The following is a 112,280-nucleotide window of genomic DNA, read 5'->3' on the forward strand; positions in this document are numbered from 1 at the left end:
CTGCCGCCGGCGCGATCGGTACGACGACCGGTTACGTCGCAACCGGCAGCACGGCCGGCACCAAGACCAGCACGGCGCTGATCGAGACGCCTCAGTCGCTCTCGGTCGTCACGCAAAAGGAGCTCAGGGATCGCAACGTTCAGACGCTCAAGGACGCCGTCAATTACACGCCCGGCGTGACAACCACGGCGTTCGGCTACGATCCGCGGTTCGACAGTTTCTACATCCGGGGCTTCGATGCCACCTATACCGGGATCTATCGCGACGGCCTGCGCCAGGGCGGCGGCAACTTCGCCATTCCCAAGATCGAGCCTTACGGTCTCGACAGCGTGTCGATCCTGCGCGGCCCGGCCTCGGGCCTCTATGGCCTTGGCTCTCCGGGAGGCATCGTCGATGTCACCACCAAGCGGCCGACGTTAACGCCGTTCGGCGAGGTGCAGCTGCAGGCCGGCAACTATGATCGCTATCAGGGCAGTTTCGATCTCGGTGGTCCGGTGCCTGGCAGCGATCAGCTGTACTACCGGCTGACCGGTCTGCTTCGTGACGCCAAGACCTGGTATCCCGGCAACGACGACGATCGCACCTATATCGCGCCGGCGGTGACCTGGCGGCCGGACGCCGACACGTCGTTCACGATCCTCAGCGAATATCAAAGCAGCCGGACCGCCGCTAGCATCGGCAACTTCCGTACGCCCGAGGGACAATTGACCAACGTCTACTCGAACGATCCGGCCTTCAGCGCGATGGATCAGAAGCAGTACCGCATCGGCTATGCGTTCGAGCACAGTGTCGACGACGTCTGGACGGTGCGACAGAATTTCCGCTTCTATCAGGTCGACACCGATGCGCGATACACGCAGGTCGATTCGATCGATAGCAGCACCAATCTCGCGTCGCGCTCCGCCTGGCGGATCCTGGATAGCTTCAACACGGTGACGCTCGACAACCAGGCCGAGGCCAAGTTCACGCTCGGCGCGATCAGGAACACGGCGCTGTTCGGCGTCGACTACGGGCACTCCACCTACAACGACAAGATCGGCTCCGGGCCGGCTCCGGATCTCAATCTTTTGACGATGAACTACGGCGCTCAGGCCATCGCGACGCCGGCCTTCTCAACCTTCAACAAGCAGTCGACCGACGAGGTCGGCGTCTACGCGCAGGAGCAGGCCAAGCTTGGCGGCTTCGTTCTGACGCTCAACGGCCGCCAGAGCTGGGTGTCGCAGACCACGACGGCCGGTCTCGACGGCGTGCCGTCGACGCAGAAGGTCGCCGCTTTCACCGGCCGCGCGGGCCTCGCTTACGTTTTCGACAGCGGCATCGCGCCCTATGTCAGCTACGCGACGTCATTCGCCCCGCAGGTCGGCGTCGACGTATCCGGGACACCATTCAAGCCGACCACCGGCGAGCAGAAGGAAATCGGCATCAAGTACCAGATGCCGCAAGTTCCGGTGTTGCTGACTGCCGCGGTGTTCGACATCACCCAGGACAATGTGCTGCGCACCGATCCCAACAGCATGGCGTTCCAGGCGGCCACCGGGCAGGTCGAGTCCAAGGGCGTCGAGCTCGAGGCGAAGCTCGCGCTGAAGCAGGGATTCGATCTCACCGCGGCCTACACCCATCTCAACGTCGTGATCATGCAGGGCAATCCCGATACCACGGGCAATGAGCTGTCCGGCATTCCGCGAAATTCCTTCGCCGCCTTCGGCAAATACACCTTCCAGTCCGGCGTCCCCGTCGAAGGGCTCGGGCTCGGCCTCGGTGTCCGTTACATCGGGACCAACTTCGGCAACGACCAGAACACGTTCCAGAATGCGGCGACGACGTTGTTCGATGCCGTGATCGATTACGATCTGGGCAGGCTGGATCGGCGCTTCCTCGGCGCCACCATGCGGCTGAATGCGACCAATCTGTTCGACAAGCACTACCAGACCTGCCAGTCCGGCTACTGCTATGCCGGCGAGCGGCGTCAGGTGATCGGCACCTTGTCGTACCGCTGGTAAGCTAAAGCGGTATGAGTTTTGGTCGAAGCGGCCTAGCCCGGTCTTGGTTCACCTCTCCCCGTCGGGGAGAGGTCGGATTGCGAAGCAATCCGGGTGAGGGCTCTTGCTTTCGCGATAGACCGTAAACCCTCACCCGATTTGCTGCGCAAATCGACCTCTCCCAAGGGAGAGGTGAACCTTCAACGCCGTTCCAGCTCAACCTAATCTCATCATGCTTTAGACCGGCACCCGCACCGCGGCGCGCAGCCCGCCCATCGGGCTCTCGCTGAGCAGGATGTCGCCGCCATGCGAGCGCGCGATGTCGCGGGCGATCGCAAGCCCGAGGCCGCTGCCGCCTTCATCCTGGTTGCGGGCATCGTCGAGCCGCAGGAACGGCTTGAACACTTCCTCGCGCATGTCGGCGGGGATGCCGGGGCCGTCATCGTCGATCGTGATGTTGAGGTAGCGGTGGTCGCGCTGGCCGGTGATCGAGATCGTGTTGGCGTGGCGCGCCGCGTTGGAGACGAGGTTGGCGAGGCAGCGCTTGAACGAAGCCGGCTTCACCGTGACGACCGGCAGGCCGTGGAATGCGACGGTTGCGGTGTGGCCGTGGCGCTCGGCGTCGCTGCGCAGCTCCTCCAGCGCCATCGCCATGTCGGTCGGTTGCGCGACCTCGCCGGAATCGCCGCGCGCGAAGGCGAGGTAGTCTTCCAGCATCATCGACATCTCGTCGACGTCCTTGCGCATCGCGTCGATCTCGGGGCCTTCGCCGATCAGGGCCAGCTCGAGCTTGAAGCGGGTCAGGATGGTGCGCAGATCGTGCGACACGCCGGCCAGCATCGCGGTGCGCTGCTCGATCGAGCGCTCGACGCGCGCCTTCATCTCGATGAAGGCCTGCGCCGCGCGCCGCACCTCGCGCGCGCCGCGCGGCCGGAAGTTCGGCGCCTCGCGGCCCTTGCCGAAGCTCTCGGCAGCGTCGGCGAGCCGCAGGATCGGCTTGATCTGGTTGCGCAGGAACAGTACGGCGACGATCAGGAGGATCGTCGAGGTGCCGAGCATCCAGAAGATGAAGATCTCCGAATTCGAGGCATAGGCCGCGCTGCGCTGGGCGAAGATCCGCATCACGGAATCGTCGAGCTGCACGCGGATCTCGACCAGATTGGACTTGCCGACGGTGTCGATCCAGAACGGACGGCTGATCTGGCGGCCGAGCTGCACCGAGAGCGTCTGGTCGAGCAGCGAGAAGAACGGCTTCGGTCCCGGCGGCGGCATGTCGCCGGCGGGCAGGAAGTCGACCACCAGCTGCAGCTTCTGGGCGATGTGGCGAAGCTGGGCGCGGTCCTTGTCCTGCGGATAATTCTTGTAGACGTCGATCAGCGCGGCGATGTCGGACACCACCGCGGCCGACAGCCGCCGCGTCACCGTGTTCCAGTGCCGCTCCATGAACACGAACGCGACCACGGTCTGCAGGATCACCATCGGCACGATCATGATCAGCAGCGCGCGGGCGTAGAGGCCGGTCGGCATCCAGCTCTTGAACGCATTGCCCATCCAGCCGTTCGCTTTCGAGACGCGCTGCGAGGCGTTCTTGATCAGGGTCAGGCCGGAATCGAGCGTGCTCATGGCTGGATCTTATGGCGAGGCGACCAGGCGATAGCCGATGCCGCGGACCGCCTGCAGGAACAACGGATTGGCGGGATCATGCTCGATCTTGCGGCGCAGGCGGTTGATCTGCACGTCGACCGCGCGTTCGTTGACGGTGCCGCCAGAGGTCAGCTCGGCGCGCGGCACGGTCTCGCCGGGGGCGCTGGCGAGGATGCGCAGCATCTCGCGCTCGCGGTCGGTGAGATGGATGATCTCCTCGCCCTGGCGCAGCTCGCTGCGCTCGATGTGGAAGATATAGGGGCCGAACGCGATCTGCTCGACGGTTATGACCTGCGGCGGCGCGGTGCGCTTGAGGATATTGCCGATGCGAAGCACGAGCTCGCGCGGCTCGAACGGCTTGGCGACGTAATCGTCGGCGCCGATCTGAAGGCCCTCGATGCGGGCCTCCGCCTCATGGCGAGCGGTCAGCATGATGATCGGCACCGTGGAGGACGTGCGGATGAAGCGGGCGAGGTCGAAGCCGTTCTCGCCGGGCATCATCACGTCGAGGATCAGCAGGTCGAAATGCAGCCCGAGCAGCTTGGCGCGGGCGTCGGTGGCGCTCATCGCCGTCGTGACGCGATAGCCCTCGCCGGAGAGAAAGCGCGACAACAGGTCGCGAATGCGGCGGTCGTCGTCGACCAGCAGGAGATGCGGTGCGTCGTCGGCCGGTTCGATCGGCGCGCGCATCATGGTTGCAGCCTGCACCAGGTTCACTCCCTTGCTTTTCTGCCGCCGCCGAAGATGGCTTCGAGCACCTTGTCCGGATCGTCGCGGTCGATCATCGCGCGGAGGAACTGGCGGACCGTCTCGACGCCGGCCGGATCGATGCCGGCGACCGCGCGATTGATGCGGTCGGTCTGCAGCCCTGCGAGCTTGGCGACCAGTGCCTCGCCCTTCGGCGTCGCGTAGAGCAGGCGCTGCCGGCGGTCGTTGTTGCCGGTCTTCTGCACGATGTAGCCCTCGTCCAAGAGCTGCTTGAGCACGCGTCCGAGCGATTGCTTGGTGATACGCAGCACGTCGAGCAGGTCGGCGACCTTCAGGCCGGGATAGCGGGTGACGAAGTGGATGACGCGGTGGTGGGCGCGGCCGAAGCCGAACGCCTCCAGCTCCTGGTCCGCGTCGCCGACAAAGTCGCGGTAGGCGAAGAACAAGAGCTCGATGATGTCCCAGCGCAGGTCGCGTCCACCCGCCGCAGGAGCATGATCATCTCCCTGCGAATCGGGCTTGGCAGCCATGCCTGAGAAATTTATGTCAGTCATATTGACGTATCTTGGGTTCAATGTTACAAAACTGCCTGTCACGACGAAACATTAGGTCGTTTCGTCCCCAACAGCGTTTGAGTCGGCCTGAAAGAGCCTGTGAGGCGGTTTGGGCCGCAAACTGGACTACCGTGCGATTGTCGAGCGGCATTTCGGCAAACATACTGGACTTCAGCATTCCGCAAAAGCATGTCTAAACGGCATGTTGGCGATGGAAACCGGCCCGTGCGGCCGGTGGTGGTGAAGTCCGGGCCAGCCGAGCCTGATGGCTCCGGGGGAAACAGGCCGGCGCCCGATATGGCGCCGGTTCCGACAGCGGAAAGCAAGAAAAATGACTTTGAAATTCGACATCCAGCCGTCGCCGAATGCGACCTCCGACAAGGATCGCGCGGCGAAGCTCGTGGACCCGGGCTTCGGTCGCGTCTTCACCGACCACATGGCGATCGTCCGCTACAGCCAGGGCAAGGGCTGGCACAGTGCCCGCATCGAGGCACGCGCGAATTTCCCGCTCGATCCGGCCGGCGCCGTGCTGCACTACGCCCAGGAGATCTTCGAAGGGCTCAAGGCCTACAAGCGCGACGATGGCGGCGTGAACCTGTTTCGCCCCGACGCCAATGCCCGCCGCTTCCGCGATTCGGCCGACCGCATGGCGATGGCGCCGCTGCCCGAGGATCTGTTCATCGAGGCGGTCGAGCAGCTGGTGCGGATTGATCGTGCCTGGATCCCGGGCGGCGAGGGCAGTCTCTATCTGCGGCCGTTCATGATCGCGAGCGAGGTCTTCCTCGGCGTGAAGCCGTCGGCGGAATACATCTTCTCGGTGATCGCATCGCCGGTCGGCTCCTACTTCAAGGGCGGTCCTGCGCCGGTATCGATCTGGGTGTCGGAGAATTACACGCGCGCCGCGATCGGCGGCACCGGCGCCGTGAAGTGCGGCGGCAATTATGCTGCCAGCCTGCGCGCGCAGGCGGAAGCGATCGAGCGCGGCTGCGACCAGGTCGTGTTCCTCGACGCGGTCGAGCGCCGCTACATCGAAGAACTCGGCGGCATGAACATCTTCTTCGCCTTCGACGACGGCTCGCTGCTGACGCCGCCGCTCGGCACCATCCTGCCCGGCATCACCCGCGACTCGATCATCGCGCTCGCCAAGGATTCCGGCACGCGCGTGCGCGAGGAGCCCTACACGATCCAGCAATGGCGCGCGGATGCCGCCAGCGGCAAGCTGAAGGAGGCGTTCGCCTGCGGCACCGCGGCCGTGATCTCGCCGATCGGCAAGGTCTGCTCGGCGAGCGGCGACTTCCAGATCAGCGGCGGCGTCGCCGGTCCGGTCGCCATGGGCCTGCGCAAGAAGCTGGTCGACATCCAGTACGGCCGCACCAACGATCCGCATAACTGGATCAGGAACGTCCAGTGACGGACGCGACGTCATTCCGGGACGATGCGCAGCATCGAACCCGGAATCTCGCGATTCCCGGTGCGCAATCGCGCGGCTGAGGTATGGTCCTGCGGAATATCCCGGAGTGACAGCGTAGCGGCACCGGTTGCCGCCTTGCGCGCCGGCTGGTAAACGGCCGCTCATGGCCGAGAAACCCAAAAAACCCCAAAAACTGAAGGCGCGCCTGCCGCGTGGACTGGAAGATCGCGGCCCGGCTGCGATCAATGCCACGCGGGCGATGGTCGAAAAGATCCGCGCCGTCTACGAGCTCTACGGCTTCGAGCCGGTGGAGACGCCGGCGATGGAATACACCGACGCGCTCGGCAAGTTCCTGCCCGACCAGGACCGGCCCAACGAGGGCGTGTTCTCGTTCCAGGACGATGACGAGCAGTGGATCTCGCTGCGCTACGATTTGACTGCGCCGCTGGCGCGCTATGTCGCCGAGAATTTCGACGCGCTGCCGAAGCCGTACCGGTCGTATCGGCTCGGCTACGTCTTCCGCAACGAGAAGCCCGGTCCCGGCCGCTTCCGCCAGTTCATGCAGTTCGATGCCGATACGGTCGGCTCGGCGACGCCGGCGGCCGACGCCGAGATCTGCATGATGGCGGCGGATACGATGGAGGCGCTCGGCATTCCGCGCGGCTCCTATGTCGTGAAGGTGAACAACCGCAAGGTGCTTGACGGCGTGCTCGAGGCGATCGGTCTCGGCGGCGACGACAATGCAGGCCGCAGGCTCACGGTGCTGCGCGCGATCGACAAGCTCGACAAGTTTCCCGCCGACGAGGTTCGCAAGCTGCTCGGTCCCGGGCGATGGGATGGCGGTGAAGAGGGCAAGGGCGACTTCACCAAGGGCGCTGAGTTGGGCCCAGCGGATGCCGATATCGTTCTGGCCGTCACGCAACAGCGTGCGGATTGGCGAGAGGCGATTGCGGCGGCAGAGGCCTACCTCGCGAAGAGCGAGGTTGGCCAGGCCGGCGTGAGCGAGCTCGAGGAAATCGCGAAACTGGTCGCGGCGTCCGGCTATGGCTCAGATCGCATCCGCATCGATCCCACCGTCGTTCGTGGGCTCGAATACTACACGGGTCCCGTCTACGAGGTTGAACTGCTGCTCGACACCAAGGACGAGAAGGGCCGACCGGTGCGGTTCGGCTCGGTCGGCGGCGGTGGCCGCTACGACGGCCTCGTCTCGCGCTTCCGCGGGGAGCCGGTGCCGGCGACCGGCTTCTCGATCGGGGTGTCGCGCCTGCAGGCCGCGCTGACGATGCTGGGTCAGCTCGACGCGCGGGCCGAATTCGGTCCCGTCGTCGTCACCGTGTTCGACCGCGACCGCGTCGCCGACTACCAGAAGATGGTCGCAGAGCTGCGCCAGGCCGGCATCCGCGCCGAGCTCTATCTCGGCAATCCGAAGAACATGGGCAACCAGCTCAAATATGCCGATCGCCGCAACTCGCCCTGCGTGATCATCCAGGGCTCGGACGAGAAGGCGCGCGGCGAGGTGCAGATCAAGGATCTGATCGAGGGCGCCAAGGCGGCGGCTGCGATCGCGTCCAACCAGGAATGGCGCGAAACGCGTCCGGCGCAATTCTCCTGCGCCGAGACCGATCTGGTCGCGAAAGTCCGCGAGGTCCTGGCGCGGCATGACGTGGCGTGGGGATAGCCATTCGCTGGCGATGTGATGCCCGCCCTTGTGCCGGGCATCCGCCTCTTGTTTGATGCACGCCGACGTGAATGGCCGGGAACAGCCTGACCATGGCGACAACAAGAGGGAGAGCAACAATGCCTGAGATCACCGTGAGCATGGCCGCCGGCCGCACCGACGAGCAGAAGCTCGGCATGATGCGCGACATCACCCAGGCACTGGTGAAGAATCTCGGTGTCGATGCCGACGCGGTCGTGATCCAGATCAACGAGGCGCCGCTGCATCACAAGATGAAGGGCGGCAAGTCCTTCGTCGAGCGCGCCGCTGCGGCGAAGAAGTAATTCAACGTCGTCGTCCCGGCCTTCGCCGGGACGACAGTATTTTTGAGGCGCCAATGGACGCACGCGACTTCATCAAGATCGGCATGAGCGCCGAGCGCATGCTGGTGGTGCCGCCGGAGCGCACGGTCGGGCATTTCGTCCCGGGCATGCCGATGGTCTATGCGACGCCGATGATGATCCTCGACATGGAGATGGCGTCGGGCGATGCCATCCGTGGCGCGTTGCAGCCCGGCTGGGTGACGGTCGGGACCGAGGTCGACATTCGTCATCTTGCAGCCGCGCTCGTCGGGGCCACGGTGCGGACCACCTCGAAGGTGGTCGTGGTCGAGCGCCGCGTGATCCGCTTCGAAGTCGAGGCGTTTGAAGGCACGCGCAAGCTCGGCGAAGGCCGCCACGCCCGCGGCCTGATCAATGTCGAGCGTTTTAATAAGCGTCTTGCCGGGACGTCGGCGCAGTAAGCGAGGAGCTACTTCGCCAATTCCTTCGAGCGTCGTGTCGCGGCGGCGATGGCGCGGGTCATCAACGGCTGGAGGCCGTCATTCGCCATCAACACGTCCAGCGCGGCGGCCGTGGTGCCGCCGGGTGAGGTGACGTTTTGCCGCAACGTCGCTGACGGCAAGTCGGAGCGATGCAGCAGCTCGCCGGAGCCCGCCACGGTCGCGCGCGCCAGCGTGGTCGCAAGCGTTTCGGGCAGGCCGGCTGCGACGCCGGCGCGGGCCAGCTCCTCGGCGAGCAGGAAGACATAGGCAGGGCCGGAGCCGGAGACCGCGGTCACCGCGTCCATCAGGCTTTCGTCGTCGACCCATTCGAGGAGACCGGTCGCCTGCAGCAGTGCATCGGTCATGGCGCGCTGCGCGGCGGTGACGCGCTTTGCCGGCACCGCGACCGTGATGCCGCGGCCGATCGCCGCCGGCGTGTTCGGCATTGCGCGCACCACCGCGCCGCCGACGACTTCTTCCAGCGCTGCGATGGTCGTACCGGCCATGATCGAGACCACGAGCGTCGAGGGGCCGACGAGCGCCTTCAGCGCGGCGCCGGCCTCGCGGAACGATTGCGGCTTCACCGCGACGACCAGCGTGTCGACCGTGCCGAGCTCCGTCGCTTGCGGATTGAGCCGGACGCCCTTGGCCGCGAGTGCGGAGATGTCAGGCGACAGATGGGGATCGATCACCGCGACCTGCCTGGGCGATAGGCCCTGCGCGAGCCAGCCGGTCAGCATGGCGCCGCCCATCTTGCCCGCGCCGGCAAGCGCGATGGTGCCGGAAGTATTCGTCAATGCGCTGCTTGTGTTCACGGGTCGCTCCACAAACTCTATGTCGTCCCGGCGAAGGCCGGGACCCATAACCACATGTGGTTCTAGTGAGGCGAGGAAAGGGCCACAAGCAGTTTGCGTGAGCCCCGCGGCCGCGGAGTATGGGTCCCGGCTCAAGGCCGGGACGACACTGAATATGCGGATACCCTTACGCCTCGCCCTCGGTATCGAACATCGCCGCCGCCATCGCCTCGGCGGTCGACTTGCCGGCCCACACCACGAACTGGAACGCCGGATAGTAGCGCTCGCAGGCGTGGATCGCATTGACCACCATCGCCTCGCATTGCGCGGTGGAGGCGGTGAGGCCGCCGGGCAGCACCAGCGCCTGGCGATGCATCACCATGCCGGTGTGGGTCCACAGATCGAAATGGCCGACCCACAATTGTTCGTTGATCGCGGCGACCAGCCGCTGCACCTCGGCGCGGCGCGCCTGCGGCATCTTCATGTCGAAGGCGCAGGCGAGATGCAGCGCCTCGATCTCGCCCATCCAGGTGAACGAGAGCTGATAGTCGATCCAGTCTCCCTTGGAGACGATCGTCACCTCGTCTTCGCCGGAACGCTCGAACGCCCAGTTGTTGTCGGTGGCGATATCCTCGACCACCGCAAGCGGGTTGTTCCGGGAATCGATAATGCTTTCGAGGAGGGACATGCCGTCTCGGACCTTGTTCTTATGATCGCTTGATACGCACACGGAAGCCGGCACTTGCGACATACTGCGTCGTGGCCGAGTGCAGCTCCTTGACCGGGCTTCCGGATGCCCCTGGACCTGACGCCGATGAAGTGATGTGATTTGCGGAATCCGCGCAACCGCACGCCGAGTCCGTCCACAGCCAAAGCGCGCATCGTCCACAGCTGATCTCCGCCACACTTGTGATTTTGCGAACAAATCGGAATCTTCTTGGTCGGTAAACGATTTGTTAACCATTTGCCGGCGCTTCGCCGCGCGCGTGAATCAGCCTTTCCGGCGCTCACGTCACTCTGCAAGAGCCGCAACGCGCTCATGGGGACATGCCGTTTCCCCATGCCAAAGGTCTTGCCCGGCTGTCGCGGTTTGGTCATAGTTCGTCTCAGGCGCGTCCATCCTGGGCGTGCCGATGTTCTCAGGGCGGGGTGAAAATCCCCACCGGCGGTAAGGGTGATGAGCCCAAGCCCGCGAGCGCCTTCTTCCGCGAAGCCGGAAGAAGGGTCAGCAGATTCGGTGCAATTCCGAAGCCGACGGTTACAGTCCGGATGAAAGAGAACGGTTGCGGCGGCCCTCGCGTTTTCGCGTGGGTCAATGTCGTTGTCCGTATGCCCTGATTCTGGTCCTGAAAGAGGAAAGCCATGAATCAGATGTTGCAAGACACTGAAGTCCAAAACGCCGAAGTCCAACCCCCCCACGCAGAAGGCGTTTCCGACACGCCGGCACATCCGCCGGCGCTGGAGCATCCGCACTTTGCCAAGCCGCAGCGCGTTGCCTTCGTGCAATCGTCCTGGCATCGCGATGTGGTGGAGGAGTGCCGCATCTCGTTCCTGAAGGAGATCGAGGCGCGTCACATCACCAATGTCGACGTGTTCGAGGTGCCGGGCTCGTTCGAGATCCCGCTGCATGCGCAGCTCTTGGCGAAGACCCGCCGCTACACCGCGATCGTCGCGGCCGGGCTGGTCGTCGATGGCGGCATTTACCGCCACGAGTTCGTCGCCGACACCGTGATTAAGGCACTGATGGATGTGCAGTTGCGCACCGAGGTGCCGGTGTTCTCGGCGGTGCTGACGCCGCAGCAATTCCACGAGACCGAGGTGCATTACGACTTCTTCCGCAAGCACTTCGTGATCAAGGGGATCGAGGTCGCGGAAGCCTGCGCCAACACGCTGCACAGCCTGGAGCGCCTGCGCGGCCAGGTCGCGGCGGGGATACCCGGATAAGGCGCCGGCGACGTCCAAGGCCGGACGCAAAAGCGATTCCGGCATGCGTGCCGGGATCGCTCTCGCAGCCTGCGTGTTCGGTTATGCTGCCGGCATAATCAGAACGCGCGGGAGGCGCCCATGACCGAACAACATTCCACCGACTGGCTCGGCCTGTCGGGCCGCATTGCCGTCGTCACCGGCGGAGGCGGCGGCATCGGCCGCGCCACCGCTGTCAGTTTCGCGCGTGCCGGCGTCAAAGTCGCCGCGCTCGATCGCGACGAGCGTGGGCTGGCGGAGACCAAGACACAGCTCCGCGCGTTCGGCGACGGCCATCTCGTCGCGAACTGCGACACAACCAGCGAGGAGGGCGTCGCGGCTGCCGCCGAGGCCGTCGCGCGCACGCTCGGAGCTTGCGACATCCTCGTCAACACCGCGGCGGTGCTGCGGCCCGGCGGGCTTGATACGCTGCCGCTTGCCGAATGGAACGCAGTGCTGGCGGTCAACCTCACCGGCTACTTCATCTGCGCGCAGGCGTTCGGCCGCCAGATGCGCAAGACCGGGCGCGGCAGCCTGATCCACGTCGCCTCGATTGCCGCCAGCAATGCGCAGGGGCAGAGCGGCGCCTACAGCGTCAGCAAGGCGGCCGTCGTGATGCTCTCGCAGCAGCTCGCCGCCGAATGGGGTCCGCACGGCATCCGCAGCAATGTGGTCAGCCCCGGCCTCGTCGTCACGCCGATGAGCCAGGCATTCTACGATACGCCCGGGGTTACCGAGCGGCGCACCGCCGTGGTGCCGCTACGCCGGATCGGCGCGCCGCAGGACATGGCGGACGCGACCCTGTTCCTGGCCAGCGACCGGTCGTCATACGTCAATGGCGAGGAGATCATCGTCGACGGCGGCTTCGCGCGAACGCTGATGAGCCATGTGCCGCGGCCGGGGTTCTAGGAACGCCGCATCTGCAAATTCAGTGTCGTCCCGGCCTTGAGCCGGGACCCATAACCACGAATGTTTGTTGGTTGGAAAGGATGGGGCCACAGCAGAGCTCCACAACAGAACCCTGTGGTGATGGGTCCCGGCTTTCGCCGGGACGTCAGCAAGGCATTAATCGAACAGGCTCGACACCGACTCTTCCGCCGCGGTGCGGCCGATCGCTTCGGCGATCAGGCCGGCGATCGAAATGGTGCGGATGTTCGGCGCCTTGTTGACGGCCTCGGTCGGCAGGATCGAGTCGGTGATGACCAGCTCCTTGAGCCGCGACGAGGCGATGCGCGCGGCGGCGCCGCCGGACAACACGCCGTGGGTGATGTAGGCCGAGACTTCCTTGGCGCCGTGCCCGATCAGGGCCTCGGCCGCGTTCACCAGCGTGCCGCCGGAGTCGACGATGTCGTCGACCAGGATGCAGTTGTAGCCGGCGACGTCGCCGATCACGTTCATCACCTCGGACTCACCGGGGCGCTCGCGGCGCTTGTCGACGATCGCAAGCGGGGTGTTGATGCGCTTGGCAAGTCCGCGCGCACGCGCCACGCCGCCGACGTCGGGCGACACCACCATCACCTTGGCGAGGTCGAACTTTTCCCTGATGTCGCGCACCATCAGCGGTGCGGCGAACAGATTGTCGGTCGGGATGTCGAAGAAGCCCTGGATCTGGCCGGCATGCAGGTCGAGCGTCATGACGCGGTCGACGCCGGCGCGGGAGATCAGGTTGGCCACGAGCTTGGCCGAGATCGGCGTGCGCGAACCGGATTTCCGGTCCTGGCGGGCATAGCCGAAATAGGGCACCACCGCGGTGATGCGGCGCGCGGAAGCACGGCGCAGCGCGTCGGTGATGATCAGGAGCTCCATCAAATTGTCGTTGGCCGGAAACGACGTCGACTGCAGGATGAACATGTCCGAGCCGCGGATGTTCTCCTGGATCTCGACGAAGATCTCCATGTCGGCGAAACGCCGGACCACGGCCTTGGTCAATTCGATGCCAAGTCCCTTGGCGATATCCTGCGCCAGCGCAGGATTGGAGTTGCCGGCGACGAGCTTGATGGATCCGTTTTTTGCCGACATCGATGCTTCCCCCCGCGCCTTGCTGGATACGACGTTCAGCATCTCAAGTCCTTACAGAACCGGCGGGTTTTCGGTGCGCGAGGGAATATCAGGCAGGCGGCTCCGCTGGCAACCCATTAGGTCGCCTTGGCCGCGGTTTTCCTGGGCAAAAAACGCATTTCGCCGGGAGATACCGGGGGTTAGTTGGCGGAATAGCTGAGGGCAACGGTCTCGGACGCGGCGGGGGCCGGGGCGCTGACCATCGCCGGCCCACGGAGCTCCGGCGCCGCGGCAGGGGCTGGGCTGTCCGCCGGGCCGCCATTGATCATGCCGGAGAGGCCGCTGAGGCCGGCCTGGGCGATCCTGCGCAGCACCAGGTCGTCGGCGGCGGCCCAAGCGTCGCGGCCGGCCTTGCCGGCGGGCTCCTCGCCGGACAGTCGGAGCGCGCGTTGCTGGTTGCTGTCGTAGACGTCCCAGACCCACGCGATCATGGTGCGGCCACGCACCACCTGCGCCGACAGATAGCTGCGCACGCGATAGGCCGCGGTGCCCTCGCGCGACACGATCGAGAGGCTGCGCAACTTGGATTCGCTGTCGAGCACCCCGACCATGCGGTCGAACACCTGGGGCGGTGGGCCGTCGATCGATTCGAAGGCGACAGTGGTGCCGCCGCTCGCCGGCGTGGCCATCGCGTAGGAGTCGGCCACGTTGCCGCCGGCGGCGCAGCCGCCAAGCACGGACGCGACCGCAAGCCACGTGGCTGCGACCGCGATGCGCACGACTGTCCCAGTTTGAAACTGGTGGTTTGACGCGTCCCTCATTGCGTCCTGCGATATCGTTAAAACGGCTTAACGTCTAGGGCAGGACGGCCACAGCCCTTAACCGATCCGCAGGCTGCGCCACGAGGTTTCGGATTTCCTTGCTCAGTCAGAGAGATGGTGCCGCATGGCTGCCGTGATCCAGGCCCATTCGCGGTTCGGGCTCGCGTCGGGCGACTGTCCGCGCATGATGGCGACCAGGTCCCAGTAGCGCGCCGCGCGGGCGTCGTGCAGCGCATACTTGCCGCGAATCCAGTTTCGGAATTCCAGATCGGGCTCTCGCTTCAGTAGCCGCGCCGACGTCTCCAGCCAGTCGCGCGCCAGTGCCTGACCGGCCTCCGAATTCGGTCCGAGCCCGCCAGCGATGATCTCTTTCGCTCTGGCCAGCACGGCCTCGTTGGCCTGCTGCCAGGCGGCGAGATCCAGCACGTGGTGATTCCAGACGTCCTCGGCGTTGGCGCGCATGTTGGCGACGAGCGTGGGATCGTTGAGCATCTGCGACAGCTCGATCCAGGCATCGCATTGCTCGGGTGTCGGATCATCGGGCAGTTCGGGCACGCTGGTCTCGATCATCTGCCGGATCCATTTCCGGTCGATGTTGATGCCGTCGGATACTTTCTCGAAGAAGCGTTCGACGACGTTGCGGCGCTCGGCGCGGGACAGCTGCGTCATGGTCAGGAATCTCCTCAAATCTGCTTCGGTGAGTTGCGGTGAACGCAACGCAGCCCGCAGGGCCGAGGCGACGCGGCGCTGGGCCGCAATCTCCGCTTCCAGCGTCTCGAGGCGGAGCTTCAGCGCCTCGACCAGCGAGAGCTCCTTGGTCAGGACCTCACGGATGGCGTCGAGACCGAGCCCCGCATCGCGCAGGCAGCGGATCAGGTCGAGGCGAACCAGTTCGTCGTCGGTGAAGACGCGATAGCCGCTCGCGGTGCGGCCGGCCGGCGGCAGCAAGCCCTGGTCCGAATAGAAGCGGAGCTTGCGGACAGACATTCCGCTGAGCCGCGCCGCCTCGCCGATGCTGTAGGTGCGTTGTGTCATGCGCCGCTTGTCCGGTCTCCAGCAGGCGGAGAGTCAAGCCGCTTGTCGCACAAAACTGGTGAGGAGAGTTCGGCGTCAGCCTTCCAGCACGATGGCGTGAACGTGCCGGCCGTAATCGGCTTCCTTGCGGTGCACGGAGCGGCGGTAGCTGAAGCAGCGCTCGTCGGAATAGGTGTCGATGCCGAGGTCGTCGATCATCAGCACGCCGGCGTTCTCCAGCCGCATCCGGATGAAGCCGGCGAGATCGAACATCGCGTGGCCGTCGCGCTCGCTGGGCATGAAGAACATGCCGTTCTCGGCATCGGCCTCGATGAAGCGCGTGACGAATTCGCCGCCGACCTCGTAGGATTGCTTGCGGATCAGCGGGCCGATCGCGGCGACGATGCTGCCGCGCTCGGCGCCGAGCTTCTCCATCGCATCGATGGTCGTCTCCAGCACGCCGGTCAGCGCGCCCTTCCAGCCGGCATGCGCCGCGCCGATTACCCGCGCATTGGGGTCGACGAACAGGATCGGGCCGCAGTCGGCTGTTGTGACCGATATCGCGAGCCCCTCGGTACGGGTGACGAGCGCGTCCGCCTTGGGGCGCGGCGCGCCGTTCCACGGGCGATCCACGACGACAACGTCGGGCGAGTGCACCTGATGCACGCTGATCAGATGATCGAACGGCACGCCGAGCTGCTCGGCCATCCGCCGCCGGTTCTCCGCGACCTTGGCCGGATCGTCGCGCGAGCCGAGCCCGCCATTGAGGCCGGCATAGATGCCCTCGGAGACGCCGCCCTCGCGCGAGAAGAAGGCGTGGCGCAGGCCAGGAATGGCCGACAGCAGCGGAGATCCCAGTGTCATTGTTCGGTCTCGTCAGGCTGATCGCTGAGGCCGGCGATCGAGGTGAGGTGCGGGTCGGAGATGGCCATGACCTTGAACATCGAGCCCATCCCGCCGCGTCCGGAATCGGTCAGCCGCTTCAGTGCGCCGGCGATGTCGGCGGAGACCTCGGGCGAGGCCTTCGCCATCAGCCCGGCGGCGCGGGCCTCGACGCCGAGGCGCTTGAGGAAGTCGCCCTGCGTCGCCGGCCCGTGGACGCGCGCGCCGACATCCTCGGCGGCCCGCGCCAGCGCCTGGAAGTCGACATGCGCGGTCACGTCGGCCTGCCCCGGGTTCTTCAGCGGGTCGGCGAAGCTGTGGCGCGCGATCGCCTGAAAGGTGTCGCCGGCGTCGCTGCGCAGATGGCCGTAATCGATGATCAGCGCGGCTCCGTCCTGGTCGCGCACCCGCGTAGCGAGCTTCATGATCTCGCTGTCGGGCCGCCATTCGAACACCGCACCTAACGGGGCGGCGCGCACCAGCGGCGGCAGCAGCACCTCGAAGTGCGGCGTCGGCTCGGGCGCGGGCGCGAAATACAGGTTGCCATTGGCGTCCATCCCGACCGTGCGCTCGTGCCAGCCGGTCTCGCGGCGGACCATCTGATGGATCGGCAGCACGTCGAAATATTCGTTGGCGAGGATCACCGCCGGCCCCTCGGGCACATCGTCGATGCTGTCGTGCCAGGTGATGTTGCGCACGCCGGTCAGCGTCGCGTGCTGCTTCTCGCGCAGCACCGGATTGACCTCGACGAGGTGGATGCTGAGCGACTGGTAGAGCGGCGGCAGCACGCGCAGCGCCCGCAGCGCGTCCGACATCATGGTGCCGCGGCCGGGCCCGAGCTCGATCAGGCGCAGCGTCTCCGGCGAGCCGATCGCGCGCCAGATCGAGGCGCTCCACAGCCCGAGCAGTTCGCCGAACATCTGGCTGACCTCGGGGGCCGTGGTGAAATCGCCCTCGCGGCCGAGCGGATCGCGCGACAGATAGTAGCCGTAGCGCGGATGCATCAGGCACAATTCCATGTAGCGCCAGACCGGCATCGGCCCGGACAGCTTGATCAGCTTCCTGATCTCATCCAGCAGCGGGGAGGGTTCGCTCACGGCCTTCCTTGGATTGCACTTGTCTTACGTTGAACTCGGCGCCGGCCCGTTCGCCTTGCGGCGGAGGGCGGCCGTGATGATGATAGCGCCGACAATAATCATTGGCACCGACAGCAGCATTCCCATGGTTAACCCGCCCCACAGGAATCCGAGTTGCGGGTCGGGCTCCCTGAAGTGCTCGCCGATGATCCGGGCAATGCCGTAGATCGCAATGAAGCTGCCGAGGATCAGGCCGGGCCGCTTCAGCGCGCCCATCCGGATCATGATCGCCAGCGCCGTGAACAGCACGATGCCCTCGAGCCCGGCCTCATAGAGCTGGCTCGGATGGCGCGGCAGCGGCCCGCCATTGGGGAAGATCATGGCCCAGGGCAGGCTCGCCTCTGCGTGCCGGCCCCACAATTCGCTGTTGATGAAATTGGCGATGCGGCCGAGGAACAGGCCGATCGGCGCGACCGCGGTGGTGATGTCGCCGAGCGACAGGATCGAAATGTTGTTGCGGCGGGCGAACAGCATCACCGCGGCGACGCAGCCGAGGAAGCCGCCGTGGAACGACATGCCGCCCTTCCACAATTCGAGGATCTCGGACGGGTGCGCGATGAAGAACGGCAGATTGTAGAACAGTACATAGCCGGTGCGGCCGCCGACGATGATGCCGATGGTGACCCAGAGGATGAAATCGTCGAGCTGCGGCAGCGTGATCGGCACCTCGCCGCCCCACAGCCGTTCCTTCTTGATCAGCGAGCGGGCGTAGACCCAGCCCAGCACGATGCCGACGATATAGGCCAGCGCATACCAGCGGATCACGATCGGCCCGAGCGCGAGCGCGACGGGGTCGAACACCGGAAAGTCGACCAGCAGGAACGGCATCGGGATCAGAGCACTTTCGTGTAGACGGCGTAGGGCACGCCATGAATGGGCGGGGCGTCATGGACCTTGCTGAAGCCCATCTTGAGATACATCGGCAAGGCGACCGTCATGATGGGGCTCGTGTGAAGCGCAATGGTCCGGCAGCGGTCGCGCCGCGCTCTGGCGAAGCATTCCGACGTCAACGCATGCCCGAGTCCCTTGCTCCTGTCGACGGGGTCGACGACCAGCATGCGAATGATCGGCCATGACTGATCGAAGAATGCGGCCTTTTTGACGCCGGGCCCGAAATAGCCGACCGCGCCGGCAAGCCGGGTGCCGAGATCGGCGACGATGATCTCGCCGCCGGAACTCAACTCGGAGGTTCGCGAGAGGCCGGCGCGCATCGCCGGCCAGTCGTCGAAAGCGTCGCGGAATTGGTCGAAGGCAGCAACCGCGAGCCGGTTCACCTCGTCAGCATCAGAGCTTCGATAATCTCGAATTCGCGCGCCGTCGGCCATCCCGGTGCTTGCGGCCTCAGACCAGGTTGCGCCGGTAGAGCGCGAGCAGCCGCTCCCAATGGCGTTCGGCGGCGTCGCGGTCATAGACCGGGCGCTTGGGGAACGCAAAGCCGTGATGCGTGCCGGGATAGATCTCGACTTCGTTGTTGGATCCCTTCATGCCCGCCTTCACCTGCTCGATGATCTCCTGTGGCGCGTAGATATCGGTCTCGGCGCAGGCGAAATAGAGTTCGGCCTTGGTCTTGTTGGCGGCGAGGTGCGGGCTGTCGGGCTGGTCGGTCGCCAAGTGCGTGCCGTAGATCGAGGCGGCGGCCTTGACGCGATCGCCGAAATGCGTTGCCGCGTTCACCGCGTAGCGACCGCTCATGCAATAGCCGACGGTGCCGATGATGTTGGTGTTGGCGGCCTTCTGCGTCTCGGCGTAGGCGAGCAAGCCCCTGGTGTCTTCCATGACCAGTGGAATGTTCAGCGAGTGCATCAGCTCGAACATGCGCTTGCGCTCCGGCGATTCCGGATCGGGATTGATCGGGCCGAGCTCCATCACGCCGGCGCGGTAATACAAGTTCGGCAGCATCACGTAATAGCCCGACGTGGCGAGCCTGCGCGCCATGTCGCGCAGCTCTTCGCGGATCGCAGGGGCGTCCATGTAGAAGATCACGACCGGGAAGGGGCCGCCGCGCTCGGGATGGGTGATGAAGGTGGTGGTCTTGCCGTCCTTGGTCGGGATCTCGACGGTATGCTCGATCATGACGTTTCTGCTCGCGTTGTGATGTGCGATTTCTGTTGTGAGTTCATACGATTGCAAGGAAACCGGAGCATGACAAGGCAAGCTGCGGGAGGCCTGCCATTCGCAGCGCACTTGAACCCGATGGCTGACATCGCCATTGTCTTGAGCGCAATCCAGCGAATGCGGAGAGTTTTGCCAGATGACCCAGACCAGCAACCGGTTTTTCGATGAGATCGGCCGTCTGATGAACGACGCTGCCGGCGCCGCCCAGGGTGTCAAGCGCGAGGTCGACACGGTCATGCGCAACCAGGCCGAACGCATCCTGCGCGACCTTGACGTGGTCAAGCGCGAGGAGTTCGACGCGGTCAAGGACATGGCCCGTCTGGCGCGCGAGGAGAACGAGGCGCTGAAGGTGAGAATCGCCGCGCTGGAAGCCAAGCTTGGCGGTTCGGCCGGTTGACGGTCGCTGCACCCGGGCTACAACGGCGTCGCTTGGGCGGCGCCCAAGAAAAATCCCTTCATTTCCTTGTCATTTCGGCCCTTTGGGGCTAAAAGCCCGCCACGTCCGCGGCCCCCGCACCCCTGGAGGCTTGCTGTGGACTTGAGCATGGGCCGCGCTGCGGCCTTTAACTTTTCAAATACAAGGACTTAACGCTATGGCGACCGTCAAGGAATTGAAGGCGACCGCGCGTCCGAAGAGCGGCAAGGGGGCCGCCCGGGCAGAGCGTCGCGCCGGGAGAGTTCCCGGAGTGATCTACGGAGACAACCAGCCCCCCGTCACCATCTCGGTGGACGATCGTGACCTGCGCCAGCGCATCCTGGCGGGCCGGTTCCTCACCACGCTGTTCGACATCGAACTCGAGGGCAAGAAGCACCGCGTGATTCCGCGCGACTACCACCTCGATCCGGTCAAGGACTTCCCGATCCACGTCGACTTCATGCGGCTCGGCGAAGGCGCCACCATCCGTGTCAGCGTGCCGCTGCACATCGTGAACGGCGAAACCTCGCCTGGCGTCAAGCGCGGCGGCACCGTGAACATCGTCACCCACACGCTCGAGCTTGAGTGCGCGGTCGACAATATTCCGCAATACATTGAAGCCGACGTCGGCAGCCTCGAGATCAGCTATTCGCTGCATCTCTCCGACGTCAAGCTGCCCAAGGGCGTGAAGTCGCTGACCCGCGAGGACGCAACCCTGGTCACCATCGTGCCGCCGTCCGGCTATGCCGAAGAGCAGAAGGCCGCGGCTGCGGCGGCTGCTGGTGGCGCTGCGGCTCCGGCCGCGGGTGCTGCGGCTCCGGCTGCTGCTCCGGCTGCGGGTGCTGCGGCTCCGGCCGCGGGTGCCAAGGCTCCCGCCGGCGGTGGCGACAAGAAGAAGTAACCGATAAGGTCGGCGCGCGATCCTCTGATGGCGCGCCGACGCGGGATGCTGCGCCATGCGCCTTTTTGTCGGTCTCGGTAATCCCGGCGCGAAATACGCCAGCAACCGGCACAATATCGGTTTCCTGGCGGTTGACGAGATTGCACGGCGTCATGGTTTCGCACCATGGCGCCGTCGCTTTCAGGGCGAGACCTCCGAGGGCGTCGTCGATCGTGAGAAGGTCGTGCTGCTGAAGCCGACCACTTTTATGAACGAGTCCGGACGCGCGGTGCAGGAAGCGGCGAACTTCTTCAAGCTCGCGCCCGCCGACATCACCGTGTTCCAGGATGAGCTCGAGCTGCCGCCGGCCAAGGTGCGGGTCAAGATCGGCGGCGGGATCGCCGGCCATAACGGGCTGCGCTCGATCTCCGCGCATATCGGCAACGAGTATCGGCGGGTGCGGCTCGGGATCGGTCATCCCGGCGTCAAGGAGCTCGTGCACAGCCACGTGCTGTCGGACTTCGCCAAGAGCGACCGGGCGTGGGTGGAGGCCTTGTGCCAGGCCGTCGCCGACAATGCTGGCCTGCTGGCAGCGGGGCAGGACGCGTCGTTCGCCAACAAGGTGCATCTGACGATGCAGGCCAAGGGATTTTTCGACAAGGGTGAGAATGGCGGCGACAAGCCGGCCTGATCCCTTGTTCTATGCCCGGCGCAACGCCGGTCGTGATGAAGATGGATAGAGGAAGACATGGGATTCAAATGCGGGATCGTCGGGCTGCCTAACGTCGGCAAGTCGACGCTGTTCAATGCGCTGACCGAGACGGCGGCGGCGCAAGCGGCCAACTATCCGTTCTGCACCATCGAGCCGAATGTCGGCGAGGTGGCGGTGCCCGATCCGCGGCTGGACAAGCTCGCAGCAGTCGCCAAATCCGCGCAGATCATCCCGACCCGGCTGACCTTTGTCGATATCGCAGGCCTGGTGCGCGGCGCCTCGCAGGGCGAAGGTCTCGGCAACCAGTTCCTCGCCAACATCCGCGAGGTCGACGCCATCGCCCATGTGGTGCGCTGCTTCGAGGATTCCGACATCACCCATGTCGAAGGCAAGATCGCGCCGCTCGCCGACATCGAGACCATCGAGACCGAGCTGATGCTGTCGGACCTCGACAGCCTCGAGAAGCGCGTCGACAACCTCACCAAGAAGGCCAAGGGCAACGACAAGGATGCCAAGGAACAGCTCGAGCTCGTCAACCGCGCGCTGGTGCTGCTGCGCGACGGCAAGCCGGCCCGCGGGCTGGAGCGCAAGCCGGAGGAGGAGCGCGCGTTCCGCATGCTCGGCCTCTTGACCTCGAAGCCCGTGCTCTACGTCTGCAACGTCGAGGAAGGCTCGGCGAAGGACGGCAACAATTTCTCCAAGGCGGTGTTCGAGCGTGCGAAGCAGGAGGGCGCGGTCGCGGTCGTGATCTCCGCCAAGATCGAATCCGAGATCGCGACGCTGTCGCGCGAGGAGCGTGTCGACTTCCTGGAGACGCTGGGCCTCGAAGAAGCCGGGCTCGATCGCTTGATCCGCGCCGGCTACCGGCTGCTCGACCTCATCACCTATTTCACCGTCGGCCCGAAGGAAGCGCGTGCCTGGACCATCGACCGCGGCACCAAGGCGCCTGCCGCCGCCGGCGTGATCCATACCGATTTCGAGAAGGGTTTCATCCGCGCCGAGACCATCGCGTATGAGGATTATATCGCCGGCAACGGCGAAGCCGGCGCACGCGATGCCGGCAAGCTGCGGCTCGAAGGCAAGGACTACGTCGTCGCCGATGGCGACGTGATGCATTTCAGATTTAATACCTAAACACGATCTCTCCTCAACGTCGTCCCGGCGAAGGCCGGGACGACGTTGAACCTGAGGCCGCTGCTCTTTCCCACGTCGTCCCGGGCAAGCGAAGCGCGACCCGGGACCCGTAACCACAGGGCGCAGTTCTTGCGCTACGCTGTGGCGCCAGCTCGCTCTATCCTAACGTCCTGTGTATGGGTCCCTGCTTTCGCAGGGACGACACCGAGTACGCGGTAGCTCTGACACCTCACCGATCCGCGCGCCCGATCACGTCCATCAGCTCGGTGATCTTGCGCCGCTGGTCGGCCTTGTCGCCGGACGAGATCGCATGCTCGACGCAATGTGCCACATGATCGCGCAGGACTTCCTCCTCGACGCGGCGCAGCGCCGCGCGCGCCGCCGCGATCTGCGTCACCACGTCGATGCAGTAACGATCTTCCTCGACCATGGTGGCCAGCCCGCGGATCTGACCCTCGATCCGTTTGAGCCGTTTTAAACAGGATGTCTTGACCTCGTCTCTCATCCGTCTCATATACCCCCCTAGGGTATGAAGATCAAGAGGCCGGGATACGGCCGGGAAAGGGTTTCGTGGCACAGGCGCAGCACGACCATTCGCACGGAGATCATCATCATGGCGCGGCCGCGCATTCCTGCTGCGGCGGCAAGCATGATCACGGCACCACGCCCGCCGAGGCGGCCTTCGCGATCGATCCGGTCTGCGGCATGAAGGTCAACCCGGCGACTGCCAAGCACCGCTTCAGCTACAAGGGCGAGGAGTATCTGTTCTGCAGCGGCCGCTGCCGCGAGCGCTTCGAGGCAGATCCCGAGAAGTACCTCAAGCCCCGCGAGGCGGAGCCGCCGGCGCCTGCCGGCACGATCTACACCTGCCCGATGCACCCCGAGGTACGTCAGGTCGGTCCCGGCAGCTGCCCGATCTGCGGCATGGCGCTGGAGCCCGAGCAGGTCTCGCTCGACGACGGACCCGACCCTGAGCTGATCGATATGACGCGGCGGTTCTGGATCGGCCTCGCGCTCACGCTGCCGGTGTTCGTGCTCGAGATGGGCAGCCATCTCGGGTTGATGCACCTGGTACCGATGGGCTGGTCGAACTGGATCTCGTTCGTGCTGGCGACGCCGGTCGTGCTGTGGGCCGGCGCGCCGTTCTTCGTGCGCGGCTGGCAGTCGCTGGTCACCCGCAATCTCAACATGTTCACGCTGATCGCGATCGGCACCGGCGTCGCCTATCTCTACAGCGTCGTCGCTACGCTGGCGCCGCAGCTCTTCCCGCCCGCGTTCCGCGACATGCATGGCGCGGTCGCGGTGTATTTCGAGGCGGCGGCCGTGATCACGGTGCTGGTGCTGCTCGGCCAGGTGCTGGAGCTGCGCGCCCGTGCGCAGACCTCGGGCGCGATCCGCGCGCTGCTCGGCCTTGCGCCGAAGACCGCGCGGCGCGTCACCGATCATGGCGACGAGGACATCGACATCGACGCGATCAAGGTCGGTGACCGCCTGCGCGTGCGCCCCGGCGAGAAAGTGCCGGTGGATGGTGTCGTCATCGAGGGCAGCGCGGTCATCGACGAATCCATGGTGACGGGTGAATCGATGCCGGTCACCAAGTCGGTAGGCGCGAACGTGATCGGCGGCACCGTCAACCGGAGTGGCGGCCTCGTGATGCGGGCCGAGAAGGTCGGCCGCGACACCATGCTGTCGCGGATCGTCGACATGGTGGCGAAGGCGCAGCGCTCGCGCGCGCCGATCCAGCGGCTTGCCGATCGCGTCGCCGGCTGGTTCGTGCCGGCGGTGATCGCCGCTGCCGTGCTCGCCTTCATCGCCTGGACGGTGTTCGGTCCCGAGCCGCGCCTGACCTTCGCGCTGGTCGCAGCCGTCACGGTGCTGATCATCGCCTGTCCCTGCGCGCTCGGATTGGCGACGCCGATGTCGATCATGGTCGGTGTCGGCCGCGGCGCGCATTCCGGCATCCTGATCCGCGACGCGCAGGCGCTGGAGCGGATGGAGGCGATCGATACGCTGGTGCTCGACAAGACCGGCACGCTGACCGAAGGCAAGCCGAAGGTGGTGCGCATCATCGCGGCGGAAGGGTTTGACGAGGGCGATCTGCTGCGCCTCGCCGCCGGTGTCGAGCAGGGCAGCGAGCATCCGCTGGCGCAGGCGATCATCGCGGCAGCCAAGGAGCGCAAGCTCGCATCATCCGCCGTCACCAATTTTACTTCGCCCTCCGGCAAGGGCACGACCGGTACGGTCGAGGGCAAGCAGGTTGCGCTCGGCAACGCGGTGCTGATGGCCGAACTGAAGATCTCGACGGCAACGCTGGACCAGACCGCCGAGGCTGCGCGGCGCGATGGCGCGACCGCGATCTATGTCGCGGTCGATGGTCGTGTCGCCGGCGTGATCGCGATCGCCGATCCGATCAAGCCGTCGGCGGCCAATGCGTTGCGAGCGCTACGCGCCGACGGCTTGCGCATCGTGATGCTGACCGGCGACAATGAGACCACCGCGCGCGCGGTGGCGAAGACGCTTCGTATCGACGAGGTCGAGGCCGGCGTGCTGCCGGAGCGCAAGAGCGAGGTCGTGCAGCGGCTGCGCGGCGAGGGCCGCATCGTCGCGATGGCCGGCGATGGCGTCAACGATGCGCCGGCGCTGGCTGCGGCCGATGTCGGCATCGCGATGGGCGGCGGCACCGACGTCGCCATCGAGAGCGCGGGCATCACGCTGCTCACCGGGGACTTGATGGGCCTCGTCCGCGCGCGGCGCTTGTCGGTCGCGACCATGCGCAACATTCGCCAGAACCTGGCGTTCGCGTTCGCCTACAATGCCGCCGGCGTGCCGATCGCGGCCGGCGTGCTGTATCCGCTGTTCGGCATCCTGCTGTCGCCGATGGTCGGCGCTGCCGCGATGGCGCTGTCCTCGGTCAGTGTGATCGGCAACGCGCTGCGGGTGTCGCGGGTGAAGCTGGATTGAGCTATCACGATCGGTAGCCCGGATGGAGCGTAGCGAAATCCGGGGCCGGTCGCATCACGTGGAGATGGCCCCGGATTGCGCTTCGCTCCATCCGGGCTACGAAGATTGCAAAAGTTACGCCGGCAGCAACAGCTGCGCGCGGCGCTCCATCTCGGCATCGAGCCAGGTTGCGAGATCCTCGCTCACCTCGACCATCGGCAGCCGTACCTCGGGACTGTCGATCAGCCGCTGCCGCCACAGCCAGTGCTTGGCCGGCGCGGGGCTGGGTTCCGCGAACAGCAGCCTCGTCAGGCCGACGACGCTCTGCCAGGCGGTCAGCGCGAGGTCGCGCTTGCCCTGCCGCAGCAGCGTGCGGATCGAGGCGAAGGTGTCGGTCTCCAGATGTGCGGACAGCAGGATCGCGCCGTCGGCGCCGTCGGAGAGCGCATCGAAGGTCTGCGCGTCCTCGCCGGTCAGCACGCGGAAGCCGGCCGGCCGCCGGTTCAGAAAGTCGATCGACTGCGCGCGGTCGGCGCAGCAATCCTTCATGCCGGCGATGTTCGGATGTTCCGCGAGCGCCAGCAGCGTCTCATTGGTGAGGTTCACCGCCGTGCGATAGGGAATGTTGTAGAGCACGATCGGCCACGACGCATGATCGGCAAGCGCGTTGAAGTGCTGCACCAGCCCACGCTGCGAGGGCCTGATGTAATACGGACTCGCGATCAGATAGCCGTTGATCGGCCAGTCGGCGGTATCATCCAGCGCTTCCTTCATCCTGGCGGTCGAGGCGCCTGACAGCCCGAGGCAGACCGGCAGATGGCGGGAGCTGGCACTGAGCTCGTCGAGCACGACGCTGACCAGCCCCTCCAGCTCATCGGTGCTCAGCGCCATGCCTTCACCGGAGGTTGCACCGAGAATGAAGCCGTCGACGGGGCCGCCGGCATAGTGCCGCACCAGGCGGCGCAGCGAGGTGACGTCGAGTTCGCCGTCGCGGAACGGCGTGATCAAAGGAAGCCAGAGGCCCTGCAATTGCTGGTGCAGCTCAGTCATGTTCCATCTCCTCAGGGGACAAGCCGGAGACGGGACCAACAAAAAACCCCGTCCTAGCGGCGGGGTTTCGGGATCGTTGAATGCGAAGGTGATCTTATCGCGCGCGATCTCGTGTCCCCGGAAGGGGAGCTTTTTTCGACGAGAGAGCGGCGCACGAAGTCGTGATCATGCGATAATGATGCTGCGCTGCGAGGTTGTTGTCAATGCACGTGCTGACCGTGACGTGCGGCACGTTGGCGACGAAAAAAAGCCGGGCTCAAGCGAGCCCGGCTTAAGGTATTGGCCACGTGAGGCCGACACAATCACCTTCCAAGAGGGATTACTGAACTTCCGCGCCACTGGAGGAGGGGGACATATGCGCGACGCGACCGCTCAGCGTGTCACCACTATGATCCCCATCGACGCCTTGCAGCAACACTCCAGCTCGCATGTCAGTCATGCGGAGAGTCAGGGGCCTGTTGCCCCAGCGCGGAAGCCCCATAACCCCGCCCATAAGGCAGGCTTAATCAGGACGGCCAGCGCTGCGCCTTGCTCACCACGAAGTCGCGGAACACCTGCACCCGGGCCACTGTCTTCAGCTCTTCCGGATAGACGAAGTAGGTGTCGAGCGCGATCGAGTCGGACTCGCCGAACAGCTGCACGAGATTGTTCTGTTCGACCAGATAATCCGGCAGCGCGGCGATGCCGAGGCCCTGCTGGCAGGCGCGCACCAACCCCAGGATGTTGTTGACCTTGAAGTAGGGCTCGCGCGGACCGGAGCCGTTGCGGCCGGCGTCGATCAGCCAGCTGCGGTTCTGCAGATGCGGCGGCACCTGCGAGTCGCCGAGCATGATGATGCGGTGCGAGTCGAGATCATCCAGCGTGCGCGGCGTGCCGAAGCGCTTGATGTATTCCGGCGAGCAATAGGCATGGAAGCCGATCGAGAACAGCTTGCGCTGGATCAGGTCCGGCTGGGTCGGCTTGCGGGTGCGGATCGCGACGTCGGCCTCGCGCATCGACAGGTCGAGGTCCTCGTCGGTGACGATCAGCGAGATCCGGATGTCCGGATAGAGCGCGGTGAACTCGTCGAGTCGCGGGATCAGCCAGTTGATGCCGAGCGCCGGCGGGGTCGTGATCTTGAGGTCGCCGCTCGGCCGCTCGCGGCTGTCGGTGAGCTTGGCGCGCGCCGCCTGCAGCTGCATGAACACGTCATGCGCGGTGCGGAACAGGAGGTCGCCCTGTTCAGTCAGGATCAGGCCGCGGGCATGGCGGTGGAACAGCGAGACCGAGAGTTCCTGCTCCAGCGCGCTGACCTGGCGGGAGACCGCCGATTGCGACAGGCCAAGCTGCTCGCCGGCATGCGTGAAGCTGCCAGCTTCCGCCGCCGCGTGAAAGACCTTCAGCTTGTCCCAATCCATATCCGTAAATCCGTCGCGAGATCGTGCCATGATTATTCCGCCGCTGCGCGATCGCTCGCGCGGAGAGCCAGGAAGCGTTCGGCTTCGAGCGCGGCCATGCAGCCGAGGCCGGCGGCGGTGACCGCCTGCCGGAAGGTCTCGTCCGCCACGTCGCCCGCGGCGAACAGGCCGGGCACAGAGGTCGCCGTGGAGTTCGGCGCCACCTCGACATAGCCCGACGGTTTCAGCTTGATCTGGCCTTTGACGAGTTCGGTCGCCGGCGCATGGCCGATCGCGATGAAGACGCCGTCGGTCTTGAGGTCGGTCAGCGCGCCGGTCTTGACGTTCTTGAGCCGCACATGGGTGACCTTGTTCGGGTTCTGCGATCCGCAGATCTCGTCGATCGCGGAATCCCACACCACCTTGATCTTGGGATGCTTGAACAGCCGCTCCTGCAGGATGCGCTCGGCGCGGAAGTGATCGCGGCGATGCACGATGGTGACCTGGGAGGCATGATTGGTGAGGTACAGCGCTTCCTCGACCGCGGTGTTGCCGCCGCCGACCACCACGACTTCCTTGCCGCGGTAGAAGAAGCCGTCACAGGTCGCGCAGGCCGAGACGCCGCCGCCCTGGAATTTCTCTTCCGAGGGCAGACCGAGCCAGCGCGCCTGGGCGCCTGTGGCGAGGATGACGGTCTCGGCGAGATAGACGTCGCCGGAATCGCAGGTCAGGCGGAACGGCCGTTGTCCGAGCTCCAGCTTGGTGACGAGATCGGTGACGATCTTGGTGCCGACATGGGCCGCCTGCTTCTCCATCTGCTCCATCAGCCAGGGGCCCTGGATCACGTCGGCGAAGCCCGGATAGTTCTCGACGTCGGTGGTGATGGTGAGCTGCCCGCCCGGCTGGATGCCCTGGATCAGGATCGGTTCGAGCATCGCGCGCGCTGCGTAGATCGCTGCGGTGTAACCGGCGGGGCCGGACCCGATGATGACGACCTTGGCATGGGGAGGCGCGGGCATTTTGAGATCCCTCTCTTTTGGGGATTTTGATCAAGGACTTGTGCGGGAAGCGCCCCGGAAGCAGGTCACGGCGGCGCCAAAAGTGTCAAATCCAAGTCTAGGATATCTGGGTAGCTATGCAAGAATTGCAATCCATGGCAGCGAATTTTCCCCGGAACTGAAGTCACATTCGCGAAATCGTGCGCTGCACGCGCAATAAAATTGCGCAATGCCGGTCGGCTGCGCTATGAGAGTTGCCGGCAGACCAGCCAAGACTTTCAAACTTCTAAGGAACTGCAGTCGCGTGTCGAAGAACCTTGACGAGATCGACCTCAAAATCCTCGCCGAGATCCAGGCCGATGGCCGAATCACCAATGTGGAACTCGCCAAACGGGTCGGGATCTCGCCGCCGCCCTGTCTGCGCAGGGTCCGGGCGCTAGAAGAGGAAGGCTACATCCAGGGATACCGTGGCCTGCTCGATCCGCGCCGCCTCGGCTACGACGTCACGGTGTTCGCCTCGGTGCACCTGTCGAGCCAGGCCGATGCCGATCTCCGCGCCTTCGAGAATTTCGTGCGCGGCGAACCGCTGGTACGGGAATGCTGGATGCTGTCGGGCGAAGTCGATTTCATCCTCAAATGCGTCGCCCCCGACATGGCGACGTTCCAGGATTTCGTCACCCACCTGACCGCCGCGCCGCACGTGCGCAACGTCAGGACGTCGCTGGTGCTGCACAATTCGAAATATGAGGCCGCGGTGCCGCTGGGCGTGAAGGTTGCGGGCTGACGCGCTCGATCACATCCACCGTCATTGCGAGGAGCGAAGCGACGACTTGTCCGCCATAGCCTTGGCGAAGGCGGAAGCAATCCATCACGCCGCATGTGCGGACAGATGGATTGCTTCGCGGAGCCTGTCATCGGGCGCGCATTCGGGCGACCCGTTGGCTCGCAATGACGATGCCGGCTAGTTCTTGGTCCGTTACCTCTTGCCTATCGCGGCGTCGACGCTGATCGGGCCCGGGCCCGAGGTCGCGAGATATAGGCAGGCAAAGCAGAATGCGATTGCAAGGCTGCCGTTGTTGAGCAGCGGATAGAAGCCCTTGGGGAAATGGCCCATGAAGTAGGCGAAGGCCATTTCGCCTGCCAGGACGAAGGCCACGATCCGCGAAAAGAGGCCGATCATCAGCAATCCGCCCAGGATCAGTTCGAGCGTGCCGGCCGCGCCGATCAATGAGAACAGTTCGACTTTCTCGAACATCGTCCCGGGTGGGAATTTGAAAAGCTTGGCGACGCCGAACTGAAACAGCAGCAGCCCCGTGATGAAGCGAAACAGGCTGAGCGCCAGCGGCTGAAGCTTGGATAGTGTCTGGTCCATTGTCATTTACCCCCTGTTTGACACGCTGGAACATTGCACGATGCAGAACCACACGGTGTCCGCCACCGGAGTGTGATGTCAACACCTTGCACCTGGAATCATTCCTCGCGCGATTGCAGTTGCGAGAGAACACACCAGTGACGCGGGGACGCGCTGCGATGCAATCGTCAGCCGAGCCGCAGTCCCCCGACATGATTATATTGCATAAACATGTCGTGGCCTCCCTAGTATGGCGCGCCGCGGCCCTCCACTCACATTGCTGTCAGACCGGGGGTAAAACGCGGGCACAAAAAAAGCCGCGTGCGATGCGCGGCTTTTTTGCACCAGTCACATCGAGGTAACTAGCGCCACTCGACCTTGGTGATCTCGTAGGCCTTGGCGCCGCCGGGCGCCATCACTTCGACGGTGGTGCCCTTCTTCTTGCCGATCAGCGCGCGCGCGAGCGGCGAGGTGATCGAGATGCGGCCCTTCTTGGCATCGGCCTCGACCTCGCCGACGATCTGCCACACCGCCTTCTTCTCGGTGTCCTCGTCGATCAGCGTCACGGTCGCGCCGAACTTGATGGTGTCGCCGGACAGTTTCGAAATGTCGATGATGTCGGCGCGCGCCAGCTTGTCCTCGAGCTCCGCGATGCGGCCCTCGTTGTGCGACTGCTCTTCCTTGGCAGCGTGATACTCGGCGTTCTCCGAGAGATCGCCGTGCGAGCGCGCTTCCGCAATGTGTTCGATGATGCGCGGACGATCCTCCGACTGGCGCCGCTTCAACTCGTCCGTCAGCGCGGCGTATCCGCCCGCGGTCATCGGAACCTTATCCATCATCTTCGTCCTTCATCCTGCGCGCCCGGCGGCTGTGCAGGAATATCCAGTTCAGCTAACGCAGGAATCAGGGCGCAAGCGCGCCCGGAAGCCCAGTGATTTTCGGCCCCGCTAAGGGCCGTGACAACATCCAATCGCGCGGTGAGTTCCAGCCATTCGGCTAATTGACCGCTTCGGGCATTTGGCCCGGGCAGCGGTCAGCTTTCGGAAAAGTAACTCTGAAGCGTGCGGACCTCAAGGTCCCCGTCCCGATAGGCCCGGATCCCCCGTGCGGCCGCCACCGCGCCTGAAAGAGTGGTGTAATATGGCACTTTATGCAAGAGGGCAGCCCGCCGCAGCGAACGGCTGTCGGCCAGCGCCTGCGGACCTTCGGTGGTATTGAAGACCAGCTGGACGTCGCCATTGGTGATGGCGTCGACGATGTGCGGACGGCCTTCGAGCACCTTGTTGACCTTTTCCGTCGGCACGCCGTTGTCGCTGAGATAGCGCTGCGTGCCCGAGGTCGCCATCACCTTGAAGCCGAGTGAGTGCAACAGCCGCACCGCGTCCGCGATGCGCATCTTGTCGTCGCCGCGCACCGAGACGAACACGGTGCCCTGCCGCGGCACACGCGTGCCGCCGCCGAGCTGGCTCTTGGCGAATGCGACCTCGAAGGAGCGGTCGAGGCCCATCACTTCGCCGGTCGAGCGCATCTCCGGTCCGAGCACGGTGTCGACACCGGGGAAGCGCGCGAACGGGAATACCGATTCCTTGACGCCGACATGGCCGAGCTTCTTCTTCTTCAGCTTGAAGTCGGCGAGCTTCTCGCCGGCCATGATCCGCGCCGCGATCTTGGCGACCGGCGTGCCGATCACCTTGGCGACGAACGGCACGGTGCGGGACGCGCGCGGGTTGACCTCGAGCACGTAGATCTCGCCGTCCTTGATGGCGTATTGCACGTTCATCAGGCCGACCACGTCGAGGCCGAGCGCGAGCTCGCGGGTCTGCCGCTCCAGCTCCTCGATGGTGCTGGCGTCGAGCGAGTGCGGCGGCAGCGAGCACGCGGAATCGCCGGAGTGGATGCCGGCTTCCTCGATGTGCTCCATGATGCCGACGACGAAGGTATCCTTGCCGTCGGACAGGCAGTCGACGTCGACCTCGGTGGCGTCAGACAGATAGCGGTCGAACAGCAGCGGGTTCTTGCCGAGCACGGTGTTGATCTGCCCGGTCTTGTCGTTCGGGTAGCGCGCCTTGACATCGGCGGGCACGAGCTCAGGAAGCGTTCCCAACAGGTAGTCGTTGAGCTGGGTCTCCTCGCGGATGATCTGCATCGCACGGCCGCCGAGCACGTAGGACGGACGCACCACCAGCGGCAAATCGAGATCGGCGGCGACCAGGCGGGCCTGCTCGACCGAATAGGCGATGCCGTTCTTCGGCTGCTTGAGGCGCAGCTTGTCGAGCACGCGCTTGAAGCGGTCACGGTCCTCGGCGAGGTCGATCGCGTCGGGCGAGGTGCCGAGGATCGGCACTTCGGCGGCTTCGAGCGCGCGGGCAAGCTTCAGCGGGGTCTGGCCGCCGAACTGCACGATCACGCCGTGCAGCGTGCCGTTGGTGCGCTCGGTCGCGACGATCTCGAGCACGTCCTCTGCGGTGAGCGGCTCGAAGTACAGACGGTTCGCGGTGTCGTAGTCGGTCGACACCGTCTCCGGATTGCAGTTGACCATGATGGTCTCGTAACCTGCGTCCTCGAGCGCGAAGCAGGCATGGCAGCAGCAATAGTCGAACTCGATGCCCTGGCCGATGCGGTTCGGCCCGCCGCCGAGGATGATCACCTTCTTGCGGTCCGACGGTGCGCTCTCGTCGGCAAGCTCGCCGGCGAACGGCCGCTCATAGGTCGAATACATGTAGGCGGTGGGCGAGGCGAACTCGGCCGCGCAGGTGTCGATGCGTTTGAACACCGGGCGCACGCCGAGCGCGTGGCGCTTGGCGGTGACGTCGGCCTCGGTGGTTTCGGTGAGCACGGCGAGGCGGGCATCGGAGAAGCCCATCGCCTTCAACGTCCGCATGCCGAACGCGTTCGGCGGCAGGCCGTTATTGCGGACCTTGTCCTCCATCTCGACGATGGCGCGCATCTCCGCGAGGAACCAGGGATCGATCTTGCAGGAGTTGAAGATCTCCTCGTCGCTCCAGCCGAGCCGCATCGCCTGCGCGACCTGCAGGATGCGGTTCGGCGTCGGCGTGCCGAGCGCGGCGCGGATCGCGTTCTTGTCGTCGCCGCGGCCGAGCCCCTCGATCTCGATTTCGTCGAGCCCGGTCAGGCCGGTCTCGAGCCCGCGCAGCGCCTTCTGCAGGCTCTCCTGGAAGGTGCGGCCGATCGCCATCACTTCGCCGACCGACTTCATCGACGTGGTCAGCGTGGAGGAGGCACCGGGGAATTTCTCGAACGCAAAGCGGGGAATCTTGGTGACGACGTAGTCGATGGTCGGCTCGAACGAGGCGGGTGTGGCGCCGCCGGTGATGTCGTTGGCGATCTCATCCAGCGTGTAGCCGACCGCGAGCTTGGCAGCGACCTTGGCGATCGGGAAGCCGGTGGCTTTCGACGCCAGCGCCGACGAACGCGACACGCGCGGATTCATCTCGATCACGACCATGCGGCCGTCGGCCGGATTGATGCCGAACTGCACGTTGGAGCCGCCGGTCTCGACCCCGATCTCGCGCAGCACCGCCAGCGAGGCGTCACGCATCACCTGGTATTCCTTGTCGGTCAAGGTCAGCGCCGGCGCGATGGTGATGGAATCGCCGGTATGCACGCCCATCGGATCGAGGTTCTCGATCGAGCAGATGATGATGCAATTGTCCTTCTTGTCGCGCACCACCTCCATCTCGTACTCTTTCCAGCCGAGCACGCTCTCTTCGATCAGCACCTCGTTGGTCGGCGACGCATCGAGCCCGCGCTCGATGATGTCGAGGAACTCTTCCTTGTTGTAGGCAATGCCGCCGCCGGTGCCGCCCATGGTGAAGGACGGCCGGATGATCGCAGGCAGGCCGATCTCGGACAGCGCCATCAGCGCCTCGCCGAACGCGTGCTCCTGATAGCGCTTGCGGCGGTCGTTCTCGCCGAGGGTCCACTGCCGCTCGAGCTCTTCGAGCGCCGCGCCGGACAGTTTCTCCCGCTCGGCGAGGTATTTGTCGCGGTAGGTCTTCTTCAGCGCCGAAGCGTTGGCGAGCCGCGATTTCGGCGTCTCGAGCCCGATCTTGGTCATCGCCTCGCGGAACAGCTGGCGGTCCTCGGCCTTGTCGATCGCATCAGCGGTGGCGCCGATCATCTCGACGTCGAACTTGTCGAGCGTGCCCTGGCGGCGCAACGACAGCGCGCAGTTCAGCGCGGTCTGGCCGCCCATGGTCGGCAGCAGCGCGAAGCCGCCCGGAATGACGTGGCGTTCCTTCTCGATGATCTTGCCGACGATCTCGGGCGTGATCGGTTCGATATAGGTCGCGTCCGCCAGTTCCGGATCGGTCATGATGGTGGCCGGATTGGAATTGACGAGGACGACGCGGTAACCCTCCTCCTTGAGAGCCTTCACCGCCTGCGTGCCGGAATAGTCGAACTCGCAGGCCTGGCCGATCACGATGGGGCCGGCGCCGATGATCAGGATGGTGGAGATGTCGGTTCTTTTGGGCATCAGCTCTCGCGGACTGGAATTTGGGCACAAAAAAAGGGCGCGCTTCCCGCGCGTCCCTCGAGCCATGCGCTACATCTTGCAGCGCCGGAAGCGCGATCCCTCGCGCGCGGGTGGTCTTTAGACCAGTTTCCGCACCCGCGAAACCCCCAAAAGCGCCCAATCAACCGCGATTCTCGGGGAAAAATTCGCATTCGGCGTAGGCCGGTTGGGGTGGTCGGGAGGGCAATCGCATGCGGCCACGGCGATGTCCCATCGCAGGGGTGAGGCGCACCGGAACAATTTCGGGATAATAGAATAATGCCGCTGATTTGCCCGACATGTCAAGCTGCAATGTCGAATGCCGGCACGCCGCCGGCTCCTTTGCATGGGGTTGTTTTCGATGTTTTCGCAGCGCGCGGGGGCCATGCTCCGGCGCCGTCCCGTCCGTCTACGCTTTCGCTCAAGCTACGCCGGACACGCTTTGCCCCGCCGGTCCGGCGTGGCTGCGCCACGCGCAGCCCGTCAGGGCGAAGCGTGGAGGCCCGGCCTGGATTTGAACCAGGATAAACAGTGTTGCACCACTGCCGCGTCGAAGCTTCCGCCACCGGGCCGGGGGGATCATTGCTGATTATTTCAGCGGCCGCTACGTTTACTTTTAGTTAACCCTAATATTCTCTACAACCTCTGATCAGTGGTGAGCCACGAATGTCATCCGCCACGGATTGTGCCCGATGTTGCGCGGCGCGCGGGTGGCCGTGAACCCCGCGGCGGCGAACTTTGCGATCATCTCGTCCTCGCGATAGCGCTGCAGCCCGATCCTGGTGCGCAGCTGTCGGTAGTCCGACAGCGCGGTCGAGGCCAGCCCGACCAGCGCATCGCGCAGGAAGCCGTGGGTCGCTGCAAAGCGCAGCAGCGCGATGACGTCCCTGCCCATGCCGACCTCGGGCCGCAGGATATCGCCGAGCACGAAACGCCCCGAGGGTTTCAGCAGGCGATGGATAACGTCGAATGCGGTATCGAGCTCCTGCGGCGTCATGTATTGCGCCACCGAGTTCATCACCACGAGGTCGATCGAGTCCGCCTGCATGTTCTTCAGCTCATCGAGCGATCGGACGCGGATCCTGGTATCGGACGCAAAGCGCGCGACCAGCCGACCGCGCACGCCGGGCGCAGGCTCCGCCAGATAGAGCTGCGCGCAGGCATTGGCGACCTTTACCGCCGACAGCGCCTCACCGCAGGCATAGTCCAGCACCACGGCGTCGGGCGAGGTGATGTATCCGATGATGTCGTTTGCGATGACCTGGAAATGCAGGTCGCGGTGCAGTCGGCTGGCATAAATCGTATGTGTGGAATCGTAATAGTCGATCCATTCATCCATCGCGTTTGGTATCCGGCAAAACGAGGTTCCGCATCTTGGAACAGGGCAGCTGATGATGCGTTAGCGGTAAGGCGCCCGATGTTCAATGCGCCGAAATACGGGTTCCTAACAGGAAGGTGCAAAGTGAGCAAAGCCAAGAATGACACTCACAAGACTGACAAGATTTCGCCCGATCTCGATACGCCGAGCGACCTGCCGCAGGCGGCGGTGGAGAAGATTTCGGCCTCGCTCAACACGCTGCTGGCCGACGCCTTCGCGCTGTATCTGAAGACCAAGAACTTCCACTGGCATGTCAGCGGCCGGAATTTTCGTGATTACCATTTGTTGCTCGACGAGCAGTCGGACGCGATCTTCGCGACCACCGACCAGCTCGCCGAACGGGTGCGCAAGCTCGGCGGCGCGACGCTGCGCTCGATCGGCGACATCGCCAAGCATCAGACCATCAAGGACAATGACGAGGCCTATGTCCCGCCGCGCGAAATGCTGCGCGAGCTGATGGAAGACAACAAGCATATGGCGGCCGCGATGCGCAAGGCACACAAGCTCGCCGATGACCATGAGGACTCCGGCACGGCCGGCCTGCTCGAAACCTTCATCGACGAAACCGAGCGGCGCACCTGGTTTCTGTTCGAGGCCAGCCGTCAGGAAGGCAGCAACGCGGCTTAGCCCTTGTGTCGCTGCATGGGGGTGGGTGGCGGCGCGTCGGCGCCGTGCCCGCCATCCCTGCTCCGTGCGCGTGAAGGTAGGCTCGCGTCGCTTTGCCCACCCTGCGGGTGATCTCCATTGCTGAGAGGTGGATTGCGTCGCTTCGCTCGCAATGACGGAGCATTACCGCTTCCACAGCCGCACGAGCGGCCCATCCTTCCCCATGACTGGATCAGTCGCGGGAATCGCGACCAGCGGGATTGTCTTCAGTGCCCTGGCGCGATTCTCCGGCGTCGGCCGTTGCAGATCCATCGGCGGGCCCGGCGGATAGGCGCCGACCACGGAAAAATCATCGCTCGCCGACAGGCACTGATGCCCGGTGCCGGCCGGCAGGATCGCGACGTCGCCGGCTGCGATCTCGAGCGCTTGCCCATTGGCGCCGCCGAACTGCACGCGCGCACGGCCGCGGGCGACGCCGAGCACCTCGTGCACGGTGGCGTGGTAATGCGCGAAATCGTAGACGCCGTTGCGCCACATCGCGCCCCAGCCATGGCTGCCGAACAGCTGCTCGATCGCAGCCTCGGGATCTCGACCGGCATCGACCGCGCCCCTGTAGACCAAGAACGGCATCGGATTGTTCGGCACCAGCCCGTCGTCTTGAAAGACCATCGCAAGCGGCTCGGCTCCGGCTTTGACTGCGGACATGGCGATCCTCCGGTAAGTGCTCAGCACGCGTGAGCAATCTATTCGCGGAGCAACCCGCTGTCAGCGCCGCAAGTTCCTGGGAAACTCAGTTCGCTTTGGGCAGCTCGAACACCAGGCAGGTCGTGGTGGCGTGTGCGATCAGCTTGCCCTTGCCGTCGGTGATCCGCGCTTCGGCGGTGGCGACCCGGCGGCCGGCATTGAGCACCTTGCCCTCGGTACGGATCGTGCCGGTGTCCTGGCTCATGCCGCGGACGAAGGAGATCTTGAACTCCAGCGTGGTGTAGCCAAAGCCCTGCGGCAGCGTGGTCTGCACCGCGAGCCCCATCGCGGAGTCGAGCAGGATCGCGGCGTAGCCGCCATGCACCGAGCCGATCGGGTTGTAGTGGCGCAGGCCCGGGATGCTGTGGATTACCACATGACCGGTCTCGGCGGTGCAGTCGAACGGTTCGACGTTCTCCATGATCGGCGGCTCCGGCAGGGTGCAGGCAAAGATGCCGCGCACGAAATCGAGCCCGGGCATCGACACCATGACCTCCATCGACGAGACGCCGTAGGTGGGCTTCGGGGTAGCGCTCTCGGTCATGTCGGACAATCCTGCTGCTTGATGATCGTCATCATATGACGAGTAGCTCGGCAGCAACCGCTCATGCAAGGCGTGACAAAAGCTCATGCCCGGACCAGGTGGTCCGGGCATGCTTTATTCGACGAAGGACTGCGCTGGTGGCCGCGGTCTACGCCGCTTGCTTCTTCTTCCGCATCAAATCGGCAAAGCGCTGGAACAGATAGTGCGAGTCGCGCGGGCCGGGCGAGGCCTCGGGGTGATACTGCACCGAGAACACCGGCTTGCCTTCGAGCGCGATACCGCAATTGGAACCGTCGAACAGCGAGATATGGGTCTGGGTCGCACCGGCGGGCAGCGTCGCCTGGTCGACTGCAAAGCCGTGGTTCATCGAGGTGATCTCGACCTTGCCGGTGGTCTCGTCCTTGACCGGATGATTGGCGCCGTGATGGCCCTGATGCATCTTCATGGTCCTGGCGCCGACGGCGAGGCCGAGCATCTGGTGGCCGAGGCAGATGCCGAAGGTCGGCGTCCCCGAGGCGATCACCTTCTGGATCACGGGCACGGCATATTTGCCGGTCGCGGCGGGATCGCCGGGGCCGTTCGACAGGAACACGCCGTCCGGCTTCATCGCCAGGATGTCCTCGGCTGCCGTCGTCGCCGGCACCACGGTCACCTTGGCGCCGACTCCGGCGAGCAGGCGCAGGATGTTGCGCTTGATGCCGTAGTCGATCGCGACCACGTTGAATTCCGGCGCGGTCTGCTGGCCGAAACCCTTGCCCCACGCCCAGGGCGTCTCGTCCCAGGTGAAGCGCTGGCCGGAGGTGACCATCGGCACCAGGTCCATGCCCTCGAGGCCGGGCCATTCGCGGGCCTCCTCTTTCAGTCCGTGAAGGTCGAATTCGCCGGTCTTCGAATGCGCGATCACCGCATTCGGCATGCCCCTGGAGCGGATCAGCGCGGTCAGCGCGCGGGTGTCGATGCCGGAGAGGCCGATGATGCCGCGCGCCTTCAGCCACTGGTCGAGGTGGCGGGTGGCACGGTAATTCGAGGGGTCCGTGATCGCCGAGCGCAGGATCACGCCGCGCGCGCCGGGTGTCGCGGCCATGTTCACCGTCTCGATGTCTTCCTCGTTGGTACCGACATTGCCGATATGCGGGAAGGTGAAGGTGATGATCTGGCCGGCATAGGACGGATCGGTGAGGATCTCCTCATAGCCGGTCATCGCGGTGTTGAAGCAGACCTCGCCGACGGCGTGGCCTTCCGCGCCGAGACCGAAGCCTTCCAGCACGGTACCATCGGCGAGCACAAGGAGCGCGGTCGGTTTGTGGTCCGGCCAGGCGGGAGCGTTTTCGGGGGTTGTCATGAGCCCTTTAAATAGAGGCCGCACGCTGCGGCGTCAAAGCGAAAGGGTGCGGATTCACACGGCAATCCCGGCCGATTTGACAGGCCGGAACGGCCTCTTAATCTAATGTTCCTCGAAGCGGTCGTTTGCTTGCCGAAAATGACCCGGTCCGGAGCTCCCGCATGGACAATACGATGCCGATCCTGCTCGTCCCGGGCCTCATCTGCTCGCCGCGGATCTTTGCCCCGGTGATCCCGGCGCTGTGGCGGTGCGGCCCGGTCACGGTCGCCAACCATGTCAGGGACGACAATATGGGGGCGATCGCCCGCCGTATCCTGGCTGAGGCACCGCCGCGCTTTGCCCTCGCCGGCCATTCGATGGGCGGCTACATCGCCTTCGAGATCATGCGGCAGGCACCCGAGCGGGTCGCGAAACTGGCGCTGATGAGCACCCAGGCGCGCCCCGACACGCCGGAGGCGACCGCTCGCCGCCGCGGCATGATCGAACGCGCCAGGAGCGGGCAGTATCGGGACGTGGTCGACGAACTGTTTCCGGGCTTCGTGCATCCGTCGCGGCAGGGCGACGCAAGCCTGCGCCAGATTGTCTATGACATGAGCGAGGATGTCGGCGCCGAGGCCTTCATCCGCCAGCAAAATGCGGTGCTCAGCCGGCCGGATTCACGGCCCAGCATGGCCTGGATCAAGTGCCCGACCCTGGTGCTGACCTCGGATACCGACAACACGGTGCCGAATTCGCTGTCGGACGAGATGGCCAACGGGATTCCCGGGGCGAAGCTCGTGGTGCTCGCCGATTGCGGTCACCTGCCGCAGCTGGAGCAGCCGCAGGCGTGTGCCGAAGCGCTGGTTCAGTGGTTGCGGAACTAGGTTGTTCTGACGCTGCAAACTGCCTACATGGAGGGATTACCGGTTCAAGGATACAGAGATGCTGCGCGACGATATCAACACTGCGGTCAAGGAAGCGATGAAGGCGAAGGACGAGCGCAAGCTCTCCACCCTGCGCATGGTCAATTCGACCATCAAGAACGCCGATATCGACGCGCGCGGGCAGGGCAAGCCGCCACTCTCCGATGCCGATCTCCTGGGCGTCTTGCAGAAGATGATCAAGCAGCGCCAGGAATCGGTCGAGCTCTACGACAAGGGCGGCCGTGCCGAACTCGCCGCCCAGGAGCGCGCGGAGATCGCTGTGATCTCGGCTTACTTGCCGAAGCAGATGTCGGATGACGACGTGAAGGCCGCGATCGCGGCTGTGATCGCCGAGACCAATGCTGCCGGGATCAAGGACATGGGCAAGGTGATTGGTGCGCTGAAGGCGAAATACGCCGGCCAGATGGATTTCGGCAAGGCCAGCGGCCTCGTCAAGGCGGCGCTCGCGGGATAGCGGCGGAGGCTTCCGATGTTTCGTGTCGCCGCGGACAGTCTGGAAGCCTATCTCGCCTTTGATCCGGCACGGACCGCCGATCTCGAACAACTGCATGCGGTGATGCGAAAGGCGGCGCCTTCGCTCAGGCGGCATTTTCATGCCGGCACGCCGGCCGGTGAGGCCGGCATGCGCATGAACATGATCGGCTATGGCGGGTTTCGCTACGCGATCAAGTCCGGCAAGACGGCCGCCTGGCCCGTGATCGGCGTGGCGCTGCAGAAGAACTACATCAGCGTCTATGTCGCGGTGACCCGCGGCGGTAAGCCGCTGGTGTCCTGCTACGCCGGCAAGCTCGGCGAATTGCGGGCTGGCGGCAACAATTTCAGCTTTGTCGCGTTCGGCGATCTGGATGCGGCGAACGTCGCCGCGCTGTTCGCCGAGGCCGCCGACATCTTCAAGGCGGATAAGGAAAATCCGGTCCGCTACATGCAGGGCGACTGAACTCGATCCGGGCCACGTATCGCCATGCCCGGGCTTGTCCCGGGCATCCACGTCTTTACAATCCCCCCGAGCAAGATCGCCGGGCGAAGCTCGGCCACGACAAGGGACGGAAGCGACGCGCACTATGCTCAAGCAAGCCGCTACCTACGACGAGCTCTGCCGCGATTTCCGCTGGGATATCCCTGCGCGCTTCAACATGGCGACCGCGTGCTGCGACCGTCATGCCGACGGCAGCGGCCGTCTCGCGCTGGTCTATGTCGATGAGGATGGCGGTACCACGCGCACCTCGTTCGACGAGGTCGCGGACGCCTCGCGCCGCTTCGCCAATGTGCTGACCGCCGACGGCCTGGTGCGCGGCGACCGCGTCGCGGTGTTCCTGTCGCAATCGCTGGAATTGCCGGTCGCGCACCTCGCCGCGTTCCGCGCGGCGCTGATCTCGATTCCGCTGTTCGCGCTGTTCGGCGAGGACGCGCTGGAGTTCCGCCTGTCGAACTCGGCGGCGAAAGCCATCATCACCGATGAGGCCGGCTGGGAGAAGATCGCGAAGATCCGCGATCGTCTGCCCGAGCTGAAGAGCGTCTATATCGTTGGCGACGAGACGCCGCCCGGCACCAAACCGTTCTGGGGCGCGATCAAGTCGGCGTCGCCGGATTTCGCCACCGTCGACACCTCGGCCGACGATCCCGCGCTGATCATCTACACTTCGGGCACCACGGGCAATCCGAAGGGCGCGCTGCATGCGCATCGCGTCGTGCTCGGCCATCTGCCCAATGTCGAGATGTGCCACAACTTCCTGCCCCGGCCGGGCGACCTGATGTGGACGCCGGCCGATTGGGCCTGGATCGGCGGGCTGATCAACGGCCTGTTCGCGTTCTGGTACCACGGCATTCCGATGGTCGGCCACCGCGCCCGCAAGTTCGAGCCGCAGGCGGCGATGCAGATGATGGCCGAGCTCGGCATCCGCAACGTGTTCCTGCCGCCGACCGCGCTGAAGCTGATGCGGCAAGCCGATGTGAAGAATTCCGGCGTCAGGCTGCGCAGCATCTTCACCGGCGGCGAGTCGCTCGGCGGTGAGCTGCTCGGCTGGGTGCGCAGTACATTCGGCGTAGACGCCCACGAGGTGTTCGGCCAGACCGAATGCAATCTCGTGATCGGCAGCAACTCCAACCTGTTTCCGATCCGCCCCGGCTCGATGGGCCGCGCCACGCCGGGCTTCGACATCCGCATCGTCAACGACAAGGGCGAGGAATTGCCGCGGGGGCAGCGCGGCATCATCGGCGTGCGCCAGCCGTGTCCTTGCACCATGATCGAGTACTGGCGCAATCCCGAAGCCACCGCGAAGAAATATGCCGGCGAATTCCTGTTGACCGGCGATCTCGGCGTACAGGATGAGGAGGGCTATTTCTGGTACGTCAGCCGTGAGGACGATGTCATCACCACGGCGGGCTATCGTGTCGGCCCCTCCGAGATCGAGCACACGTTGATGAAGCATCCGGCGGTCGCGATGTCGGCGGTGGTCGGCATCCCCGATCCGATCCGCACCGAATCGATCAAGGCCTGGATCGTGCTGCGGCCGGGTTATGCGCCGGGCGATGCCTTGGCGCGCGAGATCCAGGAATTCGTCAAGGTGCAGCTCGCCGCGCATGAATATCCCCGCTTCGTGCAGTTCGCCGACAGCCTGCCGATGACGGCGACGGGCAAGGTGCTGCGGCGCGAGCTGCGGGCGCTGGGCTAGCTCCGCAGAACAATATTGATCGGCGTCAATGCGGTGTTCGCGATCGCCTGCATCGATGCGCGCTCAATCATTCGCGGCAGGGCTGATGTCGGTCTCTGGCAAGTTCGATCCGGTGGTGCGCAGGATCCGCGTGGCGGATATCGCGGAAGCGCTGGGGCAGGGGCTGCGCGACTTTCAGGCCGTCCCGCTCTACGGATTGATGTTCGGCGCCATCTACATGCTCGGCGGCAACGTGATCCTGCTGTGCTTGACCGCGCTGGGCATGGTCTATCTGGCCTACCCACTGGCCGCGGGCTTTGCGCTGATCGGTCCGTTCGTCGCGATCGGGCTGTACGAGATCAGCAGGCGTCGCGAGGTGGATGAGCCGATCACGTTGGGTGCGATCTGGTCGAAGCTGCGATCACGCGGCGAAATCGGCTGGATGGCGTTCGTCACGCTGTTCGTGTTCATCATCTGGATGTACCAGGTGAGGCTGTTGATCGCCCTGATACTCGGGCTCGGCGCCTCCTTTGCCAGCCTTCACGACTTTCTGACCGTGGTGCTGACCACCAATGAGGGGCTGTTGTTCCTCGCCATCGGCAATGCGGAAGGCGCGGCGCTGTCGCTGATCCTGTTCTCGCTGACGGTGATCTCGTTTCCGCTGCTGCTGGATCGCGAGGTCGACTTCGTCACCGCGATGATCACGAGCGTGCGCGCGGTCGTGACGAGCCCGCTGCCGATGATCGGATGGGCGGCGGTCATCGTCGGGCTGCTGATCGTCTCGGTGATTCCGTATTTCATGGGACTTCTGGTGACGATTCCCGTGCTGGGCCACGCGACCTGGCATCTCTATCGCCGCGTCGTGGTCCCGGTCGGCTCCTTTGCCGACCCGATCCTGCGAAGGGAGTGAACCTCACCCCGGCATCGGTATCCCCAATTCCTTCAGCGCGTCCAGCATGCGCTGCGGGGGCTGCATCGGGATCACCATGGCCTTGCCGGTCTCCAGCATGCTCTTCAGGCTGGAGAGGATCGCCGGCCAGCCGGCGCGGCCGCCGGACAGGATGTCGTCGCTGATCGGGCGATCATGCGATTGCAGCAAGGTCAGCTTCACGCCGTCGCCGGCCGGCTCGATCTCCCAGGTGACGAGCGTCGGCCCGAGCTTCTCGACGAGCTGCGGCCAGTTGACGTTGAATGTCACGGTCAGCCGCCGCAGGGGATCGCATGCGATCACCTCGCCGGAGATGTGCACGGCGCCGTCCGGCGTGCGCACGACGTAGGCGCCGCCGACCCGGAGATCGACCTCGACCGCGTTGCCGGAAAAGTATTGCCGGCTGAGCTCGGCGTCGGTCAATGCCTGCCACACCTTCTCGGGCGTGGCGGCAATGTAGATCGCGTAGACGATGGCCGGCTTGAATGTCTCGATGTTCATGTCCGCACGTGTCCTTCGATAGATCTTCATTGTCATTCGAAGCCGTCGATTCCGAGCGCGGCGGGCGGGATCGCGACCGCCTTGCCGGTTTCGAGCAGACTCTTGAGAGCAGACAGGATCGCAGGCCAGCCCCTGGAAATGCCGTCAAGCAGCTTGCTGCCGACGCCGAAGCCCTCATGAGTCACGGTCAGCTTCACGATCTTGCCGAACGGCTCGAGCGTGAACACGACTTTGGTTGCCGGCTCCTTGCGCAGTTCGGGATCGGCCTCGTGCTTGAACGTATAGGAAAGACGCCGCGGCCGGTCGGCCTCGAGGATCTCGCCAGTGTCGGTGGTCTTGCCGCTCATTACCAGCGCGAGCGGCGAGCCGACCTTCCAGTCCGATTGCAGCTCGGTGTCGAACCAGTATTGCCGCGTGAACGTAGTTGAGGTCAGCGCATCCCACAGCTGCTCCGGCGTGGTTTCGATGTAGGTGACGTAGACGAATTCAGGCTTAGGCATGGTAGGGCTCCCTGGCGCCGCTGGTGAGCAGTTCGGCCGGCAGTTCGCGGCCGGTCTCGAGGAAGCTCTTCAGGCTGGCAATGACCATCGGCCAGCCGCCGGAGACGTCGCGCAGCGTCTTCGGGCCGAGGTTGTCGTGGGTCATGGTCAGCTTGACGACCCCGCCGTGCGGTTCGATGTCGAAGGTCACGCGCGAGACCTGCTCGCGCTCGACGCCTTCCTTCACCACGTCCCAGGTGTAGGCGAGCTTGTGCGGCGGATGGATGATCAGCACTTCGCCCTGCACGGCGCAGCGGCCATCCTTGGTCAACTGGTAGGGCGAGCCGACCTTCCAGTCGGAGCTGGCGCGATAGCCGAACCAGAAGCGTTCGGTGAAGTCGCTCGATGTCAGCGCGTGCCACAGCTTCTCGGCCGTGGTCTCGATATAGGTGACGTAGACGCAGTCCGGCTTACTCATCACGCTTCTCCAATTGTCTTTTCAATTCGCTGAGCGCTGCCAGTTTCCCGCGCTCGAACTTCCTGATCCATCGCTCCCCGATCTGATGGATCGGAACCGGGTTGAGGTAGTGCAGCTTCTCGCGGCCGTGCTTGATCGTGGTGACGAGGTTGGCCTCCTCGAGAATCACAAGGTGCTTGGTGACGGCCTGGCGCGTCATGTCGAGCCCGTCGCAGAGCTCACTGAGCGTCTGTCCGTTGTGATCGTGAAGCCGGTCAAGCAGCGTCCGCCGTGAGGCATCCGCGAGGGCTTTGAAGACTTCATCCATGGGCCGGATAATAGGCAACCAAACGGTTGCATGTCAAGAGCGCGTGTTTGGGCACTGCCATCCGGCGGCGCGCAGATCGAAGGACCACGGATGTTTCCATGTCCGCTCTTCACGTGCATAATAATGACAAAGAAGCAGAAGAGCCCCTCATGTCCCTGCAAGCCTATTTCGCCTTCGTTGCCGCCTGCATCGCGCTGGCGCTGCTGCCCGGTCCGATCGTCACGATGGTGATCGCCAACGGGCTGCGCTACGGCACCCGTGCGGCGCTCACCAACGTGCTGGGCGCGCAGGTCGGGCTTGCGATCGTGATCGGCATCGTCGCGGTCGGCCTGACCTCGCTGATGGCCACGATGGGCTACTGGTTCAACTGGGTGCGCTTTGCCGGCGCGGCCTACCTGGTCTGGCTCGGCATCAAGCTGATCCGTTCGCCGGTCGAGGGCGTCGGCACCGACGACAAGCCGCCGCCGCCGCGCGGCGGCTTCTTCCTGCAGGGCTTTCTGGTGCTGCTGTCGAACCCGAAAGTGCTGGTGTTCTTCGGCGCCTTCATTCCGCAGTTCATGGACATGGACAAGCCGCATTTGCCGCAGGTGGCGCTGCTCGGCGTCACCTTCATGGCAACCGCGGTGCTGACCGATGCCGCCTACGCGCTGGCCGCCGGCCGCGCCCGCAGGTTCTTCTCCAAGGAGCGGACGCGGCTGATGTCGCGCATCTCAGGCGGCTTCATGATCGGCGGCGGCATCTGGCTGGCGCTGACCCGGGCACGCTGAGCCCGGGGCCGAAACGGTCGCTCGCGCTACGTCGCGATCCGTTCCATCACGTCGCGCACCAGGCCAGTCAGCAGCTCGAGCTTGTAGCCGGTCATCGGCAGCGGCTTGGCTCCCGATGTTGCGAGCTCGGCGGCTTGTGCGATGGTCGCGGCAGTGGCCGGTTTCCCCTGCAGCGCAGCCTCGCTTGCTTCGAGACGCAGCGGCACCGGGGCGATGCCGCCGGCCGTGATGTGGACCTGCTGGAATGTGCCGCCCGATATCACGGCCCGCGCGCAGATCTCGACCAGCGGCCATTCCGCGTAGGAGCGGCTGATGGCGCGCTTGTAGTGCGCGCGCTCGCCGGCCAGCGGGGCGGGGAGCTCGATCCGCTCGATCCGTTCGCCCGGCGCAAGGAGATTGTCGACCGCGCCGTTGCTGCCATCGCCGAGCACGTCGGTGATCGACAATCCGCTGTGCCGGTCCGTGGTGACCTTCGCATCATAGGCGAGCAGCGCCATCGCCATCGTTGACGGATGCGGCGCGACGCAAGGGCCGAGATCGAACGCGACGTGATAGAGATGGTTGCCGGATCGCGCCGGACAGTCGGTGCCACCTTTCTTGAGGCAGGCGATCTGCGGATTGCGGAAATACCAGCAGCGCGAGCGCTGCGCGAGGTTGCCGCCGAGCGTCGCCATATGCCGGATCTGCGGCGTGGCGAGGCCCTGCGCGGCGGCGGTGATGCCGGGATAGGCCTGGGCGAGCCGCGCATCCGATGCGATCGCTGCGATCGCAGTCAGGGCGCCGATCCGCGCCGAGCCGTCCGCATTCCACGCGACCCCGATCGTGTCGGGGCTGGCGGTGAGATCGATGACCTCCCCGCATGACAGGCCGCTACGACGGCGCTCCGACAGGTCGGTGCCGGCGGCGCGGAATTCGGGTGCGGACATTGCCAGTGCTGTTGCGGCGCTCATGCGGCATCCCTCCCTTTCAGCGCGGCGACGATGCGGTCGGGCCGGATCGGAATCTCGGTGAGGCGGACGCCGATCGCGTCGTGGATCGCATTGGCGACCGCGGCCGAGGTCGGCACCGTTGACGCCTCGCCGATGCCGACGCTGTTGCCGAGCACATGGTCGAAGCCGGCTTCGTCGAAATGGACGTCGATCTCGGGCGTATCGGCGATCCCCGGGATGCGGTAGTCCTCCATCCCCGCGGTCAGCACGTCGCCGGTGTTCGGATCGAGCTCGCGCGCCTCGTACAGCGCGTAGCCGAGGCCCTGGATGACAGCGCCGCAGGCCTGGCTTCGCGCCAGCGCGGGAGACGCGATCTTGCCGACCGCGATGCCGGTGTGAACGTTGAGCACGCGGACGTGGCCGAGCCAGGTGTCGACCTCGACCTCGATCACCTGCACCGAGCTCGGCACGCCGGCGCCGACCGCGATATTGGAAAAGCGGCGCATCATCCAGCCGAACACCATGCCGATCAGGCCGACTTCGCGCAGCGGTGAGCGGATGCCGGGTGCGGTGTTCTTGCCGTCCTCGCCGCGCGTCTCGACCACGGCGATGTCGGGCGAGCGCGCGATCAGCTCGCGCCACGGCGCGTTCGAGCCGGGCGCAGGCTTTCGCGTCGCTTGTTCGAGGATTTGAGCCTTCAGCTTCCCTACCGCTTGCAACGTCGGGGGCATCACCGAGGCGGTGACGCGGCTGCCGCCGGAGCCGGGCCCTTCGGGCAGCGAGGAATCGCCGATCCGCACATCGATATCACCGGGCTCGAGATCGAACTCGCGCGCAATCGTATCGGCAAGCACGCTGCGGGTGCCGGTGCCGATGTCCTGCGTCGCGGTGCTGGCGACGATGCGGCCGCCCTTGACCGCGACCTCGACCTTCACGTTGGGCTGCCACAGATAGAGCCAGTAGCCGGTGGCGACGCCGATGCCGCGGCGGTAGCGGCCGGTCTGTTGTGGTTTGCGATTGCGCCAGATGTCGAGCCCGGAAGCCCAGTCGTACAGCCGCTGGCGGTTGGGATCGGGGTCCCAGCGTTTGCGCAGGGCGATCGGATCGACCTTGAGCCGCAGTGCGGCCTCGTCGATCGATTGCTCGACCGCGAAGGCCATCGGCGGACCGCCGGGGCCACGGAAGGCGGCGCCGGGCGGCAGGTTGCTGATGACGTCGAAATCCGACAGGTCCTTCGCCTCGGCCGGATAGATCAGCCGCGCCAGGCCCGCGATCGTCGAATTGGTCGCGGCGCCGGTATCGGCATGCGCGGTGACGGAGAGCGCTTTCAGGCCACCCTGGTCGGACGGCAGCAGCGCGACCTTCAGTTCCGCGGCAGGCCGATAGCCGGCAACCGAGAGCTCTTCCTGCCGATCGTAGGTGACCCGCACCGGCGCCTTGGCCGCGCGCGCGAGCTCGATCGCGGCGATCGTCTCGACGCCGAGGCTCGCCTTCGATCCGAAGCCGCCGCCAACGTGCTCGGCGATCACGCGGACCTTGTCGTGATCGAGCTTGTAGCGCTTGGCGATCTGCTCCTTCAGGTGAAACACCTGCTGGGTCGAGGCGTGCAGGGTCAGCCGGTCGCCGTCGAAGCGCGCCACCGCGGCATGCGGCTCCAGACACGCATGCTGCTGCGTGGCGGTGCGGAAGGTGGCTTCGACGAGCAGGCTGTTATTGGCCTGCCGCGCCTCGTCGACCCAACTGCGCGCCTTCTTGGCGCGGGTCGAGAAAACCGCGGTCGGCCCGCGGATGTTTTGCTTCCACGGCGCCGGTCCGCCTGCGGCTTCCGAGACATTGCCGGCCCGCTTGCGGCTCGCCTTGTCGAACACCACAGGCGCGCCGTCCTTGCGTCCGGCGTCGAGCCCGACCACCGCCGGCAGCTTTTCATAGGTCAGCTTGATCGCGGCGAGCGCGGCCATTGCCGCCTTGCGGTCCTTTGCAGCAACCGCAGCGATCGGCTCGCCGACATAGCGCACGATCTTGTCGTCGCCGAGCAGCGACACCGCTGTGACGCCCGCGAGCGCGCGCGCCGGCGCGAGATCGAGCGTGGTGATCCGCGCATGCGCCTCGCGCGAGCGCAGGATCAAGCCTTCGAGCTGGCCGTCATGCGTGATGTCGACGGTGTATTTCGCCGCGCCCGTCACCTTGTCGCGCGCCTCGATGCGGGGCGCTGCGACATTGTCGCCGTCAAAGCGGCCGACACAGGCATCCGCGACCGCGCGGAAAATCCCGTCATAGGCGCCGCAGCGGCAGAGATGGCCCGACAGCGCCGCGCCGATCTCCTCGCGCGAGGGCACCGCCGTTCCCCTGGTCGCGCGCCATTGGTCGCAGAACGCGGTCGCCTCCACGATGAAGCCCGGTGTGCAGAAGCCGCATTGCAGGGCGTCATGCGCCATGAACGCCTTCTGCACCGGATGCAGCCCTGCGGCGCCGATGCCCTCCACCGTCGTCACCGCCTTGCCGGCTGCGGCCTGCGCCGGCATCAGGCAGCTTGTGACCGGCGCGCCGTCGACCAGCACCGTGCAGGCGCCGCAGACGCCGGCGCCGCACACCAGCTTGGTGCCGGTGAGCTTGAGCTGGTCGCGCACGATGTCGATCAGGAGCGCGTCGGGATCATCGGGCAGGGATTCGACGCGGCCGTTGACGGTCGTCGTGGTCATGACTGTCCTCCTATTGTCCTGCGTGTCGGCTTGTTGCGGATTGCCGCCTTCCTGGCGGGCGGCTGTCGTGATTTCGACGAGGATTTTGTCTCGGATCTCGGGATGGCGCCGGCGCAAAGCGTGCGCACCATGATCGCCATGTCCTTCAGGAATGCATCGGCCGGCTGCATCGCCGGATACTGCGACTTCGCTGCGTACATCGACATCTCGACCAGCCGGGCGAATTCGGCCGGCGACAGGTCTTGCGGCAGCAAGAGTTGCTGCTTGCGCGCGATCCGCGCGATGGTGGCGGCCACGCGCTCCGCATGGCGTGCGGCATAGGTCTGGTAGAGGTCGCGCGCGTGCACGAGGTGCTCGGAGTACAATTCCTCGATATGCGGCGAGCCGTCCAGCGAGGCGATCATGGTCGATATCCGCGCGGTCAGGCCCGCGGCGAGGATATCGCCGAGATTGCCCCCCGCCGTCTCCGCTTCGGCCACGGCTGCTTCCTCGGCTGCGATCGCGGATTCATGGATGCGCTCGATCACGGCGCGGAACAGCGCTTCCTTGGATTCGAAATGATGATAGAGCGCTTGCCGCGTCAGGCCGGCCGCCTCGGCGACCTGCTCGATCGAGGAGCGGCGAAAGCCGTGCCGGCGGAACACCAGCATGGTGGCATCGAGGATGCGGGTCTTCGGTCCCATTTGACGAATTTGACAAATATAGGAGATTTGTCAAATCGCGATTTGGTGAAGCGATCTAGCGGGCTGCCTCACTGATGTGTGAGGCGCGTCACGGATCGTCTCGCCTGGCCTGCGTAAAGCTTCGACATGCAAGGGCGAGCCCCGATCGCCCGGCGCTTGCGAGGATACGGACATGACACAGGTCTATTTCCATTGCTCGAATACGCGCGGCGTGCTGATGGATCGCCGCGGCGCCTCGGTCGACAACCTCTCCGAGGCCTGCGAGGCGGCGACCCGCATGATGCGCTCGCTGGTCGCAACGGTCAGTCTGGAAGACTGGCGCGACTGGGCCGTGCATGTCAGCGACGAGGCCGGCGAGGAGATCGTGATCCTGCCCTTCGCCTTCGTGCTTGGCAAACCGCACTGAGGACGCGCCTTGTCGTCATCGCATTCATCATTGCTGTCGCTTCGCCGCGGTCTGAACGCGGTCACGAGCGCCTGGCAGAAATTGATCGCGCGAATGTGCGATCCCTATCGGCCCGAACAGCACTACATGCGCGGGCCGGGTCCCAGATGCCGCGCGAAGCATGCCGTCCATGCCGCGCCGGCCGGCTGATGCTGACCCGGTCTCGGCGATTCAGTTTAGAACGATCCTACAGTTGCGCGAAATACCTGGACGCATCGTGGCACTTTCCGGCCGCCCTCGTTGCGCGATCGCAACACGATTGGCGATAAGCCCTACACTGGACGCGTTCTAATCGCCGTGCGGCTGCGCGCGTCCTCCATCGTGTTAGTGACGGCAACAATGGAGACTCTGGAATTAGGTAGCGACCTTGACTGCGACGACCAAATCCCTGCGGCAATGGGGCGCCGTCCACAAATGGACCAGCCTGATCTGCACATTGTTCATGCTGCTGTTATGCATCACCGGCCTGCCGCTGATCTTCCATGACGAGATCGACGATCTCCTGCACAGCCAGGTCAAGGCGGCCGACGTGCCGCAAGGCACGCCGCCGGCCGATCTGGATCATCTGCTCGCCAATGCGCTGGCGCAGGCGCCGGGCAAGGTGCCGCATTTTCTGATCTGGGACCGCGACAATCCCGGCGCGATGTGGGTCAGCGTCGGCCCGACGATCGATGCCGATCCGACCAACAATTTGCTGATCCGGATGGACACACATACCGGCGTCTATCTCGATTCCCCTGACGTGACCGGCCGCTTCACCTACATCATGTTGAAACTGCACACCGACATGTTCGCAGGGCTGCCCGGCAAGCTGTTTCTCGGATTGATGGGGATACTGTTCTGCGTCGCGATCATTTCCGGCATCGTCGTCTACGCGCCGTCGATGCGCAAGCTGCGGTTCGGCGCCTATCGCGCGCAGCGCACCCGCGTGGTGCGCTGGCTCGACGTGCACAATCTCGCCGGCATCCTGCTGGTCGCCTGGACGCTGGTGGTCGGCTTCACCGGCGTCATCAACACCTGGGCCGATCTCGTCCTCAAGATGTGGCAGTTCGGTCAGCTCACCGAAATGACCGCGCACTACAAGGACCGGCCGGTGCCGTCGAAATTGTCCTCGCTGAATGCGGCGGTCGTGGAGGCCAAGCGTGCGGTGCCCGGCATGACGCCGAGCTTCGTCGCCTTTCCGGGAACGCTGTTCAGCAGCAAGAGCCACTACGCGGTGTTCCTGCACGGCGATACGCCGCTGACCTCGCGGTTATTGAAGCCCGCGCTGATCGATGCGGAGACCGGGACGCTGACCGACAGCCGCGACATGCCCTGGTACGTGTCGACGCTCTACATCTCGCAGCCGCTGCATTTCGGCGACTACGGGGGCATGCCGCTCAAGATCGTCTGGGCTCTGCTCGACATCCTGACCATCTTCATCCTCATCACCGGCGTGTATCTGTGGACGCGCCGCCGCAAGGCGGGTGTCAGCCAGGAGCGCGCCATCGCCAACGCCGCCTCGATCGACAATCCCGCACTCACGTCGTGATTTCAGCATGGTCGCACATCGCACATTGACCCAGATCTTCGCCGCGCCGCTCGTGATCGCGATCGTGAGCACAGTGGGCCTGATCAGCGCGCTGGTCGGCGACGGCTGGTGGGATGCCGTCTCGTGGGTGGCGCTCGGCCTGCCCGTGCTGCTCTACCTGCTGTTCATCTGGCAGCGCCGGCCGAACTGATCGGGCGACGCGCTAGATCCGCGCTTCGGCGCGCAGCGTCGTCTCGATCTCGCCGAGGATGCGCGCCAGCCGTTCGGCCCATGCCGTCTCGCCGGCCTGATCGGAGATCAGGTCCTGACGGATCTCGATGCCCGAATTCATCAGGCCGCGCTGCTCGCCATGCACCGGGATCGTGTAATCGGTCTCGTCGCTGACCGCGTAGGGCTCGTTGTCGCCGACCACGAGATCGCCCTCGGCACGCAGATGCTTGAGCAGCAGCGGCGGCAGCGCCTTGTCGTGATGATACAGCGTGCCGATGTGCCAGGGACGTGCGATGCCGGCATAGACCGGCGTGAAGCTGTGCAGCGACACCAGCACGGTCGGCATGCCCTGTCGCGCACGCTCGTCGATGATGTGGTCGATGCGCCGGTGATAGGGATCGAAGATCTGCGCGCGGCGCATCTCGGCGGCCTCGCGCGACAGGCCCTCATTGCCCGGAACGGTGGTGGCTTCGCTGATCAGCGGGACCGAGCTTGCGACATGCGGCGGCCGGTTGCAGTCGATCACGAGCCGCGAGTAGCGCTGCGCGATCAAATGCGCGCCGAGCAGGTCGGAGAGCTGCGTGGCGACGCCGGCGATGCCGATGTCCCAGGCGATGTGCCGGACGAGCTCGCCTTCGGGCAGGCCGAGATCGCCGAGCGAGGAGGGAATCAGCCTGCCGTAGTGGTCGCAGGTGAATAGGAACGGTGAGCGGCCGGCCGCATTATGTTCAAGAACCGGTGAAGCATCGGTGCTTGCGAGCAGGAAAGATGGACCGCCACCGTAATTCAAGGGCTTTTTTCCTCAACTTTGCCTATTCAAGCGGCATGCTGGTTTGGAATCGAGCAGCTTTCTCTATAGATTATGCGGCTCGAAATCACGATGATTGTTTGAAGATGCCGCTCCTGACTATCCATCACAAGACCGTTTATCGCTACGCGCGCCCGGTGGCGTTCGGCGAACACCGCATCATGCTGCGCCCCCGCGACGGCCATGATCTGCGCGTGCTCGACGGCGCACTTGTGATCGATCCGCAGCCAATGTCGCTGCGCTGGATCCACGACGTGTTCGGCAACAGCGTCGCGATCGCGGCCTTTGACGAGCGCGCCGACACGCTGTCCTTTGTCTCGACCGCAACGGTGGAGCACAATCCGGCCGACAGGTTTGCACTGACGCCGGACGACCCTGCGTACTTCTATCCGTTCCTCTACGACGACGAGGAATTCCCCGATCTGCAGCAGTTCATCACGCCGCAATATGGCGACCCGAACGGCGAGCTGTCGGCCTGGGCGCGGCGTTTCCTCGATGTCGAGGCGCCGACGCTGACCTTCAAGATCCTCAGCGACATGACCCACGGCATCCGTGAGGCGTTCAGCTACCGCAAGCGTTACGAGCAGGGCACCCAGCATCCGCTCGATACGCTGCGGACGCAGTCCGGCACTTGCCGCGACTATGCGCTATTCATGATCGAGGCGCTGCGCCGGCTCGGCATCGCCGCGCGCTTCGTCTCCGGCTATCTTGCGATGCCTCCCGGCAGCGCGCATGGCTATGTCGGCGGCGGCTCGACCCACGCGTGGGTGCAGGTCTATCTGCCGAGCGCGGGCTGGATCGAGTTCGATCCGACCAACGGCATCGTCGGCACTCGCGATCTGATCCGCGTCGCAGTGGCGCGCGATCCGCGCCAGGCCATCCCGCTGCATGGCGTCTATCTTGGCGCTGCGGATGCCTATCTCGCGATGGACGTCGACATCAAGGTCGTCTCGGTCGGCGAGAGCGCAGCCGAGCAGGAGACGGCCTGACGATGCAGATCAAGGTCGGTTTCGAGATCACCTACACGGCGGCGTTGCCGACACCGATGGTCATCATGCTGTCGATCCATCCGTCGCGCTATGCCGACATCGTCGGCACCGAAAGCATTTCGACCGAGCCGGATGTCCCGATCGGGCTTTATCGCGATGGCTTCGGCAATGTCTGCGGCCGCCTGGTCGCGCCGGCCGGTGGCGTCACCTTTCGTGGCAGCGCGCTGGTGCGGGATTCGGGATTGCCTGATGTCGTCAATCCGGCGGCGCAGCAGGTGCCGATCGAGCAGCTACCCGATGACATGCTGCTCTATCTGATGCCGAGCCGCTATTGCGAGACCGACAAGCTGACCGACATCGCCTGGTCATTGTTCGGCAACACGCAGCCCGGCTGGGCGCGGGTGCAGGCGATCACCGATTTCGTGCATCACCACGTGACATTCGGCTACCAGCACGCCCATCATATGAAGTCGGCGCATGACGTCTATGAAAGCCGTGCCGGCGTTTGCCGCGACTTCGCGCACCTGGCGCTCACCTTCTGCCGCTGCATGGGCATTCCGGCGCGCTACTGCACCGGCTATCTCGGCGACATCGGCGTGCCGCCGGACCCCGCGCCGATGGATTTTTCCGGCTGGTTCGAGGTCTATCTGTCGGGCCAGTGGTACACCTTCGATGCCCGCCACAATGTGCCGCGGATCGGCCGCATCCTGATGGCGACCGGCCGCGACGCCGCCGACGTCGCGCTCACCACGAGCTTCGGCCGCATGACGCTGACGAAGTTCGTCGTGGTGACGGATGAGGTGGTGGCGGCTTGATTCTTCCCAACCATTCCGTCATTCCGGGGCGCCCGAAGGGCGAGCCCGGAATCCATCTCGCACAGCATCCGTCTGGTGAAATGGATTCTCAGATGCGCAATTGCGCATCATAGCTCGCAGCTTCGCTGCGCCCCCGGAATGACAGGTTAGGCCATGATCTCCGATCTTCTCTTCGTCTACGGCACGCTGATGCGCGGCTTCGACCATCCGATGGCGAAGCTGCTTGCCGGCAATGCCGAATTCCTCGGGCCGGCGCAGTGCCGCGGCCGGCTTTATCTGGTGAAGCATTATCCGGGCCTCGTCGCCTCGGACGATCCCGCCGACATCGTGCACGGTGAATTGTTCCGCCTGCGCGCGCGCGAAGCCATGCTGCGCGAATTCGACATGTACGAGGCCTGCGGCGAAGGCTTTCCGCCGCCGACCGAATATCTCCGCGAGATGCTCAAGGTCACGCTCGCCGACGGCAGCGCACGCGAGGCGTGGACCTATCTCTACAATTGGCCGGTCACCGAGCTGCCGCGGATCGCCTCAGGAAAGTTTCTCGCGCATTAGCGCTTCACACTTCCCGCTCGACGCGGATGTCGACCTCGCGTTCGACAAAGCTCCATTCCTCGGTGGCGCGCAGCATGCCGACCAGCTCGTCGAACAGGCTCGCATGCTCGGGCGCGAATTCGAACCAGGTCAGGAAGTCGAATTGCATACCGAGGTCGCGGGCGTGAAACAGCTGGCGAGCGATCGCCGGCAGGTATTTCAAGGTGCCGGCGATGTGGTGCGACTTGTCCTCGAAGATCGCCCGGCGCTCCTCCTGGGTGAGCTCCCACCATGCCGCAGACTTCCTGATCGGGATCAGTGCCGCGTGCGTTGCCTCGCTGCGGCCGAGTCCGGCCTGCACGGCGGCAAGCTTCTCGCGCTCTTCCTTCTCGGTGTAGCGCAGATGGCTGGCGACGCCGGCGAGCCGCCAGGAAGTCTGTGCCGGCAGCAGCGGCAGCGCGATCGACTCGCTGGTAACAATCGACAGCGCCGCGACCTTCGGCAGCGTCTCGCCCTTCACCCGCGTGATGGACGTAACCTGCCAGCCGCCGCTCTGCCCGCCTCTGAACGTCGTGAACATGGCTTATCCAATCCCGTAACCGGGGAGGGGGCAAGCTCGGTCATGACGATCATCCCCACCGTCATCCCGGGGCAGCCCGCAAGGGCTCAGCCCGGAATCCATAGGCCGGCAATGCGGATGCATCGATTCCGGGCTCGACGCCGAGCATCGCCTGGGAATGACGAGGGTGTGGATAACGGGCGAAGGTCGATAAACTTGATGGGTTGAGGGCTTCGTCACTATATCGATGTCCGATTGACGCCGAACCCGAGCCAGATGCGTTTCACGCCCGAATTCCTCGATGAACTGCGCGCCCGGCTTCCGGTCTCGGAAGTCGTGGGCAAGCGCGTCAAGCTCAAGAAGGCCGGGCGGGAGTGGAAGGGGCTGTCGCCGTTCCAGCAGGAGAAGACGCCCTCGTTCTTCGTCAACGACCAGAAGCAGGCCTGGTTCGACTTCTCGTCCGGGCTGAACGGCAACATCTTCGACTTCCTGATGAAGACCGAGGGCGTGACTTTCCCCGAGGCGGTGGAACGTCTCGCCGCGATGGCGGGAGTCCCGCTGCCGGCCGTAACGCCCGATGCGGCGCGCCACGAGCAGCATCGCCGCACCCTGCACGACGTGATGGAACTGGCGACCAAATTCTTCGCCGACACGCTGGCCTCACGCAATGGCGCCAAGGCGCGTGGCTATCTCGCCGACCGCGCTATCTCGCCGGCGACCCAGCTCCAGTTCCGGATGGGCTATGCGCCGCCGGATCGCTTTGCGCTGAAGGAGCATCTCGGCGCTCAGGGCATTTCGACCGAGGACATGGTGGAGGCAGGTCTCCTGGTGTCCGGCGAGGACAAGCCGGTGCCTTTCGATCGCTTCCGCGACCGCGTCATGTTCCCGATCACGGATGCCCGCGGCCGCGTCATCGCTTTCGGCGGTCGCGCGCTGGAGAAGGACGTTCCGGCAAAATACCTGAACTCGCCGGAAACCACGCTGTTTCACAAGGGCGACAATCTCTACAACCTGTTCACAGCACGGCAGGCCGCGCATGACGGGGCGCAGCTGATCGTCGTCGAGGGCTACGTCGACGTCATCGCGATGGTCACCTCGGGCTTTCCCGGCGCGGTCGCGCCGCTCGGCACGGCGCTGACCGAGAACCAGCTCGCGCTGCTCTGGAAGATGGTCGACGAGCCGATCCTCTGCTTCGACGGCGACCGCGCCGGCAAGAAGGCGGCGTATCGTGCTGCGGACATTGCCCTGCCGCAGCTCAAGCCCGGCAAGAGCCTGCGCATCGCGTTGCTGCCGGAAGGACAGGACCCCGACGATCTCGCCCGCTCCGGCGGCCGCGCTGCGATCGAGGAGGTGATCTCGGCGGCGCGCCCGCTCGCCGACATGATCTGGTCGCGCGAGATCGAAGGCGGCAATTTCGACACCCCCGAGCGCCGCGCGGCGCTGGAGGCGCGGATCGGCGAGCTCGCCAACGGCATCCGCGACGAGGTGGTGCGCCGCTATTACCGGCAGGATTTGCAGGAGCGGCTGCAACGCAATTTCGCCCCGGAGGGCGGACGTGGCGGCTATGGCCGCGGCGGCGGCTTCGGCAGGAGCAATTTCGGAGGCGGGCGCGGCGGCGAATCACCCCGCCAGTTTGTCCCGCGCGGACCGGGCCAGGCCGGCCGGTTCGGCGCCAAGGGCGGCGCCACCCCCGGGATTTCACGGGGCCCCTACCAGGCGGCGAGCCCGCAGCTCGCCAACAGTCCGATCATGCGCGGCCAGCGCAGCGCTATCTCGCGCCGCGAGGCCCTGATCCTGCAATGCCTGATCAACCACCCCTGGCTGCTGCACGATCATCTCGAGGAGGTGGCAGCCCTTGAGCTTGCTCATCCCGAGGCCCACAAGCTCAGGGCCGCCATTATCGCGGCCTTTGCCCACGACCATCATCATTCCCCGGACGTCGAGGAGCAGGCCGAGAAGATGCGATCCGACCTCGAGGCGGGTGGATTATCTCATATTCTTCAAAGGGTTGAGCGGGCGATCACAACCCAGGCGGTGTGGGGCGCGCAGGTTGGCGCCGCGCGCGAGGATGTTTTATCGACCTGGCGTCAACTCGTTGCCTTGCATCAGAAAACCCACGCCTTACTTAGGGAAAGAAAAGACGCGGAAGCCGCCTTGGCTGAAGACTCCAGCGAGGCCAATCTGGCATGGTTGCAGGATATCCAGGCCCGGATGGCAGAAGCCGATGGGACCGAAGCCCTGATCGAAGGGTTCGGCGAATTATCGGGCCGGTTCCAACGTAATGTCTGATAACAAAAATGCTGCGGACGGCGCTGGCCGAACCCGCAAAAAGACTCGCCAAATCCATGGTTTGGCTGCAAAAACAGGGTTAAGCGAAACTTAATAGCCTCGCGGCTATTGCAGATGGAAACCGTCGAGACGGATGACAGGGGTGGCGAGATTTTGCGCCGCCCTTTGTGCGTCGAGAGAGTAAATCTAGATATCATGCCGATGTGTGCGCTTGGCGCCATTTTGCATGACCGCGTTTCGGGAGCTTAGTGAATGGCCACCAAGGCAAAGACGCTGCAGGTTAAGGACAAGGAAAAAGACGACAAGGCAGCGGATGCCCCTGAGAAGGATTCCGCTGACGCGCCGTCGCCGTTGCTCGACCTGTCGGATGCCGCGGTGAAGAAGATGATCAAGCAGGCCAAGAAGCGCGGCTTCGTGACCTTCGATCAGCTCAACGAAGTGCTGCCCTCCGATACGACCTCGCCCGAACAGATCGAAGACATCATGTCGATGCTCTCCGACATGGGCATCAACGTCACCGAGGCGGATGACTCCGAAGGCGAGGACGAGAAGGACGACGGTGACGACGAGACCGACAACGAGCTCGTGGAGGTCACGCAGAAGGCCGTCACCGAGGTCAAGAAGTCGGAGCCCGGCGAGCGTACCGACGATCCCGTGCGCATGTATCTGCGCGAGATGGGCACCGTCGAGCTGCTGTCGCGCGAAGGTGAAATCGCCATCGCAAAGCGCATCGAGGCCGGCCGCGAGGCGATGATCGCGGGCCTCTGCGAGAGCCCGCTGACCTTCCAGGCCATCATCATCTGGCGCGACGAATTGAACGAAGGAAAGATCTTCCTTCGCGACATCATCGATCTCGAAGCCACCTATGCCGGCCCGGAGTCGAAGGGCGGCATCAATCCGAACCTGATCGGCAACAACGGCGCCGAGGGCGCGGCGGCTGAAGGCAATGGCGGTGATGCGCAAGCCGGGGCGCCGGCCCATGTCGCGCCGCCTGCCGCCCCGCCGTCGCCGACCCCGTTCCGCGCCGCGCCCGCCGGTGGCGAAGCCGGCGCCGAGGAGAAGGATCCCGCCGAGGCCGCTGCCGAAGGCGACATGGACGACGACGAGTTCGAGAACCAGATGTCGCTCGCCGCCATCGAGGCCGAGCTGAAGCCGAAAGTGGTCGAGACCTTCGACAAGATCGCGTCCGAGTACAAGAAGCTGCGCCGCCTGCAGGAGCAGGACATCGCCAACCAGCTGCAGAGCGAGTCGCTGTCGCCGTCGCAGGAGCGCAAGTACAAGAAGCTGAAGGACGAGATCATCGTCGAGGTGAAGTCGCTGCGCCTCAACCAGGCCCGCATCGATTCGCTGGTCGAGCAGCTCTACGACATCAACAAGAAGCTGGTCTCCTTCGAGGGCCGCCTGCTGCGCCTCGGCGACAGCCACGGCGTCGCGCGTGAGGACTTCCTGCGCAACTACCAGGGCTCGGAGCTCGATCCGCGCTGGCTCAACCGCGTCTCGAAGCTGTCGGCCAAGGGCTGGAAGAACTTCGTCCATCACGAGAAGGACCGCATCAAGGATCTGCGCCACGAGATCCAGTCGCTGGCGGCGCTCACTGGCCTCGAGATCGGCGAATTCCGCAAGATCGTGCACGGCGTGCAGAAGGGCGAGCGCGAGGCCCGTCAGGCCAAGAAGGAGATGGTGGAAGCCAACCTCCGTCTCGTGATCTCGATCGCCAAGAAATACACCAACCGCGGACTGCAATTCCTCGACCTGATCCAGGAAGGCAATATCGGCCTGATGAAGGCGGTCGATAAGTTCGAATATCGCCGCGGCTACAAGTTCTCGACCTACGCCACCTGGTGGATCCGGCAGGCGATCACCCGCTCGATCGCCGACCAGGCCCGCACCATCCGCATCCCCGTGCACATGATCGAGACGATCAACAAGATCGTCCGCACCTCGCGCCAGATGCTCAACGAGATCGGCCGCGAGCCGACCCCGGAAGAACTTGCCGAGAAGCTCGGCATGCCGCTGGAGAAGGTCCGCAAGGTCCTGAAGATCGCCAAGGAGCCGCTGTCGCTCGAGACTCCGGTCGGTGACGAGGAAGACTCGCATCTCGGCGATTTCATCGAGGACAAGAATGCGATCCTTCCGATCGACGCCGCGATCCAATCCAACCTGCGCGAGACCACCACGCGCGTCCTGGCCTCGCTCACCCCGCGCGAAGAGCGCGTGCTGCGCATGCGCTTCGGCATCGGCATGAACACCGACCACACGCTGGAGGAAGTCGGCCAGCAGTTCTCGGTCACCCGCGAACGCATCCGCCAGATCGAAGCCAAGGCGTTGCGCAAGCTGAAGCACCCGTCACGGTCGCGGAAGCTGCGGTCGTTCCTCGACAACTGATTCAGTCGGTATCCATCGAAACAAGAGCGGCGGGCCTGGGCCCGCCGTTTTTGTTTGTTGAGTGATCGTTATCTCGTCGTCATTCCGGGGCGGCGCGCAGCGCCGAGCCCGGAATCCATTCTACCGCGAAACGTGTGGCCCGATGGATTCCGGGCTCGCGCTGCGCGCGCCCCGGAATGACGGAAGAAGTGGCAATGGGAGATGACCGAGCGGGCGGATGGCTCGCGCCGCGCCGCTACTTCTTCTTCGCCCCGACCCGCTCGATCGACTTGATCTCGAGCGGCGGGCGGCCGCCCTTTTCGGCGATCTCGCGGTCCTGGTCGCGCAGGAAGGCGCGCACCGGCTCGTCGCCGTCGAGGCCGCCAAGCAGCTCCGAGGGCACACGGCGGTTGGAGCGCTGCGAGCCGTCTTCATAGAAGACGTTGAAGAAGGCGAATTCGCCTTTGGGATTGGTCCCGGGTTTTTTTGGCATGCGCGGCTTGTCCCCGATCGTGGCAAGGCTGTCAAAGCAAATCCCGCGCCTTTGCGCGCTGGGCTGCCCTGCGCAATCCGGCGGCGAAACGCCCTTGAGATGCGATCGGACGTAGTCCGGCGACATGTCAAGATGACAACGGCCTGTGGGATGTCCACCGTTCTCTTGCGTCAGGTCGCCGTCTCAGCCCTCGAACAGCACGAAGGCCGCCCACACGCTGGCGTCGCGGGCGCCGGCGACCTTGCCGTCGCGCGCATCGCGCCGGGTCTGGCGCAGCGCATCGGAATAGGTCAGGCCCTCGGCGAGGTGCTCGTAGAAGCGCAAGGCGAAGTTCGCGGTGCCTTCGTCGGCGACCGGCCACAGCGTCAGCAGCGCGCGGCGCGCGCCGGCAATGCCGAGCGCGGTCGGCAGGCCGCGCAGCCCGCTGACGAAGCTCTCGTCGCCGCGGCCGGTCTCGCAGGCCGACAGCACCAGCAGATCGAGCCCGGAGAGGTCCCAGTCCATCAGTTCAAAGGCGTAGAGATAGCCGTCCTTGTCGTCGCGCAGCGGCCAGCGGCTGTCGCCGGCGCCCGACAGCACGATGCCGCTCTGCCACAGCGTGTCGAGGCCAGAGGCGGTGCTGTCGTGATAGAAACCGTGGGTCGCCAGATGCGCGATGCGGGCCTTGCCGATCGCCTCGCGCAGCACGCCTTCGCTGACGCCGCGTCCGCTCAGCATCTCGACCGGCGCGCCGCGCGCGCGGGCGAGCTTTGCGATCGCCTCGATCTCGGTCCGGGTCGCCGGCAGCTGCATCGGCCCCGGAACGCCGTATTCGATGCCGCCGGCGAGCAGCATCGCGCCCTGCTTGTCGAGCGTCTCGCGCGCGTGGATCGCAATCAGCGCATCGGGGCTGGTCAGCATCCGGATCGCGAACTTGTCCTCCAGCAGGCCGCCGTCAGCGTCGGGCAACAGCGAGAACGGCACCGCAAACAGGAAGCCGTCCGGCACCACATAGAGCGTGGTCTTGTCCTTCAGCATTGCCTCCAGCGGCGCGAACAGCCGCGCGTGCAGGTTCTGGAAGCGGCCCTTGGTGTCGAGTGCTCTTTCGTCGAGATCAGGCGCGGTGGCCTGCATCGTCCGCAGCCGCGCGATCTCGGTCCGCACGCTGGTGTCGACCATCTTGCCGGGATCGCCGAGATCGACGACGCGCGGCTCGCTTTGCGCGGTCTCGACGATGGCGTAGAGCAAGGTCGCCGCCAGCGGGTCCTTCGATTGCCGGTCCGCCTTCCATTGCCGCGTGATGAAGTAGTTGACGACGGCTTCCCGCGGGGCGAGCAGCTGCGCGGGACGGATCGGATCTTGCGGCAGCTTCGCGCCGATCGCATCGAGCCGCTTGTTCAGCGCCTTCTCGGCTGCGTCCTGCCGATGCCACACCGATCGCGCCCAGTCGTCGATATTGCCCGACGAGAACAGCTCCTGCTTTTCGCCATTGAGTCGCAGCGCCGCACGCACCAGCGCCGCGGTCTCCTCGTCCTTGCCGGCCACTTCAGTCTCGAACCGGCGCAGCGCGGTGGCGTCGCCGCCGCCGAGCGTCTTCCAGCGCAGCACGGCGGCGGCAAAGGCAGGCTGCGCCACGGCCGCGCCGGCCCCGGTGGCGAAGCGGCCGAACGCGAACAAGAGATGATCGGCGTGGGCGCGGATCGCTTCGGCGACTGCGCGGTCGCCGGCCGTGCCGACCTCGCGTTTCATCCATTCGAACATCTCGCGGTCGAGCGCGGTGAAGTTCTGCACCGCACGGTTCGGATCGGTGGCAATCAAGGCCACCGCGATGCCGAGCTTGATCTCGAACGAGATCGGATGCTGCGCGGTGAAGGCGCGGGTCGAGATCGCCAGCGCGGTTTCGCGCAGCCGCATGCCCGCACCTCGCTCGCCGCGCGCCTCGCGCTTGCCGGCAGCCAGCACCGCGGCCTTGATGCGCAGGAAGTCCGCGAAATTCTCCTCATTGGCGACGATCGCCTCCAGCCGCTCCAGATCGGCTTGCGATGTCGGCGCGTCGCCGGCGGCGAGCATGTCGGTGTAGAACAGCCAGGCGTCGGCCTGTCCGGCAAAGCTCGGGTCCTTCGGCGCCATAGCGACCGCGATGGCGCGATGGCGGCGGAAATAGCGGCGGGCGTCGTCGAAGCGGCCGAGATTGAGGAAATCCTGGCCGGCATTGTTGACCGTCACCAGCGTGTTGAGATGGTTCTCGCCATAGTGCTTGGCACGCTTCTCGATCGCGAACAGATCGAGCTCGAGCGCCTTCGCCGGCGCGCCGATCTCGCGCAGCATGTCCGCATAATTGTTGGCGAGTTTCCAGGTGGTGCGATGGTCGGGGCCCAGTGCCTTCTCGGAGCGCTCGAAATTATGCCGGCCCAGATTGGTCGCTGATGCCGCCGACCCGTTGGCCGACAGCGCCACCGCGAGTTTGTCATTGGCGATCAGTGATTCCTCGGAGCCTTCGCCCCAATAGGCGTTGAAGGCCGCGATTCCCTTCATATAGAGCGGAACCGCTTCCGCGATCCTGGCGTGATCGGACAGCAGGATGGCGTATTCCAGCAGCACGTCGGCATTGCCGGGCGGCGACTGCGCCGCCGCCTTGCTCTGGAACGCGCGCACGAACAGCTTCTCGGCGAGGTCGTCGCGCTTGACCGCGCGCAGCGCGGCGGTCGCGTCGTAATACTGCTCCATCACGAACTGCGCGTCGTCGAGCCTGTCGGCGGCGTCGAGCGCGGCATTGAGTTGCACGGCGCCGGCGTCGATCCTGCCGCCGCGCGTCAGCGCGATGGCATTCTTCATCTGCGCGGTGACCGCCTGCGTGCTGCCGGCACCTTGTGCCGGCGTACGTTTGGCGCGGGCATTCTGCGCGGCTGCACTGTCGATCGGCCCGGTCAGTGTGGCGCCAAGCGCAAGGATGATACCGAGCGACACGGCAACCCTGCGCGCGCATGCGAAGCGTCCGGCGGTCGTCATCGGCAGCACATCCTCATTCCAGAATTCGTCACCGGATGGCGTTCCCCAAATGACGTCGTCGTTGCAGCCAGCATGCCCGGCTTTAGTGGCGCACCTTTGCATGAACAAGACCGGTGAGCGGCGGCGCGCCGGTGGAACCGGTTGACCGGGCCGGTGCCTTCTTGGTCGCAGCCGGCGCCTCCGGCGTTCACACGCGCGCCGAGATGCACCCGTGTCGCGCGTCCGCTTCTTGCATGCCAGCGGCATGATCAAGCCATCGGATGATGTTACCGCTTGCGGACGCACTTTCCCGGCAACCGCCTTTCGCTTCGACGCCGAAACGCGCCGGTGCCGAAAGCATTGATTTTTCTGACCTTCGTCACTTGCATCATCCCCACCGATTCGCGTATGAGGCGCATCCTTAGCTCCATACAACTTTTTTCTTGAGAGCCGATCCCCGATGTCCAACGCCACAAGCGACGCCAACAAGGCGCTCGTGCTCGCGCATTACGACGCCGTGATCAATCGTCTCGATCCCGATGCGATCCGCGCTCAGCTGGCATCCGATTTCTTCGACCATGCGGCGGGCAAGCGGATGAGCGCCGAGGAGGTGATCGCGTATGCGACCGGCATGCACGAGGCCTTCGCCGATCTTTCGGCGGTGGCCGAATGTCTGGTGGCCGAGCGCGACATCGTCGCCGGCCGTTTCGTCTGGCGGGGCCGGCACCGCAGCCCCTGGCGCGGCATTGCCCCGTCCGGTCGCCATGTCGAATTCCGCGGCATGACGTTCTGGCGGATTCACGACCGCAAGATCTGCGAGCGCTGGGCCGAGATCGACTTTGCAGGTCTGGAGCGGCAGCTCAGGGATTGAGGGAAATCTGCACAACTCCGCCGCGCTGCGACCGTGATCGGCCGCCACCGTCCGCGGCGTGCATCACAGGATAACAAGCCAGGCCAAACCGATCGCGAGCGCCGCGGCCAACTGGCCGCCGCTGCGCCGCTTCATCGCCGCCGAACATCGCCTCGGCCTGGTGATGGCGCAGCGCCGCTGGACCGCGGGGCTTTACGAATTCCTTCGCTTCGGCGTCAAGCAGGCCTGGGCCTGCCTGTTCGGCGGCATCGCGGTGGCGCTGATGATCGGCACCTGGCGCTTCTATCCGCCGGACGCTCTGCTCGCGCGCTATGACTTCCTGTTTCTCTGCATGCTCGCCGTCCAGGTCGCGCTGCTGGCCGGAAAGCTCGAGACCTGGGAGGAGGCCCGGGTCGTCCTGATCTACCATGTCGTCGGCACCGCGATGGAAGTCTTCAAGACCTCCGTCGGCTCCTGGATCTATCCGGAGCCCAGCATCTTCCACATCGGCGGCGTGCCGCTGTTCTCCGGCTTCATGTATTCCTGCATCGGCAGCTACATCTGCCGCTGCTGGCGGCTGTTCGATTTCCGTTTTGTCCAGCATCCGCGCCGGCTCGGCCTGATCGCTCTCAGCGTCGCGATCTATGTCAACTTCTTCAGCCATCATTACGTCATCGACCTGCGCTGGGGGCTGTTCGCCTGGGCGATCTGGCTGTTCGGCCGCGCAAGCATCCATTTCAAGGTCTGGACCCGTTATCGCTCGATGCCGCTGCTGCTCGGCCTCGTGCTGGTGTCGCTGTTCATCTGGTTCACGGAAAACATCGGCACCTTCACCAAGACCTGGCTCTATCCCTCGCAGCGGCTCGGCTGGTCGATGGTCGGAATCGAGAAGCTCGGCTCCTGGTTCCTGCTCCTGATCATCAGCTACACGCTGGTGAGTCTGGTCAATCCGCCGCAGAAGTGGAGGGGCAAGAATGCCGGTGCGGGTGTGCGGTCGCGCGATGACGCGACCGTGGACAGAATGTCAGTGCCGACGCTTTGACTGTCGCGTTTGCTCCATGGCATGATCGGCCATTCGAAGCAGGAGGGATTGTTGCATGCTCAGGTGTCGTTTGGCGGTCTTCTTCGGCGCCTTGCTGCTTGCCACCCCCTCCTACGCCGCCCGCTGCGGCGGCAGTTTTCCGGCCTTCGTGCAGTCGTTCTCGCAGGAGGCGGCCGCGGCCGGCATCCAGCAGGATGTGATCTCGCAGGCGCTCGGCGGGGTGCAGCAGGATGGCGGGGTGCTCGCCTTCGACCGGCGGCAGCGCTACACCTTCAACAAGACCTTCGAGCAGTATGTCGCAACCCGCGTCGGCTCGGGGCGCATCAATGGCGGCCGCGCCATGCTGCAGCGGCACGCGGCGCTATTGTCAAAGATCGAGCAGCAATACGGCGTGCCGCGCCAGATCCTGGTTGCGATCTGGGGGCTGGAGACCGATTTCGGCAAGGGCGACATGGGCAAGCTGCCGGTGTTCCGCGTGCTCGCCACGCTGGCGCATGATTGCCGCCGCACCGACCTGTTCCAGGGCGAGCTGCTCGCCGCGCTCAAGATCCTGCAGCGCGGCGATCTGCGTCTGAACGACATGATCGGCGCCTATGCCGGCGAGATCGGCCAGACCCAATTCCTGCCGTCGTCCTACATCAAGTACGGCGTCGATTTCGACGGCGACGGCCATGTCGATCTGCGCCACTCGGTGCCCGACGTGCTGGCCTCGACCGCGAACCTGTTGCACTCGAACGGCTTCAAGATGGGCGCGCCCTATGGCGAAGGCAGCGCCAATTTCGAAGCGATGCGCGAGTGGAACAGGGCGGTGATCTATCGCAAGACGATCGGGTATTTTGCCGATCAACTCGTGGGGCGGTGACCACGTCGCATCCATGTTCGTCATTCCGGGATGCGCCGATAGGCGCAGGCCCGGAATCCATCGGGCCGCGTCACGTGTTGAGGAATGGATTCCGGGCTCTCGCTGCGCGAGCCCCGGAATGACGAACTGAGAGTTCGAGGCCATGGAAACCATCGGCAGCCAAAAGATCTGGTCGTTCTTCGATCGCCGGGGATGCCATGTCGCGAAGAGCTCTGCGGTGCGGGAGGGGCCGGGGCATCGCGTCGGCTCTTATATCGAGCTCGCCACCAAGATCGCCGAGCTGCAGTTCCTCAACCGTGATCATGTGCTGCTGTTTCGCGGCCAGGGCGCGGATCACCGCAATATCAAGAACAACTCGTCGCTAAAGCCGTCGCTGTTCCGCGGCGGCCGCGGCAATCCCGATCGCGAAACACTGGTGACGCGGTTCGAGGTGCTGCGTCGCGCCGAACAGATCCTGGTTGCCGAATACGCCAGGGCAAAACTGCTCGGGCTCGAGCGGCTGAAGCGGCATCGCATCCTGCGTTGGTCGATCCTGCAGCATTACGAGGTCTGCACCACGCCGCTGCTCGACGTCACCCATTCGATCCGGATCGCGGCCTCGTTTGCTTCGCTGGCGGAAACCGCGACCGCGTTCCTCTATGTCCTCGGCGTGCCGAATCTGAGCGGCGCCATCACGGCGAGCGCGGAGGCGGGCCTGCAGATCGTGCGGTTGTCCAGCGTCTGCCCGCCGGCCGCGGTGCGGCCGCATATCCAGGAGGGCTATCTGCTCGGCGAATACCCTGAGATATCCGGCACCGACGAGCGGGAGAACTATTTCCCCTACGAGATGGATTTCGGCCGGCGGTTGGTCGCAAAATTCTCGTTCGCGCCGGCGTCGTTCTGGAAGAACGACAATTTCCCGCAGGTGAGGAAGAGCGCGCTCTATCCGTCGGAGCAGAACGATCCGCTGTTTCAGCTGGCGCTCGGGGTGAAGAAGCAGCTGGGCGGATGATCGCGATTCATCCCGTTGTCATTCTCCGATGCGCAATTGCGCGTCTGCGGGCGCGCGTAGCGCGAACCCGGAATCCATTTTTCCTCGGAATGTACGGCCCGACGGACTCCGGGTTCTCGCTTACGCGAGCCCCGGAATGACGGATGGATGTCGTCCCGGGCTTGACCCGGACCCAAAACCACGACTGCCCGTCGTGCCTGACGCTGTGGCCTCAGCTTGCTCACCAACGCAACCCTGTGGTTATGGGTCCTGGCTTTCGCCGTGACGACGACGAGAGATTGCGTGCAATCACCTCGCCGCATCGCGCGCCATCCGCTTTGCCGCCGTCTTCTCCATCTGCCGCTGCAGCATCTTCCAATACGTTCCAGGCCGGAAACGTTGCAGCAGGTCCATGAACACGGCGTCCTTGCCGATCAGGATGCGCGGCTGGTTTTTCTCGATGCCGGTGATGATGCGTTGCGCGGCCGCGGCCGGTGTGGTCCTGGCCAGCGCATCGAAACGCTCGATCGACTCGGCGCGACGAGCATTGTCGGTGATCCCGGCGCCGGTTCGCGAGTTGCGCGCGATGTTGGTGGCGACGCCGCCGGGATGCACCACGGAGAGTTTCACCGGGCTACCCGCCACCGCCAGTTCGTGGCGCAGGCTCTCCGAGAAGCCGCGCACCGCGAACTTGGCCGCGCAATAGGCGCTCTGGCCGGGCGGAGCGATGATGCCGAAGATCGAGGAGATATTGACGATATGCGCCTCGCGGCGCTGCGACAGCAGCGGCAGGAAGGCGCGGGTGCCGTGCACCACGCCCCAGAAATTGATGTTGAACAGCCATTCCATCTGCCCCTGCTCGATCTCATCGAACTGGCCGAGCAGGGCGACGCCGGCATTGTTGATGACGATGTTGAGCGTCGGATGCGCGGCGCCGGCGGCCGCCGCGAATGCCGTGATCTGGTCCGGCTCGCTGACGTCGAGCCGATGCACCGTGACCTTGCGCGGGCTCGCTTTCGCGATCTCGGCGGCGGTGGCCTGCAGGCCGGCCTCGTCGCGATCGGCGAGCGCGAGATCACAGCCGCGCAGCGCCAGTTCATGCGCGAGCGCGCGGCCGATGCCGCTGGCCGCGCCGGTCACGGCGGCGGCGGATCCTGAGATCGCGGTCATGTCAGGTCAGCTCCATCTCGACGAGGGGGACGTGGTTGCCGTGCCGGAACACGGATTTCCGCGCTTTTCTCAAATTGGAACCGAACCATCCAGGGATTTTAGGCATTTGATCTATGCTCGTTCTCAAAACTGCGATCAATAAGGGAGGCCCAGCCATGGGACAGTCGAGGCCCTGTCGTGCGAAGGCCCTGGTTGTCGAAGACGACCCGATGCAGCGGGAGATGATAGGCCTGCTGCTCGAGGAAAGTGATTTCGACGTGATCTTCTGCGCGAGTGCGGAGGCCGCGGAATTGGTGCTGCGGGGCGATGGCGACACTGTCGTGTTGATGATGACGGATGTCGAGCTGGCCGGCAACATGACCGGCGTGGAGCTCGCTCATGTCGCCAAGAGGTACAGACCCGATCTCGACGTGATCGTCACCTCGGGCAGGCCGTTGCGGCAGCGCCTGCCCGACGGCGCGTTGTTCTGGTCCAAGCCCTGGGCGCCGCTGGACGTGATCCGCCTCGCCGAGACCAAGGCGTCGGCGCTGTCGGGGCGCGGGTCGAGGTCGGTGTGACGGAGGTATCGGCGCGGGCGGCCGGCCGGCGGCCGCTTCCGCCGGCCCTGGCACCGTGATATTGGCGGCTGAGGCTCCGCCCCGTTGAGGATTTGAAATGACCTGGTCTTTCCTGCTGACCACGCTGATCGTGGTGGCTTCGCCCGGCACCGGCGTGCTCTACACCCTGGCGGTGGCGCTGACCCGGGGTTCGCGGGCCAGCGTGGCGGCGGCGTTCGGCTGCACGCTCGGGATCGTGCCGCAGATGATCGCGGCGATGCTGGGACTGGCCGCCATCCTGCACACCAGCGCGATGGCGTTCGCGGCGCTGAAATGGGGCGGCGTGGTCTATCTGCTCTATATGGCATGGCAGGCGCTGCGCGAGCGCGGGGCGCTTGCCGTCGACACCGAAATCAAGCCGCGCTCGAGCGGGCGGGTGATCTTGACCGCGATCCTGATCAACATCCTCAATCCAAAGCTGTCGATCTTCTTCCTGGCCTTCCTGCCGCAATTCATCGCGGTTGACGAGGCGCATCCGCTGACGCGGATGGTCGAGCTCAGCTTCGTGTTCATGGCGATGACCTTTGCGGTGTTCGCGGTCTACGGGCTGTTCGCGGCGTCGGTGCGCGACCGCGTCATCACCCGGCCGAAGGTGATGGCCTGGCTGCGCCGCAGCTTTGCCGCGGGCTTTGCCCTGCTCGGCGCCAAGCTCGCCTTCGCGGAACGCTAACCCCGCTTCGCCCCGCGATACCGGCAATAAAAAAGCAGGCCTGCGCCTGCTGCGTTACCCCGTCTACGGGGGGCTATTGATTTCGACCGATTGATTTCGGCCGGTCGACTTGAGGCCGGTCACGGACCGGATGCCCGGGCAGGGCAAGAGCCGCTACCCGGGCTGGAATTGGTTACTTCTTGGCGGCCTTCTTCTTGGTGGCCTTTTTCGCCTTCGCCTTCTTCGCCTTCTTCGCTTTCTTAGCCATAGTATCCTCTCAAGGTTTCATGGATTGAACGCGACTCCGAGGCATGCTTGGCGGAGGGCCAGCCTCGCAACATCCTCAGTATCAAACTCAGCAGATTCGGAGGCGGCTGCCGCGTGCTGTCACGGTGCCGTCATCGTGTTATCCACAGCTGTTACGTGTTTTCGCCAGTTTTTCGCCAGCGTATGCGTGTCGCGCATCGCGGCGGTCATGCTTAACGATGCGCAAACGGCCGACGCGCGGTTCTTCATCAATTCAAAACCACAGCACGGATTGCCGCGCGGCGGTGAGGGTCCGTTAAGCCGCGCGGCCTCATCCTCGCCGCCAAGACAACGCGGATTGTCGTTGGGAGAAACGCCTTAAGGGGTGGCGGTCATTTCAGGGGAGGCGGGGCCGATACGGGTCTCGAACAGGGGCGATGTTGAGCGTTCCGACGCTTTGGACGGTATTCATTATCAATTTTCTCGCGCTCGGCCTGATCTGGGCCTATGTCGCGCACAGCTATCCGGCTTTCGGCGCCGCGCGGCTCTGGACCGCGTCAGCCTTCGTCGCCTCCGCCGGCGCCGCCTGCGCGATGCTCCGCGTGATGCTGACGGACTCGCTGCTGCCGCTGCTGGCGGCGGGGACGCTCATGGTGTTCGCCGCCGGCCTTGCCGCGATGGGCATCAAGCGCTTCTACGGCAAGCCGGTGGGCTGGCGCAGGACCGCGCTGTCCACCGCATTCGCGTTCGCTGGCCTCGGCGTCTTCATCTTTGCCTATGACAGCCTGCAGATGCGCATCCTGGTCTACACCGTCGCCCAGGTCATGCCGTTTGTGCTGACGCTGAAGCTGTTGCTGTCGCCCGAGAACGGGCGCGTCAGCCCCGGCGCGCGGCTTGCCGGCGTCGTCGCCTCGGTGCTGATCGGCATCTATGCGCTGCGCCTGGTCGGCGCCCTGCTGCAGCCCGGCGAATACTCCTTCGTTCGCTTCAATGCCGGCCAGTCGCTGGTGATCCTGCTAATGGTGTTCCTGTCGATGGCGCTCAATTTCGGCTTCCTGCTGATGTCGATCGACCGGCTACGCAACGAGGTCGCCGACCTCGCGCTGCTCGACGATCTCACCGGCGTCGGCAACCGCCGCCATCTGCTGCAGCGCCTGACCGAGGAATGCGCGCGCTCCGACCGCAACGGCGAGGCGTTCGCGCTGCTGGTGATCGACCTCGACGGCTTCAAGGGCATCAACGACACCCATGGCCACGCCGCGGGCGATGCCTGCCTGCAGCACTTCACGCTGATGGCGCAGACGAGGCTCCGCCCGGGCGACATGCTGGCCCGCACCGGCGGCGACGAGTTCTGCATCGTGCTGCCGTCCTCGACGCTGCGCGAGGGCGCGATGATCGCCCGCCGCGTGCTGGAGGTCTGCCGCGCCGACGCCGAGCAGTGCACCGGCCCTGACATTCCGATCGCGGTTTCGATCGGCGTCGCACAGTGGACCCGCGAAATCGGCATGCATCCCGACCGCCTGATCGCCGCCGCCGACCACGCGCTGTACGACGCCAAGAAGGGCGGCAAGAACGGCTATGCGACCTACGAGCCGAAGCTGCCGCCCGAGATGATCGATGCGCTGGAGGCGAGCCTGCGCCAGCGCGCCTGAGTGTGCTAACGAGGGACGCCACTGGATTCCATCGTCATGATGCATCGCCTGCTCGCCGCGCTGCTTGCCCTCGTGATCTCCTCCGCCGCCTTGGCCGAAACCTCCGATCTCGCCGTCATAGCGCGATCGCAGGGGGCGCCCGAGATTCCTGGGTTGAAGATGGTGTGGCTGTCGCCGTGGGGTGACGTCGCCAAGGCGCACCCCTGGCGCAACATCATCGTGCACCAGACCGAGGGGCCGCAGGGCTCGGCACGCTATGGCGCGCAAGCGCAGCACAAGAATCCGACAAGGCGCGGCGTCATGGTCTGGGTCGAAACCGACGGCACGGTCTATTGGGCGGTCGCCGAGAACCTCGTTCCGACCCACACCGACGGCGCCGATCGCAACGACAACAAATACATCGACAACAGCAAGACGTATCGCCAGGTCAACAAGGACAGCTCGATCGGCGTCGAGTTCGCCGGCAATTATCCTGACGTCACCAAGGGGCCGACCGACGCGCAGATCGCGGCCTGGCGGGTCCTGGTGAAGGTGCTGCGCGCGCGTTACGGCATTCCGCTGGAGCGCGTCTATGCCCACAACTGGATCGACTTCAAGGACGCCCGCTATTGCGAAGGCTGCGCGCTCGCGACCATGGCGCGGGAGTGGGGCGAGTAGGGGCAGGCTCCGTCAAGTCTGCGGCGCCTGCGTTCGTGGATGGAGCGTCTTGCGGATACCGCCGCCACGCACCCGAGCTAGCCCATTGAATGCTTCTCGAGCGCAGTCGCGAGCCTTTCCAGGGCGACGTTTCTGCGGCGCATTTCGACGATATGTTGTTCGCAGATCTCAACTGCCGTCCGGCCGGACGACCCTCTACGTCCACGAATGCTTGTCCGGTAACAAATCCAGACCCATGCCGCTGGAAGGAGAATGATGGCGAGCCATGCCAGCGCGAGCCCCAGACTCAAATCGGCGATGGCGCGACGGAAGTCGCCCTTGGTGAGGTACGCAACGGCGCGACTGTTGTAGGCGTCCGTGTAGTTCGGATCGAGCGCGATCGCCGCACTACAGTCGGCGATGGCGCGATCGAGGTCACCTTTCGTCCTGTAGACCAGGGACCGAGTGTAATAGGCGACCGCATATTTCGGATAGAGCGCGATCACCCGGTCGTAGTCGGCGATGGCGCGATCAAGATCGCCTTTGACCTGGTAAGCGTATCCGCGGTTGAGGTAGGCGTCCGCATAGTTCGGATAGAGCGCGATCGCCTCATTGCAGTCGGCGATGACGCGATCGAAGTCACCTTTCGCCCTGTATGCAAGGGCCCGATTATAGTAGGCGATCGCGTAGTCCGGATCGAGTGCGATCACCCGGTCGTAGTCGGCGGTGGCGCGATCGGGATCGCCCTTGGCCAGGTAGGCGTTGCCTCGGGCGGTGAGGGCGGCTTTGTTGTTCGGATCGAGCCGGATGCCGTCGCTAAAGTCCGCGATGGCATGGTCGTTGTCACCTTTGGCTTGATAGGCGTAGCCGCGCTCGCGGTACCCTACCCGCTTTCCATAGTCCGACAGACCGCCCTCGAAGGCCCGGTCAACGTCCGCTATCGCCCGGTCGTAGTCGCGCCGTTGATTGTAGAGCTGCGACCGGTTGAGCAGTGCGCCAACGGCTTCCGGGTCAATCCGGATCGCCTCGGTGTAGTCCTTGAAGGCGTGGTCGACACGATCGGCGAAGTTTGTCCACGACCAGGCGTAACCGCGCGCATTATACAGGTTGGAAAGATCTCGGCCATTGTACGCTCCGTCTTCGATCGCGCGTGTGCAGGGGGCGATGGTCGCGGCAGCGTTTTCCTTCGATCCATTCAGACAGTCCTGTCGGTCGTCGGCTGCCGCCGGCCGGCTGACGGAGGCGGCTGCCGCGAATGCCAACGCAAACAGCCAGACATGCGCAGAGGTCCTTGAACGCATACGCCCCTTCTCCCGCGATGCCGCAGTGCTCGAGCTAACCCGGAGAATGCTTTTCCAAAGCCGCCGCGATCCGCTCCAACAGGGCGTTGGTGCGCTGGGATTCGACGACCTGCTGCTCGCAGAGGTCAACCCAACTGGCCCCGGATGATCCGCGCCCATGCCTGCGCGAGAGCCATATCCAGACGCCTATCAATGCGATGAATGGCAGCCAGGACACGATCAGACTGACCAGCCAGGAAGGAGAACCACCGCCGGTCTTGCTCATGAGCGTAAAGCAAACGACGAGAGCTCCGACGAGTGCGATCCACGAGGCAGCTAGCAGAAACCAAGAGCGAGGCTTGGTCATTCCGGTCACGTTGGTTCCCACGGTTGATTCAATGAAGCCCATGCTATCATTGGTTGATAGACGTTTCCCATGCCGTGGCGCATGCATGTCGCAACGTGGTTAGTCATTCCTTTGCAAGATGCCCAGCCACCATGAGCCTCACGCGAACATTCGTCGTCAGACGAAGCGGTCGGTGCGCGTCCAAGCTAGATCGAGGTGCGCGCCAAAGCATCACGCCAAAAATCCAGCTCCGTAGGATGGGTGGAGCGAAGCGATGCCCATCAATCTTCTGCCGCGCGGTGGGAAGGTGGGTATCGTTGCGCTCCACCGTTCTGCACACTATTCATTTCGATCCATCGACATCGCCACGGCCGCTGACACCAGCGCAGCCCGTGCTATGGCTTGACAGTTAAGGAGATCGACTGTGGTAACCAGACCAAGCGGACGCGGCGTGTGCTGCATGCAGCCGCGGTAGGCCTTATTGTCGATGTGGCTTGCTCGCCTGCATCGGCAGACAAGACGATCTATTACACTGACAGTTGCGTGGAACGGGAAAGCGGTGACATCGGCGGCTATGTTGTCATCGTCTCGGACGCCAATCCTCTCCCGGTGATCAAACTCAGTTGGTCTGAAGGCGCACTGAAGCAGCCCGTCGCCGCTAAAGTCACTAGCTACGATCGACGGGCAGGCCAATTATCATTTTCGGTTTCGATTGAATGGGATGAAGGTAAGACGCGCGATATTCGGTTGCGACGGCAAAGTGACGATTGACGGGATGACAGGCACGTTTGCGGTGCCGTGGGAGAATGTCCGGAAAGCCGTAGAACTCAAGGTCCGGTCGCGCAAAGCTGCATTTGAACCGACGACGACTTGCCGATCGAGTTGAGGATGGGGGCAACGAAGCCATACCGATCAACCTCGTGCTGCGCGATGGGATGATAGGTATCGCCGACAACCGCCCGACCCAGCCAGCCGACCTCAAGCGTTTCCCTGCAGGAAGGCTCCGACCCTCTCGAGCCGCCTTACGGGATCGAGGGTCGCGAGCAGCGCCTGCTTGTCCGGGATGGAAAGCTCGATATGCGATGCAATCATGTCGGCGAGCCGGCCAGCATCGCGGACCCGTTCGAACGGCGGCTTGATTTGCGGCTCACGCGGATAACCTCGCTTGATTGCGTCTCGAAACGAATGGGCCATGAAATACGCTTTGATTGAAAGGATCAGGTACGGCACATCCGGAGCAGGCTGTTCGTCGAGATCATCGACCTCGGCGACATAGCTGTCCGCCTCTCCGACGAAGTCTTTGATCATGGTGCGCCGATGGATTTGGGTCAGCGCCTTCCATCTGCCATCGGCCAGTTGGTCCAGGGTCAGGACGCTGCCGAGAACACCGACGTCATAGATGTCGCCAAGTCCGGGCTCGTCGATGTCGGCGCTTCTCTGGATCGCGACGACGATCGGCCGCGCACCTTGAAAGGCCCGTGCAAGCGCCTGAATGGCCTTGGTGCTGCGGGTGTAAAGCGGCGCGATCTCGCCGGGGAACGGCACGAAATCCCGGATTGGCATGGCGGGATGGCGTCCCGCCTCCGTGGCGTGTGTTGTGGCTGCGGCCAACGATCCGTCACGGCTCGCCTGGATCTCCGCCGAGAGCGTGTTCCAGTCGGCGACGCCGAGCATTCTTGAAACCAGTTCCAGGCTCTCGCCGTGGCTGATGCTGACCGTTTTGGCAGTCAGCGAGGCGCGCAAGGTGCGGGCCATGGCCTTTGCATCGCGAAAATCGCGCATGACTTCGTCCTTTGACTAGGAGCGAACCAGGCGTGCCAGGCGGTTGCGTTGCTGACCCGGTCGCTCGGGCAAAGGAAAGCCAATCAAGGGCTCGATACGTTCACCGTTCCCGTGAGGGTGCAACCAGCAGGTCGTATCAACCGTCACAAAATCTCACCTGGAGGCGGCTTGGTGTCAATCATCTATCGCGCTGCGCGGTGAGAGGATGGGGTATCGCGGAGTTTATCATCGGGCCGCGCGTTGCGCGGACCCGTTGGCTACCCCCCATTCTTCAGCCAAAACAAAAAAGCCGGCGTTGCCGCCGGCTTTCGTGTCTGTTGGCTCGTTCGCCGCGATTAGTGCGCGGCTTCGAGAGCTGCTTCCTGGCGGGCGATCGTGCCCTTGACGGCCGACTGCACCTTTTCGAAGGCGCGGACCTCGATCTGCCGCACGCGCTCGCGCGACACGCCGAACTCGGCGGCGAGGTCTTCCAGCGTCATCGGCTCATCCGCCAGACGGCGCGCCTCGAAGATGCGGCGTTCGCGCGGGTTGAGCACGCCGATCGCACCATTGAGGGCCTGCCGGCGATGATCGAACTCCTCGCTCTCGGCCATCAAGGCTTCGGCGTTGGGCGAGTTGTCGACCAGCCAGTCCTGCCATTCGCCGGCTTCGCCGTCGTCGCGGATCGGGGCGTTGAGCGACGCGTCACCGCCGAGGCGGCGGTTCATGTCGACCACGTCCTGATCGGTCACGCCGAGGCGCTTGGCAATCAGCTTGACCTGGTCGGGGTGGAGATCACCCTCTTCCAGAGCCGAGATCTTGCTCTTGGCCTTGCGCAGGTTGAAGAACAGCTTCTTCTGGTTCGCGGTGGTGCCCATCTTCACGAGCGACCAGGAACGCAGAATGTACTCTTGTATTGACGCCTTGATCCACCACATGGCGTAAGTGGCGAGACGGAAGCCCTTCTCGGGTTCGAATCGCTTCACCGCCTGCATCAGGCCGACATTGCCTTCCGAGACGACCTCGGAGATCGGCAAGCCGTAGCCGCGATAGCCCATGGCAATCTTTGCCACGAGCCTGAGGTGGCTGGTGACAAGCTTATGCGCCGCGTCGCGATCATCATGCTCGCGCCAACGCTTGGCGAGCATGTACTCCTGCTGGGGCTCCAGCATGGGGAACTTGCGGATCTCGGCGAGGTAACGTGAAAGGCCGGATTCTCCATTGAGAACCGGCAACGTAGCTGTACGGGCCATTCGAGCGCCCTCCAGTGGTTCAGGCCCCCGATAGCGGCGGGCCCGGCAGGTGGCCGCTGGGTTAAAGCCGGCCACGCTGCGATGTTCCGCGCTGGATATTCAGCGCAGGTGCAACATACACTAAACGGTCCGTGATAGGGAAGGATTGCTGACGTCACGTCCCCGTGTGCCAGCTATAACGTGTTGTCATAGCTAGGCTTTTCCGGAGGGGGTGCGTCATACCGCCGCTGCCAGCGCCCTCTGCAGGAGAAGCAAATCCTCCGGCAGGGGCGCCTCCCAGTGCAAAAGTTCCCCGGTGCGGGGGTGTTCCAAAGCCAGCAGATAGGCGTGGAGGGCCTGCCGGTCGAGGGCGGTAAGTGCGTCTTTACCTTCCGGCCCGAGGTGGCCGGCCTTGGTCTTGAAGTGCGGGCCGTAGACGGCATCGCCCATCAGGGGATGGCCGAGATGGGCGAGGTGGACCCGGATCTGATGGGTCCGCCCGGTCTCGAGCCGGCAGGCCAGCAGCGAGGCGACCGGCTTGCCGTCACGGCCGGCAAAGCTCGTCAGCACCTCGAAATGGGTGATCGCCTCGCGGCCGCCCTGGCGCACCGCCATCTTCTCGCGGGCGTGCGGGTGGCGGTCGATCGGCGCGTCGATGGTGCCGTGCGGCCGGTTCGGCACGCCCCAGGCGAACGCCATGTAGCCGCGCTCCATCGGGCCGGTGCGGCCGTGGTCGGCGAATTGCGCGGTCAGCGACTGGTGGGCGTGGTCGTTCTTGGCGACCACCATCAGGCCCGTGGTGTCCTTGTCGAGCCGGTGCACGATGCCCGGCCGATTGACCCCGCCGATCCCGGACAGGCTCGAGCCGCAATGGGAGATCAGGGCGTTGACCAGTGTTCCCGTGGCGTGGCCGGCCGCCGGATGCACGACCAGGCCCCTGGGCTTGTCGATGACGATGATGTCGTCGTCCTCGTACACGATATCGAGCGCGATATCCTCGCCCTTCGGCTCGGCGGGCGCGGCCTCCGGCACGTCGATTATGATCGTATCGCCACTGGCGACATGATAAGCGGGGTCGCGGACGACGGCGTCCTTGACGGTCACGGAACCGGCGAGGATCAGCGCCTTCAGCCGGGACCGCGACAGCTCCGGAGTGCGCTGTGCGAGCACGCGGTCAAGCCGGGCCGAGCCCTCGTCGCCCGCGACGATGACCTCCAGCTTCCGACCGCCATTCGAAGAGACCTGCTGCGAAGTAACTTGCAAAGATATAGAGCCTTGTGATGACCGACACCGCTGTGACCGAACCGACCCCCGACCAGGCCGCGCTGATCGCGCGGGTGCGGCGCATGATGCTGATCGCTGGCCTGACCTCGGCACTGGCCGTGGCGGTCGTGTTGATCGCCATCGGCTACCGCCTTTATCGCAGCGAGGGAAGCCCTGTTTCGGTCTCCGATGTCACTGCTGCGCTGCCGAAGGGCGCCCGCATCGTCGCAACTGCCGTCGCCGGCGACCGGCTGCTGCTGACGCTTGATATAGGCGGTGCAACAGAGATCCGCACATTTGATGCAAAGACGCTGAAACCTGCCGGCAGGCTGAGCTTCGTCAACGAGCCCTGATGCTCGCAATCGCGAAGCCGCGTGCTCGATCAACCAAAAGCTGCATAGCATAGTCTGCATAGTTTTTGCGCCAGCGTTCGCGCATCGAGAAGGCGTGCCGCCATCTTTTCGGCCGAGTTGCACGTTCAGCTTGCGCCATGTCGCAACCCAACCCCAGCGCTTCCATCGAACAGTCCGGTGAATCCGATGCAGTGGGGTCGTGCAACGGTCCGACGCGCCGCGCGGTGTTGACCGCGATCGCGGGCTGCGCGTGTCTCGCCGCGATCGAGCCTGCAGCCGCCGACGATGAAGATCAGCCCGGCGCCAGTGAGCGACCGCAAAAAGCCGATCAGCTGGTGCGCGCCGAAGGCGACAAGGCCGGACAGGTCATCAAGTCGGATGATCTGACCTTGGGCGGGCCGCCGATTCGCGCCTGGCCGCAGGACCCGAAGACCTCGGTCGTCCGCAAGGGCTCGCGGCTCAACGAGGTCGTACTCGTCAAGCTCGATCCGAGCGAACTGGACGACGCCACGCGTGCGCGTGCCCCTGACGGCATCGTCTGCTACTCCGTCATCTGCTCGCATGCCGGATGCCCGATCACCGCCTGGGTGAAGGAAAATCAGGGCGACAAGAACGTTCTGAAATGTCTCTGTCACAACTCCGAATACGATCCGCGACAGGATGCGCAGGTCGTGTTCGGGCCGGCGCCACGTCGCCTCGCGGCATTGCCGCTGACGGTGGCCGACGGCGCGATCACGGTCGCAGCGCCATTCGTCGGAAAGGTGGGTGCTCAGCAGGGAGGATGAGGCCACATCGAGATATCTGCATGACCTAAAAAACAAAACAGAGCAGAGCAGGGAGGTAGCATCTCATGACAAGCAAGCAGTGGTTATTGTCGAGTTGTGTCGCATTCACGTGCCTCGTGTCGACCTACGCCGTCGCAGGGCCGATCGAAAACTACAGTTCGGTGACGTCTGCGCGTCTCGAAAATCCCGAACCCGGCAACTGGATGCTCTATCGCCGGACCTATGACGGACAGGGCTTCAGTCCGCTCAACCAGATCAACACATCCAACGTCAAGGACCTCAAGCCGGTCTGGACCTTCTCGACCGGCGTGATCGAAGGCCATGAGGCGCCGCCGATCGTCAACAACGGCGTGATGTTCGTTGCGACCCCGATGGGGCAGGTGATCGCGCTCAACGCCAAGACCGGCGAAGAGTACTGGCGCTACAAGCGGCAGCTCCCCGACGATCTGTTCCAGCTGCATCCGACCAGCCGCGGCGTCGGCCTGTGGGAGGACAAGCTCTATCTCGCGACCACGGACGACCACGTCGTCGCGCTGGACGCCAAGACCGGCAAGGTGGTCTGGGACACCAAGGTCCAGGACTACAAGAAGGGTCAGTACATGACGCTGATGCCGCTCACCGTCGACGGCAAGGTGATCGTCGGCGGCTCCGGCGGCGAGTTCGGCGTGCGCGGCTATGTCGCCGCGTTCGACGCCAACAGCGGCAAGGAGCTGTGGCGCACCTTCACCATCCCCGGCGAGGGCGAGCCCGGCCACGAGACCTGGAGCGGCGACGACTGGAAGTCGGGCGGCGGATCGGCCTGGATGACCGGCACCTACGACAAGGACACCAAGACGGTCTATTGGGGCGTCGGCAACGCCGCGCCGTGGCCCGGCTCGATGCATCCCGGCGACAACCTCTATACCAGCTCGGTGCTGGCGCTCGATCCCGACACCGGCAAGATCAAGACCCACTTCCAGTATCACCAGAACGATTCCTGGGACTGGGACGAGGTCGATGCGCCGATGCTGATCGACATGCAGCGCGACGGAAAGTCGTTCAAGAGCTTGGTGCATCCCGGCCGCGATGCGATCTTCTGGGTGCTCGAACGCAAGGCGGACAAGATCAACTACGTTGCCGGCTGGCCATTCGTGAAGACCAATGTCTGGAAGGGTGTCGAGGCCGAGACCGGCCGTCCGATCCTCGATCCCGACCACAAGCCGGTGCTCGGCAAGCGAGTCGAGTTCTGCCCGTCGCTGTGGGGCGGCAAGGACTGGCCATCGGCGTCCTATAGCCCGAACACCAAGCTGGTCTACGTTCCCGCCAACGAGAACTTCTGCGGCGGTTTCACCGGCGAGAAGCAACCGCTGGTTCCCGGCCAGCTCTGGCTCGGCACCAAGCCGGAGGACATCGGGCTGATCCCCGCGCCGAATGCCGATCATTTCGGCGAGTTGCAGGCGTGGGATCCGGCCACCGGCAAGAAGGTCTGGCAGCACGACTACAAGACGTCGCAGCTGTTCGGTGCGGTGACGGCGACCGCGGGCGATCTGGTTCTCGCCGGCGGCACCAACGACCGCGCCTTCCGCATCTTCAACGCCAAGACCGGCGAGCTGTTGTGGGAGCAGAAGACCAACTCCGGCATCATGGCGATGCCGATGTCCTATGAGGTCGACGGCACGCAGTACATCGCAGTCCAGTCGGGCTGGGGCGTCGACGCGCAGCGCATCCAGGACGCGCTGGCCGGCAAGGTCAAGGGCTTCGAGAACAACGTCCCGCAAGGCGGCGTGATCTGGGTGTTCGCGCTCGACAAGAAGTAGCGCGGGGTCCACGGATAGGGGGCGATGCGATCGGGAAGCGGCGGTTGGGGAGACCGGCCGCTTCCCGGTCCGCCCGTTCGGCTATTTTCCCTTCTCGTCGACCTTCCGCTTCTCGTCGTCGTTCATCTTCTTGATCGTCGGATCACGACTGGCCTCACCGGTGGTTTGGTCGGTGGTCGATGGTGGGCCGTTGCTCGGAACCGAGGTCTGGTCGGGCAGCACCCTGGCCGGACGCGTTGCCGTTGTGCTCGGCGGCGAAGCTGTTTGTGCGAAAGCCTGCGCTGCAAAAAGAAAGACGCCCGCGAACAAGGCTGCCGCGAGCGTCCCGATTGTTTGAGGTGGGGTTCTCATCGATCTGCTCCAGTGGACCGATGAGAACGACCCGTCTCGCCTAACGTTCCTACCTCACGTCTCCAGCTGCTTGCCGATCGGCAGGGCGCGGATGCGCTTGCCGGTGGCGGCGAAGATCGCGTTGATCAGCGCAGGCGCAAACGGCGGAACGCCGGGTTCGCCGACGCCGCTCGGCGGCGTGTCGGCGCCGGGCGGCACGATGAAGACGTTGGTGATCGCAGGCGACTCGTCGATCCGGATCACCGGGAAGTCGTCGAAATTGCTCTGCTGTACCTTGCCGTCCTTGAAGCTGATCTCGCCGTATTTGGCGAGGCTCAACCCCATGATCGCAGCGCCTTCGATCTGCGAGTGGATCCGCTCCGGATTGACGTAAGTGCCGCAATCGATCGCGGTATCGACCCTGGGCACCGTGAACTTGCCCTTGTCGTCGACCGCCACCTCGACGATGGTCGCGATGTAGCTGACGAACGAGCGATGCACCGCGATGCCGAGGCCGTGGCCTTTCGGCACGGTCCGGCCCCACTCGCCCTTTTCGGCGACCAGTTCGACCACCTTGCGCAGCCGCGCGGTGTCGATCGGATAGCTCTCATAGGGCTCGCCGTAGTTCCAGGGATCCTTCACCGAGGACAGGTTGACGATCCGCGGCGATCCGATCAGTTCCAGCAGCATCTCCTTCTGGTCGCGGCCCGTCGCATGTGCGATTTCCCCGACCATGGATTGCACCGCGAAGGCGCGCGGGATGTTGGACACCGAGCGGAACCAGCCGATCCGCGTGAACGCGGCCGCTTCCGGATTCTCGCATTGCAGGTTGGCGATCTCGAACGGGTTGTCGATCAGGCCCATGCCGAGCTCGAACGGCGCTTCGTGATTGGCGCCGGCGGCAAAGGTCGAGGCGATGGTCGGCGCCACGCTGCGGTGCCGCCACGCGATCACCTTGCCGCTCTTGTCGAGACCGGCCTCGATCCGTTCCACCGACACCGTGTGCAGGAAGTCGTGATGGACGTCGTCCTCACGGGTCCACTGCACCTTGACCGGCGCACCGAGTTCCTTCGAGAGCAACGCCGCCTCCAGCGCGAAGTCGCATTTCGACTTGCGGCCGAAGCCGCCGCCGAGCAGCGTCACGTTGACGGTGACATTGTCCTCGGGGATGCCGAGCGTCTTGGCGACATCCTCGCGGGTGCCGCCGGGGCTCTGCACCGGCGCCCAGATCTCGGCCTTGTCGCCCGTCACATTGGCAACCGCGACCGGCGGCTCCATGCTGACATGGGCGAGATGCGGCAAGTAATACTCGCCGGTGATGACCTTGTCGGCGTTCTTCAGCGCGGCATCGACATCGCCTTCCTTGCGCACCACGAGGCCGGGCTTTCGCGCGGCCTCTTCGAGGGATGCACGATAGGCGACGGAGTCGTACTTGGCATTGGCGCCGTCATCCCAGACGATCTTGAGCTGGTCGCGGCCCTTGATCGCGGCGCCGGTGTTGCGCGCGATCACGGCGACGCCGCCGAGCGGCTGGAACTTGGACGGCCAGGGCCAGCCCTTGACCTCCATCACCTTCTCGACGCCCGGCACCTTCATTGCCGCGCTGTCGTCGAACGACTTCACCTTGCCGCCGGTGACCGGCGGGCGGGCGATGACGGCGTATTTCAGGCCGGGCAGCCGGGTATCGGCGCCGTAATGCGCCTTGCCGGTGGTGATGTCGTGCAGATCGACGATCGAGACCTGGCCCTTGCCGAGATAGCGGAAGTCTTTCGCCTCCTTCAGCTTCAGGCCCTTGATATCCGGCACCGGTTCCTTGGCGGCGTCGGCGGCGAGATCGCCGAAGCCCGCCTTGCGGCCGCTCGCGCTGTGCACCACTTCGTGGTTCTGCGCCTTCACTTCAGTGACCGGCACGCCCCACTTCTTGGCGGCGGCAGCTTCCAGCATTGCGCGCGCGGCGGCGCCGATCTGGCGCATCGGGATCAGATAGTGCCGCGTAGAGCGCGAGCCGTCGGTGTCCTGGTTGCCGAACTTGACCTCGTCGCCATGCGCCTGCTGGACATGGACGCGCGACCAGTCGGCCTCCATCTCCTCGGCTACGATCAGGGGCAGGCTGGTGCGGACGCCGGTGCCCATCTCGGAGCGGTGCGCCAGGATGGTGACGGTGCCGTCGGGGGCGATCGCGACGAACACGCGCGGATCGACCACGACGCCGTGCGGCATCTTGCCGGCTCCGGTCTCATAGGCGAACGCCTGGCGCGTCATCACCGGTGCGGCGAGCACGAAAGAGCCTGCAACGCCGAGCCCCTTGAGGATGCTGCGGCGCGACAGGTTCTCGACCTTCGCATGCTTCTCGAAGCCGCGAAGTCTGTTCGGATTGGTGCGGATGTTCATGTCACACCCCCGTCGACGCGAGATGCACGGCATTCTCGATCCGCTGGTAGCAGCCGCAGCGGCAGATATTGCCCGACATGGCTTCGCGGATCTGGTCGTGATTCGGCTTCGGGTTCTGGGTCAGCAGCGCCGCGGCCTGCATGATCTGGCCGGCCTGGCAATAGCCGCACTGCGGAACATTGACCTGGCGCCAGGCCTTCTGCACCGGATGGTCGCCGGTCGGGTGCAGCCCCTCGATGGTGGTGACCTCGCGGCCGACGACGTCGGAGACCGAGGTGATGCAGGCGCGCACCGCCTCCTTGTCGACGATCACGGTGCAGGCGCCGCACAGCGCCTGGCCGCAGCCGAACTTGGTGCCGGTGAGGCCGGCTTCGTCACGCAGATACCAGAGCAGCGAAAGATCGGGGTCGCCGTCCCAATTCTGGTCCTGGCCGTTGATTTTTAGTTTGATCATGGTCTGTCCTCGCTCTGCCTAAGCTATTGACCGGTTGCGGCGCGAGATGCGGAACGTCTTCCCTCACCTGCGGCCGCGCTGATGTTTGTTTTGCCAAGATGTTTGTGAAGATGTTGGTGAGCCAAATTTGCCGTGCGCCAAGGTTCTGCGCTTTGTTCCAAGCACTCCTCTCGCTTCTCGAGCGCCTTGCCCGGCGCAGCATGGTGAAGGACTTGCGATGTTAGCAGAGCAAGGCGGCGAGTGACTTCACAGGCAGGTGTTTTGCATTTCCATTTGGCGAAAGCAGGGCCGTGCACGATCAAGACATGACAGCCGGAGGTGGCCACGATGCAATCGGCGGCTGCATCGCTATATCCCGTGCGGATGCGACGCTGGGGTCTCGGCGGGGCGCAGGGAGCCCTCCCGGGCCGCTTCCGTGCCGAAACCATGGGCACGGCATGGTAAGCATGGATGACAAAATCCACGCCGCAATGCACAAGCCATCTTGCGGCGGGGGGATTTCAAGGCTATTGCCTGTCCCTCAACGCTCCCTTCGTCTAGCGGTTAGGACGCGGCCCTCTCAAGGCTGAAACAGGGGTTCGATTCCCCTAGGGAGCGCCAGTGATCCGATCCCGTGCAGCAAAACCGCAGATTTCTCGACGACGTGACGCCGCCTCGGGGCTTTGCAGCGTTTATTTCAGCATTGCCGAGACGTTGTCCTTTGTCACGACGTCGAGACCGGTGTGGATGATCTCCGGCACCTTCTGGCCTTTCTTGATTGCAAGCAGCGTATCCATCGATTTGACGCCCATCTCGAACGGACGCTGGCCGATCAGTGCATTGGCGTAACCCTCGCTGAGGAGCTCAAGCTGCATCTTGAGGGTGTCGGCCGCGACGAGCGTGAACTTGCCGGCGTCGATGTCCTTCTTGCTCTTGCTGGCGAACGCCTTGAAGCCCTCCGGCGCGAACATCGGCCAGCCGCCGACCGGGATGATCGCTGCAAGATCGGGGGTTGCGGTGCGCAGATCGGTCATCTGCTGGACGCCTAGCGCCGGATCGTCGTTGCAGAAGGTCGGCGATCCCCCGACCTCGATCCATTTCGAGCCCTTGAGCGCCTCCCGGACGCCGTCGACGCGCTCGGCGAGGTTCTCCGCGCCGGGCCCGCCGGAGATCATCGCGTATTTGCCGCCATCGGGCCGGAGCTTCAGCAATTGCTTGCCGAGCGCTGTGCCGAACTCCTTGTTGTCGGTGCCGATATAGGCGATCCGCTTCGAGCCCGGCGCATCCGAGTCAAAGGTGATGACGGCAATGCCGGCGGCGGTTGCCGCCTCGATCGACTTGGTCATCGCGGCGACATCGGCGACCGAGATGGCGAGGCCGTCGACCTTCTGGGTGATGAAATCCTGGATGATTTGCGCCTGCGTCGCCGGCTCGTGCTCGACCGGACCCTTGTAGATGCATTCGATGTTGCCGAGCTCCTTGGCGCGCTTCTCGCAGCCGTCGCGCGCGAAGTCGAAGAACGGATTGTTCATCGCCTTGGGCACGATCACGAATTTGTAGTTCTGGGCAAAGCCGGGCGTGGCCGTCATGGCGAGCACCGCGGCGGCTAGAAGTGCTTTCCTCATTGTTTCCCTCCACATTGTTCTTTTGTGCCTATCCTTGCAATCAGCGGCTCCGGGAGGTGGATAGGCGGGCATTCACGATCCTCCGGGACGAACTTGTCAGGCCATGCGCGAGCGAAGGCGATCGACCAGCACGGCTGCGATGATGATCACGCCCACCAGTGTCTGCTGCCAATAAGAGTTGACCTGCGCGAGCACGAGGCCGTTGCGGATTACCTCGAGCAGCACGCAGCCGACGATGGCTCCGAGTGGGCCGCCGGCGCCGCCGGCGAGATTGGCGCCGCCGATCACGGCGGCCGCGATGACGTTGAGCTCGTAGGACGTCGCCATGTTGGCCGGCGCGGATCCCAGCCAGCCGCAGATGATGATGCCCTGCAGGCCGGCCGCGAGCGCGCAGATGACATAGACCTCGATCTTGACGCGCACGACCGGGATTCCGGTCAGGGCCGCCGCCTTCTCATTGCCGCCGAGCGCAAAGACGTGGCGGCCAAAACCGGTATGGTGCAGCACCACCGCCATCGCCGCCGCGAGCACCACGAGATAGATGAACGGCGCGGGCAGGCCGAACACGACGCCTGAGGTCAGCGTGTAGAAATAACCGGCTTCCGGGCCGCTCGGAAAGCTGCCGCGGCCGTTGGAGACGACGTAGCCGAGGCCGCGCACGATCGAGAGCATGCCGAGCGTGGTGACGAAGGGCGACAGCCCGAGTACGGCGATGCAGAAGCCATTGACGAGGCCGACCAGCAGCGCGACGCCGAGCCCTGCCAGGACAGAGATGAGCAGGATCAGTCCGGGCACGTTGGCGATCACGGTCTTGCCGTCGTCAGCCAGATGCACGAACCACTCCGCGCCAGGCATGCCCGGCGTCGAGATGGACGTCATGACCATCGAGGTGATCATCGCGGAGAAGCACATCACCGAGCCCACCGAGAGATCGATGCCGCCCGTGATGATGACGAAGGTCACGCCGAGCGTGGCGATGGCGATGAATGAGAAGTTCTTCGCCACATTCTGAAGATTGCTTTGGGTGAGGAAATAGGGGCTGGCGAAGTTCATCACCACGAACAGGGTCACCAGCGCCAGCAGGACGTAGCCGGTCTGCGAGGCGAAGAAGCCGCTTCGCCACCATTTGGCCTTGCCGACATTGGTGAAGGTGAGGGGAGAGTCCAGGGGCGTGGCCATCACGCAGCCTCCTTCGCTCCCGTGATCAGGGAGGTGACTTCTTCGGGGCTGGTGTCGCCGATCGCCTTGTCGGCCCGCTTCTCGCCGCGGCGCATGACGACGACGCGGTCGCAGACCGCGAACACGTCGGGCATGCGGTGCGAGATCAGCATGACCGCGACGCCCTGTTCCTTCAGGCGATGGATCAGACCAAGGACCTGCTCGACCTGGCGGACAGAGATCGCAGCCGTCGGCTCGTCCATCATCACCAGCCTGGCATTCGAGAGCCGCGTCCGCGCGATCGCGACCGCCTGACGCTGGCCACCCGACATCTGCTTGACGAGATCGTCCGGACGGGTCTCCGAGCGCAGTTCGCCGAACAGCTCCAGCGCGCGGGCGGCCATCGCCTTGTGGTCGAGCAAGGCGAACGGACCAAACTTGCGCTTGAGCTCGCGGCCGAGGAAGACATTGGCCGCGGCCGTGAGGTTGTCGGCGAGTGCAAGGTCCTGGTAGACCACTTCGATGCCGACCGCACGGGCATCGATCGGACGGGCGAAGTGAACCAGCCTGCCGTCAAAGCGGATCTCGCCGTGACTTGGCGGGAAATTGCCGGCGATGATCTTGACCAGTGTCGACTTGCCGGCGCCGTTGTCGCCCATCAGGCCGACAACCTCGCCGGGGGAGACGCGCAGGTCGACGCCATGCAACGCGCGAATGGCGCCGAACTCCTTGCCGATGCCCTTCAACTCCAGGACTGCCAGCCCGGCGTCGTGAGGGGTTACCATGGCTGGTCTCGCTCAGGCATGCTGGCAAACCACCTCCGGCTCAGAAGTGCACCAGCGTGCGCAGACCAAGAACCCAGGCGTTCTCGGTCTTGACGCCGGCGGCATTATAGCCGCGTCCGCCAGGATTGATCACGTACTGGGCGTCGAATTTGAGGTTCATCCAGCCGGTCGCCTGCCATCCGTACCAGGCTTCGATCGGGACTTCGTTGCCGCCTGCGTTCGGGGTGAGCGCAGCCGAATTCACGTGGGTGGTGCCCACCGCGAAGCCGACTTCGTCTTCAGGGCGCCAGGAGAACGTTCCGGTGTGCCTGAAGCCCAGGGCGACCTGGTAGTCCTGATACGACGTCCGATGATCGGCGACCGTCGTATTGAGGAACATGTACCAACCCTGTGCCTTTGCACCCTCGACCGTCAACCGTTGCAGGATCGACTCGTAGACGCCATAGCGGCCGCGCTGGTCGCCGAGATTCTGATCGGAAACACCGCCCATGCCCGGTGCGATGGCGATGATGCCCGGCAGGCCGCCGTCGATCGTCGAGGCGCTGTCATACCAGCCGCCGAACCGCCAGGTCCCGTTCAACGGACCGCTCGGCGCCCAGACCACCTCGACCGGCACCAGCACGCCGGAGGCGCGGCTTGAGCCGGGGACGCCCGGCAGGAAGTAGGTCGCGGAATCCGACGTCGTCAGATAGTTCGGATTGGCGTCGTAGACGCCGACCGACAGCTGCCATTCCTTGGTGAAGTTGTAGTGCGCCACGCCGGCCCATTGGCTCACCGGCCAGTTGTAGATGTAGCCGCCCTGGATGTTGCCGGGCTGACCGCCGCAGAAGGTCAGGTTGATGAACTCGCACAGCCCGAAGAAGAAGTCGGAGCCGACCGGCAAACGGCCGCCCTTGAGTTCGAGGCGGTTATCGAAAAGTTTTTGCGAGTAGTAGAGTTCGGTGAGGCGCAGGATATTGCCGCGGCCGAACACTTCGTTGGTCAGCTGCAGGGCCGGGATGCCAGCCTCGTCATTCAGGTTGCGGCCAAAGCGGTCGACCAGCGTGAGGCCAACCGTACCGCCTTGGATGCCGGCAAGCTTCGCCATGTCGAACTTGGCCTGGAAGAACAGCTGTCCGGCGTTGGCTCCGGTGTTCCTGTTGCCGCCGGACAAATTGGTGACGGCTTCGTCGCCCAGCGTCAGGGCCAGCGAGATGCCCCGCTCTTTCAGCTGCGTCCTGCCGAGATCGCCAAACAGGTACGGTCTCGTCCAGAAGTCGTCGGTCTCCGTGTAAGGCACGGGCGGAGCTTTTGTGAGCAGATCGGCCGCATGCGCGCCGCTGCCGCCGAACAGTGATAACAGGGCGATCCCCACGCCGCACGCCCGCGCGGTGTTCACAGACCAAAGTGGCATTTTCTGCACTCCCAGCGTCCCCGGCTTTGTCCATTTTTGTGTCACGTCCCTGCCCAAAGCCCTTCAGCCTGGAACGTGCCCCGTTTAATTCATCGATCGGTCAACTTGAGATAGAAACTCTGCGCATCGAACTCTTCCCCTTGTTCCTCTACTCAAGTCACCGCGACCATATTCCCGGTTGCGGATTCCTTATCGAGCGTCATGCCTGATCGCCTGTCGTCGTTGGCAGCGCGGCACGGCGTGAAGCTGTGCTTTGCAGAATGCTGCTGTCCTTCTTCGGCGCAGTGCGGGCGAGACCGGCCAGCGCGGCCTTGCGTCGCCGCCGGGCCTGCAATTGCTGGTCCGCCAGCACGCCGATCAGGATCACGGTGCCCATCACCGCGAAGTTCAGCGAATTCGGAATGCCGAGGATGTTCACGAGGTTCTGCAGCACCTGAAGCAGTGCCGTCCCGAGCACGATACCGAGGATGGAGCCTTCGCCGCCGCGCAGGCTGCAGCCGCCGAGGACGGCTGCCGCAATCGCATAGAGCTCGTAGAAATTGCCGAAGGAACTCGGCGAGACCGAGTTGGTGTAGAAGACGAACAACACGGTCGAGACGCCGGCAAGGCCGCCGCTGATGATATAGGCGGTCGCGATCACGAGGTTGGTCCTGATGCCGGAGTAGCGCGCCGCCTCCTCGTTCTTGCCCACGGCATAGAGCCAGCGTCCATACACCGAGCGATGCAGCAGCACGCCGAGGATCACCGCCAGGATGATCAGGAAGATGAAGGTGTTCGGAATGCCCGCGACATTGCCGGAAGCGATGTTGCCCAGCGTGCTGGCCTCGTCGCCGTAGCCGAAGCCACGCGTCGAGTCGCTGGTGTAATAGCGTGCGGCACCGCGATAGATCAGGAGCCCGCACAGTGTCACGATAAACGGCTGCATCTTGAGCCGGGTGATCAGGAAACCCTGGATGCCGCCGAGCGCCAGCCCGCCCATCAGGACCAGCAACAGCGCGAACGGCCAGGGCACCTGATAGGTCGTCAGCAGGTCGATGAAGACGACGCCGAGCAGCGCGAACATCGAGCCGAGCGAAAGATCGATGCCGCCGGTGATGATGACGAGCCCTTCACCCAGCGCGAACACACCGAACAGGCCGATCAGATTGGCCATGTTCAGCAGGTTCACGAACGACAGGAAGGCCGGGTTGATCGCGCCGGTGATGGCGGAGATCACCGCCAGCAGCAAGAACAGGCCGAGTTCTTTCTTCATCATGGCGCTGCGGTCTCCACGGTTTCGAACGCTTGGCCGACCGCCAGCTTCAACACGTTGTATTCGCTGAATTGCTCGCGCTCGAGCACGCCGCTGACGCTGCCCTCGTGCATCACCGCGACGCGGTCGGAGACGCCGATCACCTCTTCCATGTCGGAGGAGATCATCACGATCGCGACGCCCTGGTCGGCGAGGCTGCGCATCAGCGCGTAGATCTCGCTCTTGGCGCCGACATCGATGCCGCGGGTCGGCTCGTCGAAGAACATCACGCGCGGCTGCATCGAGAGCCACTTGCCCAGCACCACCTTCTGCTGGTTGCCGCCGGAGAGCGTGACGGCTTCGATGTCGATGCTCGGCGCCTTGATCGTCAGGCGCCTCGCCTGTTCCTTTGCGATCTTGCGCTCGGCCGTGCCGTTGACCAGCCACATCCGCGCGTAGTCCAGCAGGCTCGCGAGCGTCACGTTTTCCCGAATCGGCAGTTCCAGCACCAGTCCGGATTTCTTGCGATCCTCCGGCACCAGATAGATTCCCTGCCTGATCGCATCGCGCGGCGAGGCGACGCCGACCGGCGCGTTGTCGATCCTGATCTCGCCACCCAGCAGCGGGTCGATGCCGAACACCGCGCGGGCAAGCGAGGTGCGGCCGGCGCCGACGAGCCCGGCGAGGCCGAGGATTTCGCCGCGCCGCACCGAAAGGTCGATCTGCCGGTCGGGAAAGGCCGTCGTCACCACGCCGGCGATGTCGCAGCCGCCCGGGTGCGGCAGACACGCCGGCGGCGTATAAAGCGCCTTCAGGTCGCGGCCGATCATCAGCCGGATCATGGCGGCATGGCTCAGCTCGTCGCGCGCCAGCTCGCCCACCGTGCGCCCGTCGCGCAGCACCACGACCCGATCCGCGCAGCTCATGATCTCGCCGAGCCGGTGCGAGATGTAGATCACCGAGATGCCGTGCGCCTTCAGGTCGGCAATCACCTCCAGCAGGCGTTCGGTCTCCGAAATCGTCAGGCTGGAGGTCGGCTCGTCCATGATGATCACGCGCGCGTCGATCGACAGCGCCTTTGCGATCTCCACCATCTGGCGCTCGGCGATCGACAGATTGTCGACCAGGGTGCCCGGCGTGAAATCGGCGCCCAGCCGTTCCAGCAGCGGCGTCACGCGGGCGCGCATCTCCGCATTGTCCACCAGCTTCAGCGGGCCGCCGGCAAGTTTCTCGCGCCCGATGAAGACGTTGGCGGCGACGTCGAGATTCTCGAACAGGTTCAGCTCCTGGTGCACGAAGGCGATTCCGGCGAGCGTCGCCTCGTTCACGGTCATCCGGGCGTGCTCGGTGCCGCCGATGCGGATCACGCCCGCGCTCGGCGCGATCACGCCGGCCAGCACGCGCATCAGCGTCGATTTGCCGGCGCCGTTCTCGCCGATCAGGCCCAGCACCTCACCGCGGCAGACGCGCAGATTGACGTCGTCGAGCGCCCTCACGCCGGGATAGGTCTTGCTGATTCCGCTGAGTTCGAGCAGCGTCTCCGCCATTCGGCATATCCTCCTGCACATCGCCCGGCCTGTCGCGGCCGGGCGATGAAGCCGACCGAAGTCACTTCTTCAGCAGATCCTTCAGATTTGCGGCGAACTCCGCGACGTTGGCCTTGCTGATCACCTTGGTCGGCACGATCAGCTTGCTGTCTTTCGGAATCCAGGACTTGTCGCCGTTCAGCGTCTTGATGATGTTGGTGGCGGAGAGATAGCCGAACTCGTAGGGCTGCTGCACGACCGTGGATTCGATGGTGCCGTCGGAGATGCCGCGCAGCGTCCGCTGATCCTCGTCGAAGCCGACGATCTTCACCTTGCCGGCCTTGCCCGCGGCCTTCACCGCGTCATAGATCAGCGGGGTCTCGTAGCTCCACAGGCCGGACAGCAGCGCGATGTCGGGATATTTGACGAGCACGTTCTCCATGTTCGCCTTGGCCTTGGCGAAGTCGACCTGATCGGTGAACACGTCGACCAGCTCGACCTTGGTGCCGGCGATCGATTCCTTGATGCCCTGCACGCGCTCGCGGGCGTTGTCGGCGTCCATCGTTCCGACGAACAGCGCGATCTTGCCGCCGTTCGGCAGCGCCTTCTTGATCTCCTCGCCGGCCTGCCGCCCGGCTGCGACGTTGTCGGTGCCGATATAGGCGAGACGATTGCTCTGCGGCGCGTCGCTGTCCGTGGTGATCAGCACGGTCTTGGCCGCAACCTTGTTGAGTTCTTCGGTCGCATGCGGGGCATCGTCGACCGAGATCGAGATGCCGGCGACGCCACGCACCAAAAGGTCGTCCAGTTCACGCCGCTGGCCGGCCGCGGTGCCTTCGTTGGTGACGATCAATTCGATATTGTATTCGGGGTGCTCCTTCTGCGCCTTCTCAAGCCCGCGGCCCGCGATGGTCCAGAAGTCGGCAGCGACGTTGGTCACCAGCGCGATGGTCTTTTTTTGCTGTGCCTGTGCTATCCCCGTTGTCATCGCGAGCGCGGCTGCGCCCGCCAACAGCGGTACGATCCATCTCTTCATCGAGTCATTCATATGCACCTCCCTGTCGACACCCCCGGTGAGGGGATTTCACACCCGGCGCTTTTCACGCCTTATTTTATTCACGTAACTAATAAATTAGCGCGACAGAATGTCCAGTCAAGGTGTTCGAGTTCGAACCTTGCAAGCAAAAATAGTATGAAGGTGATGTATTTCGGCCTCTATCAACGCTTTTGGGCCAATATCTGAGGCGTATCCATTGAATAATTTTATCAAGCGAATTAAAAAAGCCGGTATGAATGAGCAGTCCGAACCGCTGAGACGCGCTTCAAGCCTGGCCCGCGGATCGAACCGCGACCGTCTCGTCGAAGTCCTGCGGCGCCAGGGACCATTGCCGCGGGTCGAGCTGGCACGCAGCACCGGGCTGAGCTTTCCGGCCATTTCGGCCATTACGTCGAAGCTGATGGCGGAAGACCTGCTGGTTGAGGCCGAGACAGATGCTGCGACGTCGTGGCCGGACGACTCCGACGAAGACGATACGGACGGGCTCAACGGCCGCCGCCGGGGCCGGCCGGCGGTCTTGTTGACGCTGAACCCCGAATTCGGCCGCATCATTGCGGTCTCACTCCGCATGAATCTGATCGAAACGTTGATCGCCGATTTCAGCGGCTCGGCCCTGGCGCAATCGCGGCTTGAGCTGACGACGCGGGGCCTCGATGCAGGCGCGTTGTGCGATCTCGTGATCGCGCAGATCGAGGCAATGCTCGAAGCGACTGGCACGCCGCGAGACCGGCTGCTCGGAATCGGGATTGCGCTGCAAGGCATCGTCGACGCTGATACAGGCAGGCATCTGTGGAGCCCCGCGCTGTCGATCACCGACCTCGATCTGGCAAAGCCGGTCCGCGAGGAATTCGGCGTCGAAGTCGTGATGGCGAACGATGCGGTCGCGGTGGCGCTCGCGCTGGTCGCGGCCGAGCCGGCCCTGGCGCAGGGGCTCACGGCCACGCTCATGGTCGGTCACGGCATCGGCATGGGCATCGTCGTCGACGGCGAAGCGCGCTGGGGGGCGGGCGCGGGCAGCGAGATCGGCCATGTCAAGCTGACCCCGAATGGTCCGCAATGCCGCTGCGGTCAGCGCGGCTGCATCGAGGCCCATCTCGCGGACTATGCGCTCTACCGCGACGCCCGCACCTTCCTCGACCTGCCGCCGGCGGTGTCGCAGCAACCGTCCGAGGCGCAGATGGCGCTGCTGCGCGCGCGGGCACGCGCCGGCGATCCCCGTCTCGAGCAGCTATTCCGGCAGGCAGGCCACGCGCTCGCCGAAGCGGTCGCCACGACGATATCGGTGTTGCGCCCACATCATTTGATCCTCGCAGGTCCCGGCCTGCAGGCGTTCGACATGATGCGCAGCGCCTATCAAGAGCGGCTCGAGCAGGCGGTGCTGCCGTGGTTGCTCAAGTCGACGGCGATCCATGTGCGTCCCAGTGAGTCGGCGACGATCGTCGACGGCATGGTGCGGCGGACGCTGCGGGTCGTGGACCGAAACCACATGGAATCGACCGAGTGAATCTCGGAAGCTGCGGCTCTCCGCTTGAGCCGCAGCAGAGCAACCGACGCGCTTCAGGCGCCAAATCGAGAGAATGCCAATGCAGGGTGCCGTCTATCCAAGCCTCAAGGACCGGACCGTTCTGGTCACCGGTGGCGGTTCCGGCATTGGCGAGGCCATCGTCCGCCAGTTCATCAACCAGGGCGCGCGAGTCGGTTTCATCGACATCGACCTGACGTCCTCGGAGCAGCTGCTGTCCGACCTCGGGGCGCAGGCCCGCGTGCACTTCGAGCACGCCGATCTGCGCGACATCGGCGCGCTGCGCCGCGCGGTCGCCGGCATTCGCGAGGCGCTCGGGCCGATCACGATCCTGGTCAACAACGCGGCGCGCGATGATCGTCACGCGATCGAGGACGTCACGCCGGAATTCTGGGACGAGCGGATCGCGGTCAACCTCAAGCACCAGTTCTTCAGTGCCCAGGCGGTCGCACCCGACATGAGGCAGGCGGGCGGCGGTGCGATCATCAACATCGGCTCGGTGAGCTGGGTGATCGGTCAGGGCAACATGCCCTGCTACACCACTGCCAAGTCAGCGGTGCAGGGCCTCACCCGCGCGCTGGCGCGCGATCTCGGTCCGCACAATGTGCGGGTCAACTCCATCCTGCCCGGATGGATCATGACCCAGCGCCAGCAGGATCTGTGGCTGACGCCCGAAGGCGTTGCTGAGCTGATGCAGCGCCAATGCCTGAAGCGCAAGCTCGTGCCTGACGACATTGCTCGCGTGGTGCTGTTCTTCGCCGCCGACGACAGCGGCGCCTGCACCAACCAGAGCCATATCGTCGATGGCGGCTGGGTCTAAAGCGCGACGAGATTGGGTTGAATCGTCATGGCGCTTTAGCTCGTTGTTTGAGCATGATCTTTTCGGAAAGCCGCTTCGCACTTTTCCGGACCATGCTCTAGCGATACGGCAAGACAGCAGCTCTCGTCGATCAGTCCGCGCCTGAAGCCGTCAACGCGTCGCGCAGGGCCTGGACGCGCTTGTTCAGCGAGATGAGTTCGTCGACCGTCAGGCCGGACCGCGCCAGCAAGGTGTCGGTCAGGCAGCCGGTGCGTGACTGCATCGCCTTGCCGCTGCCGGTCAGATGGACGCCGACCTGCCGCTCATCCTGCGTGCTGCGCCGACGCTCGACAAAGCCGGCATGCTCGAGCCGCTTCACCAGCGGCGTGATGGTGCTGGGTTCGAGGGCGAGCCGGTCGGCGATCGCGGAAATCATCTGCCCGTCCCTTTCCCAGAGCACGCTGAGAACGAGGTATTGCGGATAAGTGATGCCGAGGCCGTCGAGCAGGGGTTTGTAGGCGCGGTTGATCGCGATGGTGGTGCCGTAAAGCGAAAAGCAGAGCTGGCTATCCAGCGGAATTGGTCCCGGATCAGGCATGGGAAGGGCCCTTTCGATCGTCATTGCTGTACCTTACCACAAAAATCATTATCACGATAAAAAATAGCTAGACAGGCAATTCAAGCTGCGTTATACGATGATTATTGCGATAAATATTATCGCGAAATAAACATCAGGAGACTATCCCATGTCGATCACCACCAAATTGCTCGCCGCCGCAGCGTCGCTGGGCCTCGCCTCGGCCGCGATCCCTGCAGCCCACGCCCAATCCGCCCCCGTCAAGTCGATCGTCCTCGTCCATGGCGGTTTCGTCGACGGTTCGGGCTGGGAAGGCGTCTACAAGATCCTGAAGAAGGACGGCTACAAGGTCAGCATTGTCCAGAACCCGACCACTACGCTGGCGGACGACGTCGCCGTCACCAAGCGCGCCATCGCCGCCGCGGATGGCAATGTCGTTCTGGTCGGCCACTCCTATGGCGGCGTCGTGATCACCGAGGCTGGCACCGACCCGAAGGTCGCAGGGCTGGTCTACATCACGGCGTTCGCGCCCGACCAGGGTGAATCGGTCGGCAAGCTGATCGCCAATCCTCCTCCGGGCGCGCCGGTGCCGCCGATCCTGCCGCCGAAGGACGGCTTCCTCTCGCTCGATCGCGCGAAGTTCGCTGCGTCGTTCGCTGCCGATGTGAAGCCCGACGTCGCGGCTTTCATGGCTGACTCCCAGGTGCCCTGGGGCGTCACGGCGCTGAACGGCGAGGTGACCGTGCCGGCCTGGAAGAGCAAGCCGAGCTGGTACCTGGTGGCGACCAACGACAAGATGATCCCGGTCGATGCGCAGCGCATGATGGCCAAGCGCGCCGGCGCCAAGACCGTCGATCAGGCCGGCAGCCACGCCATCTATGTTTCGAAGCCGCAAGCTGTGGCGGCCATCATCGAGCAGGCCGCCAAGGGCGTCGGTGAGAGCAAGAAGTAACGCGCCGCATTCTCGATCCGAGCTCCTCGAAGGCGCCTCAGCTTTCGGGGAGCTTGCGCGTTTGCGCAGCTCGCGGAACACGCTTTGAGCAAGGCTTGATCGAAAAACGGGGCGCCATTCCAAATGCGCCCTAGAACTGCCTGACCGGATGGTCGATAAATGGCCGCGGCCCGATTGATTTGGACGATAGGCCGGACGACGGCCGCTGGAACGGAACGACATGGCCCGATCGCGCGCCAAGGACTACGACGACAAGCGCCTCTCGATGCTGCACCGCTCGGCCGAGCTGTTTGCCGCCTCGGGATATGTCGGCACGTCGATGAACACGATCGCCGATGCGTGCGGTGTCTCGAAGGCGCTGCTCTATCACTACTACCCGGACAAGGAGGCGATCCTGTTCGATATCCTGTCGTCGCATCTCGAGACGCTGGTGGCGGCGGTTCGCAAGGCGAGCGCGTCGGCCGGCGATCCCATCGAGCGCTTCAGGACGATCGTTGGCACCCTGCTCGAGCTCTACCGGCATGCCGATGCCGAGCATCAGGTCCAGATCGCAAGTCTCAAGCTGCTGCCGAAGGACAAGCAGCAGCCGCTGCTTGCGAGCGAGCGGATCCTGGTCAGGATCATGTCCGATGCGCTCGCCGCCGCGGTGCCGGCGGCGAAGCAGAAGCGCGTGCTCAAGCCGCTGACGATGAGCGTCTTCGGCATGCTGAACTGGCACTATATGTGGTTTCGCGAGGGCGGGCCGATGACCCGCGCCGAATATGCCGAGTTCGTCGCGCAACTGGTGCTGGCCGGTGCCGCGGATGCCGCCGCCGCCCGGCCGCGCAGCAAGGCAAAGCCGGTCGGCCGCAGCCGGCAGGCCGAGTTGCTCTGAAGCGCGTCTCTAAAGCATGATCCGGAAAAGTGCGAAGCGGTTTTCCGAAAAGATCATGCCTAAACAAGAATCTGAAGCGCGATGACGATTCAACATGATCTCATCGCGCTTTAGCCCCGCATCGCATTCATCGTCAGCAGTTCGTAGGTCGCCGCGGTCTCGCCGGTGCCGGTCGTGATCTCGACGTCCCAGCGCACCTCGCCGTACTGCTTGTTGCGCGGTGTCTTCTCCTTGGCGGTCAGCCGCACCTGGATCTGTTCTCCCGGTTGCACCGGCTTCACGAAGCGCAGCGAGTCGAGGCCGTAATTCGCCAGCACCGGACCATAGTCGGGATCGACGAACAGGCCGGCCGCGAATGACAGCAGCAGATAGCCATGCGCGACGCGGCCAGGGAAGAACGGATGCCCCTTGGTCGCCTCCTCGTCCATATGGGCGTAGAAGGTGTCGCCGGTGAAATGCGCGAAGTGCTCGATGTCGTCGAGGGTGATCTGCCGCGACTTCGAGACCAGCGTGCGGCCGATCTCGAGATCGTCGTAGTGATAGCGGAACGGGTGCAGGTCGCCCTCGAGCACCGGGCTGCCCTTGAACCAGCGGCCGGTGACGCCGCTCAGCATGCGAGGAGAGCCTTGCAACGCGGTGCGCTGCATGTAGTGCTGCAGGCTGCGGACGCCGCCCAGTTCCTCGCCACCGCCGGCGCGGCCCGGGCCGCCGTGGACCATCTGCGGCATCGGCGAGCCGTGGCCGGTGTGCTCGGTCGCGCAGTCGCGGTCGATGATCGCGACGCGGCCATGGAAGCTGCCGATGCCGAAGGTGAGCTCGGTCGCCGCGTCGATATCGTGGGTGTAGACCGATGCGACCAGGCTGCCGCCGCCGCGGTTGGTCAGTGCGATGGCCTGGTCCAGATCGTCATAGCCCATCACGGTGCAGACCGGCCCGAACGCCTCGATCTCGTGGACCGCGGTTGCGGCAAGCGGCTTCGCGCAGTGCAGCAGCAGCGGCGGAACGAAAGCGCCGCGCTTGGCGTCGGCGTCGACGAGCGCAAAGTTGTCGGGATCGCCGGCCACCAGCTCGGCCTCGGTGCGGAGCTTCGCGACGTGGGCAAGCACATCGTTGCGCTGGGCGAGGCCAACCAGTGGTCCCATCCTGACGTTGTCGCTTGCGGGATTGCCGACCACGACCTTTGCCAGGCGATCGCGCAAGGCCGAGATCACGGCGTCGAGCTGCGCTGACGGCGCCAGCGCGCGGCGGATCGCGGTGCATTTCTGCCCGGCCTTGACCGTCATCTCCTTTGCCACTTCCTTGATGAAGAGATCGAACTCCGGGCTTCCCGGCGCGGCGCCCGGAGCGAGGATCGCTGCATTCAGGGAGTCGCGCTCGGCGATGAACCGGACAGCTTCGCGCGCGATGACCGGATGCCGCTGCAGCTTCTGCGAGGTGTCGGCGGAGCCCGTGAACGACACCACGTCCTGGCAGGTGAGATGGTCGAACAGGTCGCCGGTCGAGCCAATGATGAATTGCAGCGCGCCTTCCGGCAGTGCACCGGATTCGGTGATCAACCGCACGAGCTCGTAGGCGACATAGGCGGTGACCGTCGCAGGCTTGGTGACGACGGGAACGCCGGCGAGAAGCGCAGGCGCCAGCTTCTCCAGCAAGCCCCAGCACGGGAAATTGAACGCGTTGATGTGCACAGCGACGCCGTGCAGCGGCGTCACGATGTGTTGACCGGCAAACGCGCCGCCCTTGGAGAGCCCTTCGACATTACCGTCGAGCAGGTACCTGGTGTTCGGAAGCTCGCGGCGTCCCTTGCTGGCATATGCGAACAGCGTGCCGATACCGCCGTCGACGTCGATCATGGCGTCGGTGCGGGTGGCGCCTGCATGCAGCGACAGTTTGTAGAGCCGGTCCTTGTGCTGGCTCAGATGGTCGGCTAGCGCCTTCAGCAATCCCGCGCGCTGGTGGAACGACAGCTTGCGGAGATTCTTGCCGCCGACCGAGCGGCCATAGGCGAGGATCTCGCGCATGTCGAGATCGCTCCTGGTCGCGAGCGCCACCACGTCGCCGGTGACGGCGCTGCGAATCTCGGCCGCCGGTTCGCCCGCGCCGGACCACCTGCCACGAACGAAGCTGTCGAGCTGCATGACGTTGTCCGCCGATTGCGCACCGCTGGAGTGAGGCTGTGTCATCGAAGTGGAACCCTCTGACCCTGTGATCTGTGTTACGTCCTGGCTTGCTGGCGGAACGTTCAATCCTATGCCCGTCCGACAAAACGTGGCGAGCGCTTTTCGAGGAACGCGGTCACGCCCTCGGCATAATCCGCCGACCGGCCGGCACGTCCCTGCAGATCGCGTTCGAGATCGAGTTGCGCATCAAGCGTGTTGCGCTCGGATGCATCGAGTGCCTGCTTGATCAACGCAAGGCCATCGGTCGGTTGCGTCGCGAGCGAGGCGGCAAGCGCATGGGCCTCCGTCATCAGGTCGGAATCCTCGACCACCTTCCAGATCATGCCCCATGCTTCCGCCCGTTCCGCGGAGACCGGCTCGGCCAGCATGGCCAATGCCCGGGCCCGCGCTCCACCGACCAGCCGCGGCAGAAACCAGGTGCCGCCGGAGTCAGGAACGAGGCCGAGCTTGGCAAAGGCCTGAATGAACTTGGCTGACCGTGCGGCGATCACGATATCGCAGGCAAGCGCCACGTTCGCGCCGGCGCCAGCAGCCACGCCGTTGACCGCGCACACGGCCGGCATCGGAATGCTGCGCAGCTTGCGCACCAGCGGATTGTAATATTTTTCGATCGGCATCGAGAGGTCAGGCGTCTCGCCCGGCGTGAACACGCCGTCCGAGAGGTCCTGCCCGGCGCAGAATCCGCGTCCCGCTCCGGTCAGGATCAGCGCGCGGCAGGATTTGTCCTGTTCGGCCGCGGTCAGCGCGGCCATCAAGGCGGCATGCAGATCGGCGCTGAATGAATTCAGGCGGTCGGGTCGGTTGAGCGTCAGGACGCGATATCCGGCGCGGATATCGGTCAACACCAGGTCGGTGACCATGATTGCCTCCCGTTGCGGCTTCTGACGACCAAAGGTCGCGTGACCCTGGGGCAGAATTACTATTGACCGTCCGGTCAGTCAATTATAATCGGCGCGAGCGATGGACGGCGTCCTCGGACTATCGGAGCGAGGACGATTTTAGTCCCGATCGCGAATTCGGGCGCGACCGACCCATCAAGGTCAAAGCAATCCCGCGCTCTACACTATACCGTGCATTTGCGATGCTTGTGCGCGATGCTTGACAGTTGTCAGACCGAGGCATCGGTGGAACCCGCGAAAGGTTCACGTTTGCAGCCACGCTGCATGGTCCCCATGCTGGGTGTGCGCCGCCACAAATCAGCCGCATATGAGCAGCGACCTCCGTCGCCATGAGGGCGAGCCTATGACAATGCAATCGGGCGATATCACAGGGTTTCGATTCTCGACGGCGCATTTCGGCGAGCGAGATCGCTTGCCGATCTTTCGCGAGCAGATCGGACGGATGATCGTCAAGCTCGATCCGGAGCCGCTCGACGACGGCGCGTTTCATGCGGAAGCGAATGTGCGCGAATTGTCCGGGCTCGGCATCGGATCCTGGGCGTGCAGCAATCTCAAGATCGCGAGACCGCGCGAACTGCTCGATGGTACCGACGATCTGGTGCTGACCATCATCACGAGCGGCAATGTGCGCGCCTCGCAGCGCGGCCGCGACATCCTGCTCGGCCCGGGGCAGGCAGTGCTGCAGTCGAGCGCGGAGGCAGGCGACATGGTCGTCCCGGTGTCGCCCAGCCGTTTCGTCGGCCTCAGGCTGCCGCGCAAGGCGCTCGCCTCGCTGGTTCGTGATCCGGAAGACATGCTGATCCGCCAAATGCCGGCAAACACGGAGGCCATGCGCCTGCTCGCGCTCTACATCAGGGAGCTCGACGACAGCTATCAGCTGGCGACTCCCGAACTGCGTAACGCCGTCGTCAAGCACCTGGTCGATCTGGGCGCGCTGATCATCGGCGCGAACCGGGATGCAGCGGTCGCCGCCGAAGACGGCGGCCTGGCGGCCGCGCGGCTTGCCGCGGTCAAGGCCGACATTTCCGATAATCTCAGCTATGGCGATCTCACTCTGCCCGCGGTGGCGGCCCGGCTGAAGCTCACGCCGCGCCATATCCAGAGGCTGTTCGAAAGCGCAGGTTCGACCTTTTCGGAATTCGTGCTCGGCCAGCGCTTGGCGCGGGCGCATCATCTGCTGACCGATCCACGCCACAGCGGCACCACCATCGGTACGATTGCGTTCGAAGTCGGGTTCGGCGATCTGTCCTACTTCAACCGCACCTTCCGCCGGCATTACGGCGCGACGCCATCGGATGTTCGCGCGGCGCCGCGAATGCGTTAGACGACGCCGGTCTTTGATTCCAACTCGTCGCGTCGTGCTCCGCCGCGAAAAACGATGAAAGCAAACAGGATAGCTCCCGCGAACACGATGAGCGAACCGACCACGACGACGGGCTGGTAAGCCGGACCGCCGATCCGGATGGCTGCAATTCCGATTGGAAAGATGACGGCTCCGATCACGGAGAGCCAGGCCTGTATCCTGGCAAGTGGACCGGTGGCCGCCGCGGGAAACACATGGTAGTAAAGTCCGGCAAGGAACAATGCGACGAAGCCGAGCAGGTTGAGATGAGCGTGGGCAGGCGCCAGCGTGAAATTCTCCGCTACACCCATGCCGATGCCGAGGCCAAGCCCGACGAGAAAGAGGACGACGCTGACACGCAAGAGATTCAGTGCGAGCATTGCTCCTTCAGTTGGTGAACTCGATGCCATTCCTTGTTCCTTGCCCGAAAATACCCAAGCCGCATGTCCTTTGGCAACTTGCCGGCCGATGCTTAGACGTCCCGGAAACTCGACGCATGGGCTGGAGCGACATGCACTTGGACGGAGGCGACATCGTGGACAATCCAGGCGGGCGTCGTAGAGCCGCCTCGAATCAGCCGCGGATCGCGCGCGCGATGCGGCGGCACTAAGAGAGCCGATGATGCCAAACGCGCCGGATGCCTCGGATTTTCGCTACTCGACCGCGGATTGGGCTGAACGCGAGCGGTTGGCGATTTTTCGGGAGCGGATCGGGCGCATGATGGTGAAGCTCGATCCGGCGCCGCTGATCAACAGCGTTTACTACAGCGATGCCAGAGTGCGTGCGCTGCACGGGCTCGGGATCGGATTCTGGTCGTTCGCCAACCTGCGGGTCGACAGGACGCGCGAATTGCTCGATGGCTGCGACGATCTATTGATGGTGATTGGCGCCAGTGGCAATCGGCTGGTGTCGCATCGTGGCCGGGAGCAGGCGGTCGGCGCAGGTGAGGCAATTCTGATGGCGACCGCCGAGACGGCCACGATGACCTACCCCTCGGCGTCGCGCCTCATCAGTTTGCGACTGCCGCGCAAGGCGCTGACGCCCCTGGTGCCCAATCCCGAGGACGCGCTGATGCGCCCGCTGCGGCCCTCGAGCGAAGCGCTGCGATTATTGACCCGCTATGTCCGGGATATCGACGATCTCTATCGATCGGCGGGCGCGGAGCTGCAACGTCTTATCGTCAGCCATGTGATCGACCTTGCGGCGCTGGTAATCGGCGCGTCGAGGGACGGGGAGGCGGTTGCAGAAAAGCGCGGCCTTGCTGCTGCGCGGCTGGCCGCGGTCAAGGCCGACGTCGGCGCGCGGATCGGGGAATGCAGCCTCAGCCTGGCCGCTGTGGCGAGGCGCCTGAAGATCACGCCACGCCAAATTCAGCGGCTGTTTGCCGGCGAAGGCACGACATTCTCGGAGTTTGTGCTCGACCAGCGGCTGGTGCGCGCACATGGCTTGCTGATCGAGTCGCAGCGCAGCGGCCGCAGCATCAGCACCATCGCGTTCGAGGCAGGGTTCGGCGATCTGTCCTACTTCAACCGCACGTTTCGCCGGCGCTACGGTGCGACGCCGTCGGACATTCGAACCGCGCCGCGCCGCTTCTGATGGAATGCACGCCTCAGGCTAAGGCCGCGGTTTAGGGGTCGCCGCAACCCGGCACTCGCCGGATCTGTTCGATCAATCGCTGATGGCGCTCCGCGGACAGCGTCCGTTCATTCGCGCACATCAGCATGGCGACGCAGGCGGGCTCCGGTGCGGAGGGCCAGGCGATGGTTCCGTCGATCGCGCCGTCGCATTTGCGGTAGGCATTTTTCGCGTCCCAACGGATCGCGCTCTCGGGGACTGGCGTCGAAGCGGCCATCACGATCAGTGCTGCTCCGATCAACAGGAGCGATCGGGATATCCGCCGATATGATCCGCGCATGCCGCTTGTCCATCCTTATGAGGGTCGTCGACGATACGGGAGCGTCCGGGGCGGGCGATCACGGCGCGCGCGTGTATCGATACTGGATTCGGAGAAAGGTCACGACGCAGCGATCCGGTTCGGCTTTGCGCGCACTCATTCGGATAGGATTGCGCTCATGTCGGTTTCGTTCATTCGATCAGCGTCGGTGATGTTCTGCCTTCCAGCGGGAATAGCGTCGATCGCCATCAATCTGGCGGTCTCCACGCAATGGGGCGCGTTCAAGGTCGGCGGCTATTATGAGATCGAGCTGAAAGGTGCTGTCGAGGCGGCGGCACCGGTCGGCGCCGACGTCAAGCCGAACGCATCAGAGCCGCTGGTGCGGCCGTGATCGAGACATCACGAGCTATGTGCTATCGCGCACACAGGATCGCCACCGATCGCGCCCTCGCCGTTGACGATTCAAGGCACCAATGCACGGCAACGTGTTTCACATTGTTGCCCAATGTCGCATATGTCCAATCCCCCGTCGCCTCAGTCCGAGCCTGCCGGCCAGCGCGCGCATACAAGGCAGCCCCCAGTGACCGTCGCACCCGGCAGTATGAGTCGATTGCGATGCATTGAGGCGACTTGAGACCATCGAGGAGAACGTGATGAAGTTTGCACTTCGAGGATATTGTCTTGCGCTTGGCGCGAGCCTGGCTCTGTCCAGCGCGGCCATGGCACAGGATATCAGTGTTGCCGTGGTCGGGCCGATGACCGGCTCGGAGGCGAGCTTCGGCCAGCAGTTCAAGAACGGCGCCGATCTCGCGATCGCCGACATCAACGCGGCAGGCGGCGTGCTCGGCAAGAAGCTGAAGCTGGAGGTCGGCGACGACGCCTGCGATCCGAAGCAGGCCGTGTCGGTTGCCGAGAAGATGGCAGGCGCGAAGATTCCGTTCGTCGTCGGGCACTTCTGCTCGTCGACCTCGATTCCCGCCTCGGACGCTTATGCCGAGGGCAATGTGCTTGAGATCACGCCCGGCTCGACCAACCCGCTGTTCACCGAGCGCGGGTTGTGGAACACGTTCCGCGTCTGCGGCCGCGATGACCAGCAGGGCATGGTGGCGGCCGGCTACATCATCAAGAACTACAAGACCAGGAACGTCGCGATCATCCACGACAAGACCACCTATGGCAAAGGTCTTGCCGACGAAACCAAGAACGCGATCAACGCGGCGGGTGTGAAGGAAAAGCTCTATGAAGCCTACACCAAGGGCGACAAGGACTTTGCCGCGCTGGTCTCCCGCTTCAAGAAGGAATCGATCGATTTCGTCTATGTCGGCGGCTACTACGCCGAGGCTGCGTTGATCCTGCGCCAGATGCGCGAGCAGGGCGTCAATGCGGTGCTGATGGGCGGCGATGCCTTGGTCGACAAGCAGTTCGCCGCGATCGCGGGTCCGCTTGCCGAGGGCTCGCTGTTCACCTTCTCGCCCGATCCGCGCAAGAAGGTGACCGCGGCCGCGACCTTGAAGAAGTTCAAGGACAAGGGCATCGATCCGGACGGCTACACGCTTTACAGCTATGCGGCCTTCCAGATCTGGAGCCAGGCCGTCACCCGCGCCCAGACCACGGACGCCAAGAAGGTCGCAGCCGCCATCAAGGCCGGAAGCTGGGACACCGTGCTCGGCAACATCAGCTACACGCCGAAGGGTGACATCACCTTGATCGACTATGTCGTGTACCGCCGCGACAAGGACGGCAACTACGCCGAGCTGCCGGCCGCCGGTCAATGATCGCCAGCCGCGACATCGGCACTCCTCCCTGATCGATGTCGCGGCTGTGCCGGCTCACAGCGCCAACGGACCAACCCTCTGCCAGCCCCGGAGGTGTTGGCGCTGTGACGCCAGGCAAGAACGATAAGCGTCCCGCTGGCGCCGATTGCCGGCGCAGAGCCTGATCATCGAGATAATCGAAGAGAGCAGCAGATGTCTGACATGAGTCTGACCAACAATGGCGGTCTGGGTGGCGGCGGCTCAGCCGATTGGCGCGACACCGGGCCTGCGCAAGGACCCTCGCAGGGATCGTCGCATTCCTATCCGCTGCTGGTGCGCGATCACGGTCTTGGCACCGCGCTGAAGCTGTTGCTCGAGACCCTGCCTTATGCACTGGCGCGATGGGGCGTGTTGCTGGGCTTTGCCGCAGCGTGCGCCATCTTTGCCATCGTGGCCGTGGGCGGCGCCGTGTGGCTCGGCACCCACGTCGCCAGCGTGTTCGGCTACTGCTGGCTGCTTGGCATCCTGCTGCTCGGCGGATGGATCTGGGGCGCCGTCCTGCGCTACACGCTGCATGTGATCGCATGCGGTCATGTCGCCGTGCTGACCGAACTGATCACGCATGGCCGCATCGGGAACGGCACCGAAGGACAATTTGCCTACGGCCGCCGGATCGTGATGGACCGGTTCGGCGAGGTCGCGATCCTGTTCGGGCTCAATGCGCTGATCCGCGCCGTGCTGCGTGCGTTTCACAATGCGCTCGATACGCTCGGCGACTGGCTGCCGGCGCCCGGCATGAAGGCGATCGTCGGCCTGCTCAATACCATCCTGTCGGCCGCGACGCGCTACCTGGACAAGGTGGTGCTATCCTACGATCTGGCGCGCGGCGGCGACGATCCAAGGCGCAATATCCAGGACGGCCTGGTCTATTATTGCCAGAACGCCAAGCCGATCCTGACGACGTCGGTCTGGATGGTCATCGTCGAGCGGATCCTGAGCATCCTGCTTTGCCTGCTGCTGCTGGTCCCCGCCGGCCTGGTGACGGTCTGGTTGCCGGAGGCGGTCAGGGAATATGGTGCCATGGTGACCGTCTTCATCGCGGCACTGCTGGCCGTGACGGTGCGCGCAGCCTTCATCCAGCCGCTGTTCCTGATCTGCATGATGATCCGCTTTCACGCGTTGATCGAGCACCAGCCCATCAATTCGACCTGGGTCGGCTATCTCGACGGTCTGTCAGACAAGTTCCGGCAGATCGGACGTTGAGACCGGCGCCTGGTCTTGATCGCGCTTCGTAACGGAGATGTTCGTTGACCGATATCACACTCGATAACCACGGCGTCCGTCTTGCTGCATCTGTCGATGGCCCGACGAACGGCGAACCGATCCTGTTCCTGCACGGCCTGTCGGTGAGCCGGGACACATGGCAGGAAATTGGCGGTCGGCTGAAGGATCGATATCGGGTCTGGACCTTGGATTTCCGCGGCCACGGCCACTCGGACCGGGCCGCAAGCTATGCGCTCGCCGACTATGTTTCCGATGCAGAGACGGCGTTGGCCGCCATCGGGCGCCGGGCAGTGATCGTCGGCCACTCGCTCGGCGGCTGCGTTGCCGGCGTGCTGGCGCAGAGCGGCGATAACAATGTGCGCGCTGCCTTGCTTGAGGATCCGCCATGGTATCTCGGGCAGCCGGGGGAGTGGGAGAAATCGGTCTTCCCGAAGCTGTTCTCGATCGTCAGCGCGCGGCAGGCGACGTGGCAGCAAGCCCGTGCGCCGCTGGGCACGTACCTTGCGTTCGTCACAGACGCGCCAACCCCCATGGGCGGGATCGGCCGCGATCATTTCACCCCCCGTCATTTGTTGAGCCATGCCTCTGCGCTGCAGCGCCAGGACGGGCGGTGCTGGGCGGACGGAGACGTTGCGGGTTCGGTTCTTGCGGCGATCCAGACCACGCGAGAGTTCCTGTGTCCCGTCAAGATCGTTCAAGCCGATCCGTCATGCGGCGCGGCCTTGCTGGAGGGCCACGCGGCTCGCCTCGCACAGGATAATCCGCGTGCAGCGCTCGTTCGCTATGAGGGATGCGGCCATTCACCCCACCGCGCCATCGCGTTCGAGCAGCGCTTCACGGCAGACCTGCAGGATTTCCTGTCGAGCCTGCGGTCACAGTGAGACGGACGCCATCCGGCACCTCACGCGAACCGATGACGGAACCATCGATGCAGGAAACCTCCGGCTACGATCCGAGCTATGTGATGGGGCGCTCGACTGCGGAGACCGACAGGCTGAAGCGCCAGTCGCAGCTCTACGATGCGTCCACATGGCAGCTCCTGAGGGAGGCCGGGCTCGCGCCGGGCATGAAGGTGCTCGACGTCGGAAGTGGAGCAGGCAACGTCTCGTTCGTGGCGGCAAGTCTGGTCGGCGAGGGAGGCAAAGTCGTCGGTGTCGACAGCAATCCCGCGATTGTCGCGGAAGCAGCAGGTACCGCGCGCGCTCTCGGCCTCGACCAGGTGTCATTTCGAGCCGGCGACATCAACACGATCGAGCTGGAACGCGACTTCGATGCGATCGTCGGCCGGCTCGTGTTGATCTATGTGCCGGATCCGTCAGCCCTGCTTCGCACGCTGCTTGGACACCTCAAGCCCGGCGGCATCGTGGCATTTCAGGACCTCGACTGGGGCGAGGGGCCGATCGCCAATCCGCCGTCGCCGCTGCTGTCGCAGGCGTGGGGCCACGTGAGCGAAATGTTCCGGCGGGCCGGGCTGAACAACCGGATGGGCTTTGCGCTGCATGGCGCCTTCGTCGCCGCCGGGCTGCCTGCGCCGCGAATGAGCCTGTTTGCTCCGGTCGGCGGCGGCGCGGACTTCGACGGCTATGACTACATGGCAAGCGGCTTGCGCAGCAACCAGCCGCACATCGTCAAGCTCGGCGTCGCCACCGAAGCAGAACTGGCGCTCGACAGCTTTGCCGAGCGCCTGCGCACTGAGGTGGTTGCTGCGCACGGCGTGTTCGCGCTGCCGACCTTCGTCGGTGCCTGGGCGCGCAAGCAGGCGGGCTGAACCCGCCGCCCGCTTCAGAGATTGCCGGCCACAGCGTCGATGAAGGTCGCAGCCGACTCCTTCAGCTGCTTGCGGCTGTAGCCGGCGCGCTCCATCACGGCGAGGCCACGGGTGAAGGTCACGATGACGCGCGCCAGCCGGTTGGCATCGGCCATGCTTGGCTTCGTCTGAGATGTGCTGACGGCCTTGCTGATCAGTTGTTCGAGCCGGGAGAGCACATCCTGCACGCGCTGCCGCACATCCGCACTTGAAATGGCCGCGTCGAGCGCCGTGCGCGTGGTCAGGCAGCCGCGCGGCGGAGAGCCATCCGTCATGTTGATGATGATCATATCGAAGAAGCCTCGTAGCCCCGCCGCGGCGTCGCCGCGTGACAGCGCGGCGCCGGCCGCTTCCAGGAATTGCCCGGCATACTGATCGAAGGCGCGCAGGAAGATCGATTCCTTGTCGCCATAGGCGTTGTAGAGGCTGCCGCGCTGGACTCCCGTGGCGGCGGCGAGGTCCTGCATGGTCGCGTCGTGCAGGCCCTTGCGCCAGAATACGTCGAGCGCGGTCGTGATCACCTCGTCTTCGTCGAACTGACGCACGCCTACCATTGGTTCGCCCCACCGGATCATTCTTGACATCATTGTCAAGATTGACGATCATGTCAAGAATGGTTGCCTGAGGAGATCGCGATGATTACCGCCGTCACGTCGTTCAGATTGTCCAAACCGATCACGCGCGAGGAAGCGCGCGCCATCTTCCTCGATACCGCACCGATCTATCGCGGCGTACAGGGGCTGTTCCGGAAGACCTATGTGCTGTCCGATGACGGCACGACGGCCGGCGGCATCTATTTCTGGAACTCGAGGAGAGAGGCCGAAGCGCTGTACACCGATGCGTGGCGCGCCCGCGCCCGGGAGAAGTATGGCGCCGATCCGACGGTGACTTATTTCGAGAGTCCCGTGGTGGTGGACAACGTTGCGGAGCAGATCAGCTCCGACGGCCGATAGGAAAGCGCCGTCGCGTCGACTGATAACGGCGGAACTTTCGACCATCGCCCGGCGATGCATCGTCCGCGCATCATGCACGGCGCATCGGCTTGTGCTCGGCGGGCCCACAAGGCTACTCTCCCTGCAAGCAAGAAAACTGCAAGGGAGCCGTCACGGTGAACCAACCTCCATCCTCAGATCCGGCACTGCCCCGCCGCAGGCTCGGCCGCACCGGGCTCGATGTTTCCATTCTCGGCTTCGGCACCGCGCCGCTCGGCGATCTCTTCGCTCGGCTCGACGACACGGTGGCGATTGCCGCGATGGAGCGGGCGTTTGCGCTGGGCGTGAACCTGCTCGATTCCTCGCCGCTCTACGGCCATGGCCTTGCCGAGCATCGCTGCGGCACCGCGCTGCGGCGCGTGGCGCGGGCCGACATCGTCGTCTGCACCAAGGTCGGCCGCTGGATGGACCCGTTCCACGGCCGCGGCGACGGCTCCAATTTCGTCGGCGGCCAGCCGCATCGTGCGGTGGTCGATTACTCCTATGACGGCACCATGCGCTCGGTGGAGCAGTCGCTGCTGCGGCTCGGCATCGATCGCATCGACTTGCTCCTGATCCACGACGTCGATGTCTGGACCCATGGCAGTGAGGCGATCGAAGCCAGGTTCCGCGAGGCGATGGAGGGCGCCTATGTCGCGCTCGACAGGCTGCGCACCGAGCGCGTGATCAAGGGCATCGGGATCGGCGTCAACGAGGCCGAGATGTGCATGCGCTTCGCCAGTGCGGGAACGTTCGACACCATGCTGCTCGCCGGCCGCTACTCGCTGCTCGAGCAGCCGGCGCTCACCGAATTCCTGCCGCTGGCGGAGAAGCAGGGCATCGGCGTGATGCTCGGCGGCGTGTTCAATTCCGGCATCCTGGCGACCGGCGCGGTCGCCGGCGCCAAGTATAATTACAAGGACGCGCCGGCGGATGTGATGCAGAAGGTGGCAGCGATCGAGCGCGTTTGCCGCGCCCACGGCGTGGCGCTGCCGACCGCCGCGCTGCATTTCGCGCTGGGCCATCCGGCGGTCGCAAGCGTCGTGCTCGGCGCGCAGGCGCCGCAGGAGGTCGAGCGCAACGCCGCGGCGCTCTCGGCCCCGGTCCCCGCCGTGCTGTGGCACGACCTGAAAGCGGAGGGGCTGCTCGACCAACACGCGCCGGTGCCGGCATGATG

General features: G+C 64.6%; 111 protein-coding genes, 2 tRNA genes and 1 riboswitch (2 of these 114 cut by a window edge). Of the genes, 55 read left to right on the forward strand and 58 right to left on the reverse strand.

What is annotated here, in order from left to right; translation table 11 throughout:
• Positions 1–2,000: the 3' portion of a TonB-dependent siderophore receptor gene (locus tag JQ507_04865; GenBank protein ID QRI73180.1), read on the forward strand. Its footprint begins 301 nt before the window's first position; only the last 2,000 of its 2,301 coding nucleotides appear in the window; the start codon falls outside the window, past its left edge; the stop codon is at positions 1,998–2,000.
• Between the two features lie 216 nt (positions 2,001–2,216).
• On the opposite strand, the gene JQ507_04870 is transcribed toward JQ507_04865, so the two are convergent.
• The 3 genes from JQ507_04870 to JQ507_04880 are packed head-to-tail and all read right to left on the reverse strand — an operon-like array spanning position 2,217 to position 4,861.
• The gene (locus tag JQ507_04870; protein ID QRI70862.1) at positions 2,217–3,602 is read right to left on the reverse strand and encodes a HAMP domain-containing protein; all 1,386 of its coding nucleotides are present in this window, start codon (positions 3,600–3,602) and stop codon (positions 2,217–2,219) included.
• A 9-nt stretch (positions 3,603–3,611) separates the two neighbouring features.
• A complete protein-coding gene (locus tag JQ507_04875) occupies positions 3,612–4,334 on the reverse strand; it encodes a response regulator transcription factor (GenBank protein QRI73182.1) in 723 nt (240 codons plus the stop codon).
• Between the two features lie 2 nt (positions 4,335–4,336).
• Positions 4,337–4,861: a MarR family transcriptional regulator gene (locus tag JQ507_04880; GenBank protein ID QRI73181.1), complete on the reverse strand. Its 525-nt coding sequence runs from the start codon at positions 4,859–4,861 to the stop codon at positions 4,337–4,339.
• A gap of 355 nt (positions 4,862–5,216) precedes the next feature.
• On the opposite strand from JQ507_04880, the gene JQ507_04885 reads away from it, so the two are divergent.
• From JQ507_04885 to JQ507_04900, 4 genes are all read left to right on the forward strand, one after another.
• Positions 5,217–6,296 (forward strand): branched-chain amino acid aminotransferase, encoded by a 1,080-nt coding sequence (locus JQ507_04885; protein ID QRI70863.1) that lies wholly within the window; start codon positions 5,217–5,219, stop codon positions 6,294–6,296.
• A gap of 163 nt (positions 6,297–6,459) precedes the next feature.
• Positions 6,460–7,974: a histidine--tRNA ligase gene (locus JQ507_04890; GenBank protein QRI70864.1), complete on the forward strand. Its 1,515-nt coding sequence runs from the start codon at positions 6,460–6,462 to the stop codon at positions 7,972–7,974.
• 119 nt (positions 7,975–8,093) lie between these two features.
• Positions 8,094–8,297 carry a tautomerase family protein gene (locus JQ507_04895; protein ID QRI70865.1) on the forward strand — a complete coding sequence of 68 codons (204 nt, stop codon included), beginning with the start codon at positions 8,094–8,096 and terminating at the stop codon, positions 8,295–8,297.
• 53 nt (positions 8,298–8,350) lie between these two features.
• Positions 8,351–8,755 (forward strand): thioesterase, encoded by a 405-nt coding sequence (locus JQ507_04900; GenBank protein ID QRI70866.1) that lies wholly within the window; start codon positions 8,351–8,353, stop codon positions 8,753–8,755.
• 8 nt (positions 8,756–8,763) lie between these two features.
• Here the strand turns inward: JQ507_04900 and JQ507_04905 are convergent, their stop codons facing one another.
• Together JQ507_04905 and JQ507_04910 are read right to left on the reverse strand one after the other, a co-directional pair.
• Positions 8,764–9,639, reverse strand: a complete 876-nt coding sequence (locus tag JQ507_04905) for a pyrroline-5-carboxylate reductase (protein QRI73183.1) — start codon at positions 9,637–9,639, stop codon at positions 8,764–8,766.
• A gap of 118 nt (positions 9,640–9,757) precedes the next feature.
• Complete coding sequence (locus JQ507_04910) at positions 9,758–10,258, reverse strand: YbjN domain-containing protein (GenBank protein ID QRI70867.1); 501 nt, start codon at positions 10,256–10,258, stop codon at positions 9,758–9,760.
• Between the two features lie 443 nt (positions 10,259–10,701).
• A riboswitch (FMN riboswitch) is annotated at positions 10,702–10,855 on the forward strand.
• 77 nt (positions 10,856–10,932) lie between these two features.
• On the opposite strand from JQ507_04910, the gene JQ507_04915 reads away from it, so the two are divergent.
• The gene (locus JQ507_04915; GenBank protein QRI70868.1) at positions 10,933–11,514 is read left to right on the forward strand and encodes a 6,7-dimethyl-8-ribityllumazine synthase; all 582 of its coding nucleotides are present in this window, start codon (positions 10,933–10,935) and stop codon (positions 11,512–11,514) included.
• 120 nt (positions 11,515–11,634) lie between these two features.
• The gene (locus JQ507_04920) at positions 11,635–12,441 is read left to right on the forward strand and encodes an SDR family oxidoreductase (GenBank protein ID QRI70869.1); all 807 of its coding nucleotides are present in this window, start codon (positions 11,635–11,637) and stop codon (positions 12,439–12,441) included.
• A gap of 156 nt (positions 12,442–12,597) precedes the next feature.
• Here JQ507_04920 and JQ507_04925 read toward each other — a convergent pair whose 3' ends face one another.
• From JQ507_04925 to JQ507_04960, 8 genes are all read right to left on the reverse strand, one after another.
• The gene (locus tag JQ507_04925) at positions 12,598–13,551 is read right to left on the reverse strand and encodes a ribose-phosphate pyrophosphokinase (GenBank protein ID QRI70870.1); all 954 of its coding nucleotides are present in this window, start codon (positions 13,549–13,551) and stop codon (positions 12,598–12,600) included.
• A 179-nt stretch (positions 13,552–13,730) separates the two neighbouring features.
• Positions 13,731–14,351, reverse strand: coding sequence for a hypothetical protein (locus tag JQ507_04930; GenBank protein QRI70871.1), 621 nt, complete (start codon positions 14,349–14,351; stop codon positions 13,731–13,733).
• Positions 14,352–14,453: 102 nt separating this feature from the next.
• Positions 14,454–15,386 (reverse strand): MerR family transcriptional regulator, encoded by a 933-nt coding sequence (locus tag JQ507_04935; protein ID QRI70872.1) that lies wholly within the window; start codon positions 15,384–15,386, stop codon positions 14,454–14,456.
• A gap of 75 nt (positions 15,387–15,461) precedes the next feature.
• Positions 15,462–16,229, reverse strand: coding sequence for a peptidoglycan editing factor PgeF (gene pgeF, locus JQ507_04940; GenBank protein ID QRI70873.1), 768 nt, complete (start codon positions 16,227–16,229; stop codon positions 15,462–15,464).
• Complete coding sequence (locus JQ507_04945) at positions 16,226–17,284, reverse strand: SAM-dependent methyltransferase (protein QRI73184.1); 1,059 nt, start codon at positions 17,282–17,284, stop codon at positions 16,226–16,228. The genes pgeF and JQ507_04945 overlap by 4 nt, the downstream gene beginning before the upstream one ends.
• An 84-nt stretch (positions 17,285–17,368) precedes the next feature.
• The gene (locus JQ507_04950) at positions 17,369–18,211 is read right to left on the reverse strand and encodes a prolipoprotein diacylglyceryl transferase (GenBank protein QRI70874.1); all 843 of its coding nucleotides are present in this window, start codon (positions 18,209–18,211) and stop codon (positions 17,369–17,371) included.
• 5 nt (positions 18,212–18,216) lie between these two features.
• A complete protein-coding gene (locus JQ507_04955; protein ID QRI70875.1) occupies positions 18,217–18,708 on the reverse strand; it encodes a GNAT family N-acetyltransferase in 492 nt (163 codons plus the stop codon).
• Positions 18,709–18,724: 16 nt separating this feature from the next.
• Complete coding sequence (locus JQ507_04960) at positions 18,725–19,456, reverse strand: dienelactone hydrolase family protein (protein ID QRI70876.1); 732 nt, start codon at positions 19,454–19,456, stop codon at positions 18,725–18,727.
• 178 nt (positions 19,457–19,634) lie between these two features.
• Between JQ507_04960 and JQ507_04965 the strand changes: the two genes are divergently transcribed.
• The 4 genes from JQ507_04965 (at position 19,635) to ychF (ending at position 22,639) form a co-directional block, all read left to right on the forward strand.
• Positions 19,635–19,895 (forward strand): accessory factor UbiK family protein, encoded by a 261-nt coding sequence (locus tag JQ507_04965; GenBank protein QRI70877.1) that lies wholly within the window; start codon positions 19,635–19,637, stop codon positions 19,893–19,895.
• 196 nt (positions 19,896–20,091) lie between these two features.
• A complete protein-coding gene (locus JQ507_04970) occupies positions 20,092–20,814 on the forward strand; it encodes a 50S ribosomal protein L25/general stress protein Ctc (GenBank protein QRI70878.1) in 723 nt (240 codons plus the stop codon).
• Positions 20,815–20,869: 55 nt separating this feature from the next.
• Positions 20,870–21,484, forward strand: a complete 615-nt coding sequence (locus JQ507_04975; GenBank protein QRI70879.1) for an aminoacyl-tRNA hydrolase — start codon at positions 20,870–20,872, stop codon at positions 21,482–21,484.
• Positions 21,485–21,541: 57 nt separating this feature from the next.
• Positions 21,542–22,639 carry a redox-regulated ATPase YchF gene (gene ychF, locus JQ507_04980; GenBank protein QRI70880.1) on the forward strand — a complete coding sequence of 366 codons (1,098 nt, stop codon included), beginning with the start codon at positions 21,542–21,544 and terminating at the stop codon, positions 22,637–22,639.
• Between the two features lie 229 nt (positions 22,640–22,868).
• On the opposite strand, the gene JQ507_04985 is transcribed toward ychF, so the two are convergent.
• Positions 22,869–23,144: a metal-sensitive transcriptional regulator gene (locus JQ507_04985; protein ID QRI73185.1), complete on the reverse strand. Its 276-nt coding sequence runs from the start codon at positions 23,142–23,144 to the stop codon at positions 22,869–22,871.
• A gap of 65 nt (positions 23,145–23,209) precedes the next feature.
• Between JQ507_04985 and JQ507_04990 the strand changes: the two genes are divergently transcribed.
• On the forward strand, positions 23,210–25,600 hold the full coding sequence (locus JQ507_04990) for a heavy metal translocating P-type ATPase (GenBank protein QRI70881.1): 2,391 nt from the start codon (positions 23,210–23,212) through the stop codon (positions 25,598–25,600).
• A gap of 114 nt (positions 25,601–25,714) precedes the next feature.
• On the opposite strand, the gene JQ507_04995 is transcribed toward JQ507_04990, so the two are convergent.
• The 3 genes from JQ507_04995 to trxB all read right to left on the reverse strand — a co-directional run bounded on the left by JQ507_04995 (position 25,715) and on the right by trxB (position 29,024).
• Positions 25,715–26,629, reverse strand: a complete 915-nt coding sequence (locus tag JQ507_04995; protein QRI70882.1) for a 4-hydroxy-tetrahydrodipicolinate synthase — start codon at positions 26,627–26,629, stop codon at positions 25,715–25,717.
• Between the two features lie 506 nt (positions 26,630–27,135).
• Positions 27,136–28,056: a LysR family transcriptional regulator gene (locus tag JQ507_05000; GenBank protein QRI70883.1), complete on the reverse strand. Its 921-nt coding sequence runs from the start codon at positions 28,054–28,056 to the stop codon at positions 27,136–27,138.
• Positions 28,057–28,058: 2 nt separating this feature from the next.
• The gene (trxB, locus tag JQ507_05005; GenBank protein ID QRI70884.1) at positions 28,059–29,024 is read right to left on the reverse strand and encodes a thioredoxin-disulfide reductase; all 966 of its coding nucleotides are present in this window, start codon (positions 29,022–29,024) and stop codon (positions 28,059–28,061) included.
• Between the two features lie 283 nt (positions 29,025–29,307).
• Between trxB and JQ507_05010 the strand changes: the two genes are divergently transcribed.
• Positions 29,308–29,787 carry an Lrp/AsnC family transcriptional regulator gene (locus tag JQ507_05010; GenBank protein ID QRI70885.1) on the forward strand — a complete coding sequence of 160 codons (480 nt, stop codon included), beginning with the start codon at positions 29,308–29,310 and terminating at the stop codon, positions 29,785–29,787.
• Positions 29,788–29,979: 192 nt separating this feature from the next.
• On the opposite strand, the gene JQ507_05015 is transcribed toward JQ507_05010, so the two are convergent.
• From JQ507_05015 to JQ507_05035, 5 genes are all read right to left on the reverse strand, one after another.
• Entirely contained in the window at positions 29,980–30,375 is a 396-nt protein-coding gene (locus JQ507_05015) for a DoxX family protein (protein ID QRI70886.1), read from the reverse strand.
• Positions 30,376–30,716: 341 nt separating this feature from the next.
• Positions 30,717–31,190 carry a transcription elongation factor GreA gene (gene greA / locus JQ507_05020; GenBank protein QRI73186.1) on the reverse strand — a complete coding sequence of 158 codons (474 nt, stop codon included), beginning with the start codon at positions 31,188–31,190 and terminating at the stop codon, positions 30,717–30,719.
• A gap of 197 nt (positions 31,191–31,387) precedes the next feature.
• Positions 31,388–34,852 (reverse strand): carbamoyl-phosphate synthase large subunit, encoded by a 3,465-nt coding sequence (carB, locus tag JQ507_05025; GenBank protein ID QRI70887.1) that lies wholly within the window; start codon positions 34,850–34,852, stop codon positions 31,388–31,390.
• A 514-nt stretch (positions 34,853–35,366) separates the two neighbouring features.
• Positions 35,367–35,442, reverse strand: a tRNA-OTHER gene (locus JQ507_05030).
• 77 nt (positions 35,443–35,519) lie between these two features.
• Entirely contained in the window at positions 35,520–36,209 is a 690-nt protein-coding gene (locus tag JQ507_05035; GenBank protein QRI70888.1) for a methyltransferase domain-containing protein, read from the reverse strand.
• A 123-nt stretch (positions 36,210–36,332) separates the two neighbouring features.
• On the opposite strand from JQ507_05035, the gene JQ507_05040 reads away from it, so the two are divergent.
• A complete protein-coding gene (locus JQ507_05040) occupies positions 36,333–36,875 on the forward strand; it encodes a DNA starvation/stationary phase protection protein (protein QRI70889.1) in 543 nt (180 codons plus the stop codon).
• 162 nt (positions 36,876–37,037) lie between these two features.
• Here JQ507_05040 and JQ507_05045 read toward each other — a convergent pair whose 3' ends face one another.
• The 3 genes from JQ507_05045 to carA all read right to left on the reverse strand — a co-directional run bounded on the left by JQ507_05045 (position 37,038) and on the right by carA (position 39,484).
• A complete protein-coding gene (locus tag JQ507_05045; GenBank protein QRI70890.1) occupies positions 37,038–37,559 on the reverse strand; it encodes a cupin domain-containing protein in 522 nt (173 codons plus the stop codon).
• An 85-nt stretch (positions 37,560–37,644) separates the two neighbouring features.
• Complete coding sequence (locus tag JQ507_05050) at positions 37,645–38,142, reverse strand: PaaI family thioesterase (GenBank protein ID QRI70891.1); 498 nt, start codon at positions 38,140–38,142, stop codon at positions 37,645–37,647.
• Positions 38,143–38,290: 148 nt separating this feature from the next.
• On the reverse strand, positions 38,291–39,484 hold the full coding sequence (gene carA / locus JQ507_05055; protein QRI70892.1) for a glutamine-hydrolyzing carbamoyl-phosphate synthase small subunit: 1,194 nt from the start codon (positions 39,482–39,484) through the stop codon (positions 38,291–38,293).
• A gap of 161 nt (positions 39,485–39,645) precedes the next feature.
• Here carA and JQ507_05060 point away from each other — a divergent pair, with 161 nt between their 5' ends.
• The 5 genes from JQ507_05060 (at position 39,646) to JQ507_05080 (ending at position 43,968) form a co-directional block, all read left to right on the forward strand.
• Complete coding sequence (locus tag JQ507_05060; GenBank protein ID QRI70893.1) at positions 39,646–40,347, forward strand: alpha/beta hydrolase; 702 nt, start codon at positions 39,646–39,648, stop codon at positions 40,345–40,347.
• Positions 40,348–40,405: 58 nt separating this feature from the next.
• Positions 40,406–40,861 carry a GatB/YqeY domain-containing protein gene (locus tag JQ507_05065; protein QRI70894.1) on the forward strand — a complete coding sequence of 152 codons (456 nt, stop codon included), beginning with the start codon at positions 40,406–40,408 and terminating at the stop codon, positions 40,859–40,861.
• A gap of 15 nt (positions 40,862–40,876) precedes the next feature.
• The gene (locus tag JQ507_05070; protein ID QRI70895.1) at positions 40,877–41,344 is read left to right on the forward strand and encodes a hypothetical protein; all 468 of its coding nucleotides are present in this window, start codon (positions 40,877–40,879) and stop codon (positions 41,342–41,344) included.
• Between the two features lie 124 nt (positions 41,345–41,468).
• Entirely contained in the window at positions 41,469–43,079 is a 1,611-nt protein-coding gene (locus JQ507_05075) for an acyl-CoA synthetase (protein QRI70896.1), read from the forward strand.
• 85 nt (positions 43,080–43,164) lie between these two features.
• The gene (locus JQ507_05080) at positions 43,165–43,968 is read left to right on the forward strand and encodes a DUF2189 domain-containing protein (GenBank protein QRI70897.1); all 804 of its coding nucleotides are present in this window, start codon (positions 43,165–43,167) and stop codon (positions 43,966–43,968) included.
• A 3-nt stretch (positions 43,969–43,971) separates the two neighbouring features.
• Here the strand turns inward: JQ507_05080 and JQ507_05085 are convergent, their stop codons facing one another.
• The 4 genes from JQ507_05085 to JQ507_05100 are packed head-to-tail and all read right to left on the reverse strand — an operon-like array spanning position 43,972 to position 45,751.
• Positions 43,972–44,487 carry an SRPBCC family protein gene (locus tag JQ507_05085; GenBank protein QRI70898.1) on the reverse strand — a complete coding sequence of 172 codons (516 nt, stop codon included), beginning with the start codon at positions 44,485–44,487 and terminating at the stop codon, positions 43,972–43,974.
• Positions 44,488–44,519: 32 nt separating this feature from the next.
• Positions 44,520–44,987 (reverse strand): SRPBCC family protein, encoded by a 468-nt coding sequence (locus JQ507_05090; GenBank protein ID QRI70899.1) that lies wholly within the window; start codon positions 44,985–44,987, stop codon positions 44,520–44,522.
• The gene (locus JQ507_05095; protein ID QRI70900.1) at positions 44,980–45,444 is read right to left on the reverse strand and encodes an SRPBCC family protein; all 465 of its coding nucleotides are present in this window, start codon (positions 45,442–45,444) and stop codon (positions 44,980–44,982) included. The genes JQ507_05090 and JQ507_05095 overlap by 8 nt, the downstream gene beginning before the upstream one ends.
• Positions 45,437–45,751 (reverse strand): helix-turn-helix transcriptional regulator, encoded by a 315-nt coding sequence (locus tag JQ507_05100; protein QRI70901.1) that lies wholly within the window; start codon positions 45,749–45,751, stop codon positions 45,437–45,439. The genes JQ507_05095 and JQ507_05100 overlap by 8 nt, the downstream gene beginning before the upstream one ends.
• 149 nt (positions 45,752–45,900) lie before the next feature.
• On the opposite strand from JQ507_05100, the gene JQ507_05105 reads away from it, so the two are divergent.
• Complete coding sequence (locus JQ507_05105; GenBank protein ID QRI70902.1) at positions 45,901–46,518, forward strand: LysE family translocator; 618 nt, start codon at positions 45,901–45,903, stop codon at positions 46,516–46,518.
• Between the two features lie 26 nt (positions 46,519–46,544).
• Here the strand turns inward: JQ507_05105 and JQ507_05110 are convergent, their stop codons facing one another.
• The 3 genes from JQ507_05110 to JQ507_05120 are packed head-to-tail and all read right to left on the reverse strand — an operon-like array spanning position 46,545 to position 50,829.
• Positions 46,545–47,468, reverse strand: a complete 924-nt coding sequence (locus JQ507_05110) for an FAD binding domain-containing protein (protein QRI70903.1) — start codon at positions 47,466–47,468, stop codon at positions 46,545–46,547.
• Complete coding sequence (locus JQ507_05115; protein QRI70904.1) at positions 47,465–50,146, reverse strand: molybdopterin-dependent oxidoreductase; 2,682 nt, start codon at positions 50,144–50,146, stop codon at positions 47,465–47,467. Before JQ507_05115 ends, JQ507_05110 begins: the two co-directional genes overlap by 4 nt.
• Positions 50,143–50,829 (reverse strand): helix-turn-helix transcriptional regulator, encoded by a 687-nt coding sequence (locus tag JQ507_05120; protein ID QRI70905.1) that lies wholly within the window; start codon positions 50,827–50,829, stop codon positions 50,143–50,145. The genes JQ507_05115 and JQ507_05120 overlap by 4 nt, the downstream gene beginning before the upstream one ends.
• 172 nt (positions 50,830–51,001) lie before the next feature.
• On the opposite strand from JQ507_05120, the gene JQ507_05125 reads away from it, so the two are divergent.
• From JQ507_05125 to JQ507_05135, 3 genes are all read left to right on the forward strand, one after another.
• Entirely contained in the window at positions 51,002–51,235 is a 234-nt protein-coding gene (locus tag JQ507_05125) for a hypothetical protein (protein QRI70906.1), read from the forward strand.
• A gap of 406 nt (positions 51,236–51,641) precedes the next feature.
• The gene (locus JQ507_05130) at positions 51,642–52,805 is read left to right on the forward strand and encodes a PepSY domain-containing protein (protein QRI70907.1); all 1,164 of its coding nucleotides are present in this window, start codon (positions 51,642–51,644) and stop codon (positions 52,803–52,805) included.
• 7 nt (positions 52,806–52,812) lie between these two features.
• Positions 52,813–52,995, forward strand: coding sequence for a hypothetical protein (locus tag JQ507_05135; protein QRI70908.1), 183 nt, complete (start codon positions 52,813–52,815; stop codon positions 52,993–52,995).
• Between the two features lie 12 nt (positions 52,996–53,007).
• On the opposite strand, the gene JQ507_05140 is transcribed toward JQ507_05135, so the two are convergent.
• On the reverse strand, positions 53,008–53,805 hold the full coding sequence (locus JQ507_05140; GenBank protein ID QRI70909.1) for an N-formylglutamate amidohydrolase: 798 nt from the start codon (positions 53,803–53,805) through the stop codon (positions 53,008–53,010).
• Positions 53,806–53,909: 104 nt separating this feature from the next.
• On the opposite strand from JQ507_05140, the gene JQ507_05145 reads away from it, so the two are divergent.
• From JQ507_05145 to JQ507_05155, 3 genes are all read left to right on the forward strand, one after another.
• Positions 53,910–54,812, forward strand: a complete 903-nt coding sequence (locus JQ507_05145) for a transglutaminase family protein (protein QRI70910.1) — start codon at positions 53,910–53,912, stop codon at positions 54,810–54,812.
• A 2-nt stretch (positions 54,813–54,814) separates the two neighbouring features.
• Complete coding sequence (locus JQ507_05150; protein QRI70911.1) at positions 54,815–55,627, forward strand: transglutaminase family protein; 813 nt, start codon at positions 54,815–54,817, stop codon at positions 55,625–55,627.
• Between the two features lie 153 nt (positions 55,628–55,780).
• Positions 55,781–56,179 (forward strand): gamma-glutamylcyclotransferase, encoded by a 399-nt coding sequence (locus JQ507_05155; GenBank protein ID QRI70912.1) that lies wholly within the window; start codon positions 55,781–55,783, stop codon positions 56,177–56,179.
• Positions 56,180–56,183: 4 nt separating this feature from the next.
• On the opposite strand, the gene JQ507_05160 is transcribed toward JQ507_05155, so the two are convergent.
• Positions 56,184–56,738 (reverse strand): chlorite dismutase family protein, encoded by a 555-nt coding sequence (locus JQ507_05160; protein ID QRI70913.1) that lies wholly within the window; start codon positions 56,736–56,738, stop codon positions 56,184–56,186.
• 255 nt (positions 56,739–56,993) lie between these two features.
• Between JQ507_05160 and JQ507_05165 the strand changes: the two genes are divergently transcribed.
• Positions 56,994–59,006, forward strand: a complete 2,013-nt coding sequence (locus JQ507_05165; protein ID QRI70914.1) for a DNA primase — start codon at positions 56,994–56,996, stop codon at positions 59,004–59,006.
• Positions 59,007–59,258: 252 nt separating this feature from the next.
• Complete coding sequence (rpoD, locus tag JQ507_05170; GenBank protein QRI70915.1) at positions 59,259–61,391, forward strand: RNA polymerase sigma factor RpoD; 2,133 nt, start codon at positions 59,259–59,261, stop codon at positions 61,389–61,391.
• Between the two features lie 235 nt (positions 61,392–61,626).
• Here rpoD and JQ507_05175 read toward each other — a convergent pair whose 3' ends face one another.
• Positions 61,627–61,863 (reverse strand): hypothetical protein, encoded by a 237-nt coding sequence (locus tag JQ507_05175; protein QRI70916.1) that lies wholly within the window; start codon positions 61,861–61,863, stop codon positions 61,627–61,629.
• Between the two features lie 183 nt (positions 61,864–62,046).
• Positions 62,047–64,851, reverse strand: a complete 2,805-nt coding sequence (locus JQ507_05180; protein ID QRI70917.1) for a CHAT domain-containing protein — start codon at positions 64,849–64,851, stop codon at positions 62,047–62,049.
• 439 nt (positions 64,852–65,290) lie between these two features.
• Here JQ507_05180 and JQ507_05185 point away from each other — a divergent pair, with 439 nt between their 5' ends.
• The 4 genes from JQ507_05185 to JQ507_05200 all read left to right on the forward strand — a co-directional run bounded on the left by JQ507_05185 (position 65,291) and on the right by JQ507_05200 (position 68,575).
• The gene (locus tag JQ507_05185; protein QRI70918.1) at positions 65,291–65,701 is read left to right on the forward strand and encodes an ester cyclase; all 411 of its coding nucleotides are present in this window, start codon (positions 65,291–65,293) and stop codon (positions 65,699–65,701) included.
• Between the two features lie 163 nt (positions 65,702–65,864).
• Positions 65,865–66,722 (forward strand): DUF817 domain-containing protein, encoded by an 858-nt coding sequence (locus JQ507_05190; protein ID QRI73187.1) that lies wholly within the window; start codon positions 65,865–65,867, stop codon positions 66,720–66,722.
• 55 nt (positions 66,723–66,777) lie between these two features.
• A complete protein-coding gene (locus JQ507_05195) occupies positions 66,778–67,584 on the forward strand; it encodes a lytic murein transglycosylase (GenBank protein ID QRI70919.1) in 807 nt (268 codons plus the stop codon).
• Positions 67,585–67,726: 142 nt separating this feature from the next.
• Positions 67,727–68,575, forward strand: a complete 849-nt coding sequence (locus JQ507_05200; protein ID QRI70920.1) for an FRG domain-containing protein — start codon at positions 67,727–67,729, stop codon at positions 68,573–68,575.
• Between the two features lie 288 nt (positions 68,576–68,863).
• Here JQ507_05200 and JQ507_05205 read toward each other — a convergent pair whose 3' ends face one another.
• Positions 68,864–69,724, reverse strand: a complete 861-nt coding sequence (locus JQ507_05205; protein ID QRI70921.1) for an SDR family NAD(P)-dependent oxidoreductase — start codon at positions 69,722–69,724, stop codon at positions 68,864–68,866.
• Positions 69,725–69,879: 155 nt separating this feature from the next.
• On the opposite strand from JQ507_05205, the gene JQ507_05210 reads away from it, so the two are divergent.
• The 4 genes from JQ507_05210 to JQ507_05225 all read left to right on the forward strand — a co-directional run bounded on the left by JQ507_05210 (position 69,880) and on the right by JQ507_05225 (position 73,524).
• Positions 69,880–70,281 (forward strand): response regulator, encoded by a 402-nt coding sequence (locus tag JQ507_05210; GenBank protein ID QRI70922.1) that lies wholly within the window; start codon positions 69,880–69,882, stop codon positions 70,279–70,281.
• 97 nt (positions 70,282–70,378) lie between these two features.
• Positions 70,379–70,990, forward strand: a complete 612-nt coding sequence (locus tag JQ507_05215; GenBank protein QRI70923.1) for a LysE family translocator — start codon at positions 70,379–70,381, stop codon at positions 70,988–70,990.
• 662 nt (positions 70,991–71,652) lie between these two features.
• On the forward strand, positions 71,653–72,867 hold the full coding sequence (locus JQ507_05220) for a diguanylate cyclase (protein QRI70924.1): 1,215 nt from the start codon (positions 71,653–71,655) through the stop codon (positions 72,865–72,867).
• A gap of 36 nt (positions 72,868–72,903) precedes the next feature.
• On the forward strand, positions 72,904–73,524 hold the full coding sequence (locus tag JQ507_05225) for an N-acetylmuramoyl-L-alanine amidase (protein ID QRI70925.1): 621 nt from the start codon (positions 72,904–72,906) through the stop codon (positions 73,522–73,524).
• Between the two features lie 77 nt (positions 73,525–73,601).
• Here the strand turns inward: JQ507_05225 and JQ507_05230 are convergent, their stop codons facing one another.
• Positions 73,602–74,804 carry a tetratricopeptide repeat protein gene (locus JQ507_05230; GenBank protein ID QRI70926.1) on the reverse strand — a complete coding sequence of 401 codons (1,203 nt, stop codon included), beginning with the start codon at positions 74,802–74,804 and terminating at the stop codon, positions 73,602–73,604.
• Between the two features lie 34 nt (positions 74,805–74,838).
• Positions 74,839–75,069, reverse strand: a complete 231-nt coding sequence (locus tag JQ507_05235) for a hypothetical protein (protein QRI73188.1) — start codon at positions 75,067–75,069, stop codon at positions 74,839–74,841.
• Between the two features lie 462 nt (positions 75,070–75,531).
• Between JQ507_05235 and JQ507_05240 the strand changes: the two genes are divergently transcribed.
• Positions 75,532–75,900 (forward strand): hypothetical protein, encoded by a 369-nt coding sequence (locus JQ507_05240; GenBank protein ID QRI70927.1) that lies wholly within the window; start codon positions 75,532–75,534, stop codon positions 75,898–75,900.
• Positions 75,901–76,107: 207 nt separating this feature from the next.
• Here the strand turns inward: JQ507_05240 and JQ507_05245 are convergent, their stop codons facing one another.
• From JQ507_05245 to JQ507_05255, 3 genes are all read right to left on the reverse strand, one after another.
• Complete coding sequence (locus JQ507_05245; protein QRI70928.1) at positions 76,108–76,911, reverse strand: LON peptidase substrate-binding domain-containing protein; 804 nt, start codon at positions 76,909–76,911, stop codon at positions 76,108–76,110.
• A gap of 335 nt (positions 76,912–77,246) precedes the next feature.
• Positions 77,247–78,143: an RNA polymerase sigma factor RpoH gene (gene rpoH, locus JQ507_05250; GenBank protein ID QRI73189.1), complete on the reverse strand. Its 897-nt coding sequence runs from the start codon at positions 78,141–78,143 to the stop codon at positions 77,247–77,249.
• 216 nt (positions 78,144–78,359) lie between these two features.
• Positions 78,360–79,340, reverse strand: a complete 981-nt coding sequence (locus tag JQ507_05255) for an RluA family pseudouridine synthase (GenBank protein QRI73190.1) — start codon at positions 79,338–79,340, stop codon at positions 78,360–78,362.
• Positions 79,341–79,402: 62 nt separating this feature from the next.
• Here JQ507_05255 and JQ507_05260 point away from each other — a divergent pair, with 62 nt between their 5' ends.
• The 3 genes from JQ507_05260 (at position 79,403) to JQ507_05270 (ending at position 82,319) form a co-directional block, all read left to right on the forward strand.
• The gene (locus tag JQ507_05260) at positions 79,403–79,738 is read left to right on the forward strand and encodes a hypothetical protein (protein QRI73191.1); all 336 of its coding nucleotides are present in this window, start codon (positions 79,403–79,405) and stop codon (positions 79,736–79,738) included.
• A gap of 137 nt (positions 79,739–79,875) precedes the next feature.
• On the forward strand, positions 79,876–80,523 hold the full coding sequence (locus JQ507_05265) for a Rieske (2Fe-2S) protein (GenBank protein QRI73192.1): 648 nt from the start codon (positions 79,876–79,878) through the stop codon (positions 80,521–80,523).
• A 65-nt stretch (positions 80,524–80,588) separates the two neighbouring features.
• Positions 80,589–82,319, forward strand: a complete 1,731-nt coding sequence (locus JQ507_05270; protein ID QRI70929.1) for a methanol/ethanol family PQQ-dependent dehydrogenase — start codon at positions 80,589–80,591, stop codon at positions 82,317–82,319.
• Between the two features lie 81 nt (positions 82,320–82,400).
• Here JQ507_05270 and JQ507_05275 read toward each other — a convergent pair whose 3' ends face one another.
• From JQ507_05275 to JQ507_05285, 3 genes are read right to left on the reverse strand one after another with little or no spacing between them, the layout of a single operon-like run.
• The gene (locus tag JQ507_05275; protein QRI70930.1) at positions 82,401–82,670 is read right to left on the reverse strand and encodes a hypothetical protein; all 270 of its coding nucleotides are present in this window, start codon (positions 82,668–82,670) and stop codon (positions 82,401–82,403) included.
• Positions 82,671–82,724: 54 nt separating this feature from the next.
• Positions 82,725–85,040, reverse strand: a complete 2,316-nt coding sequence (locus JQ507_05280; GenBank protein QRI70931.1) for a xanthine dehydrogenase family protein molybdopterin-binding subunit — start codon at positions 85,038–85,040, stop codon at positions 82,725–82,727.
• A gap of 1 nt (position 85,041) precedes the next feature.
• Complete coding sequence (locus JQ507_05285; protein ID QRI70932.1) at positions 85,042–85,494, reverse strand: (2Fe-2S)-binding protein; 453 nt, start codon at positions 85,492–85,494, stop codon at positions 85,042–85,044.
• A 525-nt stretch (positions 85,495–86,019) separates the two neighbouring features.
• Here JQ507_05285 and JQ507_05290 point away from each other — a divergent pair.
• Positions 86,020–86,094, forward strand: a tRNA-Glu gene (locus JQ507_05290).
• 71 nt (positions 86,095–86,165) lie between these two features.
• Here the strand turns inward: JQ507_05290 and JQ507_05295 are convergent.
• The 7 genes from JQ507_05295 to JQ507_05325 all read right to left on the reverse strand — a co-directional run bounded on the left by JQ507_05295 (position 86,166) and on the right by JQ507_05325 (position 94,239).
• Complete coding sequence (locus JQ507_05295; protein ID QRI70933.1) at positions 86,166–87,098, reverse strand: sugar-binding protein; 933 nt, start codon at positions 87,096–87,098, stop codon at positions 86,166–86,168.
• Between the two features lie 96 nt (positions 87,099–87,194).
• The gene (locus tag JQ507_05300; GenBank protein QRI70934.1) at positions 87,195–88,277 is read right to left on the reverse strand and encodes an ABC transporter permease; all 1,083 of its coding nucleotides are present in this window, start codon (positions 88,275–88,277) and stop codon (positions 87,195–87,197) included.
• Positions 88,277–89,041: a sugar ABC transporter ATP-binding protein gene (locus JQ507_05305; GenBank protein QRI70935.1), complete on the reverse strand. Its 765-nt coding sequence runs from the start codon at positions 89,039–89,041 to the stop codon at positions 88,277–88,279. Before JQ507_05305 ends, JQ507_05300 begins: the two co-directional genes overlap by 1 nt.
• 40 nt (positions 89,042–89,081) lie before the next feature.
• Positions 89,082–90,434 carry a carbohydrate porin gene (locus JQ507_05310; protein QRI70936.1) on the reverse strand — a complete coding sequence of 451 codons (1,353 nt, stop codon included), beginning with the start codon at positions 90,432–90,434 and terminating at the stop codon, positions 89,082–89,084.
• 199 nt (positions 90,435–90,633) lie between these two features.
• Positions 90,634–91,689: an ABC transporter permease gene (locus JQ507_05315; GenBank protein QRI70937.1), complete on the reverse strand. Its 1,056-nt coding sequence runs from the start codon at positions 91,687–91,689 to the stop codon at positions 90,634–90,636.
• Entirely contained in the window at positions 91,686–93,212 is a 1,527-nt protein-coding gene (locus tag JQ507_05320; GenBank protein QRI70938.1) for a sugar ABC transporter ATP-binding protein, read from the reverse strand. Before JQ507_05320 ends, JQ507_05315 begins: the two co-directional genes overlap by 4 nt.
• 61 nt (positions 93,213–93,273) lie before the next feature.
• On the reverse strand, positions 93,274–94,239 hold the full coding sequence (locus JQ507_05325; GenBank protein ID QRI70939.1) for a sugar-binding protein: 966 nt from the start codon (positions 94,237–94,239) through the stop codon (positions 93,274–93,276).
• 241 nt (positions 94,240–94,480) lie between these two features.
• Between JQ507_05325 and JQ507_05330 the strand changes: the two genes are divergently transcribed.
• Entirely contained in the window at positions 94,481–95,752 is a 1,272-nt protein-coding gene (locus JQ507_05330; GenBank protein ID QRI70940.1) for an ROK family protein, read from the forward strand.
• Positions 95,753–95,831: 79 nt separating this feature from the next.
• Entirely contained in the window at positions 95,832–96,590 is a 759-nt protein-coding gene (locus JQ507_05335; GenBank protein QRI70941.1) for an SDR family oxidoreductase, read from the forward strand.
• 130 nt (positions 96,591–96,720) lie between these two features.
• Here the strand turns inward: JQ507_05335 and JQ507_05340 are convergent, their stop codons facing one another.
• Entirely contained in the window at positions 96,721–97,167 is a 447-nt protein-coding gene (locus JQ507_05340; protein ID QRI70942.1) for a MarR family transcriptional regulator, read from the reverse strand.
• A 148-nt stretch (positions 97,168–97,315) separates the two neighbouring features.
• On the opposite strand from JQ507_05340, the gene JQ507_05345 reads away from it, so the two are divergent.
• Positions 97,316–98,098 (forward strand): alpha/beta hydrolase, encoded by a 783-nt coding sequence (locus JQ507_05345; GenBank protein ID QRI70943.1) that lies wholly within the window; start codon positions 97,316–97,318, stop codon positions 98,096–98,098.
• Positions 98,099–98,318: 220 nt separating this feature from the next.
• Positions 98,319–98,972, forward strand: a complete 654-nt coding sequence (locus JQ507_05350) for a TetR family transcriptional regulator (protein QRI70944.1) — start codon at positions 98,319–98,321, stop codon at positions 98,970–98,972.
• Positions 98,973–99,082: 110 nt separating this feature from the next.
• Here the strand turns inward: JQ507_05350 and paaZ are convergent, their stop codons facing one another.
• Together paaZ and JQ507_05360 are read right to left on the reverse strand one after the other, a co-directional pair.
• Positions 99,083–101,110: a phenylacetic acid degradation bifunctional protein PaaZ gene (gene paaZ, locus JQ507_05355; protein ID QRI73193.1), complete on the reverse strand. Its 2,028-nt coding sequence runs from the start codon at positions 101,108–101,110 to the stop codon at positions 99,083–99,085.
• A 110-nt stretch (positions 101,111–101,220) separates the two neighbouring features.
• On the reverse strand, positions 101,221–102,012 hold the full coding sequence (locus JQ507_05360) for a 2-(1,2-epoxy-1,2-dihydrophenyl)acetyl-CoA isomerase (protein QRI70945.1): 792 nt from the start codon (positions 102,010–102,012) through the stop codon (positions 101,221–101,223).
• A 451-nt stretch (positions 102,013–102,463) separates the two neighbouring features.
• Here JQ507_05360 and JQ507_05365 point away from each other — a divergent pair, with 451 nt between their 5' ends.
• Positions 102,464–103,375 (forward strand): AraC family transcriptional regulator, encoded by a 912-nt coding sequence (locus tag JQ507_05365; GenBank protein ID QRI70946.1) that lies wholly within the window; start codon positions 102,464–102,466, stop codon positions 103,373–103,375.
• Here the strand turns inward: JQ507_05365 and JQ507_05370 are convergent.
• Positions 103,372–103,773, reverse strand: coding sequence for a hypothetical protein (locus JQ507_05370; protein ID QRI73194.1), 402 nt, complete (start codon positions 103,771–103,773; stop codon positions 103,372–103,374). The genes JQ507_05365 and JQ507_05370 overlap by 4 nt on opposite strands.
• Before the next feature lie 241 nt (positions 103,774–104,014).
• On the opposite strand from JQ507_05370, the gene JQ507_05375 reads away from it, so the two are divergent.
• A complete protein-coding gene (locus JQ507_05375) occupies positions 104,015–104,989 on the forward strand; it encodes an AraC family transcriptional regulator (protein QRI70947.1) in 975 nt (324 codons plus the stop codon).
• A 31-nt stretch (positions 104,990–105,020) separates the two neighbouring features.
• Here the strand turns inward: JQ507_05375 and JQ507_05380 are convergent, their stop codons facing one another.
• The gene (locus JQ507_05380) at positions 105,021–105,269 is read right to left on the reverse strand and encodes a hypothetical protein (GenBank protein QRI70948.1); all 249 of its coding nucleotides are present in this window, start codon (positions 105,267–105,269) and stop codon (positions 105,021–105,023) included.
• 196 nt (positions 105,270–105,465) lie between these two features.
• Here JQ507_05380 and JQ507_05385 point away from each other — a divergent pair, with 196 nt between their 5' ends.
• The 5 genes from JQ507_05385 to JQ507_05405 all read left to right on the forward strand — a co-directional run bounded on the left by JQ507_05385 (position 105,466) and on the right by JQ507_05405 (position 110,093).
• Positions 105,466–105,678, forward strand: coding sequence for a hypothetical protein (locus JQ507_05385; GenBank protein QRI70949.1), 213 nt, complete (start codon positions 105,466–105,468; stop codon positions 105,676–105,678).
• Between the two features lie 262 nt (positions 105,679–105,940).
• Positions 105,941–107,062 carry a branched-chain amino acid ABC transporter substrate-binding protein gene (locus JQ507_05390; protein ID QRI70950.1) on the forward strand — a complete coding sequence of 374 codons (1,122 nt, stop codon included), beginning with the start codon at positions 105,941–105,943 and terminating at the stop codon, positions 107,060–107,062.
• Positions 107,063–107,254: 192 nt separating this feature from the next.
• Complete coding sequence (locus JQ507_05395) at positions 107,255–108,304, forward strand: hypothetical protein (protein QRI70951.1); 1,050 nt, start codon at positions 107,255–107,257, stop codon at positions 108,302–108,304.
• 44 nt (positions 108,305–108,348) lie between these two features.
• Positions 108,349–109,206 carry an alpha/beta hydrolase gene (locus JQ507_05400; GenBank protein QRI70952.1) on the forward strand — a complete coding sequence of 286 codons (858 nt, stop codon included), beginning with the start codon at positions 108,349–108,351 and terminating at the stop codon, positions 109,204–109,206.
• A gap of 47 nt (positions 109,207–109,253) precedes the next feature.
• Positions 109,254–110,093 carry a class I SAM-dependent methyltransferase gene (locus JQ507_05405; GenBank protein ID QRI70953.1) on the forward strand — a complete coding sequence of 280 codons (840 nt, stop codon included), beginning with the start codon at positions 109,254–109,256 and terminating at the stop codon, positions 110,091–110,093.
• Between the two features lie 14 nt (positions 110,094–110,107).
• On the opposite strand, the gene JQ507_05410 is transcribed toward JQ507_05405, so the two are convergent.
• Positions 110,108–110,686: a TetR/AcrR family transcriptional regulator gene (locus JQ507_05410; GenBank protein ID QRI70954.1), complete on the reverse strand. Its 579-nt coding sequence runs from the start codon at positions 110,684–110,686 to the stop codon at positions 110,108–110,110.
• Between the two features lie 81 nt (positions 110,687–110,767).
• Here JQ507_05410 and JQ507_05415 point away from each other — a divergent pair, with 81 nt between their 5' ends.
• The 3 genes from JQ507_05415 to JQ507_05425 all read left to right on the forward strand — a co-directional run.
• Entirely contained in the window at positions 110,768–111,085 is a 318-nt protein-coding gene (locus JQ507_05415) for a monooxygenase (GenBank protein ID QRI70955.1), read from the forward strand.
• A gap of 155 nt (positions 111,086–111,240) precedes the next feature.
• Positions 111,241–112,278 (forward strand): aldo/keto reductase, encoded by a 1,038-nt coding sequence (locus tag JQ507_05420; GenBank protein ID QRI70956.1) that lies wholly within the window; start codon positions 111,241–111,243, stop codon positions 112,276–112,278.
• Positions 112,275–112,280, forward strand: the start of a protein-coding gene (locus JQ507_05425) for an amidohydrolase family protein (protein ID QRI70957.1). Its footprint extends 849 nt past the window's final position; only the first 6 of its 855 coding nucleotides appear in the window; the start codon lies at positions 112,275–112,277; its stop codon lies beyond the right edge, outside the window. Before JQ507_05420 ends, JQ507_05425 begins: the two co-directional genes overlap by 4 nt.

It is taken from the genome of Bradyrhizobium sp. PSBB068, from assembly GCA_016839165.1.
Lineage (GTDB): Bacteria > Pseudomonadota > Alphaproteobacteria > Rhizobiales > Xanthobacteraceae > Bradyrhizobium.

Bases quoted from the DNA above. Each gene is read 5' to 3' on its own strand.
- JQ507_04870 (QRI70862.1), bottom strand. From the start codon at position 3,602: ATGAGCACGCTCGATTCCGGCCTGACCCTGATCAAGAACGCCTCGCAG.
- JQ507_04880 (QRI73181.1), bottom strand. From the start codon at position 4,861: ATGGCTGCCAAGCCCGATTCGCAGGGAGATGATCATGCTCCTGCGGCG.
- JQ507_04885 (QRI70863.1), top strand. From the start codon at position 5,217: ATGACTTTGAAATTCGACATCCAGCCGTCGCCGAATGCGACCTCCGAC.
- JQ507_04890 (QRI70864.1), top strand. From the start codon at position 6,460: ATGGCCGAGAAACCCAAAAAACCCCAAAAACTGAAGGCGCGCCTGCCG.
- JQ507_04895 (QRI70865.1), top strand. From the start codon at position 8,094: ATGCCTGAGATCACCGTGAGCATGGCCGCCGGCCGCACCGACGAGCAG.
- JQ507_04900 (QRI70866.1), top strand. From the start codon at position 8,351: ATGGACGCACGCGACTTCATCAAGATCGGCATGAGCGCCGAGCGCATG.
- JQ507_04905 (QRI73183.1), bottom strand. From the start codon at position 9,639: ATGGGTCCCGGCCTTCGCCGGGACGACATAGAGTTTGTGGAGCGACCC.
- JQ507_04910 (QRI70867.1), bottom strand. From the start codon at position 10,258: ATGTCCCTCCTCGAAAGCATTATCGATTCCCGGAACAACCCGCTTGCG.
- JQ507_04915 (QRI70868.1), top strand. From the start codon at position 10,933: ATGAATCAGATGTTGCAAGACACTGAAGTCCAAAACGCCGAAGTCCAA.
- JQ507_04920 (QRI70869.1), top strand. From the start codon at position 11,635: ATGACCGAACAACATTCCACCGACTGGCTCGGCCTGTCGGGCCGCATT.
- JQ507_04925 (QRI70870.1), bottom strand. From the start codon at position 13,551: ATGTCGGCAAAAAACGGATCCATCAAGCTCGTCGCCGGCAACTCCAAT.
- JQ507_04930 (QRI70871.1), bottom strand. From the start codon at position 14,351: ATGAGGGACGCGTCAAACCACCAGTTTCAAACTGGGACAGTCGTGCGC.
- JQ507_04935 (QRI70872.1), bottom strand. From the start codon at position 15,386: ATGACACAACGCACCTACAGCATCGGCGAGGCGGCGCGGCTCAGCGGA.
- pgeF (QRI70873.1), bottom strand. From the start codon at position 16,229: ATGACACTGGGATCTCCGCTGCTGTCGGCCATTCCTGGCCTGCGCCAC.
- JQ507_04945 (QRI73184.1), bottom strand. From the start codon at position 17,284: ATGCCGGTCTGGCGCTACATGGAATTGTGCCTGATGCATCCGCGCTAC.
- JQ507_04950 (QRI70874.1), bottom strand. From the start codon at position 18,211: ATGCCGTTCCTGCTGGTCGACTTTCCGGTGTTCGACCCCGTCGCGCTC.
- JQ507_04955 (QRI70875.1), bottom strand. From the start codon at position 18,708: ATGGCCGACGGCGCGCGAATTCGAGATTATCGAAGCTCTGATGCTGAC.
- JQ507_04960 (QRI70876.1), bottom strand. From the start codon at position 19,456: ATGATCGAGCATACCGTCGAGATCCCGACCAAGGACGGCAAGACCACC.
- JQ507_04965 (QRI70877.1), top strand. From the start codon at position 19,635: ATGACCCAGACCAGCAACCGGTTTTTCGATGAGATCGGCCGTCTGATG.
- JQ507_04970 (QRI70878.1), top strand. From the start codon at position 20,092: ATGGCGACCGTCAAGGAATTGAAGGCGACCGCGCGTCCGAAGAGCGGC.
- JQ507_04975 (QRI70879.1), top strand. From the start codon at position 20,870: ATGCGCCTTTTTGTCGGTCTCGGTAATCCCGGCGCGAAATACGCCAGC.
- ychF (QRI70880.1), top strand. From the start codon at position 21,542: ATGGGATTCAAATGCGGGATCGTCGGGCTGCCTAACGTCGGCAAGTCG.
- JQ507_04985 (QRI73185.1), bottom strand. From the start codon at position 23,144: ATGAGAGACGAGGTCAAGACATCCTGTTTAAAACGGCTCAAACGGATC.
- JQ507_04995 (QRI70882.1), bottom strand. From the start codon at position 26,629: ATGACTGAGCTGCACCAGCAATTGCAGGGCCTCTGGCTTCCTTTGATC.
- JQ507_05000 (QRI70883.1), bottom strand. From the start codon at position 28,056: ATGGCACGATCTCGCGACGGATTTACGGATATGGATTGGGACAAGCTG.
- trxB (QRI70884.1), bottom strand. From the start codon at position 29,024: ATGCCCGCGCCTCCCCATGCCAAGGTCGTCATCATCGGGTCCGGCCCC.
- JQ507_05015 (QRI70886.1), bottom strand. From the start codon at position 30,375: ATGGACCAGACACTATCCAAGCTTCAGCCGCTGGCGCTCAGCCTGTTT.
- greA (QRI73186.1), bottom strand. From the start codon at position 31,190: ATGGATAAGGTTCCGATGACCGCGGGCGGATACGCCGCGCTGACGGAC.
- carB (QRI70887.1), bottom strand. From the start codon at position 34,852: ATGCCCAAAAGAACCGACATCTCCACCATCCTGATCATCGGCGCCGGC.
- JQ507_05035 (QRI70888.1), bottom strand. From the start codon at position 36,209: ATGGATGAATGGATCGACTATTACGATTCCACACATACGATTTATGCC.
- JQ507_05045 (QRI70890.1), bottom strand. From the start codon at position 37,559: ATGTCCGCAGTCAAAGCCGGAGCCGAGCCGCTTGCGATGGTCTTTCAA.
- JQ507_05050 (QRI70891.1), bottom strand. From the start codon at position 38,142: ATGACCGAGAGCGCTACCCCGAAGCCCACCTACGGCGTCTCGTCGATG.
- carA (QRI70892.1), bottom strand. From the start codon at position 39,484: ATGACAACCCCCGAAAACGCTCCCGCCTGGCCGGACCACAAACCGACC.
- JQ507_05060 (QRI70893.1), top strand. From the start codon at position 39,646: ATGGACAATACGATGCCGATCCTGCTCGTCCCGGGCCTCATCTGCTCG.
- JQ507_05065 (QRI70894.1), top strand. From the start codon at position 40,406: ATGCTGCGCGACGATATCAACACTGCGGTCAAGGAAGCGATGAAGGCG.
- JQ507_05070 (QRI70895.1), top strand. From the start codon at position 40,877: ATGTTTCGTGTCGCCGCGGACAGTCTGGAAGCCTATCTCGCCTTTGAT.
- JQ507_05075 (QRI70896.1), top strand. From the start codon at position 41,469: ATGCTCAAGCAAGCCGCTACCTACGACGAGCTCTGCCGCGATTTCCGC.
- JQ507_05080 (QRI70897.1), top strand. From the start codon at position 43,165: ATGTCGGTCTCTGGCAAGTTCGATCCGGTGGTGCGCAGGATCCGCGTG.
- JQ507_05085 (QRI70898.1), bottom strand. From the start codon at position 44,487: ATGAACATCGAGACATTCAAGCCGGCCATCGTCTACGCGATCTACATT.
- JQ507_05090 (QRI70899.1), bottom strand. From the start codon at position 44,987: ATGCCTAAGCCTGAATTCGTCTACGTCACCTACATCGAAACCACGCCG.
- JQ507_05095 (QRI70900.1), bottom strand. From the start codon at position 45,444: ATGAGTAAGCCGGACTGCGTCTACGTCACCTATATCGAGACCACGGCC.
- JQ507_05100 (QRI70901.1), bottom strand. From the start codon at position 45,751: ATGGATGAAGTCTTCAAAGCCCTCGCGGATGCCTCACGGCGGACGCTG.
- JQ507_05105 (QRI70902.1), top strand. From the start codon at position 45,901: ATGTCCCTGCAAGCCTATTTCGCCTTCGTTGCCGCCTGCATCGCGCTG.
- JQ507_05110 (QRI70903.1), bottom strand. From the start codon at position 47,468: ATGAGCGCCGCAACAGCACTGGCAATGTCCGCACCCGAATTCCGCGCC.
- JQ507_05115 (QRI70904.1), bottom strand. From the start codon at position 50,146: ATGACCACGACGACCGTCAACGGCCGCGTCGAATCCCTGCCCGATGAT.
- JQ507_05120 (QRI70905.1), bottom strand. From the start codon at position 50,829: ATGGGACCGAAGACCCGCATCCTCGATGCCACCATGCTGGTGTTCCGC.
- JQ507_05125 (QRI70906.1), top strand. From the start codon at position 51,002: ATGACACAGGTCTATTTCCATTGCTCGAATACGCGCGGCGTGCTGATG.
- JQ507_05135 (QRI70908.1), top strand. From the start codon at position 52,813: ATGGTCGCACATCGCACATTGACCCAGATCTTCGCCGCGCCGCTCGTG.
- JQ507_05145 (QRI70910.1), top strand. From the start codon at position 53,910: ATGCCGCTCCTGACTATCCATCACAAGACCGTTTATCGCTACGCGCGC.
- JQ507_05150 (QRI70911.1), top strand. From the start codon at position 54,815: ATGCAGATCAAGGTCGGTTTCGAGATCACCTACACGGCGGCGTTGCCG.
- JQ507_05155 (QRI70912.1), top strand. From the start codon at position 55,781: ATGATCTCCGATCTTCTCTTCGTCTACGGCACGCTGATGCGCGGCTTC.
- JQ507_05160 (QRI70913.1), bottom strand. From the start codon at position 56,738: ATGTTCACGACGTTCAGAGGCGGGCAGAGCGGCGGCTGGCAGGTTACG.
- JQ507_05165 (QRI70914.1), top strand. From the start codon at position 56,994: ATGCGTTTCACGCCCGAATTCCTCGATGAACTGCGCGCCCGGCTTCCG.
- rpoD (QRI70915.1), top strand. From the start codon at position 59,259: ATGGCCACCAAGGCAAAGACGCTGCAGGTTAAGGACAAGGAAAAAGAC.
- JQ507_05175 (QRI70916.1), bottom strand. From the start codon at position 61,863: ATGCCAAAAAAACCCGGGACCAATCCCAAAGGCGAATTCGCCTTCTTC.
- JQ507_05180 (QRI70917.1), bottom strand. From the start codon at position 64,851: ATGACGACCGCCGGACGCTTCGCATGCGCGCGCAGGGTTGCCGTGTCG.
- JQ507_05185 (QRI70918.1), top strand. From the start codon at position 65,291: ATGTCCAACGCCACAAGCGACGCCAACAAGGCGCTCGTGCTCGCGCAT.
- JQ507_05190 (QRI73187.1), top strand. From the start codon at position 65,865: ATGGCGCAGCGCCGCTGGACCGCGGGGCTTTACGAATTCCTTCGCTTC.
- JQ507_05195 (QRI70919.1), top strand. From the start codon at position 66,778: ATGCTCAGGTGTCGTTTGGCGGTCTTCTTCGGCGCCTTGCTGCTTGCC.
- JQ507_05200 (QRI70920.1), top strand. From the start codon at position 67,727: ATGGAAACCATCGGCAGCCAAAAGATCTGGTCGTTCTTCGATCGCCGG.
- JQ507_05205 (QRI70921.1), bottom strand. From the start codon at position 69,724: ATGACCGCGATCTCAGGATCCGCCGCCGCCGTGACCGGCGCGGCCAGC.
- JQ507_05210 (QRI70922.1), top strand. From the start codon at position 69,880: ATGGGACAGTCGAGGCCCTGTCGTGCGAAGGCCCTGGTTGTCGAAGAC.
- JQ507_05215 (QRI70923.1), top strand. From the start codon at position 70,379: ATGACCTGGTCTTTCCTGCTGACCACGCTGATCGTGGTGGCTTCGCCC.
- JQ507_05220 (QRI70924.1), top strand. From the start codon at position 71,653: ATGTTGAGCGTTCCGACGCTTTGGACGGTATTCATTATCAATTTTCTC.
- JQ507_05225 (QRI70925.1), top strand. From the start codon at position 72,904: ATGATGCATCGCCTGCTCGCCGCGCTGCTTGCCCTCGTGATCTCCTCC.
- JQ507_05230 (QRI70926.1), bottom strand. From the start codon at position 74,804: ATGCGTTCAAGGACCTCTGCGCATGTCTGGCTGTTTGCGTTGGCATTC.
- JQ507_05235 (QRI73188.1), bottom strand. From the start codon at position 75,069: ATGAGCAAGACCGGCGGTGGTTCTCCTTCCTGGCTGGTCAGTCTGATC.
- JQ507_05245 (QRI70928.1), bottom strand. From the start codon at position 76,911: ATGCGCGATTTTCGCGATGCAAAGGCCATGGCCCGCACCTTGCGCGCC.
- rpoH (QRI73189.1), bottom strand. From the start codon at position 78,143: ATGGCCCGTACAGCTACGTTGCCGGTTCTCAATGGAGAATCCGGCCTT.
- JQ507_05260 (QRI73191.1), top strand. From the start codon at position 79,403: ATGACCGACACCGCTGTGACCGAACCGACCCCCGACCAGGCCGCGCTG.
- JQ507_05265 (QRI73192.1), top strand. From the start codon at position 79,876: ATGTCGCAACCCAACCCCAGCGCTTCCATCGAACAGTCCGGTGAATCC.
- JQ507_05270 (QRI70929.1), top strand. From the start codon at position 80,589: ATGACAAGCAAGCAGTGGTTATTGTCGAGTTGTGTCGCATTCACGTGC.
- JQ507_05275 (QRI70930.1), bottom strand. From the start codon at position 82,670: ATGAGAACCCCACCTCAAACAATCGGGACGCTCGCGGCAGCCTTGTTC.
- JQ507_05280 (QRI70931.1), bottom strand. From the start codon at position 85,040: ATGAACATCCGCACCAATCCGAACAGACTTCGCGGCTTCGAGAAGCAT.
- JQ507_05285 (QRI70932.1), bottom strand. From the start codon at position 85,494: ATGATCAAACTAAAAATCAACGGCCAGGACCAGAATTGGGACGGCGAC.
- JQ507_05295 (QRI70933.1), bottom strand. From the start codon at position 87,098: ATGAGGAAAGCACTTCTAGCCGCCGCGGTGCTCGCCATGACGGCCACG.
- JQ507_05300 (QRI70934.1), bottom strand. From the start codon at position 88,277: ATGGCCACGCCCCTGGACTCTCCCCTCACCTTCACCAATGTCGGCAAG.
- JQ507_05305 (QRI70935.1), bottom strand. From the start codon at position 89,041: ATGGTAACCCCTCACGACGCCGGGCTGGCAGTCCTGGAGTTGAAGGGC.
- JQ507_05310 (QRI70936.1), bottom strand. From the start codon at position 90,434: ATGCCACTTTGGTCTGTGAACACCGCGCGGGCGTGCGGCGTGGGGATC.
- JQ507_05315 (QRI70937.1), bottom strand. From the start codon at position 91,689: ATGATGAAGAAAGAACTCGGCCTGTTCTTGCTGCTGGCGGTGATCTCC.
- JQ507_05320 (QRI70938.1), bottom strand. From the start codon at position 93,212: ATGGCGGAGACGCTGCTCGAACTCAGCGGAATCAGCAAGACCTATCCC.
- JQ507_05325 (QRI70939.1), bottom strand. From the start codon at position 94,239: ATGAATGACTCGATGAAGAGATGGATCGTACCGCTGTTGGCGGGCGCA.
- JQ507_05330 (QRI70940.1), top strand. From the start codon at position 94,481: ATGAATGAGCAGTCCGAACCGCTGAGACGCGCTTCAAGCCTGGCCCGC.
- JQ507_05335 (QRI70941.1), top strand. From the start codon at position 95,832: ATGCAGGGTGCCGTCTATCCAAGCCTCAAGGACCGGACCGTTCTGGTC.
- JQ507_05340 (QRI70942.1), bottom strand. From the start codon at position 97,167: ATGCCTGATCCGGGACCAATTCCGCTGGATAGCCAGCTCTGCTTTTCG.
- JQ507_05345 (QRI70943.1), top strand. From the start codon at position 97,316: ATGTCGATCACCACCAAATTGCTCGCCGCCGCAGCGTCGCTGGGCCTC.
- JQ507_05350 (QRI70944.1), top strand. From the start codon at position 98,319: ATGGCCCGATCGCGCGCCAAGGACTACGACGACAAGCGCCTCTCGATG.
- paaZ (QRI73193.1), bottom strand. From the start codon at position 101,110: ATGCAGCTCGACAGCTTCGTTCGTGGCAGGTGGTCCGGCGCGGGCGAA.
- JQ507_05360 (QRI70945.1), bottom strand. From the start codon at position 102,012: ATGGTCACCGACCTGGTGTTGACCGATATCCGCGCCGGATATCGCGTC.
- JQ507_05370 (QRI73194.1), bottom strand. From the start codon at position 103,773: ATGCTCGCACTGAATCTCTTGCGTGTCAGCGTCGTCCTCTTTCTCGTC.
- JQ507_05375 (QRI70947.1), top strand. From the start codon at position 104,015: ATGCCAAACGCGCCGGATGCCTCGGATTTTCGCTACTCGACCGCGGAT.
- JQ507_05385 (QRI70949.1), top strand. From the start codon at position 105,466: ATGTCGGTTTCGTTCATTCGATCAGCGTCGGTGATGTTCTGCCTTCCA.
- JQ507_05390 (QRI70950.1), top strand. From the start codon at position 105,941: ATGAAGTTTGCACTTCGAGGATATTGTCTTGCGCTTGGCGCGAGCCTG.
- JQ507_05395 (QRI70951.1), top strand. From the start codon at position 107,255: ATGTCTGACATGAGTCTGACCAACAATGGCGGTCTGGGTGGCGGCGGC.
- JQ507_05405 (QRI70953.1), top strand. From the start codon at position 109,254: ATGCAGGAAACCTCCGGCTACGATCCGAGCTATGTGATGGGGCGCTCG.
- JQ507_05410 (QRI70954.1), bottom strand. From the start codon at position 110,686: ATGGTAGGCGTGCGTCAGTTCGACGAAGACGAGGTGATCACGACCGCG.
- JQ507_05415 (QRI70955.1), top strand. From the start codon at position 110,768: ATGATTACCGCCGTCACGTCGTTCAGATTGTCCAAACCGATCACGCGC.